Raw genomic sequence first — 111,466 nt, forward strand, 5'->3', positions numbered from 1 at the left:
GGCGAGATACGACTCTTTCTTGTGGCGGTAGCGCCCGCCGGCATTGGCCTGCCAGACCTCCACCAGCGCGCCACGCACCGGACGAGCATTCTCGTCGAGCACCCGGCCGGAGACGACGATGCGCTGGCCGATCGCCTCGCCGCCGTCCTTGGCGAAGTTGCGGATGAGATCGTTGTCGAGCAGGCCGAGCACGTCATGGCCGAAGACCGGCCCGGTCTCCTCCGAGAGCGTCGTCGGCATCGACAGGAGCGGGTGGCGCGGCGAACGCAGGATCGAGGTCTTGTAGGGCGGCGTCAGCGCCGCGGGATGGCGGGCGCGGTCGCGCGGGAAGTAACCGCTCATCGCGCGCCCTCCCGGTCCGCCTTCATCTCGGCGAAGGTGCGCTTGGCGATCTTGATCGCATGGTTGGCGGCGGGCACGCCGGCATAGACGGCGACATGCAGCAGGGCTTCGGAAATGTCGGCCTCGCTCGCGCCGGTGTTGGCGGTGGCGCGCACATGCATCGCCACCTCCTCGTCCTGGCCGAGGGCGGCGAGCAGGGCGATCGTGACGATGGAGCGCTCGCGGCGCGTGAAATGCGGTCGCGCCCAGACCGAGCCCCAGGCGCCCTCGGTGATGAAGCGCTGGAAATCAGCGTCGAAGGGGGTGATCGCCGCGCTGGCGCGGTCCACATGGGCATCGCCCAGCACCGCGCGGCGCACCGCCATGCCGGCCTCGAAACGGGTCTCATCGGCCATGGGCGACCTCCTTCCAATGGGCGCGCACGAGATCGGCGACCGCCCGCGGGTGCTCGAGGCCGGGAATGTGGCCGGCCTTCTCGATGAGGGTGAAGCGGGCGCCCGGAATGCGCTCGGCGGTGGCGCGGGCGAGCGCCGGCGGGGTCGGCACGTCCTCCTCGCCGCAGAGCACCAGCGTCGGCACCGTGATGGCGCCCACCGCCTCGGTGAGGTCGGCCTCGCGCAGCGCCCGGCAGATGTCGGCATAGCCGGCGGCCGGGATGCGCTCCAGCATGGTGCGCCAGCCCGTGAACTCGGCCGGACGGCGCGCCGCGAAGCCGGCGGAAAACCAGCGCGTCGCCACCGTCTCGGCGATTGCGGGAAGGCCGCCCGTTTCCACGGCCGCGATCCGCTCGTTCCAGCTCTGCCGGCTGCCGATGCGCGCCGCCGTGTCCATCAGCACGAGGGCGTCGACGTGGGTGGGCGCGGCGAGCGCCACGGCCTGCGCCACCAGCCCGCCGACGGAGACGCCGACAAGCGCGGCGCTCGGCCAGCCGACGACGTCCATGAGCTTGAGGAGGTCGTCGGCGAGGTCGGCGATCGACGGTGCCTCGGCCCCGAGGCCGGACAGGCCGTGGCCGCGCATGTCGTAGCCGAGGATGGCGAAGTCCGGCGCCAGCGCCGCCGTCACCTCGTCCCAGATGCGAAGGTCCGAGCCCAGCGAGTTGGCGAAGACGAGACGCGGCGCACCGGGTGTGCCCGCAAGGCGGTAATGCGCGGCGTGGCCGCCGAGATCGGCAAAGGGCATGGCAGCCGCGCTCCTCCTCGCGGGTGATCGGTGCCCAAGGGGTAAAGCCCTTGCCCGGTCATGTAAAATGATGATTGATGCCGCATCGATAACCACAGGGTTATATGTCAGGTGCTGCATCCCGCCATCCGCCTTCGTCATCTCACCAGCTTCGTCGAGGTGGCGCGCTCGGGCAGCGTCGGGCGTGCGGCGGCGGCCCTGTCGATCTCGCAGCCGGCGGTGTCGAAGACGATGCGCGAGCTGGAGGCGATCCTTGCCGTCTCGCTTTTCGATCGATCGAAGCGCGGTGCCGCGCTGACGCCGTTCGGCGCGATCTTCCTGCGCCATGCGGAGGTGGGGCTTGCGGCGCTGCGCCGGGGCGTCGAGGAGATGGGCGAGGCCGCCGCGCCGAACGCGCGACCGGTGCGCATCGGCGCGCTGCCCACCGTCTCGGCGCGCCTGCTGCCTCGTGCGGTCGGGCGCTACATGGGGGAGGGGCTGGGCGCCTCTCCGCGCATCGTCACCGGGCCGAACGACGTTCTGATGCGCCAGTTGCGCGAGGGCGCGCTCGATCTCGTGGTGGGGCGCATGGGCGAGGCCGCCGAGATGATCGATCTGGCCTTCGAGCACCTCTATTCGGAGCGGATCGTGCTCGTCGCCCGGCCGAACCATCCGTTGGTGGAGGCTGCCCTCTTCGACGCCGGACAGTTGCGTCACTACGAGATGCTGCTGCCGCCGCCGGGCTCGGTGATCCGCCCCACCGTCGACCGGCTGGTCCTGTCCGCCCGCCTGCCGCGCCCGCGCGGCGTGGTGGAGACGGTGTCGCTGGCCTTCGGGCGCGCCTATGTGCGGGCATCCGATGCCGTCTGGCTGATCTCCGAAGGCGTCGTGCTCGCCGACCTCAAGGATGGCACGCTGCGCGCGCTGCCGATCGACAATGCCGAGACGCTGGGGCCGGTCGGCATCACCATGCGGGTGGCCGCCGAGCCCGCGCCGGCGGTGGCCTCGTTCCTCGCGCAGTTGCGGGCGGCGGCGGGCGTCATCCGCGAGGGCGGTGGCTGAACGCCGCGTCGCCGCTTCCGCGTTCTGGAAACGTCCCGCGCGCTTACCATCTATGGGACGTGAAGGAGACCTGACATGGCAACCTATACCAAGACTGCAGAGGCGGTCGCCGCGCTCTCGCCGGAACAGTACCGGGTGACGCAGCAAAGCGGCACGGAGCGACCGGGAACGGGCCCGCTTCTGAAGAACAAGGATCCCGGCATCTACGTCGACATCGTCTCGGGCGAGCCGCTCTTTGCCAGTTCCGACAAGTACGAATCCGGCTGCGGCTGGCCGAGCTTCACCAAGCCGATCGAGCCCGCCAATGTCGAGGAGATCCGGGACGCCTCGCTCGGCATGATCCGCACCGAAGTGCGCTCGGCCCATGGCGACAGCCATCTCGGCCATGTGTTCGACGACGGCCCGCGCGACCGCGGGGGTCTTCGCTACTGCATCAACTCGGCCTCGCTCCGCTTCGTCCACCGCGACGACATGGCGGCGCAAGGGTATGAAAGCTATCTGCCGCAAGTGGAGGAAGTCGCATGAGCACCGAGCGCGCCGTACTGGCCGGAGGCTGTTTCTGGGGCATGCAGGATCTGATCCGCAAGATGCCGGGCGTCGTCTCGACGCGCGTCGGCTATTCCGGCGGCGAGGTCCCCAATGCCACCTATCGCAATCACGGCCGCCATGCCGAGGCGATCGAGATCGTGTTCGACCCCAAGGTGATGAGCTATCGGCGGCTCCTGGAGTTCTTCTTCCAGATCCACGATCCGTCGACGGTGGATCGCCAGGGCAACGACCGGGGCGCGAGCTACCGCTCGGCGATCTTCACCGAGAACGACGAGCAGAAGGCCGTGGCGCTGGACACGATCGCCGACGTCGATGCCTCGAAGATCTGGCCAGGCAAGGTCGTGACCGAGGTTTCGCCGGTCGGCGACTTCTGGGAGGCCGAGCCCGAGCATCAGGATTATCTGGAGCGCATCCCGAACGGCTACACCTGCCACTTCGTGCGCCCGAACTGGGTCCTGCCGCGCCGGACCGAAGCCGCGGCCTGAGCCTATCGAACGTCCGGGCCGCGTCGCAAGATCGACGCGGCCCGGAATCCCGCCGACGAGGCACGTACCTGCTTGCGAACTGTCGCGATTCGACAGGCCGCGCGAAAGCGATCGCCAAGCCCGACGGTCGCTGGTGTCTTCCGGTCCAGCACCGCATTGGCGCTCCACCCGGCCCCTACTGCGTTGTCGCGCCTTCATGACGCGATGAGACCCTTCGCGTGGTCTCCCATCGGCTTCCCGCGGCCGCAGACAAATTTCCCTCGATGCCCGCACAAATTGCAGAATGCCCGCTTGCCAGGCAGGCGCGATCCCTGTAAATCGATTAACAGTAAATCGTTTTACCGCGTTGGGAGGCGCAAGGAACGGTGATCAAGGGCCGCATCTCGATCAAGGACGTCTCGGCGCTCGCAGGGGTTTCGACGGCCACCGTCTCCAACGTGTTCAGTGGCCGCAAGCCGGTGAACGAAGCGCTGGCGACACGGGTGCGCGAGGCCGCTGCAACGCTCGGCTACCAGCCCGACCGCGCCGCCGCGCAACTGCGCTCCGGCCGCACCAATGTCGTGGCGGTCCTTGTGCCCGACCTCACCGACACGTTCTTCGCCACGATCGTGACCCGCCTCGAGGCGCTCGCCAACACGCAAGGCTACGACGTCATCGTCGCTAGTTCCGGCGATCAGCGCTCGGTCGAGGCCTCGCGGCTGGAGGCGCTGCTCGCCTGGCGCCCGGCCGGTGTCATCGCCATGCCCTGCTCGAATATCGTGCCCGAAGCGCTCGTTGCCGAGGCCGGGCGCATGCCCGTCGTGCTCGTCGATCGCGTCATGGTGCCCTCGGCGCTCGCCGACACCGTGACGATCGACAATCGCGATGCCGGCGCCATCGCCGCACGCCACCTCGTCGAGCACGGCCACCGCGACATCGTGCTCGCCGCCTCGCACATGGACATCGCGCCGGTGGAGCAGCGCATGCAGGCCGCCGCCGATCATATCCTTCAAGAGACGGGCCGGCGGGCGACGATCCTGGAACTCGGCAGCAGCGTCGAGGAGGGGAGTGCGGTGGTCGCGCGCTGGCTGGAACGCCACGCGGTGCCCGACGCCGTCATCGCCTCGACCAACGTCACGACGCTCGCCGTGCTCTCGGCCTTCGCGCGGTTCCGCATCGCCATTCCCGAGCGCACTTCGATCGTCGCCTTCGACGATTCCGCCTGGATGAGCGCCCGCAACACCGGATTGACGGCCATCCGCCAGCCCGCCGAGGCCATGGCGGAGGCCGCCTGGGAACGCCTCTGCATCCGCATGCAGGGCCGGGGCGCGATGCCGCCGACTTCGATCGTCCTGCAGGCCGGGCTCGTCGTGCGCTCGTCGGTTGGAAAGCGCGCGCCGGAGCGTGCCGGCGCTTCGCCACCGGGCGAGACGAGCGCCGAAACGCGGCATCCGCCCGATCCGCCCCCGCCGGGCGTCGAGCGGGTCCACTGACGCCGGGCCGCAACCCCATTCGCCGCCATGCCGGGAGGAGCCGGCGCCGGCGGTCGAAGACGAGCCGTCCCCAACGTTCGGGCCGGCTCGCGATCACCACCACCACCACCATCCACCGGGAGAGAACGACATGATCCGCAGCAGCACCACCCTGAAGACGGGCCTCGCGACCCTGGCCCTCGGCCTTTTCGCCAGCGGCGCGGCCTTCGCGCAGGCCAATCCCGACCTGACGGGCACCGTCGCCTTCCTCATGCCCGACCAGGGCTCGACGCGCTACGAGCAGCACGACTTCCCCGGCTTCAAGGCCGAGATGGAGAAGATCTGCCCGAAATGCACGGTGATCTACCAGAACGCCGATGCCGACGCCTCGCAGCAGCAGCAGCAGTTCAACTCGGTGATCTCGCAGGGCGCCAAGGTCATCGTCCTCGACCCCGTGGACTCCACCGCCGCCGCCTCGCTCGTGAGGCTCGCCGAGTCGCAGGAGGTCAAGGTCATCGCCTATGACCGCCCGATCCCCTCGGTTCCCGCGGCCTACTACGTCTCCTTCGACAACACGGCGATCGGCAAGTCCATCACCGACTCGCTCACCGCGCATCTCAAGGCCAAGAACGTGCCGACCGCCGAGGGCGGTCTCCTGCAGATCAACGGTTCGCCCACCGATGCGGCGGCCGGCCTGATCCGCGACGGCATCCACACCGGCCTCAAGGAGAGCGGCTACAAGACGTTGTCGGAATACGACACGCCGGAATGGGCGCCGCCGAAGGCGCAGGAATGGGCGAGCGGCCAGATCACCCGCTTCGGCCAGGACATCAAGGGCATCGTCGCGGCCAATGACGGCACCGCCGGCGGCGCCATCGCCGCGCTGAAGGCCGCCGGCGTCGACCCGCTGCCGCCCGTCACCGGCAACGACGCCACGATCGCCGGCCTCCAGCTGATCATCGCCGGCGACCAGTACAACACGATCTCCAAGCCGAGCGAGATCGTCGCCGCCGCCGCCGCCCGCGTCGCCGTCGAGCTACTCGAAGGCAAGACGCCCGCGGCCAAGACCACGCTCTACGACACGCCCTCGGAGCTCTTCGTTCCCGTCGTGATCACCGCCGAAAACCTCAAGGCCGAGATCATCGACAAGAAGATCAACACGGCCGCCGAACTCTGCACCGGCCGCTACGCCGAAGGCTGCAAGACGCTCGGCATCCAGTAAGGGCTGCCTCGTCCGGCGGCGACAGAGCCGCCGCCGGACGACCCCACCCGTGCGATCTCCCGGCCGGCGTGCGCCGACGCCCGCAGCGCCGGCAGCCTCCCGGCGATCGCTTCCCTTCGAACCGAAAGGCTCGCCTGCCATGTCTAATCTTCCCAGTCCGAGAACCGGGCGAGGCGAGCTGGTGCTCGGCCTCAGCGGCATCTCGAAGAATTTCGGCGCCGTCTCGGCGCTCACCGACATCGATCTGGAACTGCATGCCGGCGAGGTCGTGGCGCTCGTGGGCGACAACGGCGCCGGCAAGTCGACGCTCGTGAAGGTGCTGGCCGGCGTCCACCAGCCGACCTCTGGGACGATGACCTTCCAAGGCAAGCCGGTGACGCTGACCGGCCCGAGTTCGGCGCTGGAGCTCGGCATCGCCACGGTGTTCCAGGATCTGGCGCTCTGCGAGAATCTCGACGTCGTCGCCAACATCTTCCTCGGGCAGGAAACGAGCCCCTACCATCTCGACGAGACGGCGATGGAGGTCCGCGCCTGGACGCTCCTCAACGAGCTCGCCGCCCGCATTCCGGACGTGCGCGACGTCGTCGCCTCGCTGTCCGGCGGCCAGCGGCAGACCGTGGCGATCGCCCGCTCGCTGCTCCTGAACCCGAAGGTCATCATGCTCGACGAGCCGACCGCGGCGCTCGGCGTCGCGCAGACGGCCGAGGTTCTGAACCTCATCGAGCGCGTGCGCGCCAAGGGCCTCGCGGTGCTGATGATCAGCCACAACATGGAGGACGTGCGCGCCGTCGCCGACCGGATCGTGGTGCTGCGCCTCGGCAAGAACAACGGCGTCTTCACGCCGGAAGCCTCCAACAGCGAACTCGTCGGCGCCATCACCGGCGCCACCGACAATGCCGTCTCGCGGCGCGCCGAGCGCCGCCGGGCGGACACCCATACAGGCGAGGAGGCCGGAGCATGAGCGAGAGCACCAAGACACCCACGCTGCTCGACCGCGGCGACAGCCGCGTCGCACACGCCTCCGGCGTCGGTGGCACGCTGAAGGCCTTCTTCGACCGGGTGCGCTCGGGCGATGTCGGCTCGCTGCCGGTGGTGGTCGGCCTCGTCATCATCTGGACCGTGTTCACCGTATTGAACCCGGTTTTCCTATCGGCCAACAATCTCGTCAACCTGCTCTTCGACTGCTCGACGATCGGCGTCATCGCGCTCGGCATCGTCTGCGTGCTGATGCTCGGCGAGATCGACCTGTCGGTGGGCTCGATGAGCGGCGTCGGCTCGGCGCTGGTCGGCGTCCTCTGGGTCAACCAGGGCGTTCCGCTGATCCTGGCCATTCTCGGCGCCGTGGCGCTCGGCGCGATCATCGGCTTCACCTACGCGGCGCTGCGCACGCGGCTCGGCATGCCGAGCTTCGTCTCGACGCTGGCGGGCCTCCTCGCGCTTCTCGGCCTGCAGCTCTACATGCTCGGCAACACCGGCTCGATCAACCTGCCCTACGGCTCGTTCATGGTCGATTTCGGCCAGCTGCTGATCATGCCGGACTGGGTGTCCTTCCTCCTCGCCATCGTGCCGGGCGTGGTGATGCTCGTCATGGGCCTTCGCACCCGCGCGCGCCGGCAGGCCGCCAACCTCTCGCCGGGTTCGCTCCCCGGCCTCGTCGTCAAGGCCGTGGTGCTGACGGTGGCGCTCGTCGCGGTGGTCTCCTACCTCAATTCGGGCCGCGGCGTGCCGTGGATGTTCGGCCTGTTCGTGGCGCTCGTCGTGATCATGAACTACGCGTTCACCCGCACCAAGTGGGGGCGGTCGATGACGGCGGTCGGCGGCAATGCGGAAGCGGCGCGGCGCGCGGGCATCAATGTCGGCTTCATCTATTCGAGCGCCTTCGTGCTCTGCTCGATGTTCGCCGCGCTCGGCGGCGTCCTCTCCTCGGCGCGTCTCGCCTCGGCGAGCCAGCAGGCCGGCACCGGCGACGTCAACCTCAACGCCATCGCGGCCGCCGTCATCGGCGGCACCAGCCTCTTCGGCGGGCGCGGCAGCGCCTGGTCGGCGCTGCTCGGCATCATCGTCATCCAGTCGATCGCCAGCGGTCTGACGCTGCTGAACCTGTCGTCCTCGCTCCGCTACATGATCACCGGCGGCGTCCTCGCCATCGCGGTCATCGTCGACAGCCTGGCGCGCCAGTCCCGCGTCTCGCACGGGCGCGCCTGACGCTTAGCCTTTCCACCCATCTTATCGGGAGAACGAAGATGAACCAGGATCTGACCGGCAAGGTCGCGGCGATCACGGGCGGGGCGTCCGGCATCGGCCTCGCCTGCGCACGGGCGCTCGTTGAGGCCGGCGCGCAGGTCTTTCTCGTCGATCGCTCGCAGGAGGGGCTTCGCGCCGCCTGTGCCGATCTCGGCGAGCGGGCCGTGCCGATCGTGGTCGACATGCTCGACCCCCAGAGCGTCGACACGATGATGCCGCAGATCCTGGCGGTGGCCGGGCATCTCGACATCTTCCACGCCAACGCCGGGTCCTATGTCGGCGGCGAGGTGATCGAGGGCGATCCGAACGCCTGGGACCGCATGCTCAACCTCAACGTCAACGCCGTCTTCCGCTCGATCCATGCGGTGCTGCCGCACATGGCCGAGCGCAAGACCGGCGACATCATCGTGACGAGTTCGGTCGCCGGCTTCGTGCCGGTCGTGTGGGAGCCCGTCTACACCGCCTCGAAATTCGCGGTGCAGGCCTTCGTCCACACGCTGCGCCGGCAGGTCATCAAGCACGGCATCCGCGTCGGCGCCGTGGCGCCCGGTCCGGTGGTCACGGCGCTCATCGCCGACTGGCCGCAGGCCAAGCTCGACGAGGCCAAGGCGAACGGCAGCCTGATGGAAGCCGAGGAGGTGGCCGCGGCCGTGATGTTCATGCTGACGCGCCCGCGCGGCGTCACCATCCGCGACCTCGTCATCCTGCCGCACAGCGTCGATCTCTGAGAGGGCAGCCATCACATGAGCGAGCATTTCATCGGGATCGACGTCGGCACGGGCAGCGCCCGCGCCGGCCTGTTCGATGCGACCGGCCGGCTTCTGGCGGTCGCCAAGCGCCCCATCCGCATGTGGCGCGAGGCCGGCGACATCGTCGAGCAGTCGTCCGAAGACATCTGGGAGGCGATCACGGCCTGCGTGCGCGAGGCGCTGGCCAGCGCCGCCGTTCCCGCGTTGAGCGTGCGCGGCGTCGGGTTCGACGCGACCTGTTCGCTCGTGGTGCTGGACGGCGAGGCCCGGCCGCTCCCCGTCGGCCCGAGCGGCGATCCCGCGCGCAACATCGTCGTCTGGATGGACCACCGGGCGATGGCTCAGGCCGATCGCATCAACGCCATCGGCCACCCCGTCCTCGACTATGTCGGCGGCACGATCTCGCCGGAAATGGAAACGCCCAAACTGCTCTGGCTGAAGGAGCATCAGCCCTACACCTTCGCCAAGGCGGCCCATTTCTTCGATCTGGCCGACTACCTGACCTTCCGTGCCACCGGCGCCACCGAGCGCTCGGTCTGCACGGTGACCTGCAAGTGGACCTATCTGGCGCATGAGGGCCGCTGGGACCCCAGCTATTTCGAGGCGATCGGGCTCGGCGACCTCACCGACGACGGGTTCGCCCGCATCGGTTCGCGCGTCGTCGACATCGCGACGCCGCTGGGTCGGGGGCTGACGCCGCAGGCCGCCGACGAACTCGGCCTCGAAGCCGGTACGCCGGTCGGCGCCTCGCTCATCGACGCGCATGCTGGTGGCGTTGGAACGCTGGGCGCTTTGAGCGCGTCCGGCACCGCGGGCGACCCGACCAGCGAGTTGGCACTGATCATGGGCACCTCGCTCTGCTCGATGGCGCTGACGCGCGAGCCGGTCTTCGTCGATGGCGTCTGGGGCCCGTATTTCGGGGCGCTGCTGCCGGGCACCTGGCTCCTCGAAGGCGGCCAGTCCGCCTATGGCGCGGCGCTCGACCATATCATCGCGCTCCATCCTGCCTATCCCGCGGCGCTCGCCGGCGCCAAGGCGGAGGGGGCGACGATCTTCGACCGGCTGGAGGCCAATGCCGCGCGGCTGGCCGGATCGATCGAGGCGGCGGCAATCCTTACCGAACGCCTGCACGTCGTGCCCGAGCTCCTCGGCAACCGCGCCCCGGAGGCCGATCCGCACGCGACCGGCGTCATCGCCGGGCTGACGCTGGCATCCGACGAGGACGACCTGACGCGCCTCTTCGTCGCGACGCTCTGCGGCCTCTGCTACGGCACGCGCCAGATCATCGAGGCCAACCGCGAGAAGGGCGTCATCGTCGAGACGATCGTCGTCTCCGGCGGCGCCTCGCGATCGCAGCTCCTGCGCCGCATTCTCGCCGATGCCACGGGACTGAAGGTGACGCTGCCCGAGACGGACGAGCCGGTGCTGCTCGGCGCGGCCATGCTCGGCGCCGTCGCGTCAGGCCACTATCCCGACCTGAAGGACGCGGCGGCCGGCATGTGCCGGCAGGGCGCGACGATCGAGCCGATGGCGGAGGCGAGCGCGTTCCACGCCCGAAAATACGAGGCGTTCCGCATCCTGCAGCAGGGGGAACGGCGCATCCGCGCCCTGTTCGCGCCCTCGGCCTGATCGCGTTCCGGCGCCGGCGCCGTCAGCGGCGCGCTTCGGGAATGGCGCCGCGCGGCACCGGATGGCTCGCCCTCGGCTGCGCCTCCGCCGCGCGGGTCGGCGGGGCCGGCGCCACCGTGGTCTCGGCCTTGATCCAGCCGGTGAAGATGCCGGCCTCGACGCGCCGCCACGAGCCGTCGTGGCCGGTGATGCGGAAGGGAAGGCCCGCTTCCAGCGTTACCCAGACCGGCGCCACGGCGGACGGCTCGCGGTAGAGCGAAGTCCGCTCACGGGTGACGCTGCGGCCCGCGGCGGGTGTCGCGGTGGCCGGCGCACCGGCGCCGACCGCGGCACTCGGACGCGCGGCAACGTTGCTCTCGCGCCGGGTCGGCACCGCCGGGGCGACCGGCGGCGGAGCGGCGATCGAGGCTGTGCGCGGTGACGGGGCCGCGAGCGAGGCCATGCGTTGGGGTGGTGACGACACAGGGCGCGGAGGCGGCGACACCGCGCTTCGCTCGGGACGCGCGACCGGCAGAACCGGCGTCGTCGATCCCGTCCGTTCGACCCGCTCGCGAGCCGATGCGGGCGTCGCCGATGCCTGCGTCCGAGAAGCGGGGCGCGAGTGTGGCTCGCCGAGAAGGCTTGCGAGGCTCGGCGCATAGCGCGACAGGGTTGCGCGCTGGGGCTCGAGCGCCATCCCGCCGATTGCGACGAGACCCATGGCCCACCAGATCCATCCGATCCGGCGCTGCGGCTTGGGCGGCGCCTTCCGGCTCGGCTTGCGCTTGGTCATGGAGGGTCCCGCTCGTCCTGATGAAGAGAACGCCGCAGAAATTGGGCCCGTAAGGTGGATATCCTCTTAATCCCGCTTCTCGACGGAGGCGCCGAAGGGCATGCGCGCAAGACGGTCTCAGGCTCTCGCGCTGCCTTCGGTCCCACGCGCGCGAGGCGCATTCCGTCACCGAAGGCATGTCGACGACCAAGGCGGCAAACGCATCGTGCCGAACGCGCCCGTGCTCGCTCGGCCGGTGCGAACCGCCGCGTTCGCTCGGCCATGCGGACCCGATCCTCTGTCATTTAGCTGGCGACGGAATTCGAAGCCGTTCGCACCGTGTGCGTTGCGTCAAAACGGATCGCGCGTCCGTATATCCAAGCCATCTCGGAGAACTCGCATGGACAACGACGTCGTCAGCCGGATCGCATTTGCTGTTCAGACCGAAGGCATGAGCCGCCGTGAGGCGCAGAGCATCGTGCGCTCGGTTCTCTCGGAACTCCAGCCGGGGGACCGGATCACGCCTCAGCTTCGCATCGATCCTCGCGGCACTCTCGTCTCGCAGGCGCCGACGCGACCGGTTTCGCACGGCGCCTGATCGGCGGGAAACGACGGTTCCCACGAGTTCGGCGTGAGCGCGGGCGGGGCCGGCTCGGTCCGCCCCGCCGAGCTGCGGTCGGGCGACGAGGCCCTGCGGTTTTGCTCAGGCGACCATCACCACGACGAAGGGAACCGCGAAGACCAGCATCGCGGCCATGATGCCGAGCGAGGGGGAGGGCTTGCTCCTGTGCATGGGGGCGTCTCTGTCCTGTTTCGGGCGTCCAGGGTCGGCCGGTCGGGTTAACGACCGGTTAACGACGCGCGTTGACGAAGTCTCAACCCCGTCGAGACGCCGTGCTCCGGTGCGACCAAGCGCGAGCGTATGTCGGGCAACCCGCGCATCCGGTGCTGGCGTCGGCTGCGGAACCCTGTAGGGTCCGGCCGACGCCGGGCGGGCGAGGGGACACGAGACGTGCCCGTTGCCTGGCTCGTCTCCGCAGGGCCTCGTTCGAGGTCCGCCCTCACTAGGTCCGCCATGATCGAACGCACCGAACCCGATGCCCGTCGTCTTCTCGATCTCGGCTGGTCCGGCTTCTTCGAGGAGCAGGTGGCGGAGGACGAGGCGCAGGCCCGTCCCGCCCGCATCACCTCGGTGCATCGCACGCGCATGGGCGCGCTCACGCTGGACGGTCCGGTCGAGCCGGTGCTGCCGCATCATGCGAGGACGAGCGAGTTCGCGGTCGGGGACTTCGTCCTGCTCGAGCCGGGCACCGATCGTCTCCTGCGTCGCCTGGAGCGGCGCTCGGTGGTGGAGCGGCGCGTCACGGGGTCGCGCGTGCCGCAGCTGGCGGGCGCCAACATCGACACGCTTTTCATCGCCACGTCCTGCAACGCCGACTTCAACGTCGCGCGCCTCGAGCGTTATCTGGCGCTCGCCAACCAGTCGCGGGCAACGCCCGTCATGCTGCTGACGAAGGGCGACCTCGCCGACGACCCCGCCTCCTTCGAGACGCAGGCGCGCGCCCTGCAGCGGGACCTCGTCGTGGTGATGCTCAACCCCAAATCGCCCGATGCCGCCGGGCGCCTCGCGCCCTGGTGCGGCCCCGGCCAGACCGTGGCGCTGATCGGCTCGTCGGGCGTCGGCAAGTCGACGCTGGTGAACACGCTCGCCGGCGCGCCGGAGGACGGGCTGCAGCAGACCGGCTCGATCCGCGAGAACGACGCGAAAGGCCGGCACACGACGACGGCCCGCTCGCTGCACCCCATGGTCGGCGGTGGCTGGGTGCTCGACACGCCGGGCATGCGCAGCGTTCAGGTCAGCGACGTCGGGGAGGGGCTCGACACGCTGTTCGCCGAGATCACCGAACTCGCCCCCCTCTGCCGGTTTCGCGACTGCACCCATGCCCACGAGCCCGGCTGCGCCGTGCAGGCGGCGGTGAAGGCGGGAACCGTCGATCCCTCGCGCGTCGAGCGCTGGCGCAAGCTGCGGGACGAGAACACGGCCAATGCAGAGCCCGAGACGAAATGGGGCACCGGCGCGCCCGGCGGGCAACGCAGGCGGCGCTGAAACCGCCCATCCGCAACCCGTCCGGGATGGACTGACGCACGACCGCCCGCGCGGTTGCGCGCATCATTCTTCATCCGGCCGCTCGCAACTGCGCGCGGGGCAACTATCTGCTGCACGCGTCCGGGGCATCGACCGGCGCTGCAACCGTTTCCGGGTGATCCCTATCATGACGACATCCCGCTTCCTCAGCGGCACAGGCGAGATGGCCGCGCGCTTGCGCAGCTTCGACTGGACGAGCACCTCGCTGGGGCCGCCCTCAGGCTGGCCGCGCGCGCTGAAGACGCTGGTGGCGCTGATGCTCTCCTCGCGTCAGCCGATGTACGTCAACTGGGGCAGCGAGCGCATCCTTCTCTACAACGACGCCTATTCGACGCTGTTGCAGAGCAAGCACCCGACCGCCCTCGGCCGGCCCTTCCAAGAGGTCTGGGCCGAGATCTGGGACGAGATCGAGCCCTTCATCGCCTCCGTCTTCGACGGCGACGCCGTTCATTTCGACGACATCACCCTCCATGTCGAGCGCAACGGCGCGATGGACGAGGCGCATTTCGCCTTCTCCTACACGCCCGTCTACGACGACGCGGGCACGGTCGCGGGGCTCTTCTGCGCCTGCAACGAGACCACGAGCCAGATCCTCGCCGAGCGCGCCGCGATGGAGGCTCTGCAGGCGGCCGAGGAGGCCAACATCGCCAAGAGCCAGTTCCTGGCCAACATGAGCCACGAGCTGCGCACGCCGCTCTCGGCGATCATCGGCTATGCCGAGATGCTGATCGAGGAGGCGGAAGAGGGCGCCGAGGCGCAGGAACTCTCGCGCGACATTCGCAAGATCGAGAGCAACGCCCGCCACCTCCTCGGCCTCATCAACGACGTCCTCGACCTCTCCAAGGTCGAGAGCGGCAAGATGGACATCTATGCCGAGACCTTCGATATCGCCGATATCGTGCAGGACGTCGCGGCCACCGCGCAGCGCCTTGCCGGCAAGAAGAACAACGAGCTCGTCGCCCGCATCGAGGCCGGGATCGGCACGATGCATTCCGACGTGACGAAGGTCCGTCAGATCCTGCTCAATCTCCTCAGCAACGCCGCCAAGTTCACGCAGGACGGCACGATCACGCTGGCCGTCGAGCGTCGCGGCGAGACGATCGTCTTCACCGTGTCCGACACCGGCATCGGCATGACGCCCGAGCAGCTCGAACGCCTGTTCCAGCGGTTCAGCCAGGCCGACGCCTCGACCACGCGCAAGTTCGGCGGCACCGGCCTCGGCCTGTCGCTGACGAAGGCGTTCAGCGCCATGCTCGGCGGCGACGTCGCGGTGGAGAGCACGCACGGAACCGGCAGCACCTTCACGCTGACCCTGCCGGTCAACGTCGCGGAGGAAGCCGAGCCCGATGCCGAACTGGCGGCGCAGGAGGCGCAGGTTCCCGTGGTCACGGAAGGCGACCGGGCCAACATCGTGCTCGTCATCGACGACGACACCTCTCAGCGCGAGCTGATGACCCGCTTCCTGGCCCGCGAGGGCTTTGCCACGCTGACCGCCGCCGACGGCGCGACCGGGCTGGCGCTCGCCAAGGAGATGCGACCGCGCGCCATTCTCCTCGACGTGATGATGCCGGGAATGGACGGCTGGACGGTGCTCAGCCGCCTCAAGGCCGATCCCGAACTCTGCGACATCCCCGTGATCATGGTCACCTTCGTCAGCGAACAGGCGCTGGCCTCTTCGCTCGGCGCGGCCGACTACGTCGCCAAGCCGGTGAAGTGGGAGCGCTTCCGGCAGGTCATGGACCGGTTCCGCGAGGCGACCGGCGACGTCCTGGTGGTGGATGACGATCTCGACGCCCGCGCGCGGGTGCGCCACGCGCTGGAGCGCGACGGCTGGACGGTCGCCGAGGCCGGCAACGGGCAGGAGGCGCTCGACAGCGTCGCCGCCTCGCCGCCGCGCGTCATTCTCCTCGACCTGACCATGCCGGTCATGGACGGGTTCAGCTTCCTCCACGCGCTGCGCAGCCGCCCGGCGGACCGCGACATTCCCGTGATCGTCCTCTCCGCGCGCGACCTGACCACCGAGGAGCGCCTGCGCCTGCAGTCGGCCGCGCAGGTGATGACCAAGGGCGAGGTGAGCCTTCGCGACGTGACGGCCAACGTGCGCGCGCTGACCCAGTGAAACCTCAGCCCCGGCCGCGGCGTTGACCCGCGGCTGTCGGCGTCCGGGGCGAGGCCTCACGGCGCCGGCACGCCCGAGCCGCGCTTTTGGAAAGGCCCGACGATGCCCGATCTGTCCTGGCGGCGGCTGCGGCGCGACTACCTGACGACCGTCACCGTGCTGCGGCTGGTGCCGGTCGGCGTGGTGATCGCCACCGGCATCGTCGCCACGGGCTGGACGCATGCGCTGCTCAGCGAGCACCGCGATCTCGTGGTTCACACGCACGAGGTCATCACCATCACCAAGGACGTCCTCATCGGCCTCGACGACGCCGAGACGGGACAGCGCGGCTATCTTCTTAGCAGCGACCGGCGCTATCTCGACCCCTACGAAAAGGCGCAGGCGCGTCTGGCCAACCTTCGCCCCGAGCTGGCGGCGAAGGTCTCCGACAATCCCGCGCAAGAGAGTCGGATCCAGCTTCTGGACGTGCTGATCGATCGCAAGCTCGGCGAACTCGCCCAGTCCATCGCGCTTCACGACGCCGAAGGGTTCGAGGCCGCGCGCCGGCAGGAGATCGCGATGATGGAGCGCGCGACGATGGACGAGATCCGCGAGGATATCGGCGAGATCACCGAAGGCGAGAAGGCGCTGCTGGCGATCCGTACCGCCAAGGTCGATGACGACGAGCATCGCGTGCGCGTCGTGGCCGTGCTGCTCGGCCTCGCCTCCTTCCTCACCCGCGCCGCCGTCGAGATGTACCTGACGCGCAAGGGGCTGGACGTGAGGCCCGTGTCCGGCGACACCGCGGTCTAGAGCATGCCCGGATGGAGCGGACACGCTTCGTCGTCGGACGATGCGAACGAGACGAGGACGCGCGCCCATCTTGCGCCGGGAGGGCGCCGGGCGGCACAAGGGGCAGCCCGACTTTGACGCGATGCGACGGGCTGGAAGGAAACGGCGATGACGACTGCGAACTACTATTCGGACATGGGCGGCCTGCCAGGACAGGGCGAGCTTCTGTCGGGCAAGGCGGTGTTCACCACCGCCTATGCCGTCATTCCGCGCGGCGTGATGAGCGATATCGTCACCAGCGTCCTGCCGCATTGGAGCGGGACGCGGGCCTGGATCCTGTCGCGCCCGCTCACCGGCTTCGCCGAAACCTTCTCGCAATATCTGATGGAAGTTGCACCCGGCGGCGGCAGCGATCGGCCCGAACCGAACGCGCTCACGCAGGGCGCGATCTTCGTGGTCGAGGGCGGCCTGACGATCCGGCTCGGCGAGGAGGCGCACGAGCTCGTCGCGGGGTCCTTCGCCTATCTGCCGGCTGGCCGCGCCTGGCGCTTGCGCAACCATGGCGCGGGGGCGGCGAAGTTTCACTGGATTCGCAAGACCTTTCAGGTGGTCGACGGACTGGAAGCGCCCGAGTCGATCTTCGCCCACGAGAGCGAACGCCCGATGGCGGCGATGCCCGGCACGGACGGTCGCTGGGCGACCTCGCGCTTCATCGATCCCGACGACGTGCGCTACGACATGCACGTCAACATCGTCACCTTCGAGCCCGGCGCGACGATTCCCTTTATGGAAACCCACGTGATGGAGCACGGGCTCTACGTGCTGGAAGGCAAGGCGGTCTACCGGCTGAACCGCGACTGGGTGGAGGTCGAGGCCGGCGACTTCATGTGGCTGCGCTCCTTCTGCCCGCAGGCCTGCTACGCCGGCGGTCCCGGACGCTTCCGCTACCTTCTCTACAAGGACGTCAACCGCCACACCGCCCTCTGGTAGGGCGGGCGGGATCCGGCGCTCGTTCTTCGCGCGACGGCGCCGACCGATGTCGCCGGCCGGCGGCTGTTGCCTCCTGCTTCCATCGCGAGTGATGGCCCGCGCCCCATCCACCGATCACGCCGTCGCGATGCCGGAAAGGCCGGGCCGGGCCTGACAACCTCGACTTGTCCACAGGCAACTCCCTAGCAATATGGTCAACAATCTATGAAAGTCAGACTGACGATCTGAGCGGGATGGCGGGTCGGGACTCACGCGAGGGAGGCGTCGCCTCATGTCGGAGCGACTGGCGGTTAGGGCGAGAAGCTCCGATGCAGGCCTGAAGACGAGGGCCGAGGCGGTGGAAGCCGATGTCTGGGCGCCCTTGGGCTTCCTCGGGGCGACCGAGGCGCACAGCCGGCACTACGATCGCCTCCTAGGTGAGTACGAGGATCTCCAGCTCTGCCTCGTCGACGAGACGAACGACGAACTGCTGGCGCTCGCCAACTGCATTCCCGCCCGGTGGGACAAGATAAGCGACCTGCCCAATGAGGGTTGGGACTGGCTGGTGGAGAGCGGCGGGCGGCGTTTCGGGGCCACCGGAAACGTGCTGGGGGCGCTGGCGATCTCGGTTCCGCCCGGCCAGCGCGGCCAGGGTCACGCGCAGCGCATGCTGCGGGAGATGAAGGGCCTGTGCGGACGCTACGGCTTCGAGGCACTGATCGCACCCGTCCGCCCCTCCGCCAAATGCCATCACGTGCACGAGCCGATGGCCGACTACATCGCCCGGATCGATCCGCTGGGGCGCTGCTTCGACCCTTGGCTACGCAGCCACTATCAAGCCGGTGCGCGGCTCCTTGGCGTGTGCGCGCGATCGATGGTGGTCGACCAGCACGTGGCGTTCTGGGAAACCTGGGCCGGCCGGCCCTTCGAGACCTCCGGTCTGCACGCGATCGACGGCGCATTGGCGCCGGTGCGCATCGACCTCGAATCCGGGTTCGGGCTCTATGAAGAGCCGAACGTCTGGGTCGCCTACGCCCCCTGACCGCGCCGCCGTTTGGGCCGAGGTTCAATGGTGCCGGGCGGCGAGACTGCTGGCGGGCAGCGCGACGAAAGCAGGGAGCCCGACGTCGTCGGCGTCCTGAAGTCGAAGATCGTGCCACATGCGCAGTGCGCGAGCGCAGCGCCCGTTGCCATCCGCCAGCGGCTGGCGTGCCAGAAAGCTCCGGACCCACAGATCGACGTCCAGTTCGAACCTGCCAAGGTCCGCCAAGGGCTCTTCCAACTGCGAGTAGGACGAAGCCTTGAACGACGTCGGGCCGACGGCATGGCGGCAGAACATCGCGATATGCTGACTGCGGACGGCATCGAGCGCGAACAGCCCGCGATGCGCCGCGATCTCTGCGGTCGTCGGTTGGCGCCAAATGTCGGACTGGCCGAAGCTCCAGGCGACGAAATCGTCGACCCACGGGGCGAAGGCACCGGACCTGAACGGCGTCGGCATCATTTGGGCTCCTTTCGGCCGGGCAGGTCGACGCGACCTGAAGTCTGAGATCGCATCGATCCGCTGAGGCGAGTGGCAGCGCTTTCGACGCTCTTTGTTCGCCAGTCATGCAACGCCCATCGGCTGCCGGGTGGTGATGCCGACGAATACAACCTGTTCAATGGTTGTTCATATCGATCAGGAATACTGACGGCTTGATGGTGGATCGAACACATGGCCAAAAGATCAACGTCGCGGGAAAATCCGGATCGGAAGAAGGCTAGGATGGCCGTTCCCGTCATGGGATCCATCATCGTCATGTGCGGATTGCTGCTCATCGGCATCACCGCCTATCTCGGTAAGGCTTCCAACGCATCCGAGATCGTGCAGGAGCAGAGGCGCCTGGAGAACGCCTTTGACCAGGGGATTGCCAACGTTCTCGACCAGCAGCGCGGCGTCGCCTGGTGGGACGATGCTGTCGTCCACATCGCCAATGCGTTCGACGAGGGCTTCGTTACCTCCGAGTTCGGCATCTTCCTGACCGAGACCTATCGCCACGACAGCATCCTCCTGCTCGATGCCGGCGATCGCCCGGTCTTCAGCTTCGAAGGGGGAGAGGTTCAGTCCGAGGCGCATGTGCGCGACATCCTCTCGCAGGTCCGGCCCGTCATCGGTGCGCTGCGCGAGCGCAGCCGCGGGGCGCTTCTGCCGCGGCCCGACAATTTCGCGGCGCGCCAGAGCGGCTACCAGCAGCTGAAGGGCATGGAGGCGACCGCCTCGTGGAGCGGCGCCATCCTGAGGGTCGACGGAAAGCCCTCGATCGTCGCCGCCATCACCATCAGCCCCAACACCGATGCGACGCTGCTGACGGGCAAGCCGTTCGTTCTTCTCAGCGTCGTCTCGATCGACCAGCTCTTTCTCGACAATGTCAGCCGCGACCTGCTGCTTCCCGATCTCCGGCTCATGCCGCAGCTTGAGGCGAAGGGCGCGGACGCCTCGATGCCCTTCGTCGCCGACGACGGCACGCCGCTCGGCCAACTCGTCTGGACCGCTGCGGCCCCAGGCCAGCCCGTGCTCGACACCGTCCTGCCGCTCGTGGTCTCGCTCGTGGTGGCGATTGGCATCTTCTCGCTTCTCGTCCTCAAGCGCTTGTCGCGCGCCTCGCGCGAACTGGAGACCCGCGCCGAGACGGCGCAGCGCGACGCCTTGCTTGATCCCCTGTCCGGCCTGCCGAACCGCCATGCGTTCTCGCTGGAGGCCGAGGCCGTTCTCGCGGCTTCCGTCGGCGAGACGCGAACGAGCGTCATCGTCGGCTATCTCGACATCGACCGCTTCAAGGATATCAACGACACGCTCGGGCACCAGATGGGCGACAAGCTGATCTCGGCGCTGGCTCATCGCCTGAGGTCGCGGCTCGGCGAAACCGATTTCCTCGCCCGGATCGGGGGCGACGAGTTCGCCATCATCCGCATCGACAGGGGCGGCTCGTTCGCGGTCGATCTCGAACGCACGATCGCCGAAGCGATTGCGACGCCGATCGACGTCGACGGCGTCGACCTGAACGTCAGCGTCTCGCTCGGGCTGGCTACGATGCCCGGCGACGGGCACACGATCGACGTCCTCATGCGCCATGCCGACATCGCGCTCTACGAGGCCAAGCGACAGGGTCGCGATCGTGCCGTTCGCTTCACGCAGGCCATGGGCCAGCAGTTCGCCGAGCGCCGCGAACTCGAGCTCGCCCTCGAGGGCGCCATCGCGCGAGCCGAACTCGAACTGGTGTTCCAGCCGATCGTGCGCGAGGATAACGGGCTGATCGAAAGCGCCGAGACGCTGCTGCGCTGGGCGCACCCGACGAAGGGCATGGTATCGCCGGCGGTCTTCATTCCCATCGCGGAAGAGGCGGGCCTGATGCCCTCGATCGGCGAATGGGTTCTGCGAACCGCGATCCGGCAGGCGTCGCAATGGCCCGACATGGACCTGTCGATCAACCTCTCGCCGATCCAGTTCCGCCACCGCGACCTCGTCGCCCTCATCCTCGGCATGGCCGGGGAATACGGGGTGGAGCCACGGCGCCTGACGCTGGAGATCACCGAGGGGCTGCTTCTCGACTCGACGCCCCAGACGCGGCGCACGCTGGCGGGCCTGCGCGAGGCCGGCTTCAAGGTGGCGCTGGATGATTTCGGCACCGGGTTCAGCAGCCTGAACTACCTGACGACGTTCCAGTTCGACAAGCTGAAGATCGACCAGTGCTTCGTGCGCAACATCGACGACGGCCTGTCGGCGCAGGCGATCGTCCAGTCCGTCGTGCAGATGAGCCATGCGCTCGGCATGGAAGTGGTGGCGGAGGGCGTGGAGACCGAGGGCGAGCGCGCCATCCTGCGCGGCTTCGGCTGCGACCACATCCAGGGTTATCTTGTCGCCCGGCCGCTCGCCGCGGCCGGCTTCATTGCCTTTGCCGCATCCTACAATGCGGCCGCACGGGCACGGACCGGGGCCACCGCCATGCGGATTCACCCGGATCGGAAGTCTCATGTCTCCTGAGCGCCCACGTGCCGAAACGCCGGGTCCGGCCGGCGGCGCCCAGTCGGACGCGGGTATCGGGCCGGCGCCTCACGACAAGAGCGGGACGGTCGCCAATGCGGAGGTCGACTGGTCCGGCTTCGATCCCGAAGCCTACTTCCAGCATTATTACGGCGAGCCCCATGGCGACGACGACGAGGTGGTGCGCCATGCCGTGCGCGCCCTGATGGACGCCGAGCCGCGCGACCGCTCGCTCGACATCGTGGACGTCGGCACCGGGCCGAACCTCTTTCCCCTGCTCGCAGCCTTGCCGCGCGCGGCGCGTCTGACGGCCTTCGACTATGCAGCGCCGAACGTCGCCTGGCTCCGGCATGAACTTCAGCGCCTGAAGGCGCGCCCGCAATGGAGGCATTTCTGGGACGTCGTGCGGTCGAGCGCGCCGGGCCACGACCTGCCGAGCGACCCGATGGACCGGCTTCGGGCGATCGCGACCGTAGAGCAGGGCTCGATCTTCGATCTGCCGGCGCGACGCTTCGATGCGGCGACGATGTTCTTCTGCGCGGAATCCATCACCTCGCGATGGGCCGAGTTCGAGACCGCCTGCACCCGCTTCGCCGGCTGCGTGCGCCCCGGCGGCTCGCTCATCGCCGCCTTCCTCGTCGGCTCCTCCACCTACGAAGTCGCCGACCGGGCCTTTCCCGTGGTGCGCCTCGACGAGGCCGAGATCGCGACCCTCTTTCGGCCGCTGACGAGCAGCCTGCAAACCTCGACCATCGGGCTCACCGACAGCGAGGTTCGCAGCGGCTACACCGGAATGGTCTTCCTCGCCGCCCGCGCGGCCTGACGGCGCTAAGCCCGGGTCCGCAAGTTTTAGGCCGGAAGATCCGCCCGAACGTGCCGAAGGAAGCCGACGAGTTCGGCGATCGCGGTCTCGACGTCGCCGGAATTGTCGATGCGCAGCGCCGGCGGCACGCCCGGTGGGATTTCCAGCGGCACCTGCCGCGTCACCCGCGCCGAGACCGCCTGCGCGCCCTCGCGGCCGCGGTCGGCGATGCGGGCCGCCAGAAGGTCGGGGTCGGCGCTGACCTCGACGATGCGAAGCGCGGCGAAGCGGCGGGCGGCTTCGCCGAGCGAGCGACGCGAAAGGTTGGCGATCACCACGAAGCCGCGCTCGACCTCGTCCTTCACGCTGCGGGGCAGGGCGTATCGAAGCCCATGGGCCTGCCAGTCGAGGCAGAACGCGCCCTTGCCGAGGGCCGCACAAAAGGCCTCGTCGTCGAGACTGGCATGGTCTTCCGATGCAGCCAGCGCCTGACGCGTCACGACGCGCCGCGCGACGCGCAGCAGCGGGTCGGCGCGCAGGCACTCGGCGGCGCCCGCGATCAGCGTGTCCTTGCCGGCGCCGCTCGGACCGACCACGGCGACGAGGACGCCGCGTCCGGGCGCGCTCGAGGCGGGGGCGGGGGCGAGTGCCTCAGGCGACACGCCGGCCCTCCCGCCAGACGGCGGAGACCAGCGGCGGCAGGCCGTCGGCCTTGCGCACCCGCACGAGATCGGCTCGCCGGCCTTCAGCGATGACGCCGCGATCGTCGAGGCCGGCGGCCTCGGCCGGGTTGCCCGCCACCAGCCGGATCGCGCCCGGCAGGTCGGCCGCGCCGCTCTCCGCGAGGTGGAAGGCCGACTGGATCAGGCTGAACGGCACGTAATCGGAGGAGAGGATGTCGAGCGTGCCGTTGGCCAGAAGGTCGGCCGCCGAGACGTTGCCGGAATGCGAGCCGCCGCGCACGATGTTCGGCGCGCCCATCAGCACCTTGAGCCCGGCCTCGTGCGAGAGGCCGGCGGCTTCGAGCGTGGTGGGAAATTCGGCGAGCGTGACGCCGATCTCCAGCCCCTCGCGCACATGCGCCGCCGTCGCGTCGTCGTGCGAGGCGACGGCAATGCCGTCGGCCCGGCAGCGGGCGGCGATGGCTCGGCGGTTGGGCTCGGCATGGGCCTCGGACTGGGCGATGCGGCGCCGGCAGAAGGCGTCGAACTCGACGTCGTCCATCTTCATCTTGCGCTGGTAGTAGGTGCGGTAGGTGTCGAGATCGACGAACTGGCGCTGGCCCGGCGCATGGTCCATGAGCGAAGCCAGCCGGATGAGGGGGCTGCCGACGATCGAGTCGAACCCGTCCAGCACGTCGGGAGCCGAGACCTCGCAGCGCAGGTGGATGAAGTGCTCGGCGCGCAGCCGCCCGCCGGCGCTCGCCTCCGCGATGGTATCGGCCATGGCGCGCATGTCGTCGGAGCCCAGCTGGGCGTCCTCGTCCATGCCGACGCGCAGCGCGTCGAAGACGGTGGTGATGCCGGAGGCCGCGATCTGCGCGTCGTGCGCCTGCAGCGCCGCCATCATGTTCCAGCGCACCTTGGGGCGCGGCAGGTAATGGCCCTCGAGATGGTCGGTGTGGAGTTCCACGAGGCCGGGGACGAGGAACTCGCCGCCCAGATCCTCGCCGACCGTGGAAGGGCCGGCCGCGATGTCAGCGATGCGCCCGTCGCGCACGAGGAGCGAGCCATGGACGACCTCGCGGTCGAGAACGATGGCGGCGTTGCGGAAGGTCTGTTCGGTCATGATGCGGCGTGCTCGGAAGGGGCGGGCGCCCCGAAGGAATGATGGCGGTGGACGCGGAAGGGCGCGCCGGGCTCGGGCTCGACGAAGAGCGCCAGCCCTTCGAGGTCGTAGGGGCGATCGAGGAGCCCGGCGAAGTGCCCGGCGATCTCGCGCGCCAGCGCCCCATCGGGGTCGTCGACCGGACCCGTCAGGGTCATGTGGAAGCGGAATTCGTCGAGAACGTGGGGATAGCCCCAGGTTTCGAGAAGGGCGCGCTGGCGCTCGCTCAGGCGGTCCGGCCGGCGCCGGGCAACCTCAGCCTCGCTGGCCGGCGCGCGAAACGGCTCGAACGCTTCCAGCACCTCCGCCTCGAGCCGGACGATCGCGGGGGCCGGGCCATCGGGCGTCAGCGCGAAGAAGCGGCCGAGGCGCGACAGGACGAGGCGTTCGATCCGGGGAGCCGCGCGCGCCCGGCAGAAGGCGGCAAGGTTCGCGTCGAGTTCGTCCGCGCTCCGGCCTTCGGCGAGCCGGAACGGGGCCTTCAACGTGGCATGGAAGCCGTAGCGCGCGGGCTCGGCGACGAGCGGGTCGAGGCGCGGGTCGCCCAAGCGGGTGGCGCGGTCCGCGAAGGCGTCGCGGCCGAGCCAGAGCGCGGCGCGTTCCGCCAGCGTGCTGCCGGGGAGGGGGGCATGGTAGACGGCAAAGCGCATCAGATCACCCGGCGGCGCAACTGCTGGGAGAGAAGGTCCATCAGCGTCACGGTCAAGGCGACGATCAGAAGAATCGCCGCGGCTTGCGGATAGTAGAAGCCGCGGATCGTCTCGAACAGCACCTGACCGATGCCGCCGGCCCCGATCAGGCCGAGCACGGTGGCGGCGCGCACGTTGGATTCCAGCCGGTACAGCGAATAGGAGATCCACAGCGGCAGCACCTGCGGAATGACGCCGTAGACGATCTGCTGGAGGCGCGAGGCGCCGGTGGTGCGGATCGCCTCGACGGGGCGCGGGTCGATCGCCTCCACCGCCTCCGAGAAGAGCTTGGCGAGGACGCCGGTCGTGTGGACGAAGAGCGCCATGACCCCGGCGAACGGCCCGAGGCCGACGGCCACCACGAAGAGCACGGCGAACACGACCTCGTGGATGGCGCGGAAGAGATCCATCAGCCGGCGCACCGGCTGCAGCACCCACCAGGGCGCCATGTTGTGCGAGGAGAGGATGCCGAACGGGATCGACAGGACCACGGCGAGCGCGGTTCCCCAGAGGGCGATCTGGATCGTGACGATCATCTCTTCGGTGTAGAAGCGCCAGTCGGCGAAATCCGGCCGCAGGAAGCCCTGCGCATATTCCGCCATGTTGCCGGAATCGCTGAAGAGATAGGTCCAGCGCGACATCTCGGCCGGGCCCCAGGCCCAGAGGAGCGCGGCGCCGAGGCCGACCCAGGTCAGGATCGAGGCGGCGCGCGCCTTCGTCTCGGTGCGGGTCTCGGCGGCATCCAGCTTGCGGGCGGCATCCGCCCGGCTCAAAGCGTCCGTCATGGGTCTTCGGCCTCATATCCCGCGCCGGGCGCGGTTCGTGGTCGGTTCGAAGTGGGAGGAAGCCGGGCCGCACGAGGGCGGCCCGGCTTCTCCATCCCTCTCGGGCGGCGTCAGCCCTGCGGCAGGCTGGCCAGCTTGGCTTCGTACTCGGCCTTCTTCGCCTTCAGCGCGGCGAGCTTGGCGGCCTTCTCGTCGGCCGAGAGCTTCGTGTCGCTTTCGGTCTGGGCGATCGACTTCGACGTCTCCATCACCCGGATCGGCAGCAACTGGTCGTCGTTGGAGGCGCGGAAGGGGGACCACTGAAGACCGGACAGGACCTTCTTTTCTTCCGCCACGTCGCCCTTCGACTGGTCGGTGCCATAGGTGAGGAAGAAGGTCTTGACCTTCTCCTTCGTCTCGGCCGGCAGGTCGGCGGACCAGACGATCGGGTCGGACGGGATCAGCGGCGACTTCCAGACGATCTTCAGCTTCTCGAAGGCGGCCGGCTGGTTCTTCTCGATCAGCGCCAGATTCTCGGTGTTGTTGGCGGCGACGTCCAGCTGGCCGTTGGCGACGCCCATCGCGTTCGTCTCGTGATTGGCGTTCGTCACGTTCTTGAAGCAGGTCTTGGGGTCGATGCCGCGCGCCGAGAAGACGAATGTCATCGGCACGAGATAGCCCGAGGTCGAGTTGACGTCGCCGAGGCCGAAGTTCAGCGACTGGTCGCACTTGAGGACGTCGTCGACCGAGGCGATCGGCGAGGTCTTGGGCGCCAGGATCACCGAATAGTAGCCGGCCTCGCCGCTTTCCGGCACCGTCTGCGCGAAGATCTCGCCCTTGGCGCGGTCCACTGCTTCCATCGCCGACTTGTTGCCGAACCAGCCCATCTGGACCTTGCCGAAGCGCATGCCCTCGATGACGCCGGCATAGTCGGAGGCGAAGAATGGCTTCACCTCGAGGCCGGTCTGCTTCTCCATGTCGGCGAGGAAGGGCTCCCAATGGGTGCGCAGGTTCTGCTGCGACTCCGTCGAGATGATGCCGAAGTTGATGGGGTCGGCGGCTAGTGCGGTGCCGGCCATCAGGGTCGAGGCGAGCGAGAGCGCCGCCAGGCTTTTCAGGATCGCGTTCATGTCGTCTCCGGTGTTGTGACGTCGGGGATCAGGCGGGTTCGAGAACCCCATGCCTTTCGGGGAGCGCGGCCGCGGGCGGCGGCGCCGGGTGAGGGGCGCCATGGGAGGCACCCGTGTCGGCGAGCACGAGTTCGTCCGCGGCGGCGCCGTAGAGTTCGGCGAGGAAATCGTTGGTCAGCGCCGAGGAGGGGCCGTCGTAGATGACGGTGCCGTCGCGCATCGCGACCGTGCGCGGGCAGTATTGCCGCGCGAACTCGACCTGGTGCAGCGAGACGATGACGGTGATCCCGTCGCGGGCGTTGACGTCGGCGAGAACGTCCATCACGCGGCGGGCGGAGGCGGGATCGAGCGAGGCGATGGGCTCGTCGGCGAGAAGAATCTCGGCGCGCTGGACGAGCGTGCGCGCGATTGCGGCGCGCTGCTGCTGGCCGCCCGACAGGGTGGAGGCGCGCTGCGCGGCGACCTTCGGGATGCCGACGCGGGCGAGCGCCGCCTCGGCCGCCTGCTTCTCGCCGCGGTTGAAAAGGCCGAACGTGCCGCGCCAGCGCGAAATCTTGCCGAGATTGCCGACGAGGACGTTGGTCAGCACCGATATGCGGCCGACGAGGTTGAACTGCTGGAAGATCACCGAGACCCGGCCGCGAAGCTCCTTGGCGTGCGGCCCGAGCCGACCGCCGGCCTGCGCCACCCGGCCGAAGATCTCGATCCGGCTCTGCGTGCCCTCGCCGACCTCCAGCCCCGCGAGGTGGCGGATCAGGGTGCTCTTGCCCGAGCCGGAGGCGCCGATGAGGGCGACCATCTCGCCCTTGGCGACGCTCAAGCGGACATCGCGCAGGGCCTGCGTGCGGCCGAAGCGTTTCGAGAGATGGGACACCTCGATCGCGGTCATCGTCGTCTCCTCGTCTGGTCCCGGCCGTTCTATGCAAGGCGGATGTGCTGTCGGTGACGTATGCGTGAAACTTGCGTGACGCTTGCGCGTCAGGTGTGACGCCGGCGTCAGCCGGCGTGGCGCGCGACGAAGCCCGCGGCGTCCAGCGTGCGGAAGTCGGCCAGCGCCTCGAACAGGCGATCGTGCGGCCAGTCCCACCAGGCGATCCGCTCCATGCCCTCGCAGACGTGCCGCGCGAAGCGTTCGCGGATGAGGCGGGCGGGAACGCCGCCGACGATCGTGTAGGGGGCGACGTCGCGCGAGACGACGGCGCCGGCCCCGATCACCGCGCCGTTGCCGACGGTGACGCCGGGCAGCACCGTCGCGCCGTGCCCGATCCAGACGTCGTGGCCGATGGTGACGGCATGCTCGCGGCGCCACTCGAAGAACGCCGTCTCGTCTTCGGCGCCTTCGAAATAGTCGCCGGCGCGATAGGTGAAGTGGTGGAGCGTCGCTCGCCAGGTCGGATGGTTCGTCGCGTTGAGGCGCACCATCGAGGCGATGTTGGCGAACTTGCCGATCCGTGCGGCCCAGATGGCGCAGTCCTGCATCACGTAGGAATAGTCGCCGAGCACCGTTTCGGACAGGCGCGAACGAGCCTCCACCTCGGTGTAGCGGCCGAGCGTCGAACCGGTGACCTCGGCGGTGGGGTGGATCAGCGGGGTGTGCTCCGAAAGCTTGGTCATCACGCCGCCTTTCGCGCCGAGAAGCCGGAGACGTCGACGATGCGCGTCGCCACGCGCTCGCGCACGGCGTCGTCGTGGAAGATGCCGAGGATGGCGGTGCCGCCCCTAAGCTTCTCGTCGATCATCTCGACGACGACCGCGCGGTTCTCGGCGTCGAGCGAGGCTGTAGGCTCGTCGAGGAGCAGCACCGGATGGTCGGTGGCGAACCCGCGCGCGATGTTGACGCGCTGCTTCTCGCCGCCGGAAAACGTGGCGGGCGGCAGGTCGTGGAGCGCGGCGGGAAGGTTGAGACGGCGCAGCAGATCGCCGGCCCTGGCGCGCGCGGTGTCCCGGTCGAGGCCGGTTGCCAGCATCGGTTCGGCCACCACGTCGAGGGCGCTGACGCGGGGCACGGCGCGCAGGAACTGGCTGACATAGGCGATGCTGGAACGCCTGAGATCGAGGACGAGGCGCGGGTCGCCGGCGCCGAGATCGCGCATCGCGCCGCTCTCGCGGTCCCGCACGAGGATGGCGCCCCGGTCGATCCCGTAATTGCCGTAGACCATGCGCAGGATCGAGGACTTGCCGACCCCCGAGGGGCCGCCGAGCACGACGCACTCGCCGGCCGCCACCTCGAAGGCGACGTCGCGCACCACCGGCAGCTCGACGCCGCCGCGCAGATGCATGCGGAAGGATTTCGCCACGCCGGCGACGGAGAGGAGGATCTGCGACATCGGCGGTCAGGTCTCCGGGATCGAGGCGACGAGGAGCTGGGTATAGGCGTGGCGGGGATCGTCGAGCACCCGGTCGGTGAGGCCGGCCTCGATGACGCGCCCGTCCTTCATCACAATCATGCGCTGCGACAGGAGCCGCGCCACGGCGAGATCGTGGGTGACGATGACGACGGCGAGACCGAGATCGGCGACGAGGCCGCGCAGGAGATCGAGGACACGCGCCTGCACCGAGACGTCGAGCCCGCCGGTCGGCTCGTCCATGAAGACGAGGCGCGGATGGGTGACGAGGTTGCGCGCGATCTGCAGCCGCTGGCGCATGCCGCCGGAGAAGGCCACCGGCTGGTCGTCGATGCGCCCGGCGTCGATCTCGACGCGGGCGAGCCAGTCGGTGGCGGCCTCACGCAGGCGCCCGTAATGGCGCTCGCCCACCGCCATCAGCCGCTCGCCGACATTGGCGCCGGCCGAGACGCGCATGCGCAGACCGTCGATCGGGTTCTGGTGGACGAAACCCCAGTCGGTGCGCATGAGGAAACGCCGTTCGGCCTCGCCGAGCGTTGCCAGATCGCGCATCGCGCCGTCGCGCATCCGGTAGGAGACGGTGCCGGCGGAGGGCGGCAGACGGCCGGAGATGCAGTTAAGGAGTGTCGTCTTGCCGGAGCCGGACTCGCCGACGATGGCGAGGACCTCGCCCGGCCAGAGGTCGAAGGAAATGTCGGTGCAGCCGATGCGCGTGCCGTAGCGCTTTTCGAGCCCGCGCACGGAGAGGATAGGCTGCGCGCTCATCGGCCGGCCTCCGGCGCCTGCGGCAGGCCGGGGCCGCGATGGCCCTCCGCCTGCCGGGTTTCACAATGGTCGGTGTCGGAGCAGACGAACATCCGCCCGCCGCGGTCGTCGGTGACGATCTCGTCGAGATAGACGTCGCGGGCCGCGCAGAGGGCGCAGGGCTGCTCGAAGCGCTGGATCGCGAAGGGATGGTCCTCGAAGTCGAGGCTGGCGACGTCGGTGAAGGGCGGCAGCGCGTAGATGCGCTTCTCGCGGCCGGCGCCGAAGAGCTGCAGCGCCGGGGAGCGGTGCATCTTGGGATTGTCGAACTTGGGGATCGGCGAGGGATCCATGACGTAGCGCCCCTCGACCTTCACCGGATAGGCGTAGTTCACGGCGATATGGCCGTGGCGGGCGATGTCCTCGTAGAGCTTCACATGCATCAGCCCGTACTCCTCCAGCGCGTGCATCGTGCGGGTCTCGGTCTCGCGCGGTTCGAGGAAGCGCAGCGGCTCGGGGATCGGTACCTGGTAGACGATGGTCTGCCCGGCCTTCAGCGGCGCCTCGGGAATGCGATGCCGGGTCTGGACGATCGTCGCCTCGTGCGTTCTCGTCGTGGTGGCGACGCCCGCGGTCTTTTCGAAGAAGGCGCGGATGGAGACGGCGTTGGTGGTGTCGTCGGCGCCCTGGTCGATGACCTTCAGCACGTCATCGGGGCCGAGGATCGCGGCCGTCACCTGCACGCCGCCGGTGCCCCAGCCATAGGGCATCGGCATCTCGCGCGAGGCGAAGGGCACCTGGTAGCCGGGCAGCGCGATGCCCTTGAGGATGGCGCGGCGGATCATCCGCTTGGTGCCCTCGTCGAGATAGGCGAAGTTGTAGGCGGGCAGGGCGCTCATTCGGCGGCCTCCCGGCGGGTCTCGTCCGCGGCCGTCGTGCGCTCGGCCTCCTCGCGGCGAAGCTGGCGCACGAGCGCGAGTTCGGCCTGGAAATCCACGTAGTGCGGCAGCTTCAGGTGCTCGACGAAGCCGGTGGACTGCACGTTGTCGCAATGCTCCATCACGAACTCCTCGTCCTGCGCCGGGGCGTTGCGCTCCTCGCCGAATTCGTCGGCGCGCAGCGCCCGGTCGACGAGGCTCATCGCCATCGCCTTGCGCTCGCTCTGGCCGAAGACGAGGCCGTAGCCGCGGCTGAAGCGGACGGGCGTTCCGGCCGCGCCGGTGAACTGGGTCACCATCTGGCATTCGGTCAGGCGGATCTCGCCGATCGAGACGGCAAAACCGAGTTCGGGAATGTCGACCTCGACCTCCACCAGACCGATCCGCACTTCGCCGACGAAGGGATGGTTGCGGCCGTAGCCGCGCTGCGTCGAATAGCCGAGCGCCAGGAGGAAGCCCTCGTCGCCGCGCGCCAGCGCCTGCAGCCGCAGGTCGCGCATGGCCGGAAAGGCGACGGGATCGCGCGTCAGGTCGCCCGGCTCGTCGCCGCCCGCGCCGTCGCCCTCGATCAGGCCCTCGCGGTCGAGGATGTCGATGACGCGCGGGCATTCGGGCTTGCCTTCCAGCGCGCGGCGCTCGGGCGCGGGAACCGCTTCGTCGCCGGCCATGGCGGGGTCGATGAGACGATGGGTGTAGTCGAAGGTCGGGCCGAGAAGCTGGCCACCCGGCAGGTCCTTGTAGGTCGCCGAGACACGGCGTTCGATGCGCATGCGGGCGGTGTCGACGGGCCGCGTCGCGCCGAAGCGCGGCAGCGTCGTGCGGTAGGCGCGCAAGAGGAAGATCGCCTCGATGAGGTCGCCGCGCGACTGGCGCACCGCCATCGCCGCCAACTCGGGATCATAGAGCGAGCCCTCGGCCATCGTGCGGTCCACCGCCAGCGCCAGCTGGCCGGCGATCTGCTCCAGCGTCAGCGCCGGCACGTCGCGGTCGCCCCGCCGGCGATCGGCGAGAAGCGCATGGGCATTGCGGATGGCGGTCTCGCCGCCCTTCACGGCCACGTACATGGTTCAGGCCTCCTCGATACGGGTGGTGCGGGGCAGGGCGATCGCCCGGGATCCCGCGACGAGCACGAGATCGAAGCCGAGCGGAAAGCCGCGCCGATTGGCGGTCATCGCCTCATGGAAGCCGACGGGAAGTCCGCTCGGCGCGATCGTGCGGCGGGTCTCGATGCCGGGGCCGGCTAGATCGAGCGGCGGGCCGCCCTCCAGCCAGGCGACCGGCAGGATGAGCGTCGCGGAGCGGTCGGGATATTCCTGCGTGCCCACCGCGAAGTCGCGCCACCGGGCGGGCGACGAACCGGGGCTCAGAACCGCAAAGGTGGCGCCAGCCGGCGTTTGTGCGATCGGTGCGCCCGTCTGGAAGCGCAACCAGCGGTGTGCCGCCTCGTCCGCCTCCTCCAGCCAGACCGGCGTGTCGGGATCGGCGAGCGCGGCGAGGATCGCGGCGGCAGCCGGCGCGAGCGCGGCGGGGGCTGCGACGAGGGCGCCGAACTCGGCGATCGTCCCCGGCTCGGCCATCGCGGTCATCAGCGCGCGGAAGATCCCCTGCGACCCCATCACGGGATCCGCCAGTCCTCCCGCGACGGCGGCGGCGTCGAGGCTCATGGGTTGTCTCCGCGAACGAGGGTGAAGAAGTCGACGCGTGTCGCCTCGGTCTCTTCTGCACGCGCGCGGTCCGCATCGGCGTGCGCGGCAAGGGCGGGCGCCACGAAGTCGCGCTCGACGCGCTCGCGCCAGTCGCCGTGCTGCCAGAGCGCGTCGAGATGGGCAGCCATGCGGGCCTTGTCGGCGTCGCGTCCGAGGATCACGGCATGACCGACCTCGCCGGTCGCCAGCGTAACCGTGGCGCGCACGACGCTGGCCTCGCCGAGATTGAACGGTGCGCCGCCGCCGCCCGCCCGGCCGCGCACCATGACGAGACCGACCTCGGGACCGCGCACCGGCTGTGCCGCCGGCACCTCGCCGGCGAGCAGGCGGTAGCGCTCGGCCAGGGCGGGACCGTCCATGCGGGCGAGCGCGGCCATCGAGCGTTGCCGGGCGCGAATGTCGGGAATGTCGGGCTGCATCGTGTTTGTCCCTTGATTTGTCTATTCGTATAGACAACAAGATCTCCTGTGATGGAGATACACTCGCGATGGTGACGGGACGATGACGGTTCCTGTTCCCTTGAGCTTTCGGAGGCGATGATTTGGAACCGACCGAGGACGGAGTGTCGCGCTGGCGCCGGGTATCCGATCTCCTGCGTGCCGGGATCGCGGACGGCTCGCTGGCCGATCGCCTGCCGCCGGAGGCGGAGCTGGCGGAGCGTTTCGCCGTCAACCGCCACACGGTGCGCCGCGCCATCGCGGTGCTCGCCCGGGACGGGTTGCTGCGGGCCGAGCAGGGGCGCGGCACCTTCGTTAACGCGCCCGCGCCGCGCCTGCCTTATCCGGTGGGGCCGCGCACGCGCTTTTCCGAAAATGTCCTCGCCCAGTCGCGCCAGCCCGGCGGCCGGCTGATCCGGGCCGACCGGGTGCGGGCGGACGCCGGCATCGCGCGTCTTCTCGCCTGCGACCCCGGCGCGCCACTGCATCGGCTGGAAACGCTGCACGTCGCCGACGGCGTGCCCCTGTCGGTGGCGACCTCGTGGTTTTCCGCGGCGCGTTTCCCCGGCATCGTCCAGGCCTATGCGGAAAGCGGCTCGGTGACCGAGGCCCTGCGCCGCGAGGGCCTCCTCGACTACCGCCGCCGCGAGACGCGGCTGACGGCCGAGCGCCTGTCGCCGGGCGACGCCGATCACCTGTCGGCCTCGCCGGACGGCCTGGTGCTGGTTTCCACGGCGATCGACGTCGACGGCGAGGACCGGCCGGTGCAGGCGCTTCGCACGCGATTCCACGCCGACCGGATGGAACTCGTGTTCCGCCATTGAGCCAACCGAAGACGCCGCCCCGCCCGGTCGGGACGAAGCGGCGCCGAGGGCCGGACAGTCGGGGCCCGAGACGTCAGGCGGCGGCTTTGGTCGTCCCGCGTGCGTTGACGATGGCGGCGAGACGGCGGGCGATCGCGAGGCTGTCCGCGCGCTCGCCGTCGAAGCGGTGGGGCAGTTCGAGGATCATCGTGGTGCCCGGCAGCACGTCGAGATCGGCCGCGACCGCCTCGAACGGGATGTCGCCCCAGCCGAGAGGCAGGTGCAGGTCGCCGATGCCGAGCGCGGCCGCCTCGCTCACGTGATGGAAGTGCTTCTGCGTATATGGCCGGCCGAAATTGTCGTGGAGGTGCACGTGCCCGGCGACGGAGGAGAAGGCGCGGACCTCCTCGCGCCAGTCGAACCCGGCGCGCGTGCCCTCGATATAGGCGTGGCCGATGTCGACGAGCCCGATGAGCGAGGGGTGGGCGACAGTGCGCACGGTTTCGCCGATCTCGGCTGGCGTCTGGCGATATTCGCCGTCCTCGGTGCCGAAGATGTTCTCGAGGGCGATGCGCACGCCGCAGGCCTCGGCGACATCCGCCATCTCGCGCAGCGCCTCGCGCTCCATCCGGTCGAGCGCCTCGCGCCGCGACCGGGGGCCGAGCACGGCCTTGCCGCCGTGATGGACGAGGACGCCCGCGCCGATCCGCCGGCAAAGCTCCAGCATCGATCGCACCACCGCCTTCTGCGGTTCCAGATGCGCAGCGTCCATGAAGTTCGAGACGATCTGGCCGTGCACGGTGTAGCGCAGCGGCACGCGGGCGCAGATCGCCTCGAGCTGGCGGGCGCGAGCTTCGACGATGCGCCCGCCCGCGATGACGTCGTAGCCGTAGAGCGAAAGCTCGGCGACATCCGCGCTAAGGTCGGCGACGCGCCGCAGCGAGGCTTCGAGCGCCGAGAAATCGCCGGAGCCGGCATCGACGGAGAAGCCGACGGCCTGGATGCGGGGTGGGGTCATGGAATGTGTCCTCGATGAGCGGTTCGGCTCAGGCGGCCTGGGGAATGCGGCGGTCGGCGGGCTGGATGCGCCGTCCGGTCTCGGCGTCGAAGGCGTGGAGGTGCTGGGCGGGCAGGAGGAGCCCGATCGGGTCGCCGGTGCGCACGAGCGCCTCGGGCGGCACCACGGTGGCGAAGGCGATGCCGCCGAACTCGGCATAGACGACGCGCGAGGCGCCGAGCTCCTCGATGAAGTCGACGTTCGCGTCGAGGCTGCCGGGCGCCCCCGGACGCGTCAGCACGACATGCTCGGGACGGATGCCGAAGGCGACGCGGCCGGCGCCGAAGCCGACACGCATGCCCGGCGCCAGCGCCAGCTGCCGGCCGCAGGCGAGGCGGAAGGCGTCGCCGGGCTCCAGCGTGCCGTCCATCAGGTTCATCGGCGGGGCGCCGATGAAGGAGGCGACGAAGCGCGTCGCCGGCCGGTCGTAGACCTCGGCGGGCGTGCCGACCTGCTCGATCCGGCCGGCGCGCATGACTACGAGCCGGTCGGCCAGCGTCATCGCCTCGACCTGGTCGTGCGTGACGAAGACCGAGGTCGTACCGAGGCGCCGGTGCAGGCGGCGGATTTCGGCGCGCATGCCAACGCGCAGGATCGCGTCGAGATTGGAGAGCGGCTCGTCGAAGAGGAAGATCTTCGGCTCGCGGATCATCGCCCGGCCCATCGCCACGCGCTGGCGCTGGCCGCCCGACAGCGCGGCGGGCTTGCGGTCGAGCGTGTCGGAGAGCCCGACCGTAGCGGCCACCGCCTCGACGCGCCGGCGGCGCTCGGCCTTCGAGACACCCGCCACCTTCAGCGCGTAGCCGATGTTCTCGGCGACGCTCATATGCGGGTAGAGCGCGTAGTTCTGGAACACCATGGCGCAGCCGCGCTCGCGCGGCTCCAGCTTGTTGACGATTTGGGTCCCGATGGCGATCTCGCCGGAGGTGATCGCCTCCAGCCCAGCGATCATTCGCAAGAGAGTGGACTTGCCGCAGCCGGAGGGCCCGAGGATCACGACGAACTCGCCGCTCTCGATCTCGAGGTCGACGCCATGGACGACGGCCGACTTGGCGTAGGACTTGGCGACCTGGCGGATGGAAATGGCGGACATGGGGCTGGCCCTACTTGTCGGTGGCGCTGAGGCCGCGAACGAACCAGCGCTGCATGAGGATGATGACGAGGAGCGGCGGCGCCATCACGATGAGCGTGCCGGCCATCGCGACGTTCCAGTCCGGCAGGCCGAACTCGGAGGGGATCAGCTCCTTGAGCTGTGTCGTAGCGGTGCCGAAGGCGGGGTCGGTGGTGACGAGGAGGGGCCAGAGATACTGGTTCCAGGCCCAGACAAACATGATGGTGCCAAGCGCGGCCATCGTCGGGCGCGAGATCGGCAGCAGCACCTCGAAGAAGAAGCGCACCGGGCCCGACCCGTCCATCTTCGCCGCTTCCGCCAGTTCGTCGGGCAGGGTGAGGAAGAACTGGCGGTAGAGGAACGTGCCGGTGGCCGTGGCGACCAGCGGCAGGGCCAAACCCGTATAGGAGTTGAGAAGGCCCCAGTTCAGCTTGACCTGGAGTCCGGTAAGCACGGCGATCAGGCTCGTCAGTCCGGTGACGTCGAGAATGGCCTGGAACGGCTGGAGCGCGTTGGCGGCCACCGCGTAGGTCGGCACGATGCGAACCTCGAGCGGCAGCATCAGCGTGACGAACACCGCCCAGAAGATGAGAATGCGGCCGGGGAAGCGGAAGTAGACGATGGCGAAGGCGGCCATGGTCGAGAAGGCCACCTTGCCGATGGCGACGGCGCTGGCGAAGACGAGGCTGTTGAAGAGCTTCGAGCCGAGATGGGCGCGCGTCCAGGCCTCGTGGATGTTGTCGAGGAAGTGGGGTCCCGGCGTGATCGGCAGGGGCACCTGGTTGACCGCCCGGATGTCCTGCGTGGCCGCCAGAAGCACCACCGCGAAGGGCAGCAAGGCGACGAGAAGGCCGATGAACAGGACGATCTGGCAGATCGCGTCGAAGACGGGGGTGCGCTCGATCATGCCGGTCTCACTTGTAATGCACGCGCCGCTCGATGAAGCGGAACTGGACGATGGTGAGGCCGACGACGAGGAGCATGAGGATCACGCTCTGCGCGGCGGCTCCCGAGTAGTCGAGGCCCTTGAACCCGTCGAAATAGAGTTTGTAGACCATCAGTTCGGTCGCCCGTGCAGGGCCGCCGAGAGTCATGATGTCGACGATGCCGAAACTGTCCTGGAAGCTCTCGGTGATGTTGATGATCAGCAGGAAAAACAGCGTCGGCATGAGGAGCGGCAGCTGGATGTCGCGCATGCGGCGCAGCGGCCCCGAACCATCCATGGCCGCCGCTTCGGTCAGCGTCGCGGGAATGGACTGGAGGGCGGCGAGGAAGAAGATGAAGTTGTAGCCGACATACTTCCAGGAGAAGGCGAGGATCACCGAGATCATCGCGTCCGTGCCGTCGAGCGCCGGGTTCCAGGCGCCGGGCCAGATCCGGTTGATGTTGGCGAGAAGGCCGGCTTCCGGCGCCATGATGAAGCGGAAGGCGAGACCGATGGCGGGCGCGGCGATCGCGTAGGGCCAGATCAGCACCGACTTGTAGATCCGGCTGCCGGCGAGCTCGCGGTCGGTCAGCAGCGCCAGAACGAGCGCGAAGCCCATGGCGATGCTCGTCGAGCCCAGGCCGAAGACGAGGCTGCGCCCGATCGAGTTCCAGTAGACGGGATCGGCGAGGAGGCGCTCGAAATTCTGGAAGCCGACGAACGTGTTGCCGCCGCCCCAGGGCTGTTCGAGCGTGAAGGCCCAGAACAGGGCTTGGCCCGCCGGCCAGTAGAAGAACACGAAGATGAGGAGAAGGATCGGCGCGGCGAACATCAGGCCGATGCCGGTCGAGCCGAAGGTGGCGCGTTTTTCCATGGAGATTGCCCGTCGTGCCAGTGATGTCGCCCCGGAGCGCGTGTGTGCGCTCCGGGGCGACGAAGGGTCGGCTTGAACCGTCGGACGGTTACGGCAGGGTCTTGCCGGCGTAGGTCTGCTCGAACCGGCGCAGGATCGCGTTGCCGCGAGTCGCGGCCTCGTCGAGCGAGGTCTGGATGTCGGCATTCTCGATGAAGATCGCCTGGAGGCCGTTCGAGATCTCCTGGCGGACCTGCAGCAGGCCGCCGAGGCGCTGGCCGCGCGTCACCGGGGTCGGCGGCGTGAAGGTCAGGCTCTGGATGGCGAGCTCGCGGCCCTTGTAGGGCGCCTTGTCGTAGAAGCCTTCGCCGTTCAGGTAGTCGAAGCCGGACTGGCGCACCGGGATGTAGCCGGTGACGGTGGACCAGGTGAGCGCTTCTTCCGGCTTGGCGATGAAGTTGTAGAAGGCCGCGGCCGCCTTGTACTCGGCATCCGACTTGCCGGCGATCGTCCAGAGCGAGGCGCCGCCGACGAGCGAGTTCCGGCGCTCGGTGCCCTCGTAGACCGGGAGCATCGCGACGTCCCAGTTCATCCCTTCCTTCGCGGTGCGGCCGATATTGCCGTGATCGCCGACGGAGGTCAGGATCGTCTGGCAGTCGCCGGCGGCGAAGGCCTCGACGAAGGTCTGGCCGGTCTCCTTGGACTTCAGGCGTGCCTCGCCGGCATCGTACCAGCCCTTGAGGTCGCGCACGAACTGGACCCACTTGCCCTTGTTGAAGACCATTTCGGCGCCGAGGCCGTCATAGCCGTTGTTCATCGTGGCGTTGGGCTCGCCGTGGACGGCGAGGAACTGCTCCTCGAGCTGCCAGACCTCATCGCGCGAGATGTTGAAGCCGAGCGGGCATTCGTAGCCGGCGGCCTTCAGCGCCTTGAAGTCGGCGGAGGCCTCTTCCCAGGTGGCCGGGCCGTGGTCCTTGCCGATCTTGGCGTAGGCATCCTTGTTCCAGTAGAGGAGCGCGGTCGAGGAGTTGAAGGGGAAGGAGTACATCTCTCCCTTCGAGGTCGCGTAATAGCTCTTGATGCCCGAGACGTAGTCGTCCCAGTTCACGTCGTAGCCATTGTCCTTCATCAGCTTGTTGGCCGGGTAGAAGGCGCCCGAGAGCATGATGTCGAGCGTGCCGGCATCGGAGACCTGCGCGATCGTCGGCTGCTGGCCGGCGCGGAAGGCCGCGATCGTGTTCTGCAGCGAGGCGTCGTAGGAGCCTTGGCTGGTACAGACGATCTGGTAGTCGCTCTGACTGGCGTTGAAGCGGTCGCACTGCTCCTGCACGCGCTTGGAGATGTCGCCGCTGTTGCCGTACCAGAAGTCGATCTTGACCGGTGCCGCGAGGGCGGGAGCGGCCAGGGTGGCGGCGAGCGCAAGCGTGCTCACCGCGCCAAGGATCTTCGTCAGCATGAAAGCCTGTCCCGAAAAGAGAAATCGCCATCCCTCGTTCCGGGATGTCGGGACGGGCCAATAGGAGACGCGTCGGCGCCTGTACAATGAAGTTTGGATGACAGGTGGCTGCGTCGATATTTCTACCGTCGTCCAATAAGACAGCAAGCGATAGAGATCTGTACAGTCTTTCCAAAGTCGTTGAATCGTCATCTGAGCGACATGCGAAGCGCGTAGGCGCTGGCCGCGTCGTGCCCCGACGCGGAGGCCCTCCTTCGTCGGCTCTCTCCCGCGCACAGTCTTTCCACACCGCTCAGCGAGCCCGCCATGCCCCCTACGTCCGCGATCCAGCGATCCTTCTCCGAAGCGCCGCGAACCGTTTCCGCCGTCCTCTCGCTCGCCAATCCCGACGTGCTGGTGATCGCCCATCGCGGTGTCTGGGATATGGCCCCCGAAAATTCGCTGGCGGCGATCCGCGCGGCGATCGCGCTCGGCCTGGATATGGTGGAGATCGACGCCCGCCTCTCGCGCGACGGGACACCGGTGGTGATCCACGACGCGACGCTCGATCGCACCACCGACCGGACCGGGGCAGTTGAGGCGTTCGACCTTGCCTCGCTGAAGGAGGCCCGGCTGCGCCAGGCGGAGGGCGGTGCCGACGCAGCCCTGACTGCCGAGTGCATCCCGACGCTTGCCGAAGCGCTGGAGGAGGCGCGCGGTCGCATTCTCGTCAACATCGACACCAAGCGGGACGAGGACCTCGCGGCGATCTCGGCGGTGGCGCTCGATCTCGGGCTCGGCGAGGGCGTCCTGATCAAGGCTGCGGTCGACCCGGCGAGTGCGGCGGCGCTGGATCGCGATCACCTCGCCTTCGGCCCGCTGCCGTTCATGCCGCTTCTGACCGCCCGAGAGGGCCGGTTCGCTGACGACATTGCCCGCTTGGCGCCGCTGCGCCCGATGATGGTGGAATGCAACGCCGAGGGCATCGCGGCGCTGGCGGAAGGGCGCGAGGCGCTCAAGGCGGGCGGGATCCGCCTCTGGGTCAACTCGCTTGACTGTTCCCATATCGCGGGCTTCTCCGACACCAAAGCGCTCCCGGATCCGCAGGCGGTCTGGGGTGCGCTTCTGGAGGCCGGCGTCACCGCCATCCAGACCGACCGGGCGAACGAACTCGTCGCGTTCCTCGTCGCGGTCGGGCGGCGCCAGGCATGAGCACGCCCCACGATCTCGCCGCCCGCCGCGAGGCCGCGATCGCGGTCGTCGAGGAGGCCGCGCGCGAGGCTCTCGCCGTGTTCGAACAGCGCGCGACCCTCGCAGTCGACGCCAAGCGACCGCAGGACTTCGTCTCCAGCGCCGATCTCGCCATCGAAGCGCTGGTGCGCCGGCGGCTGGCGGAGCGCTTTCCCGGCGAGGCGGTGGTGGGCGAGGAGGAGGGGGGTGAGGCCGGCCCGGCCTACTGGATCGTCGATCCCATCGACGGCACCTCGAACTTCCTCGCGGGCTCGCCGCTCTGGGGCGTGTCGCTCGGCTACGTCGTCGACGACGTTCCGATCGTCGGGGCGGTCGCCGCGCCGGTTCTCGGCGAACTCTTCGCGGCGGCCGACGGGCTCGGCATCCTGCGCAACGGCCAGCCGTTCACCCGTCCCGCGCCGCTGGCGGACCTTCGCCTCGTCTCGATGGGCGACAGCATGGACGACGACCTCGACGCGAGCCTTGTCCTCCACGGCTGGCTGCGACGGGCCGGCTGGGTGGTCGAGGCGTTCCATTCGACGTCGGTGTCGATGCTGTTCGCCGCCACCGGGCGCTTCGACGGGCATATCCAACCGGTCACCACGATGTGGGACATTGCCGGCGGCGCCGCGATCTGCCGCGAGGCCGGGCTCGACGTCAGGATCCGCCGGAACGCGGATGGCGGCTATGGCATTTGGGCGGGCACGCCGGCCCTTCATGCCTGCATCGGCTGAACGGGCGTGACATGTTTCGTCGAACGCTGAAGAACGATGCGCTCCCGGCGATCCCGTTTTCGGAAGGGCTGGGAGCGCAGATCGTTCGAGAGGCGGCGCCGGTCAGGAGGCCGCGTCGTCGGCCTTCATCTGACCGGCCGTGCCGTCCTTCGTGCCGCGGTCGTGGCCCTTATCGGCGATGATGCCCTTGGCCTCGTCGAGGGAGATGTTGTGCTTGGCGGCGAGCTCCTCGGCTTCGAGGTCCGGTGCTTCTTGGGCCGCGCTGTTCGGGGTGTTGGACATGTGATCTCCCATAGCTAATGAGAGACAACGCCTGGGCCAGGCGTTGGTGCCGCGATCCCCGGCGCAAGTCGGTGTGAGGATGGGCCATGGCCGGATCCGCTGCGTCGGAACGCCGTGACGCAGGGCGGGAACCCGCGAACGGGCTCGGCGATTGGCCGGTGAAGCCAACGGAGCCCACCGATGATCTACATCGTCGCCAACGCCTTCGCCATTCTGGCAGCCACCCTCGCCGGGCTTGTCCTCGGTGCCCTGTGGTGGCGGGTCTTCGGCGATCGGACGGTGCCGTCCGCCGCTTCTCTTCCCTTCGTCATCGTCTCCTTCGTCGCCGAGTTCTGGCTCGCCTCGATCCTCGCGGGCGCCCTGATCCTGGCGCCGCCGCAGGCCGGCCTCTGGGTGATGACGATCGCCACCCCCATCGTCATCTGGATCGGCTTCGTGCTTCCCGCCTTCGTCGTCGCTCTCGGTCGGCGCCGGACATCGATCGGGTCGATCGCCGTCGAGACCGGCCATTGGCTCGGCGTCATGCTACTGCAGGCGATCGTCCTGCAGGCGATCGGGCTGATCAATCCCGCAGGCTGACGGGCAAGGAAGGGCCGCTCGTCGTTTCAGCCGACCGCGAAGCGCCGCCGGTACTCGTTGGGGCTGAGGCCTGTCTGCCGCAGGAAGATCTTGCGGAAGGCGGAGGCGTCGCCGTAGCCGACGTCCCAGGCGATCTGCTCGACCGGACGGCGCGTCAGCTCCAGGTCCTCGCGCGCCCTCGCGATGCGGATCGCCTGCGCATATTCGGTCGGCCGCAGCCCCGAGGCCTTCTTGAAGCGCCGCAGGAAGGTACGCTCCTCCAGCCCTGCCAGCGCAAGAAGGCTTGCCAGGGCATGATCCCTGGCGTGGGTCGCATGCAGCCAGTGCTGCACCTTGAGGATCGCGGCGTCGCCATGGTCGAGGCGCGGCACGAAGCGGCCGAAGGGCTTCTGCTCGCGTCCCGGCGGATCGATGAGGAGAAAACGCGCGGTGTCCAGCATCGCGGAGGGGCCGAGCAGGCGTTCCACGAGCGTCAGGCCGAGATCCGTCCAGGCGAGGATGCCCCCGGCGGTGATGATGTCGCCCTCGTCGATCACCATGCGGTCGGCATCGACCCGCACCGCCGGAAAGCGGGCGGCGAGTTCGGCGGCGAAGAACCAGTGCGTCGTGGCGCGCCGCCCTTCCAGCAGCCCGGTCCGTCCGAGCACGAAAGCGCCGGCGCAGACCGAGCAGAGCGTGGTGCCGCCGGCATGCGCTTCGGTCAGCCAGCGCACGCCGGCGTCGATCGCTCGGATCTCGCCGGGCACGACGAGGCTCGGCGGAATGATGACATGCGACAGGCGGTGCGGGGCGCCCGGATGGCTGTCGAAGACGCAGGCCGGCTCACCCTCCTCGTCCACGCGCCAGTGCGACACCCGGATCACGCGGCGCTCACGGCCGGCCCCCGCCGCGATCATGGAGCCGGATATATGGAAGAGGTCGGTCAGTCCATGAACGGCGGACAGCTGCGCGTCGGGATAGATCAGCAGTCCGATTTCGGAGACGATGCTGCTGTTGGACATGGTTTGTCGGTTCCGCCTCGGTCAATGTCGGTTTCGCCAGTCCCGGCGCTGCCTGGCAAGGCCTATATCGGTCTCCGCGAGCGACAGCCAATCCGCTCCGCGAGAACCGCAAGGGAAACCGTCCATGACCACGTTCCGCAATGCCACCATCGCCCTCGCCGCCGTCCTCTTCGCCTCCGCCGCCATGGCCGCGCCCGCCTTCGCCGAGGCCAGGAACATCGTGCTGGTCCACGGCGCGCTCGTCGACGGCTCGGGCTGGCGCGGCGTCTACGACATCCTCAAGCGTGACGGCTATCATGTCAGCATCGTTCAGCAGCCGCTGACCGGGCTCGATCAGGACGTCGCCGCGACCAAGCGGGTGCTCGAGCGCCAGGACGGCGATACGGTGCTCGTCGGCCATTCCTACGGCGGCACGATCATCACCGCGGCCGGCGACGACCCGAAGGTGAAGGCGCTCGTCTACGTGGCGGCGCTGCAGCCGGAGAAGGGCGAGACGACCGGTGGGCTCGTCCAGTCGATGCCCTCGCCCTCCAACGACATCAAGCCGACGCCGGACGGCTTCCTCTTCCTCGACCCCGCCAAGTTCGCCGCCGATTTCGGCGCCGACCTGCCGAAGGACCAGGTCGAGTTCATGGCGAACGCGCAGATGCCGGTGGCGGTCGCCGCCTTCACGGCGCCGGTGCCGGTGGCCTCCTGGCACGACAAGCCCAGCTACGGCATCGTCGCCAGGAACGACATGACGCTGAGCCCCGACCTCCAGCGCTCGATGTACAAGCGCTCCGGCGCCAAGGTGACCGAGATCGCCGGCAGCCACGCGCTCTACATCTCGCAGGCCGAGGCCGTCGCCAAGGTGATCGAGGAGGCCGCCAAGGCCGTGAAGTAAGAGCCTGCAGAGCGGGGGCGGCTGGCGACGGTTGCCCCCACGCTCCGTCAGGGCATCAACTGGTCAGGCAGCATGAGGTGTGGCGCACGTCCTCGCGGACCTTGCTGACCGCGCCGAGCCGCTCGGTCGCCTGCGCCTGCGCCTGCCGACTGCCGCGAAGGCTCGCCGGCCGGAGCCCGCAAGGTGAGGCGCCGCCGCCTGATCGCCGTCCCGAACGCGTCAGACGCGTGGACGGCAGGCTTGTTCAGCGGCGTTCCGAAGGGAGTTTTGGACACACCATTGGAGGCCGCACAGGCGTCGTGTGAGGGCCGAGGCCGGCATATTGCCTTCAGCGTGGCGGAGATGCCGACGCGCCGTTATGAGCGTATGCTTTTCGGACAGCGCTTCGGCGAACTTCGAGAGGCGAGAGGCGAGAGGCGAAGGCCGGCGTCAGTTGGATGCGTGATGCGTTGCGGACCCAATGGCACCGCCGGTCGACTAGACGCGCCGAACACCGTCTGCGTCGCCGCCAAGGAGCGCCGGTCCGAGCGGTCTTTCCGGTGCGGTAGCCTGCGACAAGCGGGACCGACCGCGACGGTGCGCCGCGGCGACCGACCGGCCGTCGCCGCGTTTCCTTCCGTGCAACACGGGGACCACCGATGACCAACGACACCGCCATTCAAGCCCGCCGCCGCGAGATCGCCGCCGAGCATGTCCTGTTCAAGCTGATCGAATATGTCGAGGCCCGCCAGCCTGGGCTACTCGACTTCATCGAGGGCAGCCTCGATCATCTCGGCGATCCCGCCCGCGACGAGACCAAGGACGACGAGGCCGTGCGGGCCATCGCCCGCAAGATGGTGGCGGGCGCCCGCCGCGAAGGGGCCGACCGGCCGAAGGGCTGAGACGACGGCCTGGTTCTGCCGGTCGACGAAGATGATCGCGGCCGGCACTTTCTGACGAGCACGGGCGGTACTGTCACGGTGGCCCGCCCTCGGTCCGCGAGCGATCCGCGTCGGGATCGATCTCGCCCATCGTCGTGACATACGAAGGCGACTGCCGCCTTGCCGCAGGTTCGGCCTCCTTGACACTTTCGTGATGGGCCCTCTGTTCATCGACAGCATCCCGCGTGATCGAGGACTTTGAATTTTGGATATCGCAGCCCCGCAGACGAGGTTCGCCATGGACGTCTCCGAAGCCGAGGGCACGGCGATCACGGACAGTGCGCCGGCGGTCGTCCTGGCGCCGGCCGAGGCGTTTCCGATGATCGATCTGCGGGCCAAGGGCGAACCGTGGGAGCGCCGTCGTGCCATCGGCAAGCAGTTGCGCGCCAAGGTGCCCCATGCCGTCCACGCCGAACCCGTGCCGATGGACGGGCGCCCCGATCCCGTGGATCTGATCGAGCGATCCAATCTCGGGCGACAGTCGCGCCTGATCCCGCTTCGCATGGCGCGCATGGCGGAATCGCCCTTCGCCTTCCTGCGGGGTGCCGCCAGCGTCATGGCCCACGACCTCTCGCGAACGCCGCGCAGCGGCATCAACGTCGTGATGAACGGCGACGCGCATATCAGCAATTTCGGCCTCTTCGGCACGCCGCAGCGCGACGTCGTGCTCGATCTCAACGACTTCGACGAGGTGACGATCGGCCCTTGGGAATGGGACCTGAAGCGCCTCGTCGCCAGCCTTAACGTCGTGGCGCGTGAGCAGGGCGTCAGCCGCAGCGAGCGCCGGAGGATCGTCGGCAGCTGCGTCGCGGGCTATCGCCGCTCCATGCTGGATCTCGCGCCGCGCGGACCGATCGACGTCTGGCATCGCGCCGCACGCGCCGACAAGCTCGATTTCAACGGCATCGAGATCGACCAGGATTCGCAGCTGGCGCTGCGCAAGGCCGTCGAGAAGGCCCGCCGGCGCGACAATGCCGCGTTGCTGGAGAAGGTCGGCGAACGTCAGGTCGATGGCGGCTGGCGCTTCCGGCTGGATCCACCCATCCTCACGGCCGTCGACGAGGCGACGCGCGAGGCGGTGATATCCGGGCTGGAGCACTATGCCGAGTCCCTGCCGCGCGAGCGCCGCTTCATGCTCAGCCGCTATCACGTCGTCGACGTGGTGCACCGTGTGGTCGGCGTCGGCAGCGTCGGGACAAGAGCGTATCTGGCGCTCCTGTTCGGCAATTCCGATCAGGACGCGCTGTTCCTGCAGGTGAAGGAGGCGATCGCCCCCTCGCATGCGCCCTTCGTTCCCGCGCTGCCCGATCCTTACGGCTCGCATGACGGGGCGCGCGTCGTCTACGGTCAGCGGCTGCTGCAGGCGGTCGGCGATCCGCTGCTCGGCTGGACGACGATCGACGACCGGCCGTTCTACGTGCGCCAGATGAAGAACATGAAGGGCGAGATCCCGCATTCCCTGCTGAGCGGGCGCTCCCTGGTCTTCTTCGCCTTCGGCTATGGCGCCCTGCTGGCGCGCGCTCACGCCCGAACCGGCGATGCCGCAGCGATCGCAGGCTATTGCGGCGGCGTCGAAAGCCATGGGTTCGACAACGCGCTGGCCGACTGGGCAGAAGGCTACGGCGACCAGAACGCGCTCGACCACCAGGCCCTCGTCGATGCGATCGCCCGCAATGGGGCATCCGACGCGTCGGCGTAGCTTGAGGGCAGCATTCGATCTGAAGCCGGGTGGGGGATGGCCGGCCGGTCGCGAGGACGGGCGGCCGTGTCATCCGGAAGGATGGCCCGGGCGGGCGTTCGCGATCGTGGCGGGCGACGGGCACCCGTCGGGCGTCACACAGTCGTCTTGAGCCGTTGCCGGCGGAAACGTGTGGTCTTTGTTTCGATCCGCGATAGGCACGACGCTTACAAACCTCGAGTTTTGCGAGCGTTTGCGTCATGCACGACCGATCGGAACGGGGGCGGTTTGCCCCGTTCCGATCGTGCTTCTCGCTCGGCGTCGGATCAGAAAGGCGAGTCGGGGTAGTAGAAGTCCTTGGCGTTGCTCGCCTCGATCAGGTGCGAGGGGATCGTGGTGGTGGCGGGGAGGGCCTCGCCCTTGAGGCGGGCTTCCGCCGTCAGCTTGATCGCGTCGTAGATGAACTTCGGCGAATAGCTGACATCGGCCTGAATGCGCGGGTCCGTCTTGTCGAGGATGGTCTTGACCATGTCCTTCGAGCCGGCGCCGCCGAAGATGATCTTGACGTCCTTGCGGCCGGCCTGGTCGATCGCCTTGATCGCGCCCACCGCCATGTCGTCGTCGGCGGCCCAGATCGCGTCGATCTCCTTGAACCGGGTCAGGTAGTCCTGCGTGACCTTATAGGCGTCGTCGCGGTTCCAGTTGGCATACTTGGCGTCGAGGAGCTTGATGTCGGGATGCTCCTTGAGGACGGCGTTGAAAGCGTCCATGCGCTCGTTGTCGAGCGTCGTGGGAATGCCGCGGAGCGCCACGACGTTGCCCTTGCCGTTCAGCGTCTTGGCGATGTACTCGGCGGGGATGCGGCCGAAGGCGGTGTTGTCGCCGGCGACATAGGCGTCCTGCGCCTTGGTGTCGGTGAGACCGCGATCCACCACGGTCACGTAGGCGCCCTCGCGCTTCACGTTGGCGACCGGGCGCGTCAGCGCGGCCGACTCGAAGGGGAACACCACGAGCGCGTTGATCCGGTTGACGGTGGTCAGGTCCTGAAGCTGGTTGGCCTGCTCGGTGGCGTTGGGCGCGGTGCGGATGGTGATCTTCAGATCGGGATGGGCCGCTTCCAGATCCTTCTTGGCCTCGTTGGCCCAGAAGTTGATGCCGCCCATGAAACTATGGGTCGCGGCCGGGATCGACACCCCGAGACGGACGGTCTCGGCGGCACTGCCCGGCAGCGTCGAGGCCAGAACGAGGCCGGCGGCGGCGAGCACGGTGCGCCTGTTGAGAATTGGCATGGTCTTCCTCCCTGATGGGCGTCCCTAGCGGCGCCCTTTTTGCATGTACGCGACGGCGATGATGACGAAGCCCTGCACGGCGGCGTTGAGATAGACGCTGATGAGGTTCGTCAGGTTGAGGATGTTGCCGATCACCGACAGAAGGATCGCGCCGACCAGCGTGCCGACGATGCTGCCGTGGCCGCCCTTCAGGGCCGCGCCGCCGACGATGACGGAGGCGATCGCCTCGAGCTCCCAGAGGAGGCCGGTCGTCGGCGAAGCCGAGCCGAGGCGCGGCACGTAGAGCAGAGTAGCGATGCCGACGCAGATGCCGAGCAGCATGTAGGTGAGGATCTTGACGCCCTCGACGTCGACGGCCGCATAGCGCGCCACCGCCTCGTTGGAGCCGATGGCCTGGACCCGGCGCCCGAAGGCGGTCTTGTTCAGGATCACCGCGCCCACCAGTGCGACGGCGAAGAAGACGTAGACGGGAATCGGGATGCCGGCGAGCTTGGCGTAGTAGACGGGCGCGTAGACGTCGGCGAGCTCGTTCTGCAGCGTCAGGGCGCCGCCGTCGGCGAAATAGGTAAGATAGGCCCGGAAGATCCCGAGCGTCCCGAGCGTGACGATGAACGGCTCGATCCGGCCACGCGCGATCAGCACGCCGTGCAGCAGGCCGAACAGCGCGCCGAGCCCGATCGAGAGACCGGCCCCGCAGATCACCGCCAGGAGCGGCGAGCCGAAGGCGCCGCCGGCCCAGTTGATGAACATGATGACGCAGCCGGCGATCAGCGCGGCCATGGAGCCGACCGACAGGTCGATGCCGCCGAGAATGATGACGAAGCACATGCCCACCGCGATGATGCCGATGAAGGCGGTGCGCGTCAGCACGTTCAGGGCGTTCTCGACCGTCGCGAAATCCTCGTTCAATCCGGTCCCGAGGAGGCAGAGGAGGACGAGGCCGACGATCGGGCCGACGCTCGCCAGCCGGTCGGCCCACGGCGTGCCGCCGGTCAGCGCGCGTTGAGAGCCCGCCTTCGGACGGTCCGGGCCGGGCGCCGCTTCAGGTTGCAGCATCGTTGGTTCCCGTCGCATGGGCGATCATCGCCTCCTCCGTCATCTCGTGTTCCCCGACGATCGCGACGAGGCGACCATTGCGCATCACGGCCACGCGGTGGGCCAGCCCGATCAGTTCGATCAGTTCCGACGAGATCACCACGACCGCCAGTCCCTGGCGCGCGAGGGCCTGGATCAGGAAGTAGATGTCCCGCTTGGCGCCGACATCGACGCCGCGCGTCGGCTCGTCGAGCACCACGACCCGGGGATCGGGATGGAGGACCTTCGCCAGCGCCAGCTTCTGCTGGTTGCCGCCCGACAGGGACCCGGCGCGGGCGTTCGGCGCACCGCGAATGCCGAACTCGGTCACGGCCCGCTCGAGTGCTGTCTCCTCCGCGCCGGCATCGAGCCAAGGCCGGGCGTAGCGCTCCAGCGCCATCAGGGTAAGGTTCTGGCGCAAGGGGAAGCCGACATGCAGGCCTTTGCCTTTGCGATCCTCGCTGAGATAGGTCAGGCGATGGCGCGTCGCGTCGCGCGGGGAGCGGATGCGAACGCGCTGCCCGGCGACGGCGATGCTGCCGGTTGCCGGCCGGAGGCCGAGAATGCCCTCGAAGAGTTCGGTTCGGCCCGCGCCGACCAGCCCGGCAAAGCCGAGGATCTCGCCCGGCCGCACCGCAAAGGACACGTCCTCGGCCCAGCCGGGTACGGTGAAATGAGTGACCTCCAGCGCCGGCGCCGCGGTCGGCTCCGCCGCGATCTTCGGCGGGAAGAGATCGGAGACGTCCCGGCCCACCATCATCGTCGCCATGGCGTGGCGCGTCAGGGTCTCGGTCGGCGCGCGGCCGACGAAACGCCCGTCGCGCATCACCACGACCTCGTCGGTGATGCGCTCCACCTCGTCGAGCTTGTGGGAGATGTAGACGACGGTCACGCCCTCGCTGCGCAGGCGCCGGATGAGTGCGAAAAGGCGCGCCACCTCCGACGGCGTCAGCGTCGCGGTCGGTTCGTCCATGACGAGCAGGCGGGCGCGGCGCGACAGGGCACGGGCGATCTCGACGAGCTGCTTCTCGGCGACGATCAGGCGCCGCACCGGCGTGTCGGGATCGCGCCCCAGGCCGACCGCTTCGAGCGCCGCGCGCGTCTGCGCCCGCATGGCCGCCTCGTCGAGGAACAGGCCGCGGCGCTTCTCGTGCCCGAGAAAGATGTTGGCGGAGATCGAGAGGTCGTCGGCGAGATTGAACTCCTGGTGGATCAGGAGGATGCCCTTGGCTTCGGCGTCGCGCGGCCCCGAGAACTCCGCGGGTTCGCCATCGACGAGAACCCGTCCCTCGCTCGGCTTCTCGTAGCCGGCGAGGATCTTCATCAGCGTCGACTTGCCGGCGCCGTTCTCGCCGAGCAGGCCGTAGACCCGTCCGCGCTGCAGCTCGAACGAGACGCCGTGCAGGACCTCGACCGGTCCGAACCGCTTGACGATCTCATCGAAGGCGACCGAAAGGCCCGAAGCACCCTCTGCCGTCCCGTTGCCCGAACCATCCTTCACGGGCGATCCGCGCGCCGATGCGGCAACGCCCTGCAATCGAGGGTTACGCTCGGCAACCCCCTATCGCTCCCATGAAGGCGCCCCAGCCCGTCCACCATTCGTCATGCCCTCCCAGACACGGGCAAGCATAGCCACCGCTCATCCTCGCGGACAAGGCGTTACCGATCGTTCTGCACCCTTATCGGTCGATTTATCGGCTGCGGTTCGGCGTTCGGACGACGGGCATGGAAGATCTGGATGCGAAACTTCGGATTGTGCGGTCGATAGGGTCGAGCCCCGAACGGGCGAGGCGCTGGTGTCGGCCCCTGCCCATCACCTCGCGAACGTTCGCAGGCCAACGTCGGCGAGGCCTGAATCCGGACATGCAGAACGGCCGGCACAGGTGCGAAGACCCGTGCCGGCCGTTGGGTTCAGGCGTTGGTGGCCCCGGCGGACGCCCAGTCTCATGAAAGAGACGGGCCGTCCGGCCGACACGTCTCGTCAGGCCGCGCGATAGCGCTCCAGCCAATGCGCGTAGGGCGCGGGAAGGGTCCAGGCCGCCTTGTCGACGCCGAGTTCGATCGCCGCGCGGTAGGGCCAGTGCGGATCGGCCAGAAGCGGACGGCCGAGCGAGACGAGATCGACCTTGCCTTCACCGATCATCGCGTCGGCCTGCGCGGGCTGGCTGACGAACCAGCTCGTGGTCGCCGGCAGGCCGGTCTCGCGGCGCACGCGCTCGGCGATGGGAGCCATGAAGGCGGGGCCCCACGGGATGTTGGCCGTCGGCGTCGAGAAGCCGATGCTGACGTCGATGAAATCGAGGCCGCCCTGCTTGAAGCGCCGGACCATCTCGATCCCGTCCTCGAGATCGTCCGATCCGTCGAACTCGGTCACGCCGAAGCGCGCCGTCAGCGGAAGGTTCTCCGGCCAGACCTCGCGCACGGCCGCCAGGGTTTCGAGGAGGAAGCGGGCGCGACCGTCGAGACTGCCGCCATAGGCATCCTCGCGCTGGTTCGACCAAGTCGAGAAGAAGCTCTGCGCCAGATAGCCATGGGCGAAATGCAGCTCCAGCCATTCGAAGCCGGCGGCGCGGGCCCGGCGTGCGGCTGCCACGAAGTCGGCCTTCACCCGCTCGATGTCGGCGAGTTCCATGGCGCGCGGAACCTTCGGCAGGTTGCCGCCGAAGGCGACGGCCGAAGGCGCGATCGTGTCCCATCCGCGCGGATCGTCGGCGGCGATGTGGTCGTCGCCTTCCCACGGGCGGTTGGCGCTCGCCTTGCGGCCGGCATGTGCGATCTGGATGCCGGGCACGGCGCCCGCCGCCTTGATCGCCTTGACGGCGTGGCTCCAGGCCTCGCCCTGCTCGTCGGTCCAGATGCCGGCGCAGCCGGGCGTGATCCGGCCTTCCGGCGACACGGCGGTGGCCTCGGCGATGACCAGTCCGGCGCCGCCGCGCGCCAAGCCGGCGAGGTGGGTCCGGTGCCAGTCGTTGATGATGCCGTCATCCGCCGAATACTGGCACATGGGCGAGACGACGATGCGGTTTCGCAACTCCGCATCCTTCAACCGGAAGGGGGTGAACAAGGACGACATGGCTAGACTCCTGCAGATGCGCGGCGGAGAGATCCGCCTCAAATTCGATAGTTCGAAAATAGTCGAACATTGAGCCTTCGGCAAGGGCGTGCTACGCTGAAGCGTGCGTGCCATTCGCCATCCTCCGATCGAAGAGATCGCCCTGACGCAGGTGCTCTATGCGCTGAGCGATCCCGTGCGCCTCGGCGTCGTGCGCCAACTGGCGCGCGAGGGCGAGGCGACGTGCTCGGCGCTCGACCACGGACGCCCGAAATCGAGCATGTCGCATCATTTCCGGGTGCTGCGCGAAGCCGGCCTCGTGCGCACGCGCACCGATGGCGCGGCCCACATGAACGAACTGCGGCGGCGGGACATCGACGAGCGGTTTCCCGGCCTCCTGCAGGTGGTGCTGGCGGGCGGGCTCGGGGCGGCGGACCCGGACTGAGGTTCGGCCGGCGCTTGGCGGACCGGTTCGGCCGGTGAGGGGCTTGCCGGGTGACATGAGCCTGCGCCGCAGGTTGCCGGCAGCCATCTCTCTCCAAAGGCGAGCCGCGGATCGCTCCGCGACGATGGTTGCTGCTCCGAAAGCGGTGCTTGCTGTCCGGGCCGAACGCTGGTCTCAGTCGACGACGTCAATCGGCTCAGGCGTCTGGCGCAGTCCCTGGAACGACAACCGATGCCGGCAGCCGACGCGGCTTGGCGTTCGCGAGCGGCGTGACCAGGTCGATCAGGCGTCGAGAACCGCCTTCGGGTTCTCCGTGCGCATCCGGGGGGGCGGCGGCAACCTTGGTCCGAACCTCGGCGGGCGAAACCGACACCTCGCCCGCCGCCTCGCGAACCGCGTCGGCCACCGCGACGGCATGGTTTGCGACCTCGTAGAGGCCCATGAGTTCGCCGACTGTCCCACGGGCAAGCGGCCCGGCGACGTAGAGACCCGCGACGGGATCGCCGGCCTTGTCGAGCGTGCGCCCGTCGAGGGCGACGGCGAGGCCGAGGCCGACCTCGTCGAGACCGACCAGCCCGGCCTCGAACAGGCTGCGCAACGGTGCCCGCTCGACGACGCTGCGATGCGCGGGGCCGGTGGTGTTGACGACCACGTCGAAGAGCGCGGTGTGGATCGCGCCCGAGCCGCGTGGCCGCATCGCGACCTCGAGCCCGTCTGAGGTCGGCCGCGCCCCCTCGAGCGAGGCGGCGAGGGAGCGATAGCGGCCCTCGCGCGACCGGCGCTCCAGCACCGCCTCCACCTGCGGCGCGATGCGGAAGCGGTGAACGTCCCAGACGCTGCGCAGCCGGCGCACGACCTTGCGACGCTGCGAGACCGGCAGCGCCTGCCAGATCTCCGGTCCCTGGTTGCGCACGGCGTCGAGCACGAAATGCCAGCTGGCCCCGACGGCCTCCGCCGCCCGCACCGTGCGCCGGATCCGGCGCAGGAGGGCGAGGGCGCTCGTCTCCGGTGCGGTCGTGAAATCGCCGATCGGCTCCTGCGCCATTCCTGCATGGCCGCGCGAGCGAAGACCCTGCCGGGACAGGCTGGTGATCCCGCCGACATGTCCGCGCCCGTCCAGCGCGGCGACGACGTCGGCCGCCGTCAGGCCGTTGCCGACGATCAGCACCCGGTCCGTCGGCCGCACGGCGTCGAGGGCGCCAGCGACATAGACGTCGGGAATGAAGCCGGGCTGGCCGACGAGCGGTGCCAGCGCCTGCGGCACGGCCGGCGGCGGATGGGTGGTCGCGATCACGACGATGTCGGCGCCGAGCGTGCCGCCATCTTCGAGCCGGACGTCGAACCCACCGTCCCGCTGCCGAGAGATCGTTTCGGCGCGCTGGCGCTCATGGCGTATGGCGCCGGACCGCACCAGCGGCGCCATGCGCTCCGCCAGATAGCGTCCGAAGACGGCGCGGCGCGGATAGGCATCTCCGTTCGCGTCGAGCGCGTCGGCGCCGGGGAGGTCGGCGGTGGCGAGCCAGCGGGTGAAGTCCTCCAGATCATCCGAGAAGAGGCTCATCTTCGAGGCCGGGACGTTGATCCGGTGCGCGGCCTCCTGCGTCGAATACGCGAGGCCCGGCCCGATCTCCGGCCGCGGCTCGACGACGACGACGACGACATCGTCGGCGCCCGGCGCGCTTGCCAGACGATGGGCGACCACGGCCCCCGAACAGCCGCCGCCGACGATGACGACCGTCCTGCGGGCGGCGTCGCGCACCAGCGTCAAGACTGGCTGGCCCTCACGGCCGGCCGCCGGTCGCCGGCGATGGATTCGCCGAAGGGTCCGGTGTTGACGGAGCGGGCCTGCGAGGGCAGCGGCTGCGTCAGCGGCAGGTGCGGCAGCACGAGTTCGCCGAAGCGGTAGGCCTCTTCGAGATGCGGGTAGCCGGAGAGGATGAAGCTGTCGATGCCGAGGCGGCGATACTCGTCGATGCGCTCGGCGACGGTTTCGGCATCGCCCACGAGCGCCGTACCCGCGCCGCCGCGCACGAGGCCGACACCGGCCCACAGGTTGGGACTGACCTCCAGCTTGTCGCGCCGTCCGCCATGCAGGCTGCTCATGCGAGACTGGCCGACCGAATCCATGCGCGCGAAGACCTTCTGTGCGTCGGCGATGGTCTGGTCGTCGAGCCGGCTGATCAGCTCCTCGGCCGCCTCCCAAGCCTTGGCGTTGGTCTCGCGGACGATGACGTGCAGGCGGATGCCGAAGCTCACCGTGCGGCCACGGGCGTCGGCGAGGCGGCGGATGACGTCGAGCTTCTCGGCCACCTGCGCCGGGGGCTCGCCCCAAGTGAGATACTTGTCGACCTGCGCGGCGGCGACCTCATTGGCGGCCTCCGACGAGCCGCCGAAATAGAGCGGCGGGTGCGGCGTCTGCACCGGCGGGAAGAGCAGGCGCCCGTCCTCGATCTCGAAATGCTGTCCCTTGTAGGCCACGGTCTCGCCGGCCAGCACCGCCTTGTAGATATCGAGGAACTCGCGCGTCACCTCGTAGCGCTCGGCATGGCTGAGGAAGATGCCGTCGCCCTTGTTCTCGACGGGATCGCCGCCGGTGACGACGTTGATGAGCAGGCGCCCATGCGAGATGCGATCGAGCGTCGCGGTCATCCGGGCGGCGAGCGTCGGCGACTGGAGCCCGGGGCGCACGGCGACGAGGAAGCGCAACTGTTTGGTGAGCGGCACCAGCGCGGAGGCGACCACCCACGAGTCCTCGCAGCTTCGCCCGGTCGGCAGCAGCACGCCGTAATAGCCGAGACTGTCGGCGGCCTGCGCGACCTGCTGGAGATAGGGCAGGTCGACGGCCCGCCCGCCCTCGACCGTGCCGAGATAGCGGCTGTCCCCATGCGTCGGCAGGAACCAGAGGACGTTGAGCTTCTCAGGAATCTCGGTCGACATCGCGGTCCTCTTTCGAAGGGAAGCCATGCGGACGGCATCGAACCGCCCGATCGAGCGCCACTCTAGGCCGAGGGGGGCCGGACCGAAAAGATTATTCCACTATAAAACTAGACTGATCGGGAATTGCGTTTCTCCGGGGGCGCGGGATTGGCGCTCACGGTTCGCAGGCGAATGGCGCGCGGAAAGGACTATGGAGGTCGCCGAGCCTGGTCAGGGCCAAGCGCCGTTGTCCGAAATGCGCCGTGAAGCCATTCCATCCGCCATGGGTCGCGTCGCCGGGTGCGTTTGATGACAAAGGTCCGGTCGCGGGCCGGCAGCACCGAAATGGCAAGGTCGTTCATGCTTCGAGCGTAAAGCCGAGCTTCAGCGTCACCTGGTAGTGGGCGACGCGGCCTTCCTCGATATGCCCGCGCGTCTCGACCACCTCGAACCAGCGGATGTTGCGGATGGTCTTCGAGGCGTCGCCGACCGCGTTGCCGATGGCCTCCTCGATGGAGGTCGGGGAGGATCCGACGACTTCGACGATCTTGTAGGTATGCTCCGACATTCCGGTGTCCTTGCGAGGGTGCCGAGGGTCTTGGCGGATGGGGAGACAGGGGGCTGATGCGGCGGTCAGTTCTTGCCGCGCCAGGGAACGAACGTGCGCTCGAGGAAGCGCATCGACAGGGTGAAGGCGAAGGCGAGGGCCGCGATGATGGCGATGCCGACGAAGACGACGTCGGTGGCCAGGAAGTGCGAGGCGGACATGACCATGTAGCCGATGCCGCGATTGGCTGCGATCAGTTCGGCCGCCACCAGCGTGCTCCAGCCGACGCCGAGCGCGATGCGGATGCCCGTCAGGATCTCGGGCAGGGCGGAGGGCAGGACGATGTCGAGGAAGAGCTGGCGCCGGCTGGCGCCGAGCGTCAGCGCGCCGTTGACACGCTCCAGCGGCAGCGAGCGCACGCCGGCCTGCGCCGACAGGCAGATCGGCGCGAACATGGCGAGCACGAGAAGCGTGATCTTCGAGGTCTCGCCGATGCCGAGCCAGATGATCATCAGCGGCAGGTAGGCGAGCGGCGGCAGCGGCCAGTAGAACTCGATCGGCACGTCGAAGACGCCCTTGGCCCAGCGGTTGAGGCCCATCAGCAGGCCGACGGGGATGCCGAGCGAACAGGCGATCAGCGCCGCGGTGACGATGCGCGTCAGGCTGGCCGAGACATGGCTCCAGAGCGAGGCGCCGGCATAGCCCTCGGCGGTGATCCGCACGAACTGGTCCGCCACCTCCGCCGGACTCGGCAGGAACAGCGGCGAGACGAGGCCGAGACGCGACACCAGCCACCACGAGGCGACGATCGCGAACGCCGTGACGAGGCTGATCGCCTTCGTCGGGCGCCCCTCGGCGCCGAACCCGTGCGGGCGCACGAGCCGGGGCGGGGCGGCGGAGGCCGGGACGGCGGCAAGGGATCGCTCGGCGAGGTCGCTCATGCCGCAAGGCTCCGGGCTTCGGGGCGGTGGATGAGGCCGCGGATCTCGTCCGCCAGCGCCGTGAAGTCGGGCCGCGCGAGGATCGCGTGCGCCTGGCCATCGCGTACGAAGCTCTCGACGAAGTCGGTTCGGTAGCGCGCGATGATCCGGCCGGGGCGGGGCGACATGACCACGACCTCGGTGCCGAGCAGCAGCGCCTCCTCGATCGAATGGGTGATGAAGAAGATCCGCTTGCCCGTGCGGTCCCAGATCCGCACGAGGAGTTCCTGCATGGTTTCTCGCGTCAGGCTGTCGAGCGCGCCGAAGGGCTCGTCCATCAGGAGGATCGCGGGGTCGGTCGCCAGCGCACGGGCGATGCCGACGCGCTGGCGCATGCCGCCGGAGAGTTCGTGCGGATGGGCCGCGCCGAAATCCTCGAGGCCGACGAGGCGCAGCAACTCTTGCGCCCGCTCGCGCCGCTCGGTCCGGCCGACCCCCGCGAATTTGAGGCCGAGGGCGACATTGTCGATCACCGACGCCCAGGGGAGGAGGGTGTCCTTCTGGAACACGACGCCCCGGTCGGCGCCGGGGCCCTCGACGGGCCGCCCGTTGAGCGTGATCGAGCCCTCCGACACCGGCAGGAAGCCGGCGATGGCGTTGAGGAGGCTCGACTTGCCGCAGCCCGAGGCGCCGAGCGCCACGACGAAGCCGCGCTCTGGAATGTCGAGCGAGACGCGGTCGAGCGCATGAACCGCCCGTCCGTCGCGGCCCTCGAAATGGATGGTGACGTGATCGACCTTCAGCACGTGTCGGGTTCCTGTCGAAGGGGAAAAGAGCGGGCCGCGATGGGGGAGGAGCAGCGCGGCCCGCCCGAGCCGCGTCAGTTCGTCAGCGCCACCGCGCTGGGCGTCACGAACGCGGCGTAGCTGTCGAGGACGCGCGAGATCTTGCCCTGGTCCTTCAGGAACTGGGCGGTGTCCTTGAGGATTCTGGCTGCGCCCGAAGCCTCGCCGCCGCCGAGCCAGGCGGCGGAGGCCTGCGTCTGCGGGGGCAGAAGGTTGAGGTTCTTCAGCGCCGCCGCCTGCTGCTCCGGGGTGCCGCCGAGGAATGTCGCCAGCACCTTGGCGTTCTCGCTGTCGGGACCCCAGAGCTCGGGATGCTCGGCGAAGGAGGCGTAGGAGGCGTTCGCGACGCCGGAGAAGCTTTTGAGGAAGTCGGGGTTCTCGTCCGCGAAGGCGCCGGCGGCGACCCAGGCCGAGAAGGTCGGCGAGCCCTTCTCTGCGACCTCCTTCGAGGTGATCAGCACCTTGCCGGTCTTCTTCAGCTCGCTGAGCGCGGGATCCCAGACGAAGCCGCCGTCGAGATCGCCGCGACTGTAGGCCGCGACGATCTCCGGCTGGGGAATGGCGAAGACCTCGACATCGGACTCGCTGAGGCCGAGGCTCTTGATGAGGGCGAGAAGCTGGTAGTGGTCGGTGGAGACCGGCGCTGCTGCGAGCTTCTTGCCCTTGAGGTCGGCGAGCGTCTCGATTCCCGAGCCATCGCGCACGACGAGCGCCTCGTCGGTTCCCGAGATCGAGGCGAGCTGGAAGGCGCGCACGTCGAGGCCGCGGGAGGTCGCGGCGGCGAAGGGACTGGAGCCGACATAGCCGACCTGCACGTCGCCGGAGGCGAGCGCGGCGAAGATCTCGGCGCCCGAATTGAACTTGCGGAAGTCGATCTCGTAGCCGGTCGCCTTGACGAACGCGCCGTCGGCGATCGCGACCGACGAGGGCAGCGCGTCGGTCTGGTAGGCGACGGTGACCTTCTTGTCGGCGGCCTGTGCCCCGAAGGCGCCGACCATCGCGACCGACCCCAGCACCGCGGCGAGAAACAGCTTGGTTCTTCTCATCGGGCATCCCCCTCGAAGGCTCGTGTCCCCCCGGGACGCTCCAGCCGTGTGGCGCCGCTCAACTCGGGCGGCAGTGGGGAGAGGATGCGCCGCCGCACGAAGGACGGCGAGAAAAATCCATCTATTTAATAGACTGTTGGCGGGTTGTTCTTTGCGATGCTACGACGATCAACCCGACGGATCGGCGCCTCCGTGAAGGGTCGCCTTCTTCAGCGGGATGCGCTGCGCGGGATGCGACGGTCGAGGCGGGCGGTGATGCGGTCGCCGATCCACTGCATGCCGCAGACGAGAACGACGAGGACCGCGACGACCGCCAGCATGATGCCGGTCTCGAACCGCTGGTAGCCGTAGCGGATGGCGAGGTCGCCGAGCCCGCCGGCGCCGATCGCGCCGGCCATGGCGGAGGCGCCGACGAGCGTCACCAGCGTCACCGTGAAGCCGGCGACGAGGCCGGGCAGGGCTTCCGGCACCAGAACCTCGCGCACGAGATGCCAGCGGCTGCCGCCCATCGAGCGGACGGCCTCGATGAGGCCGGGATCGACCTCGCGCAGCGAGACCTCCGCGATCCGCGCGAAGTAGGGCGTCGCCGCGATCGAGAGCGGCACGATCGCGGCCATCGTGCCGATCGAGGTGCCGACGATGAGGCGCGTCAGTGGGATGAGTGCGACGAGGAGGATGATGAAGGGCACCGAGCGGAAGGCGTTGACGAGCGCGCCGAGCACGCGGTTGACCCAGCGGTTCTCGGCGAAGCTGCCGGGCGCGGTGGCGACGAGCGCAAGGCCGAGCGGAAGGCCGGCGGCGAGCGAGATGACGCCCGAGGCAAGCGTCATCAGGACGGTCTCCCAGACCGAGGCGAGGAAGAGATCAAACATCGTGCGGGACATGGCCAAGCCGTTCGACGAGCGCGCCGGAGGCGCGAAGAGTGGAGAGGGCGGCGTCGAGCGCCTGCGGCTCGCCGGCCTCCAGCGCGACGAAGAACGTCGCGACGGGCTGGTCGCCGATATGGTCGATCCCGCCCTGCAGCAGGCGGACCGACACCCCGGCGGCGGCCGCGAGATCGTCGAGGAGCGGGCGGCGGGCCGCCGCGCCCGTGGCGTCGATGCGCAGCACCGCGAGCTCTTCGGACTCCTCGGTCAATCGTGCTGTAATATGGGCGGGCAGGCCGGGGCGAAGGCCGCCGAGCAGGCTGCGGGTCGTGTCGGCCTCGGGCGCGGCGAAGACCTGCCAGACCGGACCTTCCTCGACGATCCGCCCGCGGTCGATCACGGCGACGCGGTCCCCGATGGCGCGCACGACCTCCATCTCGTGGGTGACGAGGAGGATGGTGAGGCCGAGCCGGGCGTTGATCTCCTTCAGAAGCGCCAGGATCGAGCGGGTCGTCTCGGGATCGAGCGCCGAGGTGGCCTCGTCGCAGAGCAGCAGCGCCGGGCGGGCCGCGAGCGCGCGTGCGATGCCGACGCGTTGCTTCTGGCCGCCCGACAGTTCGGACGGGTAGGCCCCGGCCTTGTCGGCGAGACCCACGAGGTCGAGGAGTTCGCCGGCCCGCCGGCGGCGCTCGGTGGCGCCGAGCCCCTCGATCTTCAGGGGCAGCGCGACGTTCTCCTCGACCGTCTTAGCCGAAAGCAGGTTGAAGTGCTGGAACACCATGCCGACGCGACGCCGCAGCGGCTGCAGCGCCCGCTCACCGAGCGCGGAGATGTCGGTACCCTCGATCTCGACCCGGCCGGCATCGGGCCGCTCCAGCCCGTTGAGGCAGCGGATCAGCGTCGACTTGCCGGCGCCGCTGCGCCCGATGATGCCGACAATCTCGCCGCGCCGCACCTCCAGCGAGATCCCGTCGAGCGCAGGCACGGTGCCGAAGCGCCGGGACACGCCGTCGAGCCGCACGATGACGTCGCGCGCCGCGCCGGGTGCGTCGGTCTGGAAGGAGGTCGGGGGCGCGAGTTGGTTCATGGACATCCGCAAGGGTTTTCGGCGGGATCGCTGACCGCCTCCGAACGACCGCGCAGGCGACCCGACATCGGCGGGCCGCCTGCACTGGACAAGGACGATGGGAAACGCCGGTGGCGTCAGTAGGCGGCGATGCCGGTGCCCTTGTAGACGCGGTCGAACTCGGCCTTCACGACCGGATTCTGATAGGCCTCGACCAGCGTCTTCACCCAGGGCTGGCTTTCGTCGCCGGCACGCACCGCGATGAAGTTGCGGTAGGGATTGTCCGCCACCGCCTCCTGCGCGATCCGGTCCTTGTCGGCCGTGAGGCCGCTCTTCAGCGCCCAGTCGGTGTTGACCACCGCCGCATCGAGATCGTCGACGGAGCGCCCGATAATGCCGGCATCGAGTTCCTTGATCTCGATCTGCCTGGGGTTCTCAGCGATGTCGGCCGGGGTCGCCAGAATGCCGGTGCCCGCCTTCAGCTTAATGAGGCCCTGCGCCTCCAGAAGCTTCAGCGCGCGGCCCTCGTTGGAGGGGTCGTTGGGCACGCCGACGACGGCGCCGTCTCCGAGCTCGGCGACGCTGCCGGCCTTGCGCGAATAGAGGCCGATCGGCCAGACGGCGGTGTAGCCGGCGGGCACGATCTTGTAGCCCTGCGTCTTCACCTGTGCGTCGAGATAGGGCTTGTGCTGAAAGGCGTTGGCGTCGATGTCACCGCGCTCCAGCGCCTCATTCGGCTGGGTGTAGTCGTTGAAGACGACGGTCTCGACGTCGAGGCCCGCCTTCGCCGCCTCGGCGGTGACGACCTTCCAGACATCCTCGTCCTCGCCGCTCATGATGCCGACCTTGACGCTCTTGTCCTCAGCGTGCGCCGCGACCGACAGACCCGCCACGGACGCCGTCGCCATCATCATCGCGAGGACCGCCCGTCGGCTGGCGGCAGGGGAGGTCGTGAAGATCCGGGTCATGTCGAGTGTCCTTACGGATTGAAGCAACGCTTAAGCCGGCGACGAGGAGATGCATTCGGCGCGAGCGTTCTCAGGATATCGTCTATCAAACTCATGGACAGATCGGCGGCGGCTTTGATGGCGACGTGGGTAGAAAATCTTATCTGTGAATGCGCGCAGAGGGGAGCGATTATCCTGCCGACGATACCATCGGGCGTCCCGCGCGCATTCCCATTCCACGGCTGCGGCCGAGCCGCGCGGTCGATGCGGTCGGGCGAAGCGCGCGGAGTCCGCGAGAGCCTCGGCCGCCATCGCAGGCCGCACGATCCCGTCCGCTGGAAACACCAAGTGGTCGGGCACTATCATCCGACGGGCGAAACGCCCGCCGCGCTGCGGCGCGATTGGAAGGACTTGGCATGAGGCAGCCCCGTGAAATCCTCCTCAACGCCTTCACGATGAACTGCGTCGGCCACATCAATCACGGTCTCTGGACGCATCCGCGCGACCGCTCGCACGACTACACCCGCCTCGATCACTGGACGCAGCTCGCCACCACCCTCGAGGCCGGGCTGTTCGATGCCGTGTTCATCGCCGACATCGTCGGCGTCTACGACGTCTATGGTGGCGCCATCGACCTGACGGCGCGCGAGAGCATCCAGCTTCCGGTGAACGACCCGACGCTGCTCGTGCCGGCCATGGCGGCGGTGACGCGCCATCTCGGCTTCGGCGTCACCGTCAACACGGCGGTGGAGCATCCCTATACGTTCGCGCGCCGCGTCTCGACGCTCGACCACCTGACGGATGGCCGGATCGGCTGGAACATCGTCACCGGCTATCTCGACAGCGCCGCGCGCGCCGTCGGCAAGTCGGCGATGGCCGAGCACGATGCGCGATACGACCGCGCCGACGACTATCTCGCCCTCCTCTACAAGCTCTGGGAGACGAGCTGGGACGACGATGCCGTGCGCCGCGACCGCGACGCGCGGGTCTATGCCGACCCCGCCGGGATCCACGAGATCCATCATGACGGCCCGTTCTACCAGTCCCGCGGATACCATCTCAGCGAACCGTCGCCGCAACGAACGCCCGTTCTCTTCCAGGCGGGCACCTCGGGGCGCGGCCAGCGTTTCGCGGCGGACCATGCCGAATGCGTCTTCATCTCGGCTGGCGACACGGACACCGCCCGCAAGGTGTCGCGCCAGCTGCGCGAGGCGGTGGTGGCGGCCGGGCGACGTCCCGACGACATCCGCATCCTCGTCGGCATCAGCGTCGTGACCGGCGAGACCGACGTGCTGGCGGAAGCGAGACTCGAGGAGTATGTGCGCCATGCGAACCCGGAAGCGGGGCTCGCGCATTTCGCCGCCGGCAGCGGCATCGATTTTTCCGCCTACGGGCTCGACGACGAGATCGCCTACGGGCCGACCAACGCCATCCAGTCGACCACCGCGCTCGCCCGCCAGCGGGGGCTGACGAAGCGCCAGCTTCTGGCACAGCTGGCGCTCGGCGGGCGCTACCCGCTCATCGTCGGCAGCGGCGACACGGTGGCGGCCGAACTGGGCCGCTGGCAGGCCGAGGGCGAGATCGACGGCTTCAACCTGACGCGCACGGTGGTGCCGGAGTGCTGGGAGGATTTCGTGCGGCTGGTGGTGCCCGCCCTCCAGAAGCGCGGCCTCTACAAGACCGCCTATGGCGAGCGCACCCTGCGCCATCGGCTTTTCGGTGAAGGCGACCGGCTGTCGCCGCGCCATGCCGGCTCGAAGCGACGCGCGCATTTTGGCCTCGGTGCCGCGAAGTAGCTTGCGCAACTCGCACGGTCAGCCTGGCGGGCGAGGGCATCCCGCCCGGTATCGAGCCTTGAAACGTTCTGGAAGGATCGGGACGGCTCGAGATCGCGTTGCCGTTGTTCGAGCGTTTGACCGCCGTACTCGGTACGACGCGCCCCCCGCCGTGAAGAGGTTGGAGGTGGCTGGGGGCTCAGGACCCCAGCATCTCCCGGACCAGCGGCATCACCTTCGTCCCGTAGAGCTCGATGCAGCGCATCAGCTTGTCGTGGGGCAGCGGTCCCGCGCTGTATTTCAGGTCGAAGCGGGAGAGATCCAGCGCCTTGGCGGTGGCGGCGATCTTGCGGGCGACGGTCTCGGGCGAGCCGACATAGAGCGAGCCGTGGTCGGCCTCGCTCTCGAACTCGTCGCGGCCCATCGCTGGCCAGCCGCGCTCGGCGCCGATCCGGTCGCGCATCCGCTTGTAGTCCGGCCAGAGTTCGGCGCGGGCCGCCTCGTCGGTGTCGGCGACGTAGCCCGGCGAATGGACGCCGATCGGCTGCAGCGGCCGGCCGAGCTGGGCGAAGGCGCGCTTGTAGAGATCGACATAGGGTCGGAACCGGGACGGGTCGCCACCGATGATCGCGAGCATCATCGGCAGATCGTAGCGCGCCGCGCGCACCACCGATTCCGGGCTGCCGCCGACCCCGATCCAGGTCTTCAGTCGTCCGGTCTCGATTGGCGGGAACACGCGCTGGTCGCGCAGCGGCGGCCGGGTCGTGCCCTGCCACGTCACGGCACCGCCGGCCAGTAGCGCCGAAAAGAGGTCCAGCTTGTCCTCGAAGAGCGCTTCGTACTGGCCGAGATCGAAGCCGAAGAGCGGAAAGGACTCGGTAAAGGACCCCCGTCCGAGGATCACCTCCGCCCGGCCGTTCGAGACGGCATCGAGCGTCGCGAAGCGCTGGAAGACGCGGATCGGATCGTCGGAGCTCAACACCGTCACCGCCGATCCGAGCCGGATCCGCGTCGTGCGGGCGGCGATCGCCGCCAGCAGCACCTCGGGCGACGACACCGCGAAATCCTCGCGATGGTGCTCGCCGATGCCGATGAAGTCGACGCCGAGTTCATCGGCCAACACCGCCTCGGCGACGACGTTGCGCAAGACCTCGGCGTGCGGAAGGAGCGCGCCGTCCAAGCCGGAGGTCACGTCGCCGAACGTGTCGAGCCCGAGTTCGATCGTGTTGGCCATCAGAAAGCTCCCCTGGGCTCAGGCCCCCGCGACGATGCGCGGCGTCCGGCGTGGGCCTCAGCCGACGGCGGGCCCGCGCCGGACATAGCCCGCGCTGACCGTCGTCGCCAGCCTGTGCTCGAGGTCGATCTGCCGAAGCGCCATCGCGCGCAGCGCACCCCGCAGGTCTCCGCCCGCCTCGAGGATCGCGCGGTCGAGCGCGCCTTCGATGTCGTCCTGCCCGATCCTGATCCGCGCCGCTTCGCCCATGTCATCCTCCGATTCGCAGGATCATCATGCCCGTAAGCGGCGCCTGCGGCAGCGGGCCGATGACCCGATCCACAGATTCGCTCGCCGACGAGCCCGTGACGGCCGATCGTTCGATGAGCGACCCGACAGGCCGGATCGGCGGCTCCAGCGGCGGCACCGGGCGGTCTGCCTCGCGAGGCGTTTTCGAAGTCAGGCTCCCTGCCGCACACGCGGCCCCGCCAGAGCCCGGAAGGCTTCGTCGGCGGCGCGCACGCCGCTGTCGTGGGCGCCGTGGGCGGTCGAGAAGTCGGATCGGCTCGTCGCCTCGCCGGCGAAGAAGACGCGATCCTCGAACGCTCGGGCGAGATCGGCGCGGGCGCGGGCGTGGCCGGGGAGGGCACAGCTGTAGGCGCCGCCGATCGTCGCCATCCCGCTCCAGTGGGTGGCCGCGAGCGGCCGCAGGCAGCGGTTCACCTGCGAGCCGAAGAGCCGGACGAGTTCACCGAGCGCCATGTCGAAGCCGGCCTTCGGGCCCTCGTCTAGAACGCGCGCACCGTCCCCGCCGAGGAAGCACTCGATGACGGGCGCTCCGAGCGGGCGGATGAAGTAGCTCCCGGTCGTCCGGCTCCGCGGATCGCCGACCACATGCGTCTCGTCCTCGAAGGGCGCGTCGCCGACGATTTCGAGAAACACCTTCTCGTTGCGCCCGAGCGGCAGCAGGGCCGCAGCATCGCGCCAGGGATCGAGCGCGGCGGGCATCGCGATGGTGTTGCCGGCGAGGATATCGGTCGAGACCGTGAGGATGACCGTGCGGGCGCGGATCGTTCCGGCATCGGTGACGACCCTCACGCCCTCGCGCTCGATGTCGAGACGCCGGACTGCGGTTCCCGTGCGCACGCTCAGCAACGGCGGCAGGCTGGCAGCGACGAGCGTGCCGTAGCCGGCGACGACCCGCCAGTTCTCGTCCGTCGCCGCATCGTCGTAGGCGACGTAGTCCTCGACCGAGATCCGCTCGGGGCTGAAGCCGCTGATGAAACCGGCGCGGGCCTCGATGAAGGCGTTCCACTCGCCGCCCGCCTCCATCGCGTCGCTCGCCCGGTCACTGGCGGGCGGGTCATCGGCGAGCCGCTCGTACCAGCGCGCGATAGCCGCCGTCGCCGCGTCCCGCTCAGCGGGCGGAAATCCGAGATCGCGATATTGCCGGCCCCAGGCGGGGGCGCGGCGATCGAGCGCGTAGCCCGCCTCCTCGGCGATCTTGGTCCAGGCGTTCCGGCCGGCGGAGTGCAGCCAGCCGCAGCCGAGATCGAGCGCGTGGCCGTGCAGCCGCAGGGTCTCGGCCCGGCCGCCGATGCGGTCCATGGCCTCCAGCAGGAGCGGGGACGCGCCGAGGGTGGACAGGCGCCGCGCCGCGCCGATGCCGGCGGCCCCGCCCCCGATGATGAGGAAGTCGACGTCATGGGTCATGCGAAGGGCGGTCTTTCAAGTTCGTGTCGCGGTGGCGAGGTCGGCAAGGTCGAGTTCTTCTTCCACGAGGTGAAACGCGTCGTCGCCGATCGTGCCGTCCCGCCGAAGGTCGAGAAGGCGCGCGCGGCGCGCGGCCAGCGCCTTCGCCCGCAGTGCCTTTTCCGGCGGGGTCGGACGCCCGTCGCCCTCGGTCGCCTCCTGCGCCACCCGCCGCTCGAACGCCAGCTCTTCGCGAAGGACCGCGCCGCCCGCGGTGGCGTCGTCTTTGACCGCCGTGAACCCGGCCTCCGCCGTCGCGATGCGCGCCTGCCGAATCTCGCGCGCCACCGGATCGACCTCCTCGAGATGCAGTGCCATCACCAGCGGGCGCAGCGTCAGGCCCTGGATCACGAGCGTGCCGAGGGTCACGGTGAAGGCGCAGAAGAGCAGCATGCCCCGCTCCGGGAAGTCGGCGGGCAAAGCGAGGGCGGTGGCGATCGTCACGATGCCGCGCGTTCCGGCCAGCCGACGATGAGGCCCGTCCGCCAGTCCGGCAGCGAGTTTCCATCGACGCGCCGCGCCTCGCTTCGCATGATCTGCCGCCGGCTCCAGAAGGCGGCCGCCAGCGTCCACACGAGGCGGATGCCGATCACCGTGGCGAGGACCGCCGCGCCGATGATCGTCCAGCGCCCGATCTCGTTCGCGGGGGCGGCGGCAATCACCGGCCCGAGTTCCAGGCCGATGAGGAGGAAGGCGAGGATGTTGAGGACCACCACGGCGGTCTCCCAGACCGCGAAGGAGGGGATGCGCAGCCGTGCGGTCTGGTAGGCGGATGGCATGCGCGCCAGCGTCATGGCGTAGATCACGATCGTCAGGATCGGCGACATGCCGAGCCGCTCGGACGCCACCCAGACACCGAAGGTCGAGACGAACTGGAAGATGATCGAGGAGGGTACGTCCTCGATCCGGCGCGTGACGGACCCGACGGCGAAGGCGAGCGCGAGGCCGGCAACGACGCTGCCGACGAGCGAAAGCAGGAAGGCGGGTGCGATGACCTCGGCGCCGATGCCGCCGCCGGACGCCACGGCCGCCAGCGCCAGCCGGTAGATCAGAAGGGTCGAGGCATCGTTGAGCAGCGCCTCGTTGCGCAGGATCACGGCGACGCGGTGCGGCAGCTTCACGTCGCGCAGCACCGTCGTCGCGGCGACGGCGTCCGGCGGTGCCACGATCGCGCCGATGGCGATGGCGGCCGCCCAGGGGATGGTCGGAACCAGAAGATGCACGACGAGAGCCACCGCGGCGGTCGTCAAGCCGACGGCGATCAGCGCGAGGCTGAGCACGGCGCCCCAGTTGCGCTGGAGGTCGCGCAGCGACGTGTCGTAGGCGGCGTCCAGCAGCACCGGCGCCACGAAGAGGGCCAGCACGAGGGACGGCTCCAGATGGAACTCGACGTCGAACGGGGCCACCGCGATGCCGACCCCGACCAGCGCCAGGAGCACGGGGTAGGGCAGGTGCCATCGCCGCGCCAGCCCGAGCATGAGCACGCCGACCGCCAGCATGGCGAGAATGGTCTCGAAGACGATCATCAGGGGCTCGCTCGGTGAGGACGCAACGCCACAAGTAGAACCGCCGGCCGCATCGACCATCGATCGGCGTCGCTTGACCTGTGCGATGCGGCCTCGCCTCCGCGAACCGTCACGTCCCGGTCAGACGGGATGGATCTCGAAGGCCGTCCGGATCGCGCGGGACACGGCGACGGGAAGCATCGTCATGTGGGTTTCGCCGGCATAGGTCTCGTAGAGGACGCGCGTGCGGGGCAGCGCCGAGAGGCGTGCGGCCATCTCCCGTGAGAATTCGAGCGTGCGGGCCTGGCTGGCATGGTCGAGGCGCTTCTGCGTATCCTCGCGCCCGTACTGGAAGGGGGCGAGCGTCGCCCCTTCGTACTCGCCGGCCGACAGGTGAATCACGACGTCGGCGTCTCGATCGCGCGCCGCGAAACGCGCTTCGCTTTCCGCGAGCACCCCGTCCTCCCAATAGATCGTCGGGCTGGCGGCGACGTAGCGCGAGAAGGACGTGCTGCCGGAGAACAGGGCGTAGAGCGCGAACAGGCCGCCGAAGGAGTGGCCGAACAGGGTCCGCCGAGCCGGATCGATCGGCGCGAGGCTGTCGAGGACCGCCAGCACCTCTCCCTCGATCCGATCGAGGAACGGGCGTGCGCCGCCGGTCAGGACGGGCGGGCCGCCTTCGACGAACGGCGGATAGGTCCGGCCGGGCGGCGGCGACAGATCGAAGGATCGGCGTAAGGGATCATAGGCCTCGTCCGTGGGATAGCCGATCGCGGCGATGACGCCCGGCTCGACATTGGTTCCCTTGGGATAGCTGGCCTGGGCGCGCAGCGCGTCGATCGCGGTCGCGATCATCGCATTGCCGTCGGTCATCACGAGGAGCGGCCATCCCGCCGCCGGCGGCTCGCCCGGCGGCACGTGGACGAAGAGCCGCCAGAGGCCGGTCTCCGTCGTCCCGATATCGAACGTTCGCGTCTGCGGCAGGATGGCCGGCAGGCCCTCGATCGCGGAGGAGCCAGCCGTCACGCGTCTGTGACCTTTTGGCCGCAATTCGTAAGTTCCGCTTCGGTATCAAGCATGGCGACAGGCTTCGATCGTTCGCTCAAGAGACTGTTTCCTTGGGATATTCCGTCGTCGTCGAAGACCGGTGGTACGGCCGATCAGCCATGACTGAATTGTTGACTCATAGCATCATGTTTTTTTACACCGACGGGCAACCGGTCACAAGCCGCGCCCCTGAAGGATCCCATGATGTCCCCTGTCCGCCCCGTCTCCCGCGCTTTCGCCGTCGCTCTCCTGGGGTGCACGTGCCTGACGGTGATCGGTCCGGTGACGGCGAGCGCGCAGGATGCGATCGAGCTCGACACGGTGACGGTCGATGCCGGCGCATCGACGCCCGGCGAGGGCGAGGGCAGCGGCCTCGAGACCGACGGCTATGTTGCCAAGTCGGCCGATGTCGGCACCAAGACCGATACGCCGCTGAAGAAGGTGCCGCAGTCGATCTCGGTGGTCACGCGCCAGCAGCTCGAAGACCGGAACGTCCAGAGCCTGTCGGAGGCGCTGACCTACACGCCGGGTGTCCGCGTCGGCGCCTTCGGCTTCGACCCGCGCTTCGACAGCTTCTACATTCGCGGCTTCGACGTGGTCTACAACGGCGTCTACCGCGACGGATTGCGCGAACTCACCGGCAACTTCTCGATCTTCAAGACCGAGCCCTACGGGCTGCAGGGGATCAGCGTCCTGAAGGGGCCGAGCTCGGTTCTCTACGGCGGCGGCTCGCCCGGCGGCATCGTCAACCTAACGTCCAAGCGCCCGACCGACGCGCCGTTCCGCGAGATCGAGACGCAGATCGGCAACAACGGCCGGGTTCAGGCGCAGTTCGACGCCTCCGGTCCGCTGGCCGGCAACGACAACGTTCTCTATCGCATTACCGGGCTCGCGCGCGACGCCGACACCGATCTCGCCAGCGTGCCGGACGACCGGACCTTCATTGCCCCGGCGCTGACGCTGCGCTCCGACGACCGCAACACGCATCTGACGATTCTCGGCGAATATGCCGACATCACGACGGGCGGCAACGCGACCTATTTCAACCAGAACGGTCGGCCGTCGAACCTCGAATCCGGCGATCCCGCCTTCGGCGATTTCGACCAGCAGCAGGGCCGGGTCGGCTACGAGTTCGAGCATCGGTTCAACGACACGCTGACGATCCGCCAGAACCTGCGCTATGCCCATATCGACGCCGACGTGAAATACACCTCGATCGGCGCGCTCTCGGCCGACGGGCTGACGGCGAGCCGGTCCACCGGGCGCATCGTCGACGATCTCGACTCGATCGCCGTCGACAACCAGGCACAGGTGAGCTTCGACACCGGTCCGGTGGTTCACACGCTGCTCGGCGGGGTCGACTACAACCATGTCGACGTCAACGACAAGATCGGCCTCGGGGTCGCGCCGGACCTCAACCTCGTGACCCTGAACTACGGAGCGCAGGCGATCCCATCGCCGACGCTCGACTTCGTCGACACCACGACCCGGCAGAGCCAGACGGGCGTCTACCTGCAGGACCAGATCGAAGTCGACCGTGTCGTGCTGACGCTCGGCGGTCGCTACGACTGGCTGAGCCAGAAGGCGTTCAACCAGCTGAGCGTCAGCCCTTCGGAGCAGGACGACGAGAACTTCTCGGGGCGGGCCGGCCTGTCCTACCTCTTCGACAACGGCATCTCGCCGTATGTCAGCTATTCGACCTCGTTCGCGCCCGTGATCGGCAACAGTTTCACCGGCGCCGCCTTCGATCCCTCGGAGGGCAAGCAGGAGGAGGTTGGCGTCAAGTACGCGCCGAGCGACCTGAATCTGGCGGTTAATGCCGCCCTGTTCCGCATTCGGCAGACCAACGTGCTGGCAAGCGACCCGATCAACGCGAATTTCCAGATCCAGCGGGGCGAGGTGGAATCACGAGGCTTCGAGCTGGAAGCGACCACCAGCCTGCTCGCCGGGCTGAACCTGACGGCCGCCTACACCTATCTCGACATGGAGATCATCGAGGGCGACAATCTCGGCAAGGTGCCGTCCGGGATTCCCGCGAACCAGTTCTCGCTCTGGAGCGACTACACGGTGCAGAGCGGTGCGGCCGATGGCCTCGGCTTCGGCGCAGGCGTTCGCTACCTCGGCAAGAGCTGGGGCGACGACACCAACACGTTCCGGAACGACGCGCGCATCCTGATCGACGCGTCGCTGTCCTACGATCTCGGCAAGGCCAATCCCAAGTTCGAAGGCGTCAGCGCGCAGATCAACGCCAAGAACCTCTTCGACAAGCGCGCCGACAGCTGCCAGGCCGGCTACTGCTACCGCGACGAGGGCCGCAACGTCATCGGCTCGCTGCGCTACCGGTTCTGATCGATCGGGTCTGCGTGGGTTCATCGCGGGCCGCGCGTTCAACCGTCGCGACAAAGAGGGGCGGCGGCGCAGGGACACGCGATGGCGTGCGGATTTGTGCCGGTACCATGGAACGTCCTCGATCAGGGTGACTGCGATGGAGACGTCGCCGTCGCCTTGGCGCGTTCCGGGTTCCTTGCGACGATAGTGTGGTCGCCGCTAACGTTGCAGCTTCCGCGTCCGATGACAGCGCTGAGTTGTATCCGTCTACTGCGCAAGACCGTCACCGGTACTGAGCAGGCCCCGCTGCATCAAGTCTTCGGACTGCGTTACAGGACGGTTAGCCATAATGTAACTTTCGCACTCTATTTTCGACACCGATCCGGGCATCGCAGCAGCATTGCGCCTCATGGTGCCCCAGAGAGGTATGTCGATGCGCATGACCATGAAGCTGAAGCTGGGTGTAAGCTTCGGAACGATCCTGCTGATGACCGGCGCCGTCGGCTATTTCGGCATCCAGTCGCTGTCCGGCAGCAACGACATGCTGCGCAGTTTCGCGGATCGTCCGTTCGCGCAGGTCCAGGGCACCAACGACATCCAGACTTCGCTGGAAACCGTACGCCGCGACATCCTCGTCTCGTTCTTCACCGCCGACCCGGAGAAGCTGAAGGGAACCGTCGCGGAATACGACGAGAACTGGCGCTCGATGACGACCCGGCTGCAGGACGTGCTGCGCTCGATGCCGGTCGAGACGCGTGATGCGTTCAAGGATGTCGAGCCCATGATGGCCGAGCTGAAGGCCGTCTCGGACGAGACCTTCCGGCTGGGACAAAATGCCGACGCCTCTGCCGTCGAGACCGGCTTCGTCCAGTCCGAGCCGCCGATGCAGACGATGACGACGGGCCTGACGGCCCTGCGCAACGAGGTGTCGCCGACCGACATGCCGGCCCTTCAGGCCCGCGAGGCCATCCAGCAGATCGCGACCTCCGTCCTCGACGCGCGCATCCAGATGGCCAGGACGCTGGCCCTGACGGACGACGCCGAGATCGGCGTCGCCAGCCATCGCCTGAACGAACTGAACGGCCAGATCCAGGCGGGTCTGACCGACATCGGCCAGCGCGTTCCGGCTCTCGCAGACGAGGTGAAGGCTTTGGAAACCATCTGGGCGGCCGCCTTCAAGGTCATGCGGGCCAGCGCCGACGTCGGCGTGCAGAACTGGTTGGCCAAGGCTCAGGACATGGCGAACACCAAGCAGGGCCCGATGGCGCTCGCGGCGGCCAAGCGGATCGACGATTTGACGAACTCGGCCTCCCACACGGCCGACACCTTCCTGACCGACGCGCAAGGGCAATACGACGCCACGCGCCTGACGCTGCTGGCGCTCATCGTCGGCGCCGTCGTGCTCGGCGCGGCCGCCGCCAGCTGGATGGCGCTGTCGATCTCGCGCGGCCTCGGGCGTGCCGTGCGGCTGGCCGACGCGATCGGGGCGGGCGACGTTTCGCAGCAGGTGGCGGCGAAGGGCACCGACGAGGTCGGCGACCTCCTGCGCTCGATGAACACGATGAGCGCCAAGCTCTCGAGCGTTGCGTCGAGCGTCACGACATCGGCGGCGCAGGTCGCCGCGGGATCGACGCAATCGGCGGTGACGGCGAACCAGCTGTCGTCGGGCTCCACCGAGCAGGCGGCCGCCTCGGAGCAGGCTTCGGCGGCGGTCGAGGAGATGACGGCGAACGTTCGCCAGAACGCCGACAACGCCTCGACGACGGAGAAGATCGCGGCGCAGGCTTCGCAAAGCGCGGAGAAGACGGGCGTGGCCGTGGCCGCCTCGGTCGAGGCCATGCGGGTCATCGCCGAGAAGATCTCGGTGGTTCAGGAGATCGCTCGCCAGACGGACCTTCTGGCGCTGAACGCGGCGATCGAGGCGGCGCGCGCCGGCCAGCACGGCAAGGGGTTCGCGGTCGTGGCGTCCGAAGTGCGCAAGCTGGCCGAGCGGTCGGCGCAGGCCGCGCAGGAAATTGGAACCCTGTCGACGCAGACGCTGCTGACCTCGGAGGAGGCCGGCCAGATGCTGGCCGTGCTCGTGCCCGACATCCAGCGCACCGCCGAACTCGTGTCCGAAATTTCTGCGGCCTGCCGCGAGCAGTCGGTCGGCATCGACCAGATCAACCAGGCGATCCAGCAGCTCGATCAGGTGACGCAGGCCAATGCCGGCGCCGCCAACGAGATGTCGGCCACCGCCGGCCAGCTCTCGGCCGAAGCCGGTCGCCTCGAGGACAGCGTCGGATTTTTCCGCACCGCTCCCGCCGCCCTTGCGATCGGTAGCCCCGCGCCGTCGCGTCAGGACAGCGTCCGGTCGCTTCAGGCCAAGGTGCAGGCGTTCGGTACGACGCACCGGCCGCAGCCTTCGTCGGCGCGCCGCGCTCCCGCACCCGCCACCGACGGCGGGTTCGACATGGATCTCGGAGCGGAGGGCGCGTTCGAGAAGATGAGCGCCTGAGACCAGCAGCCTCCTCCACCGGGATTCGCAGGTCCGAGACGAAAGGGAGCACAGCGTGTGCTCCCTTTTTTATTTCGCCACTTGGATTCGCAGGGGACTGGTTCTGGTGCGGGTGTTCCGGAGCAGGATGGGGGTTGTCCACGGCCGAGGCCCACCCGGACCGATCGCCCCGATGGCATGATTGCCGAACACAGAACCGCCTGACGCACATATGCCGCGGCGCATGACGGCTGCCGCGAGACCGCGCAAAGGCCCCCCCCCGTGATTGCCGGCCATTGCGCGCGCAGGTTTCTTGCCGGCAACTCATAAGGGAAGAAAAGGTAATCGATTCACAGTCTCGCGCGAACCCTTAACCAGTCCCACTCTGAGCGCCTGCAGTATTAACCGCGGTGATACGGCTTGTTGGGATGGTGGACCACGTCTTCAAGAGGTGCGCCATGTCCATTCATCATAGGGACGACTTACAGTCTCGGCTTCTGATCCAGAGCGTCACCGAATACGCGATCTACATGCTGACGCCCGAAGGCTACGTCGCGAGCTGGAACCCCGGTGCGGAGCGCGCGAAGGGGTATCACGCCGACGAGATCATCGGGCAGCATATCGCCTGCTTCTACGACGAGGCCGACCGCAACGCCGGACGTCCCGAGCGCAACCTCGACGCCGCCCGGCTCGCAGGCCGATTCGAGGAGCAGGGATGGCGCCACCGGAAGGACGGCAGCCGCTTCTGGGCCAATGTCGTCATCGACGCCATCCGGGTGGACGGGGCGGTCGTCGGCTTCGCCAAGGTGACCCGCGACTGCACCGAGCAGCGCGAGCACGCACTGGCGCTCGCGGCGATGTCGGCCAATCTTCGCACGGTCCTGTCCTTCAGCCCGCACGGCACCTGCCTCCTCGATGCCGACCTGCGGATCGTCCTGTGCAACCCCGCCTTCGCCAAGATGCTGAAGGTCGATTCCGGGGCGGCCGAGGGCCAAGGCTTCGCCGATCTCCTGCGCGAGCCCTTCGAGGAGGCGCCGAAGCCGGCGGTGCTCGATCTGCTGCAGGCGCTTCGCCGGGACGCAGGCCGGGATGCCTCCCACGAGATCGACTGGAGCGGCCGGATCCTTCTCGTCGTCGCGCGCGCGGCGGAAAACGGCGGCATGGTCCTGTCGCTCGAGGACGTGACGGAGCTGCGGCGCAGCCAGAGCGCGGTGCTGCGGAAGGTCACGCACGACGCCCTGACCGATCTGCAGAACCGCGGCGCGCTGGAGGCCCGCCTCGGTGCCCGGTTCGCCGGCACCTCGGCCTTCGCCCCGTGCTGGCTTCTCTACATCGATCTCGATCGTCTGAAGGCCGTGAACGACACGCATGGTCATCTCGCGGGGGACGCCATCCTGAAGGAAACGGCCTGCCGGCTGTCGAAGGGGCTGCGGGGCGGCGACTGCGCCTACCGCGTGAGCGGCGACGAGTTCATCGTGCTCATCGAGGGAGCACCGGCCCCCGACGCCGTGGCGGGGATCGCCAGGCGGCTCCACGCCACGCTCGCCGAGCCGTTGGAGTTCGAGGGGCGCACCCTCGCCATGGGCTGCAGCATCGGCATCGCCGACTCCCGGGCCGAGGACGCTGCGCCCTCGAATGTCGTCGATCGCGCCGACATCGCCCTCTATCAGGCCAAGCACGACGGGCGCGGCTGCATCCGGTTCCACGACGAGGAGATGGCCCGCTCGGCCCGGAAGCGCCGGACCTTGGAGATGCAGCTGCGCCGGGCGATGACCGAGCGGGAGTTCTCGCTCTTCTACCAGCCGGTCACCGCCGCAGACGGCGCCGGCATCGAAGGGTTCGAGGCGCTGATCCGCTGGACGCAGCCCGGTGGCGCGATGGTCTCGCCCGGCGACTTCATCCCGCTGGCCGAGGAGCTTGGGCTCATGGCCGAGATCGGCGGCTGGGTCTTCGAGACGGCCTGCCTGGAAGCGGCCACCTGGCCCTCGCACCTGACCCTCGCCGTCAACGTCTCGGCCACGCAAATGCAGGATCCCCATCTGATGGAGCGGGTCCGGATCGCGCTCGACAAGAGCGGGCTCGACCCGCGCCGCCTGGAAGTCGAGATAACCGAGACCGCGATGATCACCGACCACGCGCAGACGCTGTCGATCCTGACGGAACTGCGGGCGATGGGCATCCTCGTCGCCATCGACGATTTCGGCACCGGCTACTCGTCGCTGAGCTTCCTGCAGACGCTGCCCTTCACCCGCATCAAGATCGACCGCAGCTTCGTCCAGGACATCGCAAGCAACAGCCAGTCGATGGCGATCGTGCGCGGCGTCATGCGCATCAGCCGCGATCTCGGCCTCCAGGTGACGGCCGAGGGCGTCGAGACTCAGGAACAGCGCGACATCCTCCTGCGCGAGTCCTGCCAGAATCTGCAAGGCTATCTCATCGCGCGGCCGATGCCCGTCTCGGACATCAAGGCCTTCCTGTCGAGAACGCAAGGCCCCGCCGAAGCCCAGGTCCGCGCCGCCTGAACGACGACGCCCGACCCGCGATGGTGCAGCAAAGGCGGCCTACGATTCGATGTGAACGCCGCGAGGCGCCTTTGCGGGGTCCCCGAGCAGGATCCCGTTCGCATCGAACATGGAGACGGTACGACACCATGCATATGGGTCGGCGTCGCGTAGGAGACCTCAGGGCTATCGAAGGCCTGTTGAACGTCGAGGACCCAGCGACCGGACTGGCAATCGGCGTCATGTTCGGTCGGGGTGAGCGGTGGCGACCATCGTTGCCGAACGGGGAGCCGTCACACGGTCTTGAGAGGGCGGCGAACGCCGGCGGGCATGCAAAGCCCCGGTTTTGGACGCCGGCTGCCGGCACCGAAATGCCTCTGCGGCGGATCTGACGCGCTCAGGCCGGAGCGGCAGCGGGAGGCGCAGGCCAGCCCTTCATCGTGAGTTCGACCACGTTCTTCAGGTCGTCCGGGCTGGCGCCGCCCGTCGCCTGCACGGCCATGCCGTTGGCCACGGCCATGACGTAGCGGGCAAGGCACTCGGGGTTGGCGTCGGCGGGGAGGTCGCCGGCGGCCTGCCATTCCTCGAGACGGTCGCGGAGGCGGGCCTCGCCCTGCGCGCGGCGTGCGGTCAGTTCCTGGCGGATGGCGTCGCTCGCCTCGCTGCAGACGAGCGCGCCCTGCACCATGAGACAGCCGCGCGGGGCGTCGTCGCCGCTGCCGGCACCGGCGAAGCTCAGGAGAAGGCGCTCGACCGCGCGGCGCGAGGTCGGCTCGTTGAGGACGTCGCAGGACGGATCGGTCCGCATTGCGCCATAGCGATCCAGCACCTTGCGGAACAGCTCCTCCTTGTTGCCGAACGCCGCGTAGAGGCTCGGGCGCGTGACACCCATCGCCTCCGTCAGGTCGCTCAGCGACGTGCCCTCGTAGCCATGACGCCAGAACACGTCGAGCGCCTGATCGAGGGCCCTGTCGACGTCGAACTCCCTTGGGCGACCCATCGCCATGGCTTGGAAACTCCTTCTTCAAACGCGGCAAAGGCCGCTTCGCTTATTCTGTACCTGTCGGTAAAATAATCCGTTGACAGGCGGAAACCAAGCCCCTATCTCGTTCATTACCGATTGGTATGGAAGTCCAGGCCGCCCGGCGCCGAGATCGACCTTCGATTAAGACCGCAGCGAGCCAAGGGTTCCCGGATCCGATCGCCGGCGTGCCGCCCTCAGCTTCCGGCGACGCGCCACCTCGAACCGCTCGCTTGCCGCGAGCTTATGGAGACGCCCGCCGACAACCGGCGTCTCTTGCCTCCAGCCCATCGAGGACCGCGTCGCGGCCCACCCTTCGACCGACTGCCGGTCGCAGGATCCCTTCCGCTCGACCTGATGCCAAAGGATGCCTCTCATGATCCGCTACCTGCTCATCGCCACGACGCTGACGGCGACGCTCACCGCTCTGATCTCCGCACCGGCCGCAACGGCTGCCGGCCTCATTCCCGGCTCCGACACCGGAACGCGCCAGGCGCAGACGGTCGAGGACTTCGCCGTCGGCAGCGGCCGCTTCGGTGACACCGCACAGGACCCGAGCCGGACCTACGGCTATCCCGCCACCGACCGCGCCGCCCCCCGCGCGACCAGCTCGAAGGCTCCGGCCGACGCTGCCACGACCGGCATCGTCCGGGGCTCCGAGCGCGACGCTCCGACACCCGCGCCGGCCCGAGGCCGCCTCGTTCCCGGCTCCGACAGCTTCTGACGACGCCGATCGCGGCCCGCGAAAGGCCTCCCACGTGGGCCGCGATCCCTCTCGTTTTCGACGACCTGCCCGACACCCTCATCTCAGCCGCCAGGAGACGAGCATGCCGAACCCACCCGCCTTCGCCGCGTCCTCCCACCGGGCGGCAAGTGCTCCTCCCGCCTTCTGGCGCCGCGCTACGCAGGCCCTGATCCGGCTCGACCGACACCTGATCGGTCTCGGCGATCGCGCCGCCGTCCATGAGCCTGCCGAAAGGCCGGCCCGCCGACCGGCGGCGCCTGCCACGCTGCCGCACGCCAACCCCGAGCCCTCCGTGACCGTCAGCGCCCTGCTTCTCTGAGCGGCTTCGCCCCCATCTTTCGCGTCGGCCTTCGATCGTTCGGCTCCGCCGACGCCTGCGCTCTCCCGAGGTTTTCCATGTCCAAGACACAGACTTCGATCAAATGGGCCTTCGCCTCCGTGGCGCTCGTCTCGACGGTTCTCGGCGGCCCGCTCGTCTGGCCCGTGGCCGGCGATGCCGCGCGTGCCGACAAGCCGACGGCCGCCGCGCCGCCCAGCGCCACGCCCGCCTCCGTCGCGCGTGTCGAGGCCCGTTCCGTCGCCACCTGGACGAAGTTCTCCGGCCGGCTCGAAGCCGTCGGGCGCGTCGACTTGCGCTCGCGCGTCGCCGGCGCCGTCGAGGCCACGCATTTCCGCGAGGGGTCGCTTATTGCCAAGGGCGATCTCCTCGTCACCATCGACCCCGCGCCCTTCGAGGCCGCGCTGGCGCGGGCACAGGCCGCCGTCGAGAGCGCCAAGGCCCGGCTCGCCTTCGCCGCCGGCGAAGAGGAGAGGGGGCTCGCCTTGCGCGACAGCCGCACGCTCGCCGCCAGTGAGTACGCCCGCCGCGTCCAGGCCGGCCTCGAGGCCACCGCCGATCTCGCCTCGGCGAAAGCGGCGCTGCGCACCGCCGAACTCGATCTCTCCTATACGCAGATCCAGGCGCCGATCGCCGGGCGCATCGGGCGCATCGAGGTCGATGTCGGCAATCTCGTCACCGCCGGCGCCGGCTCGCCGGTGCTTGCCTCGCTCGTCTCCGTCGATCCGATCTATGCCAGCTTCGACGCCGACGAGGCCGCGATCAGCCGCGCCATCGCCGCGCTTCCCGAAGGTTCGCGCGACCATGCCGACCGCATTCCCGTCGAGATGGACCGCGCCGACGGCGGCGTGGCCGTGGGCCGGATCCAGCTGATCGATCCCACCGTCGATCCGGTGAACGGCACGGTGCGCGTGCGCGCCAGCTTTCCCAATCCCGGCGGCAAGCTGATGCCCGGCCAGTTCGCCCGCCTTCGGCTCGGCGAGCCGCAGCCCGGCCCCGCCTTGCTCGTTTCCGAACGCGCCGTCGGCACCGACCAGGACCGCAAGTTCGTGCTCGTGGTCGATCGCGACGACAAGGCCGAGTACCGCAACGTCACGCTCGGCGCCCCCGCCGAGGGTCTTCGCATCGTCACCGCCGGCCTTCGCGCCGACGAGCGCATCGTCGTCAACGGTCTCCAGCGCATCCGGCCGGGGTCGCTCATCGCGCCCCAGATGGTGGGCATGGACGGGGCGACCGACGCCAACCTGCAAGCCGCCGCCGCAGAGCCCAAGCAGCCGTAACCCGATACCGTCGTCCCGAAGGGACCTGTCGTCATGAGCTTCTCCCGCTTCTTCATCGACCGCCCGGTCTTCGCCGGCGTCCTTTCCGTGCTGATCTTCCTCGGCGGTCTGCTGGCGATCTTCGCCCTGCCGATCAGCGAGTATCCGGACGTGGTGCCGCCCTCGGTCGTGGTGCGCGCCAACTATCCCGGCGCCAATCCGGCGGTGATCGCCGAGACGGTGGCGACGCCGCTGGAGGAGGCGATCAACGGCGTCGAGGGCATGCTCTACATGTCCAGCCAGGCGACGACGGACGGGCTGATGACGCTCACCGTCACCTTCCGGCTCGGCACCGATCCCGATCAGGCGCAGCAGCTCGTGCAGAACCGCGTGAGCCAAGCCGAGCCGCGCCTGCCCGAGGAGGTGCGCCGCCTCGGCGTGTCCACCATCAAGTCCTCGCCCGACCTGATGCTGGTGGTGCACCTCACCTCGCCGAACGGGCGCTACGACCTGACCTACCTGCGCAACTATGCGCTTCTCAACGTGCGCGACCGGCTGGCCCGGATCGACGGCATGGGGCAGGTGCAGCTCTTCGGCGCCGGCGACTATTCGATGCGCGTCTGGCTCGACCCCGAGAAGACCGCCGAGCACGGCCTGTCGGCCGGCGACGTCGTGGCTGCCATCCGCGAGCAGAACGTGCAGGCTGCCGCCGGCGTCGTCGGCGCCTCGCCGAGCCTGCCCGGCATCGACTTCCAGCTCTCCGTCAACGCGCAGGGGCGCCTGAAGAGCACGGAGGAATTTGCCGACATCATCGTCAAGACCGACGCGGCCACCGGCGCGATCACCCGCATCCGCGATATCGGCCGGGTGGAGCTGGGCGCCGCCGAATACGCGCTGCGCTCTCTCCTGAACAACGAGCCGGCCGTCGCCATCCCGGTCTTCCAGGCACCCGGCTCCAACGCGATCGCCATCGCCGACGAGGTCCGCGCCACCATGGCCGAGATCAAGCGGACGATGCCGGACGGCGTCGACTACACGATCGTCTACGATACCACGCAGTTCGTGCGCGCCTCGATCGACGCCGTGGTTCACACGCTGCTGGAGGCCGTGCTCCTGGTGATTGTCGTCGTCATCCTCTTCCTGCAGACCTGGCGCGCCTCGATCATCCCGCTCCTTTCGGTGCCCGTCTCAATCGTCGGCACGTTTGCGGTGATGCATCTCCTCGGCTTCTCGATCAACGCGCTCAGCCTGTTCGGGCTGGTGCTCGCCATCGGCATCGTCGTCGACGACGCGATCGTGGTGGTCGAAAACGTCGAGCGCAACATCGAGAACGGGCTGGCGCCGCGCGAGGCGACCTATCAGGCGATGCGCGAAGTCTCCGGACCGATCGTCGCCATCGCGCTCGTGCTCGTCGCGGTCTTCGTGCCGCTCGCTTTCATTTCCGGCCTGACGGGGCAGTTCTTCCGCCAGTTCGCGCTGACGCTGGCGATCTCCACCGTGATCTCGGCCTTCAACTCGCTGACGCTGTCGCCCGCTCTCGCGGCCCTGCTGCTGCGCGGCCACGACGCGCCGAAGGACCGGCTGACGCGGATGATGGACTTTGCCTTCGGCTGGTTCTTTCGCGGCTTCAACCGGGTCTTCCGGGCGGGAACGCGCGCCTACGGCAACGGGGTCGCGGGCGTCATCTCCCGCAAGACCGTGACGATGGCGCTCTATCTCGTGCTCGTCGGCCTCACCGTGGTTCTCTTCCGCACCGTTCCCGGCGGCTTCGTGCCGGCGCAGGACAAGCAGTATCTCGTGGGCTTCGCGCAGCTGCCCGACGGCGCCTCGCTCGACCGCACGGAAGAGGTCGTGCGCCGCATGACCGACATCGCCCTGAAGGTGCCCGGCGTCGAAAGCACGATCGCCTTCCCCGGCCTGTCGATCAACGGCTTCACCAACTCCTCCAATGCCGGCGTCGTCTTCCTGACGCTGGCGCCGTTCGAGGACAGGCAGACGCCGGATCTGGCGGCCGGCGCCATCGCGGGCCGCCTCAACGGGGAGTTCGCGGGGGTGCAGGACGCGTTCACGGCGATCTTCCCGCCGCCGCCGGTGCAGGGGCTCGGCACGATCGGTGGCTTCAAGCTGCAGATCGAGGACCGGGCGGGCCAGGGCTACCGGCCGCTCGACGAGGCGGTCAAGGGCTTCCTCGCGGCAGCAAGGAGCGCGCCCGAACTGACCGGCCTCTTCTCGGGCTACCAGATCGACGTGCCGCAGCTCTTCGCCGATGTCGACCGCGCGCGCGCGCGCCAGCTCGACGTGCCCATCACCGCCATCTTCGACACGCTGCAGATCTATCTCGGCTCGCTCTACGTCAACGACTTCAACGAGTTCGGCCGGACCTACTCGGTGCGGGTGCAGGCCGACGCCTCCTTCCGTGCGCGGGCCGAGGATATCGGCGCCCTGAAGGTGCGCTCAAGCTCGGGGGCGATGATCCCGCTCTCGGCGCTGCTCGAGGTCGACACCGTGGCCGGCCCCGAGCGCGCGCTGCGCTACAACGGCTTCCTCGCCGCCGACGTCAACGGCAACGCCGCGCCGGGCTTTTCGTCCGGCCAGGCGCGCGCCGCGGTGGAGCGGATCGCGGCCGAGACCCTGCCGCCCGGCTTCACCTTCGAGTGGACGGAGCTGACCTATCAGGAGATCATCGCCGGCAATTCCGGGCTGGTGATCTTCCCGCTGGCGATCCTTCTCGTCTTCCTCGTGCTGGCCGCCCAATACGAAAGCCTGACGCTGCCGATCGCCATCCTCCTCATCGTGCCGCTCGGGCTTCTGGCGGCCATGGCGGGGGTCTGGCTGACGGCGGGCGACAACAACGTCTTCACCCAGATCGGCCTCATCGTCCTCGTCGGACTGTCGGCGAAGAACGCCATCCTCATCGTCGAGTTCGCCCACGAACTGGAGATGGGCGGCCGCACGCCGCTGGAGGCGGCGATCGAAGCCAGCCGGCTGCGGCTGCGCCCGATCCTGATGACCTCGCTCGCCTTCGTCATGGGCGTGCTGCCGCTCGTCCTCTCGACGGGCGCGGGTGCCGAGATGCGCTCGGCGATGGGCGTCGCGGTGTTCTCGGGCATGATCGGAGTGACCCTGTTCGGCCTGTTCCTGACGCCGCTCTTCTACGTGCTCGTGCGGCGGATCGGTGGCAAGGGCCGGCCGGTCGAGGCCCCGGCGGTGCAGGCGGCGCCTGCCGCTCTCCAGCACCCTTGAGCCCCATCGGGGCTGGGCAAGGGCGGCGTCAGGCGTCGAACCCTTCCGCCGCCCGGCCGAAGGCGACGCGCGGCCTCGTCGCGCCCGCCGCGCGGTGGATCGTGCCGGCCGGGCGTTCCATGACGAGGCGCCCGGTCTTCCAGGAGGCCAGCGGCTGGGCGATCCCACGCACGGCATCGGCGGGGCCGGTCGCGTCGAGAAGCACGAGATCGGCGGGGCCGCCGACGCGAAGACCGTCGTCGCGTCCCATGAGCTTCGCCGCATCGCACGAGACCATGGCGAAGACGGCTTCCATCTCGTCGTCGCGGGCAAGCTGCGCGACGTTCGCGTAGAGATTGGCCATGCGGATGAGCGAGGCGTCGCCGAAGGGCGTGAACGGATTGAGGACGTTGTTCGTCGCGATCGTCGCGGTCACGCCCAGCCGCTTCATCAGATGGGCGGGCGCGACGCCGCGCGGGACGAGGCGGGTCCGGTCGCGTCCGGTGAGGAAGAGGTCGGTGGCCGGAAGCACGGTGAGCGCGATGCCGGCATCGGCCAGACGGCGGCCGACCGCTTCGGCCGCCTCCGGCGCCATTGCCGAGAGTTTCGTCGCATGGCCGACGGACACGCGCCCGCCATATCGCCGCCGCCCGGTCTCGGCGATGATCGCGGGCAGGGCTGAACCGTCCGGGTCCAGATCGAAATCGACGTGGAAGTCGGCGCCCGTGCCGAACCGCTCCGCGAGGTCGAAGATGCCGGCGACATGGGCGATCGGATCGGGATCGGTATAGGGGCAGCCGCCGACGAGATCGGCGCCGAGGCCGAGCGCCTGCGCCAGCATCGCCCCGGTCTCGGGTTCCTGCGTCAGTCCTTCCTGCGCGAAGGCGCAGATCTCGATGTCGATCGCATCGGCGGTGTCGGCCTTCAGGCGCAGGATCGCCTCCAGCGACCGCAGGCCGGCGCGCGGGTCGACCTCGACGAAGGTGCGCAGCGCGAGCGTGCCCTGCAGAATCGCCATGTCCACGACGCCTGCCGCACGGCGATACACGTCGTCCTGCGTAAACGCCGCCTTGGCCCGCGCGGTCTCGCGCACCGCCTCGCTCAGCGTTCCCTCGCAGACGGTGCAGCGATCGAGGATACAGGCCTTGTCGAGATGGATATGGACATCGACGAAGCCGGGAAAGACGAACCGGCCCTCGGCGTCGCGTTCGGGCGCCTCGCATCGAAGGCCGGGCTCCATCGCGGCGATGCGCCCTCCCGCCAAGCCGATATCGACGAGGCCCCCACCGGCCTCGATGCGCGCGTTTCGCAGGACGAAATCCATCACGGCTTCCTTCATATTTCGGGGAAGGCGAGGGCGCAGCCGTCGCTTCTCGGGTCGTGCGCGCCGCTGACGCCTCCGGCCTCGTCGATGGCGATGACGCCCGCCTGCCCGGCGAGCGGGCTGAGGGCGGGGATGGCGGCGACCTCGTGGCCGCGCCGCGCCAGCGCCCGGAACGTCTCCTCGCTCGCCGAGGCTTCCAGCTTCAGACTGTCGCGGGCATCGGAGAACGTTCGCCCGAGCAGGAAGCGCGGCGCGGCGAGCGCCGAGCGCGGGTCGAGCCCGTGGTCGATCAGCCGCGAGAGGAGCACCGCCAGCGTCTGCGGCTGGCCGTCGGCGCCCTGCGTTCCATAGACGAGCGCCGGCTTTCCCCCGCGCATCGCGAGGCCGGGATTGAGCGTGTAGAAGGGGCGCTTGCCCGGCTGGAGCCGGTTCGGGCCATCGGATCGATCGAACGCGGCGCCGCGGTTCTGCCAGAGGATGCCGGTGTCGCCGGCGACCACGCCGCTTCCCCAGTCGTAGTAGAGGCTCTGGAGCAGCGCGACGCTGCGCCCCTGGCCGTCCACGACCCCGATGAACGCCGTGTCGCCGCTGCGCACGACATGCGGCCAGGCAAGCGCCATCGCCGGATCGATCGACGCCGCCTTGCGGGCGAGACGCTCGGGATCGAGCATCTCGCGCAACGGGACATCGACGAAATCGGGATCGGCGATCGCGCCCCGATCGAGGAAGGCGCGTTTCACCGCCTCGACGCAGAGATGCAGGAAGTCCGGTCCGGCGGGATCGAGGCCCGACAACTGGAGGCGATCGAGAATTCCCATGATCGCCAGGGTCGTCGCGCCTTGCGTCGGGGGTGGTGGGGCCAGAAGCGTGAGGTCGCGGTAGCGGATCGACAGCGGCGAGGCCTCGCGGGTCCGGGTGGCGGCGAGATCGGCGGCGTCGATCGGCGACCCCGCGGCCGCCAGACCCGCCGCGATGGCAGCGGCGAGTTCCCCCTCGTAGAACGCGCGCGCACCTTGGTCTGCGATGGTGCGCAGGCTCGCGGCGAGACGCGGCTGGCGAAAGGGCAGGGCGTCGCCCCCCGGCTCGAAATGCGCGTCGAACTCCGTCCAGTCGGAACGCTCGGCAGCGCGAAAATCCAGCCAGAAGCGTTGTGAGCCGGACATCGCGAAGCCATCACCCGCCAACGCGATCGCATCATCGAGAAGCGCGCCGAGCCCTTCGCGACCGTTCCACCAGCGGCGGGAATAGGCGAGCGCGTGATCCCACGAATCCACGAGGCCGGCGGTGGTCAGGGCCGAGAGCGGGCCGCGCACCGGGATGGGGTCGGCATCGGGCAGTCGCCGCGCCGCCTGCCCGATGCCGAGGAACGAGGTCGTGCGGCCGGTGCGATCGCCGACCATCCAGACCGCGTCGCCGCCGAGGCCGCAGAAATGGGGATAGGTCACCGACAACGCGGCCCCGGCCGCCACGGCCGCTTCGATCGCGTTGCCGCCGCGCGCGAGGATCCGCAGGCCTGCCTCGCTCGCAAGCCGGTGCGGCGTCGTCACCATGGCGCGACCGGGTGCCGGCGCGATCGGAGCCGAGGTCGGATGAGGGGAGGCGGGGCGTTCGGAGGCCGTCATGCGGATCTCTCTTGCAGGGAGCGTGCCGTGTTGCAGGTCTTTGGCGGGGAGCAAGGCGATCGTGCCGATCCGCAACAGGGGCCGACCATCGCCCTATGACAAGTGTATGCGATCTCGTCCATCCGCGTATGCAATCGGGCCTGGAACAATGCTTTGAAGTCGCGTCCGTGGACCTGCTATGGCTGGACCGACCTCGTCCACCAACGGAAAGCCGCCCGTCGCCCATGGATGCCTCGAACCGCGCACTTGTCATCTGCCGCGCCATCCGCCGCGCCATTCTGGAACAGGCGCTGGCACCCGGCGACAAGCTGCCCGAGGACACGCTCGGCGAACGGTTCGGCGTCAGCCGCACCATCGCGCGTCATGCGCTCGGCCAGTTGGCGTCCGAAGGGCTCGTCGAGCTGCGGCGCAACCGCATCGCCCTCGTCGCCACGCCGTCCTTCGAGGAGGCGCGCGACGAGTTCGACATCCGGCGCGAGCTCGAGCGTCTCGTCGTGCGCGCCCTCTGCGGCACGCTGTCGCCGCAACAGGTGGCCGACCTCGAAGCCCATGTCGCGGAAGAGGAAAAGGCGCGCGGCGGGCCGCAGGCCAACTCGATCCGGCTGGCCACCGAATTCCACGTCAAGCTCGCCGAGATGACCGGCAAGCCGACCTTGACGCGCTACGTGCGCGAAATCGCCTATCGCTCCAGCCTGTCGCTGGCGACCTTCGGGCGTCCGCATTCGTCGGAATGCGCGGTGTCCGAGCACCGCGCCGTCATCGCCGCGCTGGCCGGGGGCGACGGCGATACGGCGGCAGCGCTCATGGCGGACCATCTCGACCAGGTCGCCTCCCGCGCCTTCCTGAAGATGCCGCAATCGCGCGGCGACCTCATGGACATCCTCGGCCCCTACGCGGACGCCGAGCGGCCCGTGCCGGTGGACCGGCGGACGCGGCGGCCCGCCGGCGGAGCGGCCTGAAGGCCGGGACCGCGCAGACGAGCGCTCCGCCGAGATTTTGCTTTGCAGATCGCAGATTCACACGTACACATTGCTTCACGAAGTGCATGCAATTCATCTGCATAATTGCTGAGCATCTGGTGCGCAAATCCTGTGCGGATGCTCCGGTCCCATCCCGTCGTCGAAGGAGCCCTCATGATCCGCAACATCATCGCCGCTCTCGCCATGGCCGCCGCCATCGCCAGCCCTGCTTCCGCCAAGACGCTGACCGTCGGCGCCAACATCGGCAACGTGCCCTGGGAGTTCCAGAACGAAGCCTCCGAAACCGTCGGCTTCGAGGTCGAGCTGGTGCGCGAAGTCGCCAAGCGCCTCGGCTACGACGAGGTCGCGTTCGAGAACATCCCGTTCAACGGCCTGTTCTCCGCGGTCCAGTCGGGCCGGATCGACGCGGCGGTCTCCTCGATCACCATTACCAAGAAGCGCCTGGAATCGGTCTCCTTCGCCCAGCCCTACTACGACAGCGACCAGTCGCTTTCCGTGCTCAAGGCCTCGGGCATCGAGGGGCTGAAGGGCCTCGACGGCAAGACGGTCGGCGTCGACACGGGCTCGACCGGCGACATCTGGGCGACCGAGCACCAGAAGGAATACGGCATCGCCGACATCCGCCGCTTCGAGGGTCTGTCGCCCGCGATGCTGGATCTCGCGGCCGGTCGCATCGACGGCTACATTTCCGACATTCCGGCCGTCGCCTACTACATCAAGGACAAGCCGCAATACGCCGTCGTCGAGCGCATCAAGACCGGCGAGCAGTATTCGATCATGTTCGCCAAGGATTCGCCGTTGGCCGCCGAGGCCACGAAGGCGATCGGCGAGCTGAAGGCGGACGGCTTCCTTTCCAAGCTGCATGAGACCTGGTTCGGCTCCGCGCCCGACGCCTCGACCTCGACGGCGACCAACGCCGAGATGCCGAAGCTCTGATCGGCGGTCTACCCTTCATCGGAGGCGCGACGCCTCCGATGATCCTCCGGCAAGCGACGGCAGCCCGATGGACATCGTCACCACCTTCTTCAACATCGACGTTCTCGTGCGCTACTTCCCCCTTCTGCTCGAAGGGCTGGGGCGCACGGTCCTGCTCGGCGCCCTGTCGATCGTCTTCGGCCTTGCCGGCGGCCTCTTCTTGGCACTCGTCCGGCTCTACGCGAAGACGCCGTTCCGGATCCTGGCGGTCGCCTATATCGACGTCTTCCGGGCATTGCCCGTGCTCGTCTGGCTGATCGTCGTCTATTACGCGCTGCCCTTCGTCGGCATCCGCTTCTCGCCCTTCTTCGCCGCCTGCTTCGCGCTCTCGACGGTGTCGAGCGCCTACACGGCCGAGATCTTCCGCGCCGGCATCGAGGCGATCCCGCGCGGCCAGTTCGAGGCGGCCAACGCGCTGGGGCTGCACGCCTACCGACGGATGCGACATGTGATCCTGCCGCAGGCGATCCGCGTCATCGTACCGCCGCTCACCAACAATTCGATCAACGTCATGAAGGACACCGCGCTCGCCTCGGTGGTCGCCCTGCCGGATCTCCTGAAACAGGCGACGCAGGCGCAGGCGCTGGCCGCCAATCCGACGCCGCTGATCGGCGCCGCCATCCTCTATCTAATCATTCTCCTGCCGATGGTCCGTCTCGTCGCAAGGTTCGAACGCGGCTACGCCCGGCAGGGACAGCGCTGACCGAAAGCCGACTCCATGCCTCTTGATCTCGACTTCGTCCGCTCGCAGTTCCCGGCGCTGGCCGGCGAGTGGGCGTTCATGGACAATGCCGGCGGCAGCCAGGTGCTGCGCCGCGTCGCCGACCGCGTGTCCGACTATCTCCTGACCTCGAGCGTGCAGACCGGGGCGAGCTACGCGCCGAGCCGGCTTTCGACGCAGCGCGTGGCGCAGACGCGCGAGGCCTTCGCCCGCTTCATGAACTGCGATCCCGGCGAGATCGTCGAGGGGCCGAACACGACGATCCTCCTGCGGTTCCTGTCGGAGGCCATGACGGGCCGTCTCCAGCCCGGCGACGAGATCGTGCTGACCAATGTCGATCATGAGGCCAATATCGGGCCCTGGCTGCATCATGCGGCGCGCGGCGTCGTGATCAAGTGGTGGCGCTGCGACCCCGAGACGTTCGAGCTCGATCTCGGCGACCTCCGGGCCCTGATGAGCGAGCGCACGAAACTCGTCTGCGTCACCCATGCCTCGAACATTCTCGGCACGATCAATCCGATCGCCGAGATCGCCGACATCGTGCATGCGGCCGGCGCCGAACTCGTGGTGGATGCCGTCGCCTACGCCCCGCACCGGGCGATCGACGTCAAGGCGCTCGGTGCCGATTACTACGTCTTCAGCGTCTACAAGGTGTTCGGTCCCCACCACGCCGTGATGTACGGCAAGCGCGACCGGCTCGAGGCATTGGACAACATCTACCACTACTTCTTCGACAAGAGCCGCGTGCCGCACAAGATCGAGCCCGGCAACATGAACTACGAATGTGCCTGGGGCTCGATCGGCACGGTCGACTACGTGGAGGAGCTCGGACGTCGCGAGGGTGCCGCAAAGGGGGCCGCCCAAGGCGATGCCGAGGGGCGTGCCGCGATCGAGGCGGGCTTTGCCGGGATCGCCGAGCAGGAGCGCATCGTCTCCGCGCGGCTGATGGACTTCCTCCTGTCGCGAAACTCGGTGCGCGTCATCGGCCGCACGTCCACGGCGATCGAGGACCGCGTCTCCACCCTGTCCTTCACGGTCGGCAAGGAGAGTTCGCGGGGGATCGTCGAGGCCGTCGATGCGGCCAAGGTCGGCATCCGCTTCGGCGATTTCTATGCCCGGCGGGTGGTGGAAGAGCATGGCCTGATGAAGCAGGACGGCGTCGTGCGGGTCTCGATGATCCACTACAACACGGTGGCGGAGGTCGATCGCCTGATCGCGGCGCTGGAACCGGCGCTGTGAGCCTCGACCTCGTCATCGCCGGCGGCACGCTCGCCACGGCCGCGGACGTGTTTCGCGCGGATGTCGGCGTCCGCGACGGCCGGATCGTCGCGATCGGCGAGGATCTCGGCGCGGCGCGCGAGCGGATCGACGCCACCGGGCGCTACGTCCTGCCGGGCGGCATCGACAGCCATGTCCATCTCGCGCAGCCCTCGGGCGAGGGGATCGTCATGGCCGACGGCTTCGAGAGCGGCACGCGCTCGGCGCTGTTCGGCGGCAACACCTGCATCCTGCCCTTCTGTCTTCAGCAGAAAGGCCATTCGCTGCGCGAGGCGCTGCAGGGCTATCACGCGCTTGCCGAGGGCAACTGCTACACCGACGTCTCCTTCCACCTCATCGTTTCCGACCCCACGCAGGCGGTGCTCGGCCAGGAACTGCCGGCGCTGGTCGAGGATGGCTACACCTCGTTCAAGGTCTTCATGACCTACGAGGACCTGCGCCTGAACGACGCCGAGATCCTCGCCACGATGGACACGGCGCGGCGCACCGGCGCGCTCGTCATGGTCCATTGCGAGAACGAGGACGCGATCCGCTACCTCATCGGCCGCCACGAGGCGGCGGGCGAGATCGCGCCGCGCGCCCATGCCTCGACGCGGCCGATCGCCGTCGAGCGCGAGGCGACGCATCGCGCCCTGTCGCTCGCCGAGATCACCGAGGTGCCCGTTGTCATCGTCCACGTGTCCAATGGAGCAGCGATGGAGGAGATCGCGCGGGCGCGCTCGCGCGGGATCAAGGTCGTCGGCGAGACCTGCCCGCAATATCTTATGCTGACGGCGAGCGACCTCGACGGGATGGACTGGGAGGGCGCCAAGTTCGTCTGCTCGCCGCCGCCGCGAAACGCGGCCGAGCAGGAGGCCTGCTGGCGCGGGATCGAGACCGGCGTCTTTGATCTCTTCTCCTCCGACCACTGCCCCTTCCGCTACGACGACCCCGCCGGCAAGCTGAACCCGAAGGGCCGGACGAACTTCCGCCACATCCCGAACGGGATTCCCGGCGTCGAGACGCGGTTGCCGATCCTCTTCTCGGAAGGGGTGATGAAGGGCCGCATCGATCTGCAGCGCTTCGTGGCGCTCACCTCGACCAACCATGCCCGGACCTACGGTCTGGCGGATAAGGGCTCGATCGCCATCGGCAAGGATGCCGACATCGCGATCTGGGACCCCCGCGAGACCCGCACCATCCGGCATGCGGACCTCCATGACGGCGCCGACTACAGCCCGTACGAGGGGCTGGCCGTGACGGGCTGGCCGACCACCGTGATCGTCGGCGGCCGAGTCATGGTGCGTGAGGGCGCGCTCACCGGCGCGAAGGGGACGGGGCGCTACGTCGCGCGCGCGCGCTCCCATCTCAGCGCCCCCCGGCCGGCCGCGACTGTCGGGGCCTGATAAGGGAACCCGCGGGGTCGGCGACCCTTGCGAGTCCCCCTTGTCGGGTGACCCTGCGATTGCGCCTCAGCGAGCGGTCGTCACGGCATCGAGCCTGCGAAGATGCGCGGGCTCCAGCGCGATGCCGGCGGCGGCGATGTTGGCGCGAAGGTGGGCGCGCTTCGACGTGCCGGGAATGACGAGGATGTTGGGGCTGCGTCGCAGGAGCCACGCGAGGGCGACCGCCTGGGGCGACGTGCCGATCTCGGCCGCAACCTTCGCGAGCTCGTCGGCCTGCAACGGCGTGAAACCGCCGAGCGGAAAATAGGGGACGTAGGCGATCCCGTCCGCCGCCAGCACGTCGATCATGGCGTCGTCGGTGCGATGAACGAGGTTGTAGTGGTTCTGCACGCAGACGATCGGCGCGATGTCGCGGGCGACCGTGAGTTGCGCCGCATCGACCGTGCTGATGCCGATATGGGCGAGCAGACCCTCGTCCTGCATCTGCCGCATGGCCTCCATCGGCGCGGCCACATCGTCCTCCGGCCCGCCCATGCGAAGGTTCACGATCGGCATCTGCGAGAGGCCGAGCGGCTCCAGGTTGTCCTCGACGGACTTGCGAAGGAAGTCCGCGTTGCGCTTGAGGACCCACGCCCCGGCCTCGTCGCGCCAGGCGCCGATCTTGGTCACGAGCACGAGGTTGGACGGGTAGGGATGCAGCGCCTCGCGGATCAGGCGGTTGGTGACGTGGGGTCCGTAGAAGTCGCTGGTGTCGATATGGTCGATGCCGAGCGACAGGGCCTCGCGAAGCACGGCCCGGCATTCGCCTGGATCGCTCGGCTCGCCGAACACGTGGGGACCTGCCAACTGCATGGCGCCGTAGCCCATGCGGTTCACCGTCAGGGTCGTGCCGGGAAAGGTAAAGCGGCCGGCGGCGTCGGCCTTCGGGATCGTGTCGGTCATGGATTGGCTCCTCTTCGATGCCGCTGATATCGGACGTTTCAGGCGCGTTGATAATCGGGACCGGGGCGAATAGCCTGTTCGCCATGGCGAACAATGATGCAATGTCCTCGCTCGACGATCTGCGGATCTTCCTCGCCGTCTTCGAAGCCGGCGGCTTCCGGCGGGCCGCGCGAAACCTCGGGCTGTCCGTCTCGACGGTCAGCGAGACGATCACGCGGCTGGAAGCGCGCCTCGGCGTGCCGCTGCTCGGCCGCACGACCCGCAGCGTCATGGCGACCGAAGCCGGGCGTCGTCTGGCCGGACGTGTCGCGCCCCTGATCTCGGAGGCGCGGGCGGCGCTCGACGAGGCGGCGAGTTCCGAGACGATGCTGCGCGGGCGGTTGAAGCTCAACGTGCCGGGCGCGGTGATGCGGGACATCCTGCCGCCGCTGCTCGATCGTTACATGACGGCCCATCCGGGCGTCCGCGTCGAGATCGTCGTGGAGGATCGGCTGGTCGACATCACCGCCGCCGACTGCGACGCGGGCATTCGCTACGGAGAGCACCTAAGCCAGGACATGATCGCCATCCCGATCGGGCCTCGCCGGCAGGAAGCGGCGCTGGCGGCCTCGCCCGCCTATCTCGCGCGCCGGGGCATGCCGACCCATCCGCGGGACCTCCTCGACCACGACTGCATTCGTGTCCGGATTTCGGGGGCCGCTCTGACGCCCTGGACCTTCGAGCGGGATGGGGAGGAACTGACGATCGATCCGCCGGCGCGGCTGACGGTCGGAACGGGCGGCGCCGCAGCGGCCATCGATCTCGCGGTCGCCGGCCACGGCTTCCTCTGCCTCTTTCGCAACTGGCTCGACCCGCATTTAGAAAGCGGTGCGCTCGAGCCGGTTCTGCCCGAGTGGTGGCAACCGTTCGACGGTCCGCGCCTCTACTTCTCCCGTCGCCTCGTGCCCGCGCCGCTGCGCGCCTTCATCGACCTCGTCGCGGACGACCGGCAGGCGGGCCCCACTGGCTGACGTCGGCTCGCATGGCAAGAGACCGATAGTTGCGGGGACAGTCCGCACAGAAGAGCGATCGCGACGCGGCTGCGACGGCGGTTCTCGACGTCACACGGGCGCACTCATGCGAGGCATTGGCCGGAGCGGCATCGGCATCGAGAGCCTGTGGCCGGCGGCTTCAATCCTTGCCGAGATAGCGATCCATCCGGCGGCTCAACTCCCGGCTGGCCTCCATCAGGACGGCGTCGATCAGCTTGGTCAGAATGGCATGGTCGGCGCGCGCCATCTGGTCGCGGGCGCTGATGAGAAGGTCGATGGCCTCGACGAGGGGCGAGCTGTCGTTCGATCCCGATCCCATGTCGAGGATCGCTCCGATGTATTCGGGCGTCTGGCCCCTCGGGGTAAGCGGCCGGCCGAACGAACGGACCTGTCGAATGCCCTGATGGGGCGTCACCACACGGTAGTTGATGGAAAACGGCAGATGATGGTCGGCGGCGCGAACCAGTTGAGGGCCGATGCGAGCGCGGTCGTCGAGATGGATGCGGCTTCGAAAGTCCAGCGTGGAGAGACCGGCGAGCCCGTCCTGCATGGGGACGCCGAAGAACGCGCTCATTCCTTCATCGGCATAGATGCGCTGGCTCTCCGGCTCCCACTTCCAGGCGCCGACGAAGGCGGAACGGGCGGCAATCGATGAGCGTTGCGAGCGCGAATGCATATCCCTCATCCCATGATCGCGTGTGACGTACGCACGTCATGATAGAGTAGAGCTTCGTGAAGCTGACGGTAAGGGCAACCTTTTCATTTTTAGCCCACGGATTTGACGTGCTCTACCCCAAAGGACCCGCCCAGCGACATGATGGGATCACAAAGGTTCCGGCGTTCGGAGGGGGAACACCGTGACGTGACTGCCGCAAAAAGACCGTAAGCCTTGCTTGGTATGCAGCACGGCTCTAAGGCGGCGCGTCAGGGGGATGGTTCCATGCTGTGGGGAGGCAACATCGTGGTTCGCAAAGTTCCGTCCCGCCCATGATCGACACCACCCAGCCGCCGCCACCGCCGCCGGAAAACCCCTGCCCGAAAATCAGGGCGGCTCTCGAAGAGGCGCTCTCCCGCATGGCCGATCCCGACGTCAGGGCGCATTTCGAGCGTCTGCTCAGGGAACTCGGCTACCGGTCCTGAGCGACGGGGAGCGTTTGCCCTTGTCGCCGTGCGCTCCTGTGCGCATTCGAGCGCGTTCGGCGGGCGGCGGAAATGAGTCAACCTTCGCATGACCATGCGCGCGGGACGCGTTGCCGATCCTGGCCGGATCTGTCCTTCACAATCGAAAGACGGTTTTACGTGCGGCACCGCAGGGCAACGGAAACAGCGCGTCTTCGCGGGCTCCGACCGCCTCGACCCTGGTTGGCTGGACACAGCCCGGACCTTCCGGTGGCGCGGGATCCGGGCTGTGCTTCTTCAGGCCCGTGAACGCATTGCGTCCGGTGCCTGTGCCAGCAAGGCGTCGGCCTCGGCGACACTGAGCGCGGCCGGGCGCTCGCAGCGCGAGTCCACCACCACCGCACGTTCGCTCTCGGCCGAGCGCAGGATCGCCAGCATCACGTCGAGGATGTGGAAGGCCCAGTCGCTGTTCGCCCGGTGCGGACGTCCCGCCTCGATGGCGGCGGCCATGTCGGCGAGGCCGAGGCCCCGGTAGTTGGCATGGATCGGCTTTGCGGCGGGATAGTTGGGAACGCCGTAGAAGTTGCCGGTCGTCGGCGTCGCCTCCCAATGGTCGCGGTCGCGGGCGATCTCGACCGTGCCGCCGAAGAAGTTGGGATCGGGCACGCGCAACGAGGCGGTCCCGCCGTGGATCTCGATCGGCGTGTGCCCGTGCTTCCAGACGTCCCAGCTGGCGAGGAGCGCGATGCGGGTGCCCGACTGGAATTCGAGCAGCGCGTGGATCGTGGTCGGCACCTCGGGGCGGATGCGCTGGCCGACATTCGGTCCTGCGGCGGTGACGACGCGCTCATCGAGCCCGATGCGCCCGGACGCCGTGACCTTGGCCACCGGCCCGAGCAGCGCGACGAGCGCGCCGATATAGTACGGCCCCATGTCGAGTACGGGACCGCCGCCCGGCTGGAAGTAATAGGCGGGCGCGGGATGCCAGTGCTCCATGCCGCGCGACATGATGGTGGCGACGCCCGAGATCGGCGTGCCCACCGTGCCGTCGTCGATCATCCGCCGCGCCGTCTGCAGGCCGATGCCGAGGATCGTGTCGGGCGCCGAGCCGACGCGGAGCCCCTTGGCCGCCGCCAGCTCGACGATCGCCCGGCCGTCTTCGAGCCGCGTCGCCAGCGGCTTCTCGGTGTAGACGTGCTTGCCGGATTCGAGCGCCTGCATGGAGACGGCGGCGTGGGCTTCCGGGTTGGTGAGGTTGAGGACGATGTCGACCTCGGGGCTGGCATAGAGGTCGTCCAGCGTCAGCGCCGTGATCCCGTAGGTCTCGGCGCGGGCGCGGGCGGCCTCGGGCCGTGCGTCGGCGCAGGCGGTGAAGGCGATGTCGCGAAACAGTGCGGCATTGGTGAGGTAGATGTCGGAGATGACGCCGCAGCCGACGAGGCCGATCCGTTGCACCATGGGTCAGCCCTCCCGGCTGTAGCGCTGCATGGCCTCGAAGCTCGTGCGCGCGAAACGTTCGAAGTCGGACGGATTGTCGTGTTCGGCGATCATCAGGGTCGCGCCGGCCTCGCGGCCCGCCTTGTAGAGGCGCGCCCAGTCGAGCGTGCCGGTGCCGACATCGGCCCAGCCGTCCTCGTCGGTCTTCTGGCCGGCGGGCGCGATGTCCTTGACGTGGAGGGTGGCGACGCGGCCCGCATAGCGCTTCAGCCAGGTCTCGGGATCCTCGCCGCCCTTCACCACCCAGGCGAGATCGGCCTCCCATTCGATGGCGCCGTCTTCGCCGAGGAGATGTTCGAGCGGGCGCGAGCCGTCCTCCAGGGAGCGCATCTCGAAATCATGATTGTGCCAGGCGAGGCGCAGGCCCTCGCCGGTGACGCGGCGCGCGATCGCGGCGACCCGCCCGCCGACCGCCGCCCAGCCCGCCGCGTCGCCCGGTCGGTCTGCCGGCATGACATAGGGCAGGACGAGGATTTCGGTGCCGAGCTTGCGCGCGATGGCCAGCGCCCGGTCCGGATCGGTCTCCAGCATGTCGAGGCTGAAATGGGCGGCGCGGCTGGTGAGCCCGGCCTCGTCGATCGCGGCCTTCAGCGCGTCGACATCGTCGTAGAGGCCGCGGAACGGCTCGACATCGGTGAAGCCGGCCTCGCGCACGGTCTTCAACTGGTCGGCGAGCGGGGGAAAGTTGCGGCCGGAATAGAGCTGCATCGAGAGCGTGTCGGTCATGGCGATCCTTGCGGGCAGGCCGGGCCGCTTGGGACGCAGCCTGGGAACGAGGGGGAGGGGAAAAGGAGGGGCTAGAGGCGCTCGCCGCTCGCTGCATCGAAGAGCGAGAGGCGGGCGGGGTCGAAGGAGAGGCGCAGCCGGTCGCCGACCGCGAGCGCGCGCTCGCCGTGGGTGCGCACCGAGAGCGGCTGGCCGCCGAGCTCGGTCCAGAACAGGGTGTCGGCGCCCATCGGCTCGACCACGGCGACGGTGCCTTCGAAGGAGACGCCGTGCGGCGAAGGACCGAGCGCCACGTGCTCGGGTCGAAGCCCGAGCGTCGCGGCACAGTCGCTCGGGCGCGGGCGGCTGGAGAAGCCGTAGCCGGCGAGCGGCAGGGCGAGGTCGCCGAGATGGAAGGTCTCGCCGGCCAGCCGCCCCTCGAAGAAGTTCATCGCGGGCGAGCCGATGAAGCCGGCGACGAAGTGGTTGACCGGCCGCTGATAGACCTCGATCGGCGGCGCCAGTTGCTGGATGACGCCGCCCTTCATGATGGCGATACGGTCGGCCAGCGTCAGCGCCTCGATCTGGTCGTGCGTGACGTAGATCATCGTGTTGCCGAGGCTCTGGTGCAGCCGCTTGATCTCGACGCGCAGCTCGGCGCGCAGCTTGGCGTCGAGATTGGAGAGCGGCTCGTCGAAGAGGAAGACGTCGACCTCGCGCACCAGCGCCCGGCCGATGGCGACGCGCTGGCGCTGGCCGCCCGAAAGTTCGGCGGGCTTGCGCTCCAGAAGCGGTTCGAGCTGCAGCATGCGCGACGCCTTGGCGACGCGGCGCTCGATCTCGGCCCGTGCGATGCCGTTCATGCGCAGGCCGAAGGAGAGGTTCTCCTTCACGCTCATCCGGGGATAGAGGGCGTAGGACTGGAACACCATGCCGATGCCCCGGTCCTTCGGCTCGGCCCAGGTGACGTTCCTGCCGGAGATCCAGATCTCGCCGTCGCTGATATCGAGAAGGCCGGCGATGGCGTTGAGGAGGGTGGACTTGCCGCAGCCCGAGGGGCCCAGCAGCACGAGGAACTCGCCCTTGGCGACGTCGAGATCGAGCTTGTCGATCGCCGTGAGCGCCCCGTAGCGGATGTCGAGCTCGCGCACCGAAACGCTGGCCTCGCCGGAGGCGGGGGAGGGCGAGGCGGCGGCGCGGGGCGGCACCTCGAGGCCGAGGGCGGCGGAGCCTGTGGTCATGACGGTCATCCCTTGACGCTTCCCGCAGCGATGCCGCGCACGAACCAGCGGCCGGACAGGAAGTAGACGGCGAGCGGCAGTAGGGCGGTGAGGATCGTCGCCGCCATGTTGATGTTGTGGGCGCGCTCGCCCTGGCCGGAATTGACGATGTTGTTGAGCTGCACCGTCATCGGCAGGTTCTCGCGGCCGGCGAAGACGAGACCGAGGATGAAGTCGTTCCAGATGCCGGTGATCTGCAGGATGCCGGCCACCACGAGGATCGGCGTCGACATCGGCAGGATGAGGTGGAAGAAGATCTGCCAGAAGCCGGCGCCGTCGACGCGCGCCGCCTTGAACAGTTCCGCCGGCAGGCCGCTGTAGTAGTTGCGGAAGAGCAGCGTCATGACCGGCAGGCCGAAGACGATGTGGACGAGGACGATGCCCGGCAGCGTCCCGTAGATCCCGAGCGTCGAGAAGATCCGCACCATCGGGTAGATGAAGACCTGATAGGGGATGAAGGCGCCGAGCAGCAGGATGGCGAAGAGGATGTCCGCGCCGCGCACCCGCCAGAGCGACAGCGCATAGCCCGTCACCGCGCCGAGCGCGATCGAGGTGATCACCGAGGGTACGAGGATCTTCAGGGAGTTGAGGAAGCCGACCGAGATGCCCGAGCAGTCGAGCCCGGTGCAGGCCTCGCCCCAGGCCACCGCCCAGGCGCGGAACGAGGGGTCTGCCGGCAGCGCGAAGATCGCGCCGAGCCGGATCTCGTCCATCGTCTTCAGCGAGGTGACGATCATGATGTAGAGCGGCAGCGCGAAGAACAGCGCGGCGAGGCCGAGGAAGACGTAGAGGCCGACCCGCCCGGCGGTGATGTGCCGGGGCTTGGCGCCGCGGGCGTGGCCGACGATCGAGGCGGGCAGGGCCTGCAGCGGATCGGCGGCGCGGGCGGAGGTGGACGTGGCGGCGGGGGCGCTCATGCGGCAGCTCCCGCGCGGCCCTTGCGGAAGTATTCGGCGTAGATCCAGGGCGCGAGCACGGCGAGGACGGTGACGAGCATGACGCTCGAGGCGGCGGTCGCCAGCCCGATGTTCTGCCGGGCGAAGAGATAGTCCATCACGAACTTGGCCGGCACGATCGTCGCCGTTCCCGGCCCGCCATCGGTCAGCGCCACAACGAGGTCGTAGACCTTGACCACCGCGATCGAGAGGAGGACGACGGAGGTGATGATGACCGGGCGCAGCATCGGCAGGATGATCGAGAGATAGACCCGCCAGGGCGCAATGCCGTCGATGCGCGCTGCCTTCCAGAGATCCTCGTCGATGCCGCGCAGCCCTGCCAGCATCAGGGCCATGACGAGGCCGGACGAATGCCAGATGCCGGCGATCACCACGGCGTAGATCGCCATGTCGCGCTGCACGATCCAGTCGAAGGAGAAGGAGGTCCAGCCGAGTTCGCGCACGCTGTGCTGGATGCCGAGCGCCGGGTTCATCATCCACTGCCAGATCAGGCCGGTGACGATGAAGCTCATTGCGTGCGGATAGAGGAAGATCGTGCGCAGCCCGTCCTCGCCGCGCACCCGCTGGTCGATCGCCACCGCCAGCAGAAAGCCGAGGACGAGGCAGCCGGCGATGAAGATCAGGCCGAACACCACCATGTTCTGCACCGAGAGGAGCCAGCGCGCGTCCGAAAACAGCCGCGCGTATTGCTCCCAGCCGACGAAATCGTTGACCGGTAGAAGGCGCGAACTCGTGAACGAGATCCAGATCGTCCAGAGCATCGTGCCGACATAGGCGACGAGGACGACGAGGACTGCGGGCAGGAGGGCGAGATGCGGCGCGGGGTTGCGCCGGCGGATGGCGGACATGGCGGGACATTCCTCCGGGTACGGGTCCCCGGCGCCGAAGACCCCTTGCAGGGTGCCTCCTGCCGATGGGGCGGGGCCGATGGGGCGGGGCCGGCGCGCGCTGGAACGAAGCGCGCGCCGCTGCCCGGGGAGGGGAAGGCGGGAGGGCCGGACGATCGGTCCGGCGCGGCCCGCCTCGCGCGGTCAGGTGCCGGAGGTCACGGCGTCGGTGAAGGCGTCGACGAAGGACTGGGCGTCGGCGTCCTTCGTGCTGAAATAGTCCGTCACCGCATCGCGGATCGCGCCCACCGTGTCGGCGGAGGCGAAGAAGTTGATCGAGGGGATCTGCATGGCGGGATCGCGCACGAGCGCGATGCCCTTCTGGGCGCAGGGGTCGAGCGCGCTGGTGTCGACATCGGTGCGCACCGGGATCGAACCCTTCTTCTGGCTGAACTCGACCTGCGTGACGGGGTCGAGCATCGTCCTGGCCAGAAGCGCCTGCGCCGCGGTCGGCGCGGTGGCGTCGCCGGACTTGGGAAAGACGAAGACGTCGCCGCCCATCACGTAGCCCTGGCCGCCCGGCACGAGGGCGCAGCCCGCCTTGTCGCCGCCCGGCGCCATGCCGGCCTTGATGAAGTCGCCCTTCGCCCAGTCGCCCATGATCTGTAGGCCGGCCTGGCCCGAGATCACCATCGAGGTCGCGTCGTTCCAGGCGCGGCCGGGGGCCCCGGCATCGACATAGTCGCGCAGTCGACCGAAGGTCTCGGCCACCTTGAGAAATTCCGGCGAGGCGAGGGCCGCCTCGTCGCGGTCGCGGTAGACCTTGAGGAAGAGATCCTTGCCGCCCTGCCCGAGCAGCACGGCATCGAAGACCAGCGCCTCCTGCCAGGACTGGCCGCCCCAGGCGATGGGTGTGACGCCGGCGGCCTTCAGCGTGTCGAGATCGGCAAAGAGCGCGTCGAAGCTCGCGGGCTCCTCGGTGATCCCGGCTTTGGCGAACACGTCCTTGTTGTAGAACATCCAGTTCTGGCCGTGAATGTTCACCGGCACGGCGTAGAACTTGCCCTCGCGCGAGGCGGCCTCGACCACTGCGGCGGGCATCACCTCGGCCCACTTGCCCTCGGTGGCGACCGACGACATGTCGGCGAGAAGGCCCTGTCCGACGAGATCGTCGAACTGGCGGCCGGTGTTGAACTGGCTGGCGCCGGGCGGATTGCCGCCGACGATGCGGTTGATGGCGGCGGCGCGGGCCGCATCGCCGCCGGCGACGGCATTGTCGACCCACTGTCCGCCCGCTGCGTCGAAGCGCTCGGCGAAGACCTTGACCGCGGCGGCCTCGCCGCCGGACGTCCACCAGTGGATGACTTCGGTGGGGGGCGCAGCCTGCGCCATGGCGGATCCGGCGCACAGGCTCGCGACCGCGCAGCCCAGAAGGGCGCGCTTCAACAGCGTCGACATGCAGTCTCCTCCCAGAGATCGTCTGTTCCGATTATCTTTGTAATCGATTACATCTGAAAGCGTATTCGCCTTCGAAATCGATTACAAGTAAGACGGGAAAAAATCGCAGGGACTTGATCGTGACGCCGCCGCAGCCGACCCGAGGACGAGACGGCGCACCGCGCATCGTCGACGTCGCCCGCCATGCGGGCGTCTCCACCGCCACCGTCAGCCGTGCGCTGGCGACGCCGGGCCAGGTGCGCCCGGAACTGCGCGAGCGCGTCGCGGCTGCGGTGCGGGCGCTCGGCTACACGCCGAACGCGGCGGCCCGGCAACTGCGGGGCGGGCGCTCGCGCATGATCCTCGTGGTGACGCTGAAACGCTGGAGCGCGCCGTTCTTCTCGGAGGTGTTGCGCGGCATCGACCACGAGCTGTCGCTCGACGGCTATTCGATGATCCTCGGCAATCTCGATCTCGACCGGGACCGCGAGCGCCATGTCGTCGACATGATGTTCTCCGGCCATATCGACGGGGCGATCGCGCTGTCGGGGATCGTGGCGCGCTCGGAAGGGCGCACGATGCTCGATGCCGGGCTGCCGGTCGTCTCCATCTGCTCGGCCACGGCCGGCACGATGGCGGTGCTGACGGACGAGGGCGAGAGCATCGTCGCCGCCGCACGCCATCTCGCCGGCGAGGGGCACCGCGACTTCGCCTACCTGTCGGGGCCGGCGGGCAACTACAACGACGCGGTGCGCGCCGAGGCGCTCGCCGCCTTCTTCGCCGGGCCGGAGGCCTCGGGACTGCGGCTGCGCCGGATCGAGGGCGATTTCACCACGCAGTCGGGGGCGCAGGCGGGGGCGCACTTCCTGACGCTGGACCCGCGCCCGACCGCCGTCCTCTGCTGCTCCGACGAGATGGCGATCGGCTTCATGAAGGTGGTGCAGGCCGGCGGCCTGGAGGTGCCTCGCGACGTGTCGGTCTTCGGCTTCGACGGGATCGAGTTCGCCGACTATTGCGAGCCGACGCTGACCACGGTGCGCCAGCCCCGTTTCGATCTCGGCCGCACCGGCGCGCGCCGGCTCCTCGACCGGCTGGCCGGCACCGCCCCCTCGGGCGACGCCCATCTGATCCTGCGCAACGAGTTGTCGATCCGGAACTCGACGGGGCCCGCGCCGGGTGTCGGCCGGGCACGCAGGACGGCGTGATCGCCCTCAGCCGGTGCGTCTCAGGTTCTCGGTGGGATCGCGGACACCGATGGGTTCGGCGAGACCGGGCAAGTGTTTGCAAGCCTTGCGACGCGGGAACCGTCGATCGGTCCTCGTTGCGCCACAAGTCGCTTCGAGAGACGCGCCTGGCGGACGGCGGATGGCGCGAGCCTGAAGCGGAGGAATCTATGATCCCGCCTCCAGTCGAGGTCGTCCGCTGCCGATCGTCCGATGGATGCTCGCCATGCATCCTGACGACTCGACGCCTGCATGTCGGTTGCATTATCTATAATTCATGAGCACCGCCAAAGCCGACACGATCGCCGCACGGATCAGCCGCGTCCTCGCCGATCGCATCATCGCGGGCGGGTTGGAGGCGGGCGCCAAACTGCGGCAGGACCATATCGCCGCTGAGTTCGAGGCGAGCCACGTCCCGGTCCGCGAGGCGTTCCGCCGGCTGGAGGCGCAGGGGCTGGTCGTCAGCGAACCGCGTCGCGGCGTTCGCGTCGCCGGCTTCAGCACCGAGGAGATCCGCGAGGTCGCGGAAATGCGGGCGGCGCTCGAAGTGCTGGCACTGCGCCACGCCGCGCCGCACCTGACGCAGGCCATTCTCGACCGGGCGGACGCCGCCACCCGCGACGGCGATCGGGCGGGTGACGTCCAGGCCTGGGAAGAGGCGAACCGGACGTTCCACCGGTTGATCCTGGCCCCCTGCCGCATGCCGCGGCTTCTTCGGTCGATCGACGATCTCCAGGCCGCGAGCGCGCGCTTCCTCTTCGCCGGCTGGAAGGCGGAATGGGAGGCGCCGACGGACCGGGACCACCGCGCCATCCTCGCGGCACTGCGCGCGGGCGACGTTGATCAGGCCGCCGTCGTTCTGGCGCGACATGTCCAGTGGACCGGCCCAAAAAATAGATAATCGCGGCGGAGCAGAGGAAGGCGAGACTGCGGAGCAAATTTTCGCATTGCCACGAGCCGCCGGCTGTGGATTCATGAGCGATAGTTTTTAAGAATTATCTACAAAAAGAAAACCGATGCCTATTTCAACGTCATCGCTCTTCGCCGCTCCCTTCGGTCGACAGGATCGAAGCGCGGCATGGCAGGTCGCTGCGGTGGTTCTGGGAACGCTGGTTCTTGCGGCCTCCTCCCATGCGGAGGTTCCGATGGTTCCCGTGCCGATCACGCTGCAGACCCTGGCCGTGACTCTGATCGGGGCGCTCTATGGATGGCGGCTCGGAGCCGTCACGATCCTGGCCTGGCTCGGGCAGGGCGCGCTCGGGTTTCCAGTTCTCGCCGGCGGGGCCTCGGGCCTCCATCACTTCGTCGGCGCCACCGGCGGCTACCTTCTCGCCTTCCCGATCGCGGGTGCCCTGACCGGCTGGCTCGTCGAGCGCGGCTGGAATGCCGGCCGCATTGGCCTCGCGTTCCTTGCGATGCTGTTTGGAAACATGGTCTGCCTGGCGCTCGGCGCCGCCTGGCTCGCCATTCTGATCGGCGGCTCGCAGGCGATCATGCTCGGGGTGGTCCCGTTCCTTCTCGGCGGCCTGCTGAAGTCGGCGCTCGGCGCGGCCGTCCTCGCGGTGCTCTCGCGGGGACCGCTGCGCCGCCGCGCATGACGATCCGGCTTCGGCCGCATCATCTGCTGTGTCTGTTGACCTATGTGGGGAAGGGCTACAGCCCGGCCTTCACGGCGAACTACGATGCGATCGCGGCGCGAATGGCCGGGCGTGAGCCGATCGTCATCGTCGACGGACCCGACGACATCTGCCGGCCGCTCCTCGGTGATCCCGATGTCCATTGCCGGCGCGCCGGCGTGCGCGAGAGAGACGCCCAGGCGGCGAAGGACGTGAGCGCCCTCCTCGGACATTCCATCGTGCCGGACGCCGCATTCGTCCTCGATGCCCCGACACTCGGCCGACTTCGCGCGTCCTTCGCCGCACGAACGATCCGCTCGGCCTGCGTCGGCTGCGAGTGGAGCGCGCTCTGCTCGACGGTCGCAGACAGCGAGTTCGCCGGCGTGAAGATCGTGCATGTCCGATGATGTGGGCTCGCCGGACACGTCCTCCCCCCGCGGGCGGGACCTGACTCTCAAACGACAACGCCCTTGCCGGGGGAGGACCGGCAAGGGCGTTTTGGTGTGGCCAGCAACGGTTGGGAGGACCCGTGCGGCCCGTCCGCGGCTGTCGTCGGGAGGAACGATCGCCGCGATGTTCTGGAAGTCGTCAGCGCACCGACTGGCGGGCGAGGGCCGGGATCTCGGACCGCGAGATGCCGAGGTCGGCGAGTTCGCGATGGGACAGACGGTTCAACTCGGCCGCCGTGTTGCGATACTGGCGCCAGGTCTGGAAGGAGCGAGCGATGCTCATGGGATGGTCCTTTCGGGCGGCTTCTCGTCGGTGGAAGCCGGTGCGGTTCGTTTCGACATCTCCAACATAGCCATCGAACCCGCCGGGCAGTAGCGCTCAGCGGGAATGGCAGCCCCCCGGTTCTTCGCTATCCACATCGCGCAAGGCACCCTTGCAGAAATGAAGGAGGGCGCGTCGGGTACGAAAAAGCCGCCTGGGATCGCTCCCGGCGGCTCTGCGTCTCCGAAGAGATGTGCGGCCTCCTCGTCTCAACTCGCCAGTACATCCGTGGTCGGCTGGGACTGGAGGCCTTGGACCGCATCGACCCTTTGACGGGGACGCGTTGCACAAAACAGATGTGGGGGAGGCTGCTCACCGTTTCAAGATCCCGCTCGACGCCGGGATGATGGCCGGCGGTTCGTTTACCAGGCCTCGTCACCGAACCCGCAGGGTCTGTACGCCTGGTCCCAGCGCCAGGTGGCCGAGATGCTCGGCGTGAACTGTTGGTCTGTTGTGCGCGATTGTCTTGATCCGCCACACCTGGAAAGCGGATTCAGACGAAAGATCGTAATCCCGTCATCATCAGATCTGCAGCGTCAGGTTGAATTGGCTACATCCAGACTTTCATCTCCAGAGCGTACAACACAACTGAAGATCGTTGCCAAGACAGAGAAGATTTGATTGCAGGCAAATAGTCAGTCCGAGAGTCTGTTACAGGTGACGACTTGCAGCAGCTCTTGAAGAGCTTGTTAGGGTTGGGCGGCTATGAAGACTGCAGGGGAGATCAACATATCTTCTTAAAGGGAAGCTGAGCTTATGAAGATCCGCATTGGGACGAAACTGGGTGCCGGATTTACCGGCGTTCTCCTGATGACGACGGCTGTCGGCTATTTCGGCATCCAATCGCTCTCCGACAGCAACACCCAACTGAACCAGTTCGCGCAGCGGCCGTTCGAGCAGGTGCAGGGCCTGGGCGGGCTGTCCGCCAATCTGGAAGCGATGCGACGCTTTGCTCGCAGTACCATGTCCGAGCCGACGCCCGAGAAGAAGGCGGCTCAGATGAAGGCGTATCAGGAAGCGTGGACGCGCATGATGGCGTCGCTCGACCGGTACGAGGCCGGCGTGAAGACGCAGGATGGCAAGCTGGCGATGGCCGAGCTCCGCCCGACGGTCGTTGCGCTGCGACCCGTCACCGACAAGATCATGGCCGACGCGATGCTGGTCAATCCGAACGCGGCGCAGGACATCCTGGCGCTCGGCGAGGGGGATCTCGCGAAGGTCCAGACGCAGCTGGAAGCTCTGCGCGCCAAGCTTCCCGCCACCGATCTGGGGCCGCAGGCCGAGCGCATCCTGTTCGAAACCGAACGCGCCATCCTGACCTCGGTTCTGGCGACACTCCGGATCGTCGTCGACGCCAACACCGACAAGATGCAGTCCGGCAACGTGAAGCTCAACGACCTGATGACGTTGGTTCGCGGCAACATCGATCGTCTTCGCGCGATCCTTCCCGCCGCCCAGCAAACGGACATCGATCAGCTGGCGAGCGGCGTCGCGACACTCTTCGCCGACCTGCGGGCCGGCGGCGACGAAGGGCTGGCGAACCGCAGCGCACGTGTCGGCCAGGCGCTCGTCGAGAACCAGCGTCCGGCCACCGCCGCCATCGCCAAGATCGTGGACGAACTGACGGTGAGGGCGAACCAGAGGTCCGATGCGTTCCTGGCCCAGTCGGAAGCGAGCTATCTCGCCGCGCGCAACCTGTCGATCGCCCTGGTGATCGCGGCCGTGCTGACGGGCGCCGCCGTCGCGATCTGGCTCTCGCTCTCGACGGCGCGTCGCCTGCGACGCTCCGTGGCCTTCGCGGAAGCGATCGGAACCGGCGATCTGACGCGGAATGCCGACACCAAGGGGTCGGACGAGATCGCCGATCTGCAACGCGCCATGGGCGAGATGGCAGGCAAGCTGCGCGAGATCGTGACGGATGTGCGCGCATCCGCCGATCAGGTGGCGTCGGGCTCGACGCAATCGGCGGCGACGGCCGAGCAGCTGTCATCCGGCTCGACCGAGCAGGCCGCGGCCTCTGAAGAGGCATCCGCCGCCGTCGAGCAGATGACGGCCAATGTCCGCCAGAACTCGGACAATGCCACGCAGACCGAGAAGATCGCGGTCTCGGCGGCCGAGAACGCCGAGCGCTCGGGCATCGCGGTCGCCAAGTCGGTGGTGGCGATGCAGACGATCGCCCAGAAGATCGCGGTGGTGCAGGAGATCGCCCGCCAGACCGATCTCTTGGCACTGAACGCCGCGATCGAGGCGGCCCGGGCCGGCCAGCACGGCAAGGGCTTCGCGGTGGTGGCATCGGAAGTGCGCAAGCTCGCCGAGCGCAGCCAGGAGGCGGCGACCGAGATCAACACCCTTTCGACGGACACGCTGGTGGTGGCCGAGGAAGCCGGGATGCTGTTGAAGCAGCTTGTTCCCGACATCCAGCGCACGGCCGAGCTCATTGCCGAGATCTCGGCGGCCTGCCGCGAGCAGTCGGTGGGCACCGAGCAGATCAACCAGGCGATCGTCCAACTCGACCAGGTGACGCAGGCCAATGCCGCGGCGGCCAACGAGATGTCGGCGACGGCCTCGCAGCTGTCCGCGGAAGCGGGCCGGCTGAGCGAGCGCGCCGGCTTCTTCCGGACCGAACCGTCGTCCACCATGCCGGCCGCCGGACCGGGTGCAACCCGCGGCGACGCGGTCCGCGCCCTTCAGGAGCGGGTCAGCGAGTTCGGCGCCCGACACGGCTCCAGGCCGCATGCCTCGCAGGCCCATGGCCAGAAGGGCACCGACCTCGATCTCGGCGGCCGCTTCGAGCGCATGAGCGCCTGAACGGGGAAGACCAACTGCACCGTGCGCGGAAGCTTGCTCGCGATCCGGCAAGTTCATCGCCTCACGGCCGCGGTTCGCATCTTCCGTCACGGTGTGCTGATCATGAAGCCCGCTCGGACCTCCCCGAGCGGGCTTTCTCGATACGGGCGTCGTCGCCGCGGCATTGTCGACCGGTCGGCGGGTTGCTCTGGTGCTTGAGGCCCTCGCATTGAACAAGATGCGCCGGACATGTCTCGCCGATCACAACCGGATGATGGCCGCTGTTGCGTGCCCATCTCGGCCGAAACGAAGGCCATTTCTACCAGCCGCAGTGGATGGCGACCCGGGGCGGGCGCTCAGCCAGCTTCTCTCCCCGCGACCCCGGCTCGGTCCCATCGCTCCATTCCTCGCCGCACCGTCGGGCACCGGTCTTCCGGAGCGTCGCCGAGCGGACGTTCATCCCGACCGACCGGCGGGCCGAGCAACGGACGATCCAGACGGGCTCGGCGCCCGATTCGATCAATCCAGGATCGCATGCGGGACGAAGCGCGAGAGGTTGCAGGTGATGCGCGAGCGGTCTTCGCGGATGCCGAGGCCGCAGGCGAGGTCCCCGACGATCCACGTGCCGAGGACCGCGAACTGGCCGGCCGCCTCGAACAGGGGCGTGAACGCCTGGATGACGGTCGGGCCGGCGCCGTAGTCGCCGTCCGTCGCTTCGGCCTTGAGGCCGTTTTCCCGGATCTCGATGTTCTCGCCTTCGCGGGAATGGAAGGGTTTGCGCACGCTGTTCGAGAGCGCGGCCACGCCCGGATCGCTTTCAAAGAAGGCGGGCACGAGGTTGGGATGGCCGGGATGGCGCTCCCAGAGGAGCGGCAGGATGCCCTTGTTCGACATGACCGCCTTCCAGGGCGGCTCCACCCATTGCGTGCCCGCCGTCGCCAGATGGCGCGCATAGGGTTCGCGCATCATGTCTTCCCAGGGGTAGAGCTTGAAGCAGCGGTCGATCGTGCGGTCCATCGGATCGACATAGCGACCGGCGGCGTCCACGCCGATCGAGTGCATGTCGATCAGGGCCGTGCGGTGGCCGGCCTGCACGGCGCAATCCATCAGATAAGCTGCCGTGCCGCGATCCTCGTCGCTGGCGGTGATGGCGGCGAAGTGGAAGATCCGGTCCGCCGGATAGGTCGCGAAGGCGGCGACAAGACTCTCCTGAATAAGGTTGAACTGGTCGGCACTCTCCGGCAACCGGCCGAGCGCGACCTGATCGACCAGCCAATCGTACTGGAAATAGGCGGCCTCGAAGACGCCGGTCGGCGTGTCGGCATTGTATTCCAGAAGTTTGGCCGGGCCTTGCCCGTCATAGGCCAGATCGAAGCGGCCATAGAGCGAACCGTCACCGGAGCGGAAAGATTGGCGGACCGTGTCGAACTGCTGGGGGGGAATGGCAAGGCGCGTCATCAGCGCCTCGGATTCCACGACCTCGGCCACGAGGTCCCGGCACATCTCGTGCAGCACCTGCGTCGGCGCCTCGATCCGCTCCTCGATCTCCTTCATCGTGAAGCGGTAGTAGACGTCATCCAGCCAATAGGGCTCGCCGTACATTTCGTGGAAGCCGAAGCCGACGGCCTCGGCCTTGCCCTGCCAGCCGTCGCGGGCGGGAATCGTGAGGCGCTCCACCTGTCAGCCGCCGAACGAGCCGCCGCGGCCGAAGGACATGCCTCCGAAGCCGCTGCGGGACACGGCGCGCGTGTTGATGTTGGCCGGGCGCGGCGTCGTGACCTGCGTCCCGATCACCGGATCGGAGCGTAGGGTCGCCCCCGAGCGGTTGGTGAAGATCGGGGTCGGTCGCGAATACGAGCCGCCGCCGACATAGGAACCGTAGGAATTGTAGTTCGTCAGGTTCTGGACGGCGGAGGAGATCAGATAGCCGGTCATGAACGGCAGGAAGAAGCGGCCCGTTCCGGAGCCGCCTTGGTCGCGCGGCGTCTCCATGCAGCGTCCCGCGCCGTATTGCGCCTCGCAATCCGACAGGCCCCGGAACTTCGGGGCGTCGCGCAGATGCTGGCTGAGTGCCGTCTGGTATTCCGCTTCGCAGACGCCCTTGTCGAGGCCGGCCTCGATGCACTGCGTAGGCGAGGTGAACAGCGTATCGGCCGTGGTGTCGTTGCCGCAGCCCGTGAGCGCCAGACCGCTCGCCGCGATCGTGCCCAGCGCCAGGAGGGGTGGCTTGCGACCGGTGAAGCGCTTCCTCATGACGGCTCCCTCAATAGGTCATGCAGGCGGCGTTCAGCATGCCGATCGTCAGGGAAATGCCCCCGGACCACACGCCTCCGGCCATCTCGCCCTGGGTGATACGCTGCGGCAGGTCGCGCATGGCGAGGCAGGCGACGCCGAAGGCGATCGCCTGGAACACCGCACCGACCAGCGCCCAGATCGCGAAATCGGTCAGCGAAACGGAATTGGCGGCCGCCGACGCGAGCGGCAGCGAAAAGCCCAGGATAGCCCCGAGAAAGGCGACCACCGCCGCCGAATTGCCCGTTCGGATCAGGCGCAGCTCGTGCTGCGGCGTCAGCGCCGAATAGGCGACCGAGAAGGCGGCGAGAGCCGCAAGGCCGGTGGCAAAATAGGCGAGGAAGGCTGGCAGGCCCGCGACATAGCCGAACATATCGGAAAGGATCCTTTTGCGAACAGTCGAGACGATGAGACGCGATCAGAGGCGGCGGATGTCGGCCGCCATCAGGCCGTAGCCGATGATGAACTCGACCGACCCGCCCTCCCTGGAAGCGCCACCCGCGAGATCGCGTTCGATGTTGATGAGCAGCATCTCGCGATCCTGGCCGAGCGGACGGGCGTAGAGCATGCAGGACTGGTGGATCTCGCGCCGCCTTTCGCCGTCGTCGACGGTCTCGACGAACTCCACGAGATCGGCCCGGCCCGCGCCGTCGCCCCAGAACCGGTCGAAGAGGAGGCCGTCGGCGTCATAACGGGACTGTCCGATGAGCCCGGAGGAACCGCGCCAGCGAGCCCAATCCGCCGGGCCCGCAGGCACGACGCTGTCCCAGGGTCGGTACAGGCTGACGTCCAGCAGGTCGTCGCCGGGTGCGGCCGAGGCGGACAGCACCTGCAGGATCGTGTTGTCGGCGTCGTAGTAGCGCGACAGGATCATGCCGGCGTCGAGCCGCGCTTCGCCGTAGGCTGCGACGATCAGCATGCCGCCGGGGGGCACCGGCATCGCCGTCTCGGCACCGGCGAGGTTGGCCTGGAGGCTCAGCGTGTCGATATCGATGCCGCCGCCGATGGCCACGCCCAGAGGGCCGCGTTCCACGGGAAGTTCGCTCGCGCTCCGGTCCGATCCCCAACCAAAGATGCGTCCGATCATTGCTTCGTGCCTTGTCCCGCTCCGCACACTCAGTATGACATAACGGCCACCCGGTGAAGGCGTGGCGTGAAGTCGGAATGGAGTTCGCAAGACGTGGCCAACTGGAACCTCGCATCCCTGACGGAACTCTTCGCAGCCGATCCCCCCGCCCTCGGCGACGTGGATGTCTCGATCGAAGGCGATGTGCTTCGCGTGACCCTGAAGGAGAGGGGCCATCTCGACGTCTTCGTCGTGGCCGCCGGCGAGCACATCCTCGCCAGCGTCCTGCTGGCGCCCGCCGACAGCGTGCCGAACCGCGCGGCCTTCGAGCGCCTCGCCCTCAAGACCCACAAGCTCGTTCCGCTCTCCACCTTCGGCATCTCGACCGTGAACGACGAGGAATGGTACGAGCTGTTCGGCTCCCTGTCGGCGCGCTCGTCGGCCGATCTGGTGGTCGAGGAAGTGGCCGTCCTGGCCGGCAATGCGGCGGATGCCGCGGCCTTCATGACGGAGTGGCGCCAGAAGGAGATCGCGACGTGAGCGTTTGGGGCAAGCTGTTTTCCGCCGTGCGCGGCGGCATCAACGAGGCGGGCGAAAGCGTGGCGGACGCGCAGGCCCTACGCACGCTCGACCAGGAGATCCGCGACGCCGACACGGCGCTGCGCCAGGCGCGCGGCGACCTCGCCGGCATCATGGCCACGGCCAAGACGCTCGGACGCCGTGTCGATGAGGCGCGGGCGAAGGATCAGAAGGATCTGGAATCGGCCCGGGCCGCGATGGCGGCCGGGCGCGAGGATCTGGCGCGCCAGCTCGCCGCGCGCATGTCGCAGAACCGCGCCGACCTGACGCGTGACGAAGCGGAGCTGCAGCGCCTTCAGGGCGCGCAGGCGCAGA

Annotated in this window: 106 protein-coding genes and 1 pseudogene (1 of these 107 cut by a window edge); 47 read left to right on the forward strand and 60 right to left on the reverse strand. The window is 68.7% G+C overall.

The features are described 5' to 3' along the window. From AUL33_RS10675 to pcaD, 3 genes and pseudogenes are all read right to left on the reverse strand, one after another. Positions 1–342: pseudogene (locus AUL33_RS10675) on the reverse strand (protocatechuate 3,4-dioxygenase subunit beta); the annotation flags it as partial. Next, complete coding sequence (gene pcaC / locus AUL33_RS10680; RefSeq protein WP_062207419.1) at positions 339–737, reverse strand: 4-carboxymuconolactone decarboxylase; 399 nt, start codon at positions 735–737, stop codon at positions 339–341. The pseudogene AUL33_RS10675 and the gene pcaC, both read right to left, overlap by 4 nt. Next, positions 727–1,524 carry a 3-oxoadipate enol-lactonase gene (gene pcaD / locus AUL33_RS10685; protein WP_062207421.1) on the reverse strand — a complete coding sequence of 266 codons (798 nt, stop codon included), beginning with the start codon at positions 1,522–1,524 and terminating at the stop codon, positions 727–729. The genes pcaC and pcaD overlap by 11 nt, the downstream gene beginning before the upstream one ends. Positions 1,525–1,635: 111 nt before the next feature. Here pcaD and pcaQ point away from each other — a divergent pair, with 111 nt between their 5' ends. The 9 genes from pcaQ (at position 1,636) to AUL33_RS10730 (ending at position 10,894) form a co-directional block, all read left to right on the forward strand. Beyond that, a complete protein-coding gene (pcaQ, locus tag AUL33_RS10690; RefSeq protein ID WP_202815299.1) occupies positions 1,636–2,565 on the forward strand; it encodes a pca operon transcription factor PcaQ in 930 nt (309 codons plus the stop codon). A gap of 75 nt (positions 2,566–2,640) precedes the next feature. Then, on the forward strand, positions 2,641–3,090 hold the full coding sequence (msrB, locus tag AUL33_RS10695; RefSeq protein ID WP_062207424.1) for a peptide-methionine (R)-S-oxide reductase MsrB: 450 nt from the start codon (positions 2,641–2,643) through the stop codon (positions 3,088–3,090). Continuing rightward, complete coding sequence (msrA, locus tag AUL33_RS10700; protein ID WP_062207426.1) at positions 3,087–3,599, forward strand: peptide-methionine (S)-S-oxide reductase MsrA; 513 nt, start codon at positions 3,087–3,089, stop codon at positions 3,597–3,599. The genes msrB and msrA overlap by 4 nt, the downstream gene beginning before the upstream one ends. A gap of 365 nt (positions 3,600–3,964) precedes the next feature. Next, entirely contained in the window at positions 3,965–5,071 is a 1,107-nt protein-coding gene (locus AUL33_RS10705; protein ID WP_062207428.1) for a LacI family DNA-binding transcriptional regulator, read from the forward strand. Positions 5,072–5,201: 130 nt separating this feature from the next. Continuing rightward, positions 5,202–6,272, forward strand: coding sequence for a sugar ABC transporter substrate-binding protein (locus AUL33_RS10710; protein WP_062207430.1), 1,071 nt, complete (start codon positions 5,202–5,204; stop codon positions 6,270–6,272). A 139-nt stretch (positions 6,273–6,411) separates the two neighbouring features. Further along, positions 6,412–7,233, forward strand: a complete 822-nt coding sequence (locus tag AUL33_RS10715; RefSeq protein ID WP_062207432.1) for an ATP-binding cassette domain-containing protein — start codon at positions 6,412–6,414, stop codon at positions 7,231–7,233. After that, a complete protein-coding gene (locus tag AUL33_RS10720; RefSeq protein WP_062207434.1) occupies positions 7,230–8,477 on the forward strand; it encodes a sugar ABC transporter permease in 1,248 nt (415 codons plus the stop codon). The genes AUL33_RS10715 and AUL33_RS10720 overlap by 4 nt, the downstream gene beginning before the upstream one ends. A gap of 38 nt (positions 8,478–8,515) precedes the next feature. Further along, entirely contained in the window at positions 8,516–9,244 is a 729-nt protein-coding gene (locus AUL33_RS10725; RefSeq protein ID WP_062207436.1) for an SDR family oxidoreductase, read from the forward strand. Positions 9,245–9,259: 15 nt separating this feature from the next. Beyond that, positions 9,260–10,894, forward strand: coding sequence for an FGGY-family carbohydrate kinase (locus AUL33_RS10730; RefSeq protein WP_062207438.1), 1,635 nt, complete (start codon positions 9,260–9,262; stop codon positions 10,892–10,894). A 22-nt stretch (positions 10,895–10,916) separates the two neighbouring features. Here the strand turns inward: AUL33_RS10730 and AUL33_RS10735 are convergent, their stop codons facing one another. Then, entirely contained in the window at positions 10,917–11,666 is a 750-nt protein-coding gene (locus tag AUL33_RS10735; RefSeq protein ID WP_062207440.1) for an SH3 domain-containing protein, read from the reverse strand. A gap of 379 nt (positions 11,667–12,045) precedes the next feature. Here AUL33_RS10735 and AUL33_RS10740 point away from each other — a divergent pair, with 379 nt between their 5' ends. The 6 genes from AUL33_RS10740 to AUL33_RS10765 all read left to right on the forward strand — a co-directional run bounded on the left by AUL33_RS10740 (position 12,046) and on the right by AUL33_RS10765 (position 18,692). Beyond that, positions 12,046–12,243 carry a hypothetical protein gene (locus tag AUL33_RS10740; protein WP_062207441.1) on the forward strand — a complete coding sequence of 66 codons (198 nt, stop codon included), beginning with the start codon at positions 12,046–12,048 and terminating at the stop codon, positions 12,241–12,243. Positions 12,244–12,720: 477 nt separating this feature from the next. Continuing rightward, positions 12,721–13,752, forward strand: a complete 1,032-nt coding sequence (gene rsgA, locus AUL33_RS10745; protein ID WP_062207443.1) for a ribosome small subunit-dependent GTPase A — start codon at positions 12,721–12,723, stop codon at positions 13,750–13,752. A gap of 166 nt (positions 13,753–13,918) precedes the next feature. Then, positions 13,919–15,910, forward strand: a complete 1,992-nt coding sequence (locus AUL33_RS10750) for a response regulator (RefSeq protein WP_062207445.1) — start codon at positions 13,919–13,921, stop codon at positions 15,908–15,910. Positions 15,911–16,012: 102 nt separating this feature from the next. Then, complete coding sequence (locus AUL33_RS10755) at positions 16,013–16,702, forward strand: CHASE3 domain-containing protein (protein ID WP_062207448.1); 690 nt, start codon at positions 16,013–16,015, stop codon at positions 16,700–16,702. A gap of 147 nt (positions 16,703–16,849) precedes the next feature. Next, positions 16,850–17,671 (forward strand): bifunctional allantoicase/(S)-ureidoglycine aminohydrolase, encoded by an 822-nt coding sequence (locus AUL33_RS10760; protein WP_062207450.1) that lies wholly within the window; start codon positions 16,850–16,852, stop codon positions 17,669–17,671. A 271-nt stretch (positions 17,672–17,942) separates the two neighbouring features. After that, complete coding sequence (locus AUL33_RS10765) at positions 17,943–18,692, forward strand: transferase (RefSeq protein ID WP_082652509.1); 750 nt, start codon at positions 17,943–17,945, stop codon at positions 18,690–18,692. Between the two features lie 24 nt (positions 18,693–18,716). Here AUL33_RS10765 and AUL33_RS10770 read toward each other — a convergent pair whose 3' ends face one another. Next, entirely contained in the window at positions 18,717–19,154 is a 438-nt protein-coding gene (locus tag AUL33_RS10770; protein ID WP_062207452.1) for a hypothetical protein, read from the reverse strand. 261 nt (positions 19,155–19,415) lie between these two features. On the opposite strand from AUL33_RS10770, the gene AUL33_RS10775 reads away from it, so the two are divergent. Together AUL33_RS10775 and AUL33_RS10780 are read left to right on the forward strand one after the other, a co-directional pair. After that, complete coding sequence (locus AUL33_RS10775) at positions 19,416–21,671, forward strand: bifunctional diguanylate cyclase/phosphodiesterase (protein WP_062207454.1); 2,256 nt, start codon at positions 19,416–19,418, stop codon at positions 21,669–21,671. After that, positions 21,661–22,494: a hypothetical protein gene (locus AUL33_RS10780; RefSeq protein WP_082652511.1), complete on the forward strand. Its 834-nt coding sequence runs from the start codon at positions 21,661–21,663 to the stop codon at positions 22,492–22,494. Before AUL33_RS10775 ends, AUL33_RS10780 begins: the two co-directional genes overlap by 11 nt. Positions 22,495–22,520: 26 nt before the next feature. Here AUL33_RS10780 and phnN read toward each other — a convergent pair whose 3' ends face one another. The 13 genes from phnN to phnG all read right to left on the reverse strand — a co-directional run bounded on the left by phnN (position 22,521) and on the right by phnG (position 33,035). Beyond that, positions 22,521–23,135: a phosphonate metabolism protein/1,5-bisphosphokinase (PRPP-forming) PhnN gene (phnN, locus tag AUL33_RS10785; protein ID WP_062207456.1), complete on the reverse strand. Its 615-nt coding sequence runs from the start codon at positions 23,133–23,135 to the stop codon at positions 22,521–22,523. Then, a complete protein-coding gene (locus AUL33_RS10790) occupies positions 23,125–24,264 on the reverse strand; it encodes an alpha-D-ribose 1-methylphosphonate 5-triphosphate diphosphatase (protein WP_374754423.1) in 1,140 nt (379 codons plus the stop codon). Before AUL33_RS10790 ends, phnN begins: the two co-directional genes overlap by 11 nt. Then, positions 24,258–24,950 (reverse strand): DUF1045 domain-containing protein, encoded by a 693-nt coding sequence (locus AUL33_RS10795; protein ID WP_062207460.1) that lies wholly within the window; start codon positions 24,948–24,950, stop codon positions 24,258–24,260. Before AUL33_RS10795 ends, AUL33_RS10790 begins: the two co-directional genes overlap by 7 nt. Further along, positions 24,950–25,774 carry a phosphonate ABC transporter, permease protein PhnE gene (phnE, locus tag AUL33_RS10800; protein ID WP_082652512.1) on the reverse strand — a complete coding sequence of 275 codons (825 nt, stop codon included), beginning with the start codon at positions 25,772–25,774 and terminating at the stop codon, positions 24,950–24,952. The genes AUL33_RS10795 and phnE overlap by 1 nt, the downstream gene beginning before the upstream one ends. 110 nt (positions 25,775–25,884) lie before the next feature. Next, positions 25,885–26,883: a phosphonate ABC transporter substrate-binding protein gene (gene phnD / locus AUL33_RS10805; RefSeq protein ID WP_082652513.1), complete on the reverse strand. Its 999-nt coding sequence runs from the start codon at positions 26,881–26,883 to the stop codon at positions 25,885–25,887. Between the two features lie 28 nt (positions 26,884–26,911). Continuing rightward, positions 26,912–27,772, reverse strand: coding sequence for a phosphonate ABC transporter ATP-binding protein (gene phnC, locus AUL33_RS10810; protein ID WP_082652514.1), 861 nt, complete (start codon positions 27,770–27,772; stop codon positions 26,912–26,914). A gap of 107 nt (positions 27,773–27,879) precedes the next feature. Next, positions 27,880–28,497 carry a DapH/DapD/GlmU-related protein gene (locus AUL33_RS10815; RefSeq protein WP_062207462.1) on the reverse strand — a complete coding sequence of 206 codons (618 nt, stop codon included), beginning with the start codon at positions 28,495–28,497 and terminating at the stop codon, positions 27,880–27,882. After that, on the reverse strand, positions 28,497–29,210 hold the full coding sequence (gene phnL, locus AUL33_RS10820; protein WP_062207464.1) for a phosphonate C-P lyase system protein PhnL: 714 nt from the start codon (positions 29,208–29,210) through the stop codon (positions 28,497–28,499). Before phnL ends, AUL33_RS10815 begins: the two co-directional genes overlap by 1 nt. Positions 29,211–29,216: 6 nt before the next feature. Next, a complete protein-coding gene (gene phnK / locus AUL33_RS10825) occupies positions 29,217–29,993 on the reverse strand; it encodes a phosphonate C-P lyase system protein PhnK (protein WP_062207466.1) in 777 nt (258 codons plus the stop codon). Further along, positions 29,990–30,871 (reverse strand): alpha-D-ribose 1-methylphosphonate 5-phosphate C-P-lyase PhnJ, encoded by an 882-nt coding sequence (locus tag AUL33_RS10830; RefSeq protein WP_062207468.1) that lies wholly within the window; start codon positions 30,869–30,871, stop codon positions 29,990–29,992. Before AUL33_RS10830 ends, phnK begins: the two co-directional genes overlap by 4 nt. Next, the gene (locus AUL33_RS10835; protein ID WP_062207469.1) at positions 30,868–31,974 is read right to left on the reverse strand and encodes a carbon-phosphorus lyase complex subunit PhnI; all 1,107 of its coding nucleotides are present in this window, start codon (positions 31,972–31,974) and stop codon (positions 30,868–30,870) included. The genes AUL33_RS10830 and AUL33_RS10835 overlap by 4 nt, the downstream gene beginning before the upstream one ends. Before the next feature lie 3 nt (positions 31,975–31,977). Beyond that, the gene (gene phnH / locus AUL33_RS10840) at positions 31,978–32,574 is read right to left on the reverse strand and encodes a phosphonate C-P lyase system protein PhnH (protein WP_062207471.1); all 597 of its coding nucleotides are present in this window, start codon (positions 32,572–32,574) and stop codon (positions 31,978–31,980) included. Next, positions 32,571–33,035 (reverse strand): phosphonate C-P lyase system protein PhnG, encoded by a 465-nt coding sequence (gene phnG / locus AUL33_RS10845; protein ID WP_062207473.1) that lies wholly within the window; start codon positions 33,033–33,035, stop codon positions 32,571–32,573. Before phnG ends, phnH begins: the two co-directional genes overlap by 4 nt. A gap of 122 nt (positions 33,036–33,157) precedes the next feature. Here phnG and phnF point away from each other — a divergent pair, with 122 nt between their 5' ends. Further along, positions 33,158–33,877, forward strand: coding sequence for a phosphonate metabolism transcriptional regulator PhnF (phnF, locus tag AUL33_RS10850; protein WP_062207476.1), 720 nt, complete (start codon positions 33,158–33,160; stop codon positions 33,875–33,877). Between the two features lie 73 nt (positions 33,878–33,950). Here the strand turns inward: phnF and AUL33_RS10855 are convergent, their stop codons facing one another. The 5 genes from AUL33_RS10855 to AUL33_RS10875 form a co-directional block, all read right to left on the reverse strand. Next, on the reverse strand, positions 33,951–34,874 hold the full coding sequence (locus tag AUL33_RS10855) for a TIM barrel protein (RefSeq protein WP_062207478.1): 924 nt from the start codon (positions 34,872–34,874) through the stop codon (positions 33,951–33,953). A gap of 28 nt (positions 34,875–34,902) precedes the next feature. After that, positions 34,903–36,006 carry a sn-glycerol-3-phosphate ABC transporter ATP-binding protein UgpC gene (gene ugpC, locus AUL33_RS10860; protein WP_062207480.1) on the reverse strand — a complete coding sequence of 368 codons (1,104 nt, stop codon included), beginning with the start codon at positions 36,004–36,006 and terminating at the stop codon, positions 34,903–34,905. Positions 36,007–36,016: 10 nt separating this feature from the next. Continuing rightward, entirely contained in the window at positions 36,017–36,931 is a 915-nt protein-coding gene (locus AUL33_RS10865; RefSeq protein WP_062207482.1) for an ABC transporter permease subunit, read from the reverse strand. A gap of 7 nt (positions 36,932–36,938) precedes the next feature. Beyond that, positions 36,939–37,823 carry a carbohydrate ABC transporter permease gene (locus tag AUL33_RS10870; RefSeq protein WP_062207483.1) on the reverse strand — a complete coding sequence of 295 codons (885 nt, stop codon included), beginning with the start codon at positions 37,821–37,823 and terminating at the stop codon, positions 36,939–36,941. A gap of 88 nt (positions 37,824–37,911) precedes the next feature. After that, a complete protein-coding gene (locus AUL33_RS10875) occupies positions 37,912–39,258 on the reverse strand; it encodes an extracellular solute-binding protein (RefSeq protein WP_062207485.1) in 1,347 nt (448 codons plus the stop codon). A 306-nt stretch (positions 39,259–39,564) separates the two neighbouring features. Between AUL33_RS10875 and AUL33_RS10880 the strand changes: the two genes are divergently transcribed. After that, complete coding sequence (locus tag AUL33_RS10880; protein ID WP_062207487.1) at positions 39,565–40,449, forward strand: glycerophosphodiester phosphodiesterase family protein; 885 nt, start codon at positions 39,565–39,567, stop codon at positions 40,447–40,449. After that, positions 40,446–41,201: an inositol monophosphatase family protein gene (locus AUL33_RS10885; protein WP_062207489.1), complete on the forward strand. Its 756-nt coding sequence runs from the start codon at positions 40,446–40,448 to the stop codon at positions 41,199–41,201. The genes AUL33_RS10880 and AUL33_RS10885 overlap by 4 nt, the downstream gene beginning before the upstream one ends. Before the next feature lie 102 nt (positions 41,202–41,303). Here AUL33_RS10885 and AUL33_RS10890 read toward each other — a convergent pair whose 3' ends face one another. Continuing rightward, complete coding sequence (locus AUL33_RS10890) at positions 41,304–41,483, reverse strand: hypothetical protein (protein WP_062207491.1); 180 nt, start codon at positions 41,481–41,483, stop codon at positions 41,304–41,306. Positions 41,484–41,663: 180 nt separating this feature from the next. Between AUL33_RS10890 and AUL33_RS10895 the strand changes: the two genes are divergently transcribed. After that, positions 41,664–42,062: a DUF1761 family protein gene (locus tag AUL33_RS10895; RefSeq protein ID WP_062207493.1), complete on the forward strand. Its 399-nt coding sequence runs from the start codon at positions 41,664–41,666 to the stop codon at positions 42,060–42,062. 26 nt (positions 42,063–42,088) lie between these two features. Here the strand turns inward: AUL33_RS10895 and AUL33_RS10900 are convergent, their stop codons facing one another. Continuing rightward, positions 42,089–43,063 (reverse strand): GlxA family transcriptional regulator, encoded by a 975-nt coding sequence (locus AUL33_RS10900; RefSeq protein WP_062207495.1) that lies wholly within the window; start codon positions 43,061–43,063, stop codon positions 42,089–42,091. Between the two features lie 124 nt (positions 43,064–43,187). On the opposite strand from AUL33_RS10900, the gene AUL33_RS10905 reads away from it, so the two are divergent. The 3 genes from AUL33_RS10905 to AUL33_RS10915 all read left to right on the forward strand — a co-directional run bounded on the left by AUL33_RS10905 (position 43,188) and on the right by AUL33_RS10915 (position 46,565). Then, complete coding sequence (locus AUL33_RS10905) at positions 43,188–43,946, forward strand: alpha/beta fold hydrolase (RefSeq protein WP_062207497.1); 759 nt, start codon at positions 43,188–43,190, stop codon at positions 43,944–43,946. A 638-nt stretch (positions 43,947–44,584) separates the two neighbouring features. Continuing rightward, complete coding sequence (locus AUL33_RS10910; RefSeq protein WP_062207499.1) at positions 44,585–44,827, forward strand: hypothetical protein; 243 nt, start codon at positions 44,585–44,587, stop codon at positions 44,825–44,827. Between the two features lie 277 nt (positions 44,828–45,104). Then, positions 45,105–46,565, forward strand: coding sequence for a DUF2252 domain-containing protein (locus AUL33_RS10915; RefSeq protein WP_062207501.1), 1,461 nt, complete (start codon positions 45,105–45,107; stop codon positions 46,563–46,565). A 305-nt stretch (positions 46,566–46,870) separates the two neighbouring features. Here AUL33_RS10915 and AUL33_RS10920 read toward each other — a convergent pair whose 3' ends face one another. The 4 genes from AUL33_RS10920 to AUL33_RS10935 all read right to left on the reverse strand — a co-directional run bounded on the left by AUL33_RS10920 (position 46,871) and on the right by AUL33_RS10935 (position 51,980). Then, a complete protein-coding gene (locus tag AUL33_RS10920) occupies positions 46,871–47,833 on the reverse strand; it encodes a substrate-binding domain-containing protein (protein ID WP_062207503.1) in 963 nt (320 codons plus the stop codon). Positions 47,834–47,857: 24 nt separating this feature from the next. Further along, complete coding sequence (locus tag AUL33_RS10925) at positions 47,858–48,889, reverse strand: ABC transporter permease (RefSeq protein ID WP_082652515.1); 1,032 nt, start codon at positions 48,887–48,889, stop codon at positions 47,858–47,860. Continuing rightward, positions 48,876–50,342 (reverse strand): sugar ABC transporter ATP-binding protein, encoded by a 1,467-nt coding sequence (locus tag AUL33_RS10930; protein ID WP_244492132.1) that lies wholly within the window; start codon positions 50,340–50,342, stop codon positions 48,876–48,878. Before AUL33_RS10930 ends, AUL33_RS10925 begins: the two co-directional genes overlap by 14 nt. A 546-nt stretch (positions 50,343–50,888) precedes the next feature. Next, positions 50,889–51,980 carry an NADH:flavin oxidoreductase/NADH oxidase gene (locus AUL33_RS10935; protein WP_062207505.1) on the reverse strand — a complete coding sequence of 364 codons (1,092 nt, stop codon included), beginning with the start codon at positions 51,978–51,980 and terminating at the stop codon, positions 50,889–50,891. A 103-nt stretch (positions 51,981–52,083) separates the two neighbouring features. Between AUL33_RS10935 and AUL33_RS10940 the strand changes: the two genes are divergently transcribed. Beyond that, positions 52,084–52,404 (forward strand): helix-turn-helix transcriptional regulator, encoded by a 321-nt coding sequence (locus AUL33_RS10940; protein ID WP_062207507.1) that lies wholly within the window; start codon positions 52,084–52,086, stop codon positions 52,402–52,404. A gap of 196 nt (positions 52,405–52,600) precedes the next feature. Here AUL33_RS10940 and AUL33_RS10945 read toward each other — a convergent pair whose 3' ends face one another. The 9 genes from AUL33_RS10945 to AUL33_RS10985 form a co-directional block, all read right to left on the reverse strand. Then, positions 52,601–54,163: an FAD/NAD(P)-binding protein gene (locus AUL33_RS10945; RefSeq protein WP_244492134.1), complete on the reverse strand. Its 1,563-nt coding sequence runs from the start codon at positions 54,161–54,163 to the stop codon at positions 52,601–52,603. 5 nt (positions 54,164–54,168) lie between these two features. Further along, positions 54,169–55,341, reverse strand: a complete 1,173-nt coding sequence (gene ssuD, locus AUL33_RS10950) for an FMNH2-dependent alkanesulfonate monooxygenase (protein ID WP_062207509.1) — start codon at positions 55,339–55,341, stop codon at positions 54,169–54,171. A gap of 337 nt (positions 55,342–55,678) precedes the next feature. Continuing rightward, positions 55,679–55,888 (reverse strand): dodecin, encoded by a 210-nt coding sequence (locus AUL33_RS10955; protein WP_062207511.1) that lies wholly within the window; start codon positions 55,886–55,888, stop codon positions 55,679–55,681. A gap of 65 nt (positions 55,889–55,953) precedes the next feature. Then, positions 55,954–56,808, reverse strand: coding sequence for an ABC transporter permease subunit (locus tag AUL33_RS10960; RefSeq protein WP_062207513.1), 855 nt, complete (start codon positions 56,806–56,808; stop codon positions 55,954–55,956). Further along, entirely contained in the window at positions 56,805–57,593 is a 789-nt protein-coding gene (locus tag AUL33_RS10965; RefSeq protein WP_062207514.1) for a taurine ABC transporter ATP-binding protein, read from the reverse strand. The genes AUL33_RS10960 and AUL33_RS10965 overlap by 4 nt, the downstream gene beginning before the upstream one ends. A gap of 74 nt (positions 57,594–57,667) precedes the next feature. Continuing rightward, on the reverse strand, positions 57,668–58,630 hold the full coding sequence (gene tauA, locus AUL33_RS10970; RefSeq protein ID WP_062207647.1) for a taurine ABC transporter substrate-binding protein: 963 nt from the start codon (positions 58,628–58,630) through the stop codon (positions 57,668–57,670). Between the two features lie 257 nt (positions 58,631–58,887). Further along, entirely contained in the window at positions 58,888–59,562 is a 675-nt protein-coding gene (locus AUL33_RS10975; protein ID WP_062207516.1) for a methionine ABC transporter permease, read from the reverse strand. Continuing rightward, positions 59,543–60,631 carry a methionine ABC transporter ATP-binding protein gene (locus AUL33_RS10980; protein ID WP_062207649.1) on the reverse strand — a complete coding sequence of 363 codons (1,089 nt, stop codon included), beginning with the start codon at positions 60,629–60,631 and terminating at the stop codon, positions 59,543–59,545. Before AUL33_RS10980 ends, AUL33_RS10975 begins: the two co-directional genes overlap by 20 nt. Before the next feature lie 116 nt (positions 60,632–60,747). Beyond that, complete coding sequence (locus tag AUL33_RS10985; protein ID WP_062207518.1) at positions 60,748–61,578, reverse strand: MetQ/NlpA family ABC transporter substrate-binding protein; 831 nt, start codon at positions 61,576–61,578, stop codon at positions 60,748–60,750. 395 nt (positions 61,579–61,973) lie between these two features. Between AUL33_RS10985 and AUL33_RS10990 the strand changes: the two genes are divergently transcribed. Then, the gene (locus tag AUL33_RS10990; protein WP_062207519.1) at positions 61,974–63,353 is read left to right on the forward strand and encodes an LLM class flavin-dependent oxidoreductase; all 1,380 of its coding nucleotides are present in this window, start codon (positions 61,974–61,976) and stop codon (positions 63,351–63,353) included. Positions 63,354–63,531: 178 nt separating this feature from the next. Here the strand turns inward: AUL33_RS10990 and AUL33_RS10995 are convergent, their stop codons facing one another. The 6 genes from AUL33_RS10995 to AUL33_RS11020 all read right to left on the reverse strand — a co-directional run bounded on the left by AUL33_RS10995 (position 63,532) and on the right by AUL33_RS11020 (position 68,828). Continuing rightward, a complete protein-coding gene (locus AUL33_RS10995) occupies positions 63,532–64,566 on the reverse strand; it encodes an LLM class flavin-dependent oxidoreductase (RefSeq protein WP_062207521.1) in 1,035 nt (344 codons plus the stop codon). 57 nt (positions 64,567–64,623) lie between these two features. After that, on the reverse strand, positions 64,624–64,815 hold the full coding sequence (locus AUL33_RS11000) for a hypothetical protein (RefSeq protein WP_062207523.1): 192 nt from the start codon (positions 64,813–64,815) through the stop codon (positions 64,624–64,626). Positions 64,816–65,004: 189 nt separating this feature from the next. Beyond that, positions 65,005–66,258 (reverse strand): FAD-dependent oxidoreductase, encoded by a 1,254-nt coding sequence (locus tag AUL33_RS11005; protein ID WP_062207525.1) that lies wholly within the window; start codon positions 66,256–66,258, stop codon positions 65,005–65,007. Between the two features lie 15 nt (positions 66,259–66,273). After that, a complete protein-coding gene (locus AUL33_RS22790; protein WP_062207527.1) occupies positions 66,274–66,741 on the reverse strand; it encodes a hypothetical protein in 468 nt (155 codons plus the stop codon). Further along, complete coding sequence (locus tag AUL33_RS11015) at positions 66,738–67,823, reverse strand: sodium:proton antiporter (protein WP_062207529.1); 1,086 nt, start codon at positions 67,821–67,823, stop codon at positions 66,738–66,740. The genes AUL33_RS22790 and AUL33_RS11015 overlap by 4 nt, the downstream gene beginning before the upstream one ends. 120 nt (positions 67,824–67,943) lie before the next feature. Further along, positions 67,944–68,828, reverse strand: coding sequence for an alpha/beta hydrolase (locus tag AUL33_RS11020; RefSeq protein WP_156419368.1), 885 nt, complete (start codon positions 68,826–68,828; stop codon positions 67,944–67,946). Positions 68,829–69,053: 225 nt separating this feature from the next. Here AUL33_RS11020 and AUL33_RS11025 point away from each other — a divergent pair, with 225 nt between their 5' ends. The 3 genes from AUL33_RS11025 to AUL33_RS11040 all read left to right on the forward strand — a co-directional run bounded on the left by AUL33_RS11025 (position 69,054) and on the right by AUL33_RS11040 (position 76,175). Further along, entirely contained in the window at positions 69,054–71,198 is a 2,145-nt protein-coding gene (locus AUL33_RS11025; RefSeq protein WP_062207653.1) for a TonB-dependent siderophore receptor, read from the forward strand. Between the two features lie 412 nt (positions 71,199–71,610). Then, a complete protein-coding gene (locus AUL33_RS11035; RefSeq protein WP_082652527.1) occupies positions 71,611–73,674 on the forward strand; it encodes a methyl-accepting chemotaxis protein in 2,064 nt (687 codons plus the stop codon). 437 nt (positions 73,675–74,111) lie between these two features. Continuing rightward, positions 74,112–76,175, forward strand: a complete 2,064-nt coding sequence (locus AUL33_RS11040; protein ID WP_192843180.1) for a bifunctional diguanylate cyclase/phosphodiesterase — start codon at positions 74,112–74,114, stop codon at positions 76,173–76,175. A 376-nt stretch (positions 76,176–76,551) separates the two neighbouring features. Here AUL33_RS11040 and AUL33_RS11045 read toward each other — a convergent pair whose 3' ends face one another. After that, positions 76,552–77,160, reverse strand: coding sequence for a TetR/AcrR family transcriptional regulator (locus AUL33_RS11045; protein WP_062207537.1), 609 nt, complete (start codon positions 77,158–77,160; stop codon positions 76,552–76,554). 391 nt (positions 77,161–77,551) lie between these two features. On the opposite strand from AUL33_RS11045, the gene AUL33_RS11050 reads away from it, so the two are divergent. From AUL33_RS11050 to AUL33_RS11065, 4 genes are all read left to right on the forward strand, one after another. Then, positions 77,552–77,899 (forward strand): hypothetical protein, encoded by a 348-nt coding sequence (locus AUL33_RS11050; RefSeq protein ID WP_062207539.1) that lies wholly within the window; start codon positions 77,552–77,554, stop codon positions 77,897–77,899. 103 nt (positions 77,900–78,002) lie between these two features. Continuing rightward, on the forward strand, positions 78,003–78,239 hold the full coding sequence (locus AUL33_RS11055; protein ID WP_062207540.1) for a hypothetical protein: 237 nt from the start codon (positions 78,003–78,005) through the stop codon (positions 78,237–78,239). A 77-nt stretch (positions 78,240–78,316) separates the two neighbouring features. Further along, positions 78,317–79,537, forward strand: a complete 1,221-nt coding sequence (locus AUL33_RS11060) for an efflux RND transporter periplasmic adaptor subunit (protein ID WP_062207542.1) — start codon at positions 78,317–78,319, stop codon at positions 79,535–79,537. 33 nt (positions 79,538–79,570) lie between these two features. Continuing rightward, positions 79,571–82,759, forward strand: coding sequence for an efflux RND transporter permease subunit (locus AUL33_RS11065; protein ID WP_062207544.1), 3,189 nt, complete (start codon positions 79,571–79,573; stop codon positions 82,757–82,759). A 28-nt stretch (positions 82,760–82,787) separates the two neighbouring features. On the opposite strand, the gene AUL33_RS11070 is transcribed toward AUL33_RS11065, so the two are convergent. Both AUL33_RS11070 and AUL33_RS11075 read right to left on the reverse strand, forming a co-directional pair. Then, positions 82,788–84,062 carry an amidohydrolase family protein gene (locus AUL33_RS11070; RefSeq protein ID WP_244492128.1) on the reverse strand — a complete coding sequence of 425 codons (1,275 nt, stop codon included), beginning with the start codon at positions 84,060–84,062 and terminating at the stop codon, positions 82,788–82,790. 11 nt (positions 84,063–84,073) lie between these two features. Then, the gene (locus tag AUL33_RS11075; protein ID WP_062207655.1) at positions 84,074–85,612 is read right to left on the reverse strand and encodes a gamma-glutamyltransferase family protein; all 1,539 of its coding nucleotides are present in this window, start codon (positions 85,610–85,612) and stop codon (positions 84,074–84,076) included. Between the two features lie 296 nt (positions 85,613–85,908). Here AUL33_RS11075 and AUL33_RS11080 point away from each other — a divergent pair, with 296 nt between their 5' ends. The 5 genes from AUL33_RS11080 to hydA all read left to right on the forward strand — a co-directional run bounded on the left by AUL33_RS11080 (position 85,909) and on the right by hydA (position 91,023). Then, complete coding sequence (locus AUL33_RS11080; protein WP_062207546.1) at positions 85,909–86,643, forward strand: GntR family transcriptional regulator; 735 nt, start codon at positions 85,909–85,911, stop codon at positions 86,641–86,643. A gap of 174 nt (positions 86,644–86,817) precedes the next feature. Continuing rightward, positions 86,818–87,600, forward strand: a complete 783-nt coding sequence (locus tag AUL33_RS11085; protein ID WP_062207548.1) for a transporter substrate-binding domain-containing protein — start codon at positions 86,818–86,820, stop codon at positions 87,598–87,600. A 67-nt stretch (positions 87,601–87,667) separates the two neighbouring features. Next, positions 87,668–88,342 (forward strand): amino acid ABC transporter permease, encoded by a 675-nt coding sequence (locus AUL33_RS11090; protein WP_062207549.1) that lies wholly within the window; start codon positions 87,668–87,670, stop codon positions 88,340–88,342. A 15-nt stretch (positions 88,343–88,357) separates the two neighbouring features. Further along, positions 88,358–89,599 (forward strand): cysteine desulfurase-like protein, encoded by a 1,242-nt coding sequence (locus tag AUL33_RS11095; RefSeq protein ID WP_062207551.1) that lies wholly within the window; start codon positions 88,358–88,360, stop codon positions 89,597–89,599. Beyond that, positions 89,596–91,023 (forward strand): dihydropyrimidinase, encoded by a 1,428-nt coding sequence (hydA, locus tag AUL33_RS11100; protein ID WP_062207553.1) that lies wholly within the window; start codon positions 89,596–89,598, stop codon positions 91,021–91,023. The genes AUL33_RS11095 and hydA overlap by 4 nt, the downstream gene beginning before the upstream one ends. A gap of 66 nt (positions 91,024–91,089) precedes the next feature. Here hydA and AUL33_RS11105 read toward each other — a convergent pair whose 3' ends face one another. Further along, entirely contained in the window at positions 91,090–91,965 is an 876-nt protein-coding gene (locus AUL33_RS11105) for an oxidoreductase (protein ID WP_156419370.1), read from the reverse strand. 101 nt (positions 91,966–92,066) lie between these two features. Between AUL33_RS11105 and AUL33_RS11110 the strand changes: the two genes are divergently transcribed. Next, positions 92,067–92,975 (forward strand): LysR family transcriptional regulator, encoded by a 909-nt coding sequence (locus AUL33_RS11110; protein ID WP_062207555.1) that lies wholly within the window; start codon positions 92,067–92,069, stop codon positions 92,973–92,975. A gap of 160 nt (positions 92,976–93,135) precedes the next feature. On the opposite strand, the gene AUL33_RS11115 is transcribed toward AUL33_RS11110, so the two are convergent. Beyond that, positions 93,136–93,672, reverse strand: a complete 537-nt coding sequence (locus AUL33_RS11115; protein WP_062207557.1) for a PAS domain-containing protein — start codon at positions 93,670–93,672, stop codon at positions 93,136–93,138. Between the two features lie 311 nt (positions 93,673–93,983). On the opposite strand from AUL33_RS11115, the gene AUL33_RS22160 reads away from it, so the two are divergent. Continuing rightward, complete coding sequence (locus AUL33_RS22160; RefSeq protein WP_156419372.1) at positions 93,984–94,136, forward strand: hypothetical protein; 153 nt, start codon at positions 93,984–93,986, stop codon at positions 94,134–94,136. A 276-nt stretch (positions 94,137–94,412) separates the two neighbouring features. Here the strand turns inward: AUL33_RS22160 and AUL33_RS11120 are convergent, their stop codons facing one another. The 6 genes from AUL33_RS11120 to AUL33_RS11145 all read right to left on the reverse strand — a co-directional run bounded on the left by AUL33_RS11120 (position 94,413) and on the right by AUL33_RS11145 (position 100,838). Further along, positions 94,413–95,573 carry a Gfo/Idh/MocA family protein gene (locus AUL33_RS11120; protein ID WP_062207559.1) on the reverse strand — a complete coding sequence of 387 codons (1,161 nt, stop codon included), beginning with the start codon at positions 95,571–95,573 and terminating at the stop codon, positions 94,413–94,415. A gap of 3 nt (positions 95,574–95,576) precedes the next feature. Next, positions 95,577–96,338 (reverse strand): sugar phosphate isomerase/epimerase, encoded by a 762-nt coding sequence (locus AUL33_RS11125; protein ID WP_082652519.1) that lies wholly within the window; start codon positions 96,336–96,338, stop codon positions 95,577–95,579. A gap of 71 nt (positions 96,339–96,409) precedes the next feature. Beyond that, positions 96,410–97,558: an ABC transporter ATP-binding protein gene (locus AUL33_RS11130; protein ID WP_082652529.1), complete on the reverse strand. Its 1,149-nt coding sequence runs from the start codon at positions 97,556–97,558 to the stop codon at positions 96,410–96,412. Between the two features lie 5 nt (positions 97,559–97,563). Continuing rightward, positions 97,564–98,514: a carbohydrate ABC transporter permease gene (locus tag AUL33_RS11135; protein ID WP_082652520.1), complete on the reverse strand. Its 951-nt coding sequence runs from the start codon at positions 98,512–98,514 to the stop codon at positions 97,564–97,566. Then, positions 98,511–99,401: a carbohydrate ABC transporter permease gene (locus tag AUL33_RS11140; protein WP_062207563.1), complete on the reverse strand. Its 891-nt coding sequence runs from the start codon at positions 99,399–99,401 to the stop codon at positions 98,511–98,513. Before AUL33_RS11140 ends, AUL33_RS11135 begins: the two co-directional genes overlap by 4 nt. 183 nt (positions 99,402–99,584) lie before the next feature. Next, positions 99,585–100,838: an ABC transporter substrate-binding protein gene (locus AUL33_RS11145; protein WP_062207565.1), complete on the reverse strand. Its 1,254-nt coding sequence runs from the start codon at positions 100,836–100,838 to the stop codon at positions 99,585–99,587. Between the two features lie 119 nt (positions 100,839–100,957). Between AUL33_RS11145 and AUL33_RS11150 the strand changes: the two genes are divergently transcribed. The 4 genes from AUL33_RS11150 to AUL33_RS11165 all read left to right on the forward strand — a co-directional run bounded on the left by AUL33_RS11150 (position 100,958) and on the right by AUL33_RS11165 (position 104,063). Next, positions 100,958–102,022 carry a LacI family DNA-binding transcriptional regulator gene (locus AUL33_RS11150; protein WP_156419373.1) on the forward strand — a complete coding sequence of 355 codons (1,065 nt, stop codon included), beginning with the start codon at positions 100,958–100,960 and terminating at the stop codon, positions 102,020–102,022. 295 nt (positions 102,023–102,317) lie between these two features. Beyond that, positions 102,318–102,941, forward strand: a complete 624-nt coding sequence (locus tag AUL33_RS11155) for a GntR family transcriptional regulator (RefSeq protein ID WP_062207569.1) — start codon at positions 102,318–102,320, stop codon at positions 102,939–102,941. Between the two features lie 115 nt (positions 102,942–103,056). Further along, entirely contained in the window at positions 103,057–103,638 is a 582-nt protein-coding gene (locus tag AUL33_RS11160; RefSeq protein WP_062207571.1) for a biotin transporter BioY, read from the forward strand. Between the two features lie 44 nt (positions 103,639–103,682). Then, positions 103,683–104,063 (forward strand): DUF1284 domain-containing protein, encoded by a 381-nt coding sequence (locus AUL33_RS11165; protein WP_306302792.1) that lies wholly within the window; start codon positions 103,683–103,685, stop codon positions 104,061–104,063. A gap of 181 nt (positions 104,064–104,244) precedes the next feature. Here the strand turns inward: AUL33_RS11165 and AUL33_RS21615 are convergent, their stop codons facing one another. Further along, positions 104,245–104,388 carry a DUF1127 domain-containing protein gene (locus AUL33_RS21615; RefSeq protein ID WP_082652521.1) on the reverse strand — a complete coding sequence of 48 codons (144 nt, stop codon included), beginning with the start codon at positions 104,386–104,388 and terminating at the stop codon, positions 104,245–104,247. 795 nt (positions 104,389–105,183) lie between these two features. Here AUL33_RS21615 and AUL33_RS11170 point away from each other — a divergent pair. Continuing rightward, entirely contained in the window at positions 105,184–107,235 is a 2,052-nt protein-coding gene (locus tag AUL33_RS11170) for a methyl-accepting chemotaxis protein (RefSeq protein WP_062207574.1), read from the forward strand. 498 nt (positions 107,236–107,733) lie between these two features. On the opposite strand, the gene AUL33_RS11175 is transcribed toward AUL33_RS11170, so the two are convergent. From AUL33_RS11175 to AUL33_RS11190, 4 genes are read right to left on the reverse strand one after another with little or no spacing between them, the layout of a single operon-like run. Then, a complete protein-coding gene (locus AUL33_RS11175) occupies positions 107,734–108,891 on the reverse strand; it encodes a glutathionylspermidine synthase family protein (protein ID WP_062207576.1) in 1,158 nt (385 codons plus the stop codon). Positions 108,892–108,894: 3 nt separating this feature from the next. After that, positions 108,895–109,467, reverse strand: coding sequence for a DUF1190 domain-containing protein (locus AUL33_RS11180; protein ID WP_062207578.1), 573 nt, complete (start codon positions 109,465–109,467; stop codon positions 108,895–108,897). Positions 109,468–109,477: 10 nt separating this feature from the next. After that, complete coding sequence (locus AUL33_RS11185; RefSeq protein WP_062207580.1) at positions 109,478–109,879, reverse strand: DUF350 domain-containing protein; 402 nt, start codon at positions 109,877–109,879, stop codon at positions 109,478–109,480. A 45-nt stretch (positions 109,880–109,924) separates the two neighbouring features. After that, positions 109,925–110,581, reverse strand: a complete 657-nt coding sequence (locus tag AUL33_RS11190) for a DUF2491 family protein (protein WP_062207663.1) — start codon at positions 110,579–110,581, stop codon at positions 109,925–109,927. Between the two features lie 105 nt (positions 110,582–110,686). Between AUL33_RS11190 and AUL33_RS11195 the strand changes: the two genes are divergently transcribed. Next, positions 110,687–111,112: a DUF2170 family protein gene (locus AUL33_RS11195; RefSeq protein ID WP_156419374.1), complete on the forward strand. Its 426-nt coding sequence runs from the start codon at positions 110,687–110,689 to the stop codon at positions 111,110–111,112. Further along, on the forward strand, positions 111,109–111,466 hold the 5' end (the start) of the coding sequence (locus AUL33_RS11200; protein WP_062207584.1) for a PspA/IM30 family protein. The gene runs 392 nt beyond the window's last position; 358 of the gene's 750 nt are visible here — the first part of the coding sequence; it begins with the start codon at positions 111,109–111,111; its stop codon lies off the right edge, out of view. Before AUL33_RS11195 ends, AUL33_RS11200 begins: the two co-directional genes overlap by 4 nt.

The organism is Aureimonas sp. AU12 (assembly GCF_001463705.1).
Taxonomy (GTDB): domain Bacteria; phylum Pseudomonadota; class Alphaproteobacteria; order Rhizobiales; family Rhizobiaceae; genus Aureimonas.

Excerpts from the sequence above, each read along its gene's own strand:
- AUL33_RS10895 (WP_062207493.1), top strand. The coding sequence starts at position 41,664 with ATGATCTACATCGTCGCCAACGCCTTCGCCATTCTGGCAGCCACCCTC.
- AUL33_RS10915 (WP_062207501.1), top strand. The coding sequence starts at position 45,105 with ATGGACGTCTCCGAAGCCGAGGGCACGGCGATCACGGACAGTGCGCCG.
- AUL33_RS11185 (WP_062207580.1), bottom strand. The coding sequence starts at position 109,879 with ATGTTCGGCTATGTCGCGGGCCTGCCAGCCTTCCTCGCCTATTTTGCC.
- tauA (WP_062207647.1), bottom strand. The coding sequence starts at position 58,630 with ATGGTCGGCGCCTTCGGGGCACAGGCCGCCGACAAGAAGGTCACCGTC.
- AUL33_RS11130 (WP_082652529.1), bottom strand. The coding sequence starts at position 97,558 with ATGACCACAGGCTCCGCCGCCCTCGGCCTCGAGGTGCCGCCCCGCGCC.
- AUL33_RS11135 (WP_082652520.1), bottom strand. The coding sequence starts at position 98,514 with ATGAGCGCCCCCGCCGCCACGTCCACCTCCGCCCGCGCCGCCGATCCG.
- AUL33_RS10995 (WP_062207521.1), bottom strand. The coding sequence starts at position 64,566 with ATGGCCAACACGATCGAACTCGGGCTCGACACGTTCGGCGACGTGACC.
- AUL33_RS11070 (WP_244492128.1), bottom strand. The coding sequence starts at position 84,062 with ATGGATTTCGTCCTGCGAAACGCGCGCATCGAGGCCGGTGGGGGCCTC.
- rsgA (WP_062207443.1), top strand. The coding sequence starts at position 12,721 with ATGATCGAACGCACCGAACCCGATGCCCGTCGTCTTCTCGATCTCGGC.
- AUL33_RS10750 (WP_062207445.1), top strand. The coding sequence starts at position 13,919 with ATGACGACATCCCGCTTCCTCAGCGGCACAGGCGAGATGGCCGCGCGC.
- AUL33_RS10715 (WP_062207432.1), top strand. The coding sequence starts at position 6,412 with ATGTCTAATCTTCCCAGTCCGAGAACCGGGCGAGGCGAGCTGGTGCTC.
- AUL33_RS10875 (WP_062207485.1), bottom strand. The coding sequence starts at position 39,258 with ATGCTGACGAAGATCCTTGGCGCGGTGAGCACGCTTGCGCTCGCCGCC.
- AUL33_RS11055 (WP_062207540.1), top strand. The coding sequence starts at position 78,003 with ATGCCGAACCCACCCGCCTTCGCCGCGTCCTCCCACCGGGCGGCAAGT.
- AUL33_RS11125 (WP_082652519.1), bottom strand. The coding sequence starts at position 96,338 with ATGACCGACACGCTCTCGATGCAGCTCTATTCCGGCCGCAACTTTCCC.
- phnK (WP_062207466.1), bottom strand. The coding sequence starts at position 29,993 with ATGAGCGCGCAGCCTATCCTCTCCGTGCGCGGGCTCGAAAAGCGCTAC.
- AUL33_RS10755 (WP_062207448.1), top strand. The coding sequence starts at position 16,013 with ATGCCCGATCTGTCCTGGCGGCGGCTGCGGCGCGACTACCTGACGACC.
- AUL33_RS10890 (WP_062207491.1), bottom strand. The coding sequence starts at position 41,483 with ATGTCCAACACCCCGAACAGCGCGGCCCAAGAAGCACCGGACCTCGAA.
- AUL33_RS10935 (WP_062207505.1), bottom strand. The coding sequence starts at position 51,980 with ATGTCGTCCTTGTTCACCCCCTTCCGGTTGAAGGATGCGGAGTTGCGA.
- AUL33_RS11080 (WP_062207546.1), top strand. The coding sequence starts at position 85,909 with ATGGATGCCTCGAACCGCGCACTTGTCATCTGCCGCGCCATCCGCCGC.
- pcaD (WP_062207421.1), bottom strand. The coding sequence starts at position 1,524 with ATGCCCTTTGCCGATCTCGGCGGCCACGCCGCGCATTACCGCCTTGCG.
- AUL33_RS11065 (WP_062207544.1), top strand. The coding sequence starts at position 79,571 with ATGAGCTTCTCCCGCTTCTTCATCGACCGCCCGGTCTTCGCCGGCGTC.
- AUL33_RS10925 (WP_082652515.1), bottom strand. The coding sequence starts at position 48,889 with ATGCTGCAACCTGAAGCGGCGCCCGGCCCGGACCGTCCGAAGGCGGGC.
- AUL33_RS10765 (WP_082652509.1), top strand. The coding sequence starts at position 17,943 with ATGTCGGAGCGACTGGCGGTTAGGGCGAGAAGCTCCGATGCAGGCCTG.
- AUL33_RS11095 (WP_062207551.1), top strand. The coding sequence starts at position 88,358 with ATGCCTCTTGATCTCGACTTCGTCCGCTCGCAGTTCCCGGCGCTGGCC.
- AUL33_RS11180 (WP_062207578.1), bottom strand. The coding sequence starts at position 109,467 with ATGAGGAAGCGCTTCACCGGTCGCAAGCCACCCCTCCTGGCGCTGGGC.
- AUL33_RS10725 (WP_062207436.1), top strand. The coding sequence starts at position 8,516 with ATGAACCAGGATCTGACCGGCAAGGTCGCGGCGATCACGGGCGGGGCG.
- AUL33_RS10960 (WP_062207513.1), bottom strand. The coding sequence starts at position 56,808 with ATGAGCGACCTCGCCGAGCGATCCCTTGCCGCCGTCCCGGCCTCCGCC.
- AUL33_RS10990 (WP_062207519.1), top strand. The coding sequence starts at position 61,974 with ATGAGGCAGCCCCGTGAAATCCTCCTCAACGCCTTCACGATGAACTGC.
- AUL33_RS10780 (WP_082652511.1), top strand. The coding sequence starts at position 21,661 with ATGTCTCCTGAGCGCCCACGTGCCGAAACGCCGGGTCCGGCCGGCGGC.
- ugpC (WP_062207480.1), bottom strand. The coding sequence starts at position 36,006 with ATGTCCGCCATTTCCATCCGCCAGGTCGCCAAGTCCTACGCCAAGTCG.
- AUL33_RS10720 (WP_062207434.1), top strand. The coding sequence starts at position 7,230 with ATGAGCGAGAGCACCAAGACACCCACGCTGCTCGACCGCGGCGACAGC.
- AUL33_RS11110 (WP_062207555.1), top strand. The coding sequence starts at position 92,067 with ATGTCCTCGCTCGACGATCTGCGGATCTTCCTCGCCGTCTTCGAAGCC.
- AUL33_RS11105 (WP_156419370.1), bottom strand. The coding sequence starts at position 91,965 with ATGACCGACACGATCCCGAAGGCCGACGCCGCCGGCCGCTTTACCTTT.
- AUL33_RS11115 (WP_062207557.1), bottom strand. The coding sequence starts at position 93,672 with ATGCATTCGCGCTCGCAACGCTCATCGATTGCCGCCCGTTCCGCCTTC.
- phnH (WP_062207471.1), bottom strand. The coding sequence starts at position 32,574 with ATGAGCCTCGACGCCGCCGCCGTCGCGGGAGGACTGGCGGATCCCGTG.
- AUL33_RS11075 (WP_062207655.1), bottom strand. The coding sequence starts at position 85,612 with ATGGTGACGACGCCGCACCGGCTTGCGAGCGAGGCAGGCCTGCGGATC.
- AUL33_RS10985 (WP_062207518.1), bottom strand. The coding sequence starts at position 61,578 with ATGACCCGGATCTTCACGACCTCCCCTGCCGCCAGCCGACGGGCGGTC.
- AUL33_RS11050 (WP_062207539.1), top strand. The coding sequence starts at position 77,552 with ATGATCCGCTACCTGCTCATCGCCACGACGCTGACGGCGACGCTCACC.
- AUL33_RS10955 (WP_062207511.1), bottom strand. The coding sequence starts at position 55,888 with ATGTCGGAGCATACCTACAAGATCGTCGAAGTCGTCGGATCCTCCCCG.
- AUL33_RS10770 (WP_062207452.1), bottom strand. The coding sequence starts at position 19,154 with ATGATGCCGACGCCGTTCAGGTCCGGTGCCTTCGCCCCGTGGGTCGAC.
- AUL33_RS11155 (WP_062207569.1), top strand. The coding sequence starts at position 102,318 with ATGAGCACCGCCAAAGCCGACACGATCGCCGCACGGATCAGCCGCGTC.
- msrB (WP_062207424.1), top strand. The coding sequence starts at position 2,641 with ATGGCAACCTATACCAAGACTGCAGAGGCGGTCGCCGCGCTCTCGCCG.
- AUL33_RS11015 (WP_062207529.1), bottom strand. The coding sequence starts at position 67,823 with ATGATCGTCTTCGAGACCATTCTCGCCATGCTGGCGGTCGGCGTGCTC.
- AUL33_RS10900 (WP_062207495.1), bottom strand. The coding sequence starts at position 43,063 with ATGTCCAACAGCAGCATCGTCTCCGAAATCGGACTGCTGATCTATCCC.
- AUL33_RS21615 (WP_082652521.1), bottom strand. The coding sequence starts at position 104,388 with ATGAGCATCGCTCGCTCCTTCCAGACCTGGCGCCAGTATCGCAACACG.
- ssuD (WP_062207509.1), bottom strand. The coding sequence starts at position 55,341 with ATGTCGACCGAGATTCCTGAGAAGCTCAACGTCCTCTGGTTCCTGCCG.
- phnL (WP_062207464.1), bottom strand. The coding sequence starts at position 29,210 with ATGTCGCAGATCCTCCTCTCCGTCGCCGGCGTGGCGAAATCCTTCCGC.
- AUL33_RS11040 (WP_192843180.1), top strand. The coding sequence starts at position 74,112 with ATGTCCATTCATCATAGGGACGACTTACAGTCTCGGCTTCTGATCCAG.
- AUL33_RS11035 (WP_082652527.1), top strand. The coding sequence starts at position 71,611 with ATGCGCATGACCATGAAGCTGAAGCTGGGTGTAAGCTTCGGAACGATC.
- AUL33_RS11160 (WP_062207571.1), top strand. The coding sequence starts at position 103,057 with ATGCCTATTTCAACGTCATCGCTCTTCGCCGCTCCCTTCGGTCGACAG.
- AUL33_RS11170 (WP_062207574.1), top strand. The coding sequence starts at position 105,184 with ATGAAGATCCGCATTGGGACGAAACTGGGTGCCGGATTTACCGGCGTT.
- msrA (WP_062207426.1), top strand. The coding sequence starts at position 3,087 with ATGAGCACCGAGCGCGCCGTACTGGCCGGAGGCTGTTTCTGGGGCATG.
- AUL33_RS11000 (WP_062207523.1), bottom strand. The coding sequence starts at position 64,815 with ATGGGCGAAGCGGCGCGGATCAGGATCGGGCAGGACGACATCGAAGGC.
- AUL33_RS11140 (WP_062207563.1), bottom strand. The coding sequence starts at position 99,401 with ATGTCCGCCATCCGCCGGCGCAACCCCGCGCCGCATCTCGCCCTCCTG.
- AUL33_RS10910 (WP_062207499.1), top strand. The coding sequence starts at position 44,585 with ATGACCAACGACACCGCCATTCAAGCCCGCCGCCGCGAGATCGCCGCC.
- phnE (WP_082652512.1), bottom strand. The coding sequence starts at position 25,774 with ATGACGGACGCTTTGAGCCGGGCGGATGCCGCCCGCAAGCTGGATGCC.
- AUL33_RS10880 (WP_062207487.1), top strand. The coding sequence starts at position 39,565 with ATGCCCCCTACGTCCGCGATCCAGCGATCCTTCTCCGAAGCGCCGCGA.
- AUL33_RS10730 (WP_062207438.1), top strand. The coding sequence starts at position 9,260 with ATGAGCGAGCATTTCATCGGGATCGACGTCGGCACGGGCAGCGCCCGC.
- phnG (WP_062207473.1), bottom strand. The coding sequence starts at position 33,035 with ATGCAGCCCGACATTCCCGACATTCGCGCCCGGCAACGCTCGATGGCC.
- AUL33_RS11025 (WP_062207653.1), top strand. The coding sequence starts at position 69,054 with ATGTCCCCTGTCCGCCCCGTCTCCCGCGCTTTCGCCGTCGCTCTCCTG.
- AUL33_RS10920 (WP_062207503.1), bottom strand. The coding sequence starts at position 47,833 with ATGCCAATTCTCAACAGGCGCACCGTGCTCGCCGCCGCCGGCCTCGTT.
- AUL33_RS10815 (WP_062207462.1), bottom strand. The coding sequence starts at position 28,497 with ATGACCAAGCTTTCGGAGCACACCCCGCTGATCCACCCCACCGCCGAG.
- AUL33_RS22160 (WP_156419372.1), top strand. The coding sequence starts at position 93,984 with ATGATCGACACCACCCAGCCGCCGCCACCGCCGCCGGAAAACCCCTGC.
- phnD (WP_082652513.1), bottom strand. The coding sequence starts at position 26,883 with ATGAACGCGATCCTGAAAAGCCTGGCGGCGCTCTCGCTCGCCTCGACC.
- AUL33_RS10905 (WP_062207497.1), top strand. The coding sequence starts at position 43,188 with ATGACCACGTTCCGCAATGCCACCATCGCCCTCGCCGCCGTCCTCTTC.
- AUL33_RS11060 (WP_062207542.1), top strand. The coding sequence starts at position 78,317 with ATGTCCAAGACACAGACTTCGATCAAATGGGCCTTCGCCTCCGTGGCG.
- AUL33_RS11085 (WP_062207548.1), top strand. The coding sequence starts at position 86,818 with ATGATCCGCAACATCATCGCCGCTCTCGCCATGGCCGCCGCCATCGCC.
- AUL33_RS11090 (WP_062207549.1), top strand. The coding sequence starts at position 87,668 with ATGGACATCGTCACCACCTTCTTCAACATCGACGTTCTCGTGCGCTAC.
- AUL33_RS11145 (WP_062207565.1), bottom strand. The coding sequence starts at position 100,838 with ATGTCGACGCTGTTGAAGCGCGCCCTTCTGGGCTGCGCGGTCGCGAGC.
- AUL33_RS10885 (WP_062207489.1), top strand. The coding sequence starts at position 40,446 with ATGAGCACGCCCCACGATCTCGCCGCCCGCCGCGAGGCCGCGATCGCG.
- AUL33_RS10735 (WP_062207440.1), bottom strand. The coding sequence starts at position 11,666 with ATGACCAAGCGCAAGCCGAGCCGGAAGGCGCCGCCCAAGCCGCAGCGC.
- AUL33_RS10710 (WP_062207430.1), top strand. The coding sequence starts at position 5,202 with ATGATCCGCAGCAGCACCACCCTGAAGACGGGCCTCGCGACCCTGGCC.
- AUL33_RS10870 (WP_062207483.1), bottom strand. The coding sequence starts at position 37,823 with ATGGAAAAACGCGCCACCTTCGGCTCGACCGGCATCGGCCTGATGTTC.
- AUL33_RS11045 (WP_062207537.1), bottom strand. The coding sequence starts at position 77,160 with ATGGCGATGGGTCGCCCAAGGGAGTTCGACGTCGACAGGGCCCTCGAT.
- AUL33_RS10775 (WP_062207454.1), top strand. The coding sequence starts at position 19,416 with ATGGCCGTTCCCGTCATGGGATCCATCATCGTCATGTGCGGATTGCTG.
- phnC (WP_082652514.1), bottom strand. The coding sequence starts at position 27,772 with ATGACCGCGATCGAGGTGTCCCATCTCTCGAAACGCTTCGGCCGCACG.
- AUL33_RS11120 (WP_062207559.1), bottom strand. The coding sequence starts at position 95,573 with ATGGTGCAACGGATCGGCCTCGTCGGCTGCGGCGTCATCTCCGACATC.
- AUL33_RS11005 (WP_062207525.1), bottom strand. The coding sequence starts at position 66,258 with ATGACCCATGACGTCGACTTCCTCATCATCGGGGGCGGGGCCGCCGGC.
- AUL33_RS10975 (WP_062207516.1), bottom strand. The coding sequence starts at position 59,562 with ATGTCCCGCACGATGTTTGATCTCTTCCTCGCCTCGGTCTGGGAGACC.
- pcaC (WP_062207419.1), bottom strand. The coding sequence starts at position 737 with ATGGCCGATGAGACCCGTTTCGAGGCCGGCATGGCGGTGCGCCGCGCG.
- AUL33_RS10980 (WP_062207649.1), bottom strand. The coding sequence starts at position 60,631 with ATGAACCAACTCGCGCCCCCGACCTCCTTCCAGACCGACGCACCCGGC.
- AUL33_RS10855 (WP_062207478.1), bottom strand. The coding sequence starts at position 34,874 with ATGACCCCACCCCGCATCCAGGCCGTCGGCTTCTCCGTCGATGCCGGC.
- AUL33_RS10830 (WP_062207468.1), bottom strand. The coding sequence starts at position 30,871 with ATGAGCGCCCTGCCCGCCTACAACTTCGCCTATCTCGACGAGGGCACC.
- AUL33_RS10865 (WP_062207482.1), bottom strand. The coding sequence starts at position 36,931 with ATGATCGAGCGCACCCCCGTCTTCGACGCGATCTGCCAGATCGTCCTG.
- AUL33_RS10760 (WP_062207450.1), top strand. The coding sequence starts at position 16,850 with ATGACGACTGCGAACTACTATTCGGACATGGGCGGCCTGCCAGGACAG.
- AUL33_RS10740 (WP_062207441.1), top strand. The coding sequence starts at position 12,046 with ATGGACAACGACGTCGTCAGCCGGATCGCATTTGCTGTTCAGACCGAA.
- AUL33_RS10835 (WP_062207469.1), bottom strand. The coding sequence starts at position 31,974 with ATGTACGTGGCCGTGAAGGGCGGCGAGACCGCCATCCGCAATGCCCAT.
- AUL33_RS10795 (WP_062207460.1), bottom strand. The coding sequence starts at position 24,950 with ATGCGCTTTGCCGTCTACCATGCCCCCCTCCCCGGCAGCACGCTGGCG.